This window comes from Phenylobacterium composti DSM 19425 (assembly GCF_059568645.1).
In genome coordinates this window covers 55602-164803 of record NZ_JCANTT010000011.1, presented here as the reverse complement: position 1 = coordinate 164803, position 109202 = coordinate 55602, and the positions used below count along the sequence as shown (strand labels likewise).

At 70.9% G+C, this 109202-nt stretch carries 114 protein-coding genes, 1 tRNA gene, 1 pseudogene and 1 riboswitch (2 of these 117 cut by a window edge); of the genes and pseudogenes, 56 read left to right on the top strand and 60 right to left on the bottom strand.

What is annotated here, in order from left to right; translation table 11 throughout:
* From lnt to mutS, 16 genes are all read right to left on the bottom strand, one after another.
* Positions 1–199: the beginning of an apolipoprotein N-acyltransferase gene (lnt, locus tag BO64_RS03775; protein ID WP_496401941.1), read on the bottom strand. 1364 nt of this gene lie to the left of the window's left edge; the window shows 199 of its 1563 coding nt (coding positions 1–199); it begins with the start codon at positions 197–199; its stop codon lies beyond the left edge, outside the window.
* A gap of 8 nt (positions 200–207) precedes the next feature.
* Complete coding sequence (locus BO64_RS03770) at positions 208–1095, bottom strand: hemolysin family protein (protein ID WP_496401940.1); 888 nt, start codon at positions 1093–1095, stop codon at positions 208–210.
* Positions 1088–1552, bottom strand: a complete 465-nt coding sequence (gene ybeY, locus BO64_RS03765; RefSeq protein ID WP_496401939.1) for an rRNA maturation RNase YbeY — start codon at positions 1550–1552, stop codon at positions 1088–1090. The genes BO64_RS03770 and ybeY overlap by 8 nt, the downstream gene beginning before the upstream one ends.
* The gene (locus BO64_RS03760; protein ID WP_496401938.1) at positions 1549–2505 is read right to left on the bottom strand and encodes a PhoH family protein; all 957 of its coding nucleotides are present in this window, start codon (positions 2503–2505) and stop codon (positions 1549–1551) included. The genes ybeY and BO64_RS03760 overlap by 4 nt, the downstream gene beginning before the upstream one ends.
* Positions 2502–3848: a tRNA (N6-isopentenyl adenosine(37)-C2)-methylthiotransferase MiaB gene (miaB, locus tag BO64_RS03755; protein WP_496401937.1), complete on the bottom strand. Its 1347-nt coding sequence runs from the start codon at positions 3846–3848 to the stop codon at positions 2502–2504. The genes BO64_RS03760 and miaB overlap by 4 nt, the downstream gene beginning before the upstream one ends.
* A gap of 62 nt (positions 3849–3910) precedes the next feature.
* Positions 3911–4282, bottom strand: coding sequence for a Fur family transcriptional regulator (locus BO64_RS03750; RefSeq protein ID WP_496401936.1), 372 nt, complete (start codon positions 4280–4282; stop codon positions 3911–3913).
* A gap of 72 nt (positions 4283–4354) precedes the next feature.
* The gene (gene rimI, locus BO64_RS03745; RefSeq protein WP_496401935.1) at positions 4355–4810 is read right to left on the bottom strand and encodes a ribosomal protein S18-alanine N-acetyltransferase; all 456 of its coding nucleotides are present in this window, start codon (positions 4808–4810) and stop codon (positions 4355–4357) included.
* On the bottom strand, positions 4807–5448 hold the full coding sequence (gene tsaB, locus BO64_RS03740; protein ID WP_496402448.1) for a tRNA (adenosine(37)-N6)-threonylcarbamoyltransferase complex dimerization subunit type 1 TsaB: 642 nt from the start codon (positions 5446–5448) through the stop codon (positions 4807–4809). Before tsaB ends, rimI begins: the two co-directional genes overlap by 4 nt.
* 40 nt (positions 5449–5488) lie before the next feature.
* The gene (locus tag BO64_RS03735; protein WP_496401934.1) at positions 5489–6064 is read right to left on the bottom strand and encodes a NifU family protein; all 576 of its coding nucleotides are present in this window, start codon (positions 6062–6064) and stop codon (positions 5489–5491) included.
* A gap of 46 nt (positions 6065–6110) precedes the next feature.
* Positions 6111–6590, bottom strand: a complete 480-nt coding sequence (locus tag BO64_RS03730; RefSeq protein WP_496401933.1) for a universal stress protein — start codon at positions 6588–6590, stop codon at positions 6111–6113.
* 55 nt (positions 6591–6645) lie between these two features.
* Positions 6646–7680 (bottom strand): tryptophan--tRNA ligase, encoded by a 1035-nt coding sequence (gene trpS / locus BO64_RS03725; RefSeq protein WP_496401932.1) that lies wholly within the window; start codon positions 7678–7680, stop codon positions 6646–6648.
* A gap of 146 nt (positions 7681–7826) precedes the next feature.
* Complete coding sequence (gene murJ, locus BO64_RS03720) at positions 7827–9437, bottom strand: murein biosynthesis integral membrane protein MurJ (protein WP_496401931.1); 1611 nt, start codon at positions 9435–9437, stop codon at positions 7827–7829.
* A gap of 31 nt (positions 9438–9468) precedes the next feature.
* Positions 9469–11205, bottom strand: a complete 1737-nt coding sequence (locus BO64_RS03715) for a DEAD/DEAH box helicase (protein WP_496401930.1) — start codon at positions 11203–11205, stop codon at positions 9469–9471.
* Between the two features lie 10 nt (positions 11206–11215).
* Positions 11216–14032 (bottom strand): [protein-PII] uridylyltransferase, encoded by a 2817-nt coding sequence (locus BO64_RS03710; protein WP_496401929.1) that lies wholly within the window; start codon positions 14030–14032, stop codon positions 11216–11218.
* 20 nt (positions 14033–14052) lie between these two features.
* Positions 14053–15000 (bottom strand): glycosyltransferase, encoded by a 948-nt coding sequence (locus BO64_RS03705; RefSeq protein ID WP_496401928.1) that lies wholly within the window; start codon positions 14998–15000, stop codon positions 14053–14055.
* Positions 15001–15058: 58 nt separating this feature from the next.
* Positions 15059–17743, bottom strand: a complete 2685-nt coding sequence (gene mutS, locus BO64_RS03700; protein ID WP_496401927.1) for a DNA mismatch repair protein MutS — start codon at positions 17741–17743, stop codon at positions 15059–15061.
* 80 nt (positions 17744–17823) lie between these two features.
* Here mutS and BO64_RS03695 point away from each other — a divergent pair, with 80 nt between their 5' ends.
* Complete coding sequence (locus BO64_RS03695; protein ID WP_496401926.1) at positions 17824–18381, top strand: GNAT family N-acetyltransferase; 558 nt, start codon at positions 17824–17826, stop codon at positions 18379–18381.
* Positions 18382–18402: 21 nt separating this feature from the next.
* Here the strand turns inward: BO64_RS03695 and BO64_RS03690 are convergent, their stop codons facing one another.
* Entirely contained in the window at positions 18403–19356 is a 954-nt protein-coding gene (locus BO64_RS03690) for an ABC transporter ATP-binding protein (RefSeq protein ID WP_496401925.1), read from the bottom strand.
* 93 nt (positions 19357–19449) lie between these two features.
* Between BO64_RS03690 and BO64_RS03685 the strand changes: the two genes are divergently transcribed.
* A complete protein-coding gene (locus BO64_RS03685; RefSeq protein WP_496401924.1) occupies positions 19450–19758 on the top strand; it encodes a zinc-finger domain-containing protein in 309 nt (102 codons plus the stop codon).
* Between the two features lie 124 nt (positions 19759–19882).
* Here the strand turns inward: BO64_RS03685 and dnaN are convergent, their stop codons facing one another.
* The 3 genes from dnaN to hrcA all read right to left on the bottom strand — a co-directional run bounded on the left by dnaN (position 19883) and on the right by hrcA (position 22846).
* The gene (gene dnaN, locus BO64_RS03680) at positions 19883–21001 is read right to left on the bottom strand and encodes a DNA polymerase III subunit beta (RefSeq protein ID WP_496401923.1); all 1119 of its coding nucleotides are present in this window, start codon (positions 20999–21001) and stop codon (positions 19883–19885) included.
* Between the two features lie 119 nt (positions 21002–21120).
* A complete protein-coding gene (gene grpE, locus BO64_RS03675; RefSeq protein WP_496401922.1) occupies positions 21121–21735 on the bottom strand; it encodes a nucleotide exchange factor GrpE in 615 nt (204 codons plus the stop codon).
* 13 nt (positions 21736–21748) lie between these two features.
* On the bottom strand, positions 21749–22846 hold the full coding sequence (gene hrcA / locus BO64_RS03670) for a heat-inducible transcriptional repressor HrcA (protein WP_496401921.1): 1098 nt from the start codon (positions 22844–22846) through the stop codon (positions 21749–21751).
* Between the two features lie 74 nt (positions 22847–22920).
* On the opposite strand from hrcA, the gene rph reads away from it, so the two are divergent.
* The gene (gene rph / locus BO64_RS03665; protein WP_496401920.1) at positions 22921–23637 is read left to right on the top strand and encodes a ribonuclease PH; all 717 of its coding nucleotides are present in this window, start codon (positions 22921–22923) and stop codon (positions 23635–23637) included.
* Positions 23638–23649: 12 nt separating this feature from the next.
* Here the strand turns inward: rph and BO64_RS03660 are convergent, their stop codons facing one another.
* Positions 23650–23886, bottom strand: a complete 237-nt coding sequence (locus tag BO64_RS03660) for a helix-turn-helix domain-containing protein (protein ID WP_496401919.1) — start codon at positions 23884–23886, stop codon at positions 23650–23652.
* A 1-nt stretch (position 23887) separates the two neighbouring features.
* Positions 23888–24418, bottom strand: coding sequence for a DUF2975 domain-containing protein (locus BO64_RS03655; protein WP_496401918.1), 531 nt, complete (start codon positions 24416–24418; stop codon positions 23888–23890).
* Positions 24419–24803: 385 nt separating this feature from the next.
* Between BO64_RS03655 and rdgB the strand changes: the two genes are divergently transcribed.
* From rdgB to BO64_RS03610, 9 genes are all read left to right on the top strand, one after another.
* A complete protein-coding gene (gene rdgB, locus BO64_RS03650) occupies positions 24804–25403 on the top strand; it encodes an RdgB/HAM1 family non-canonical purine NTP pyrophosphatase (protein ID WP_496401917.1) in 600 nt (199 codons plus the stop codon).
* Positions 25400–26551, top strand: coding sequence for a radical SAM family heme chaperone HemW (gene hemW / locus BO64_RS03645; RefSeq protein WP_496401916.1), 1152 nt, complete (start codon positions 25400–25402; stop codon positions 26549–26551). Before rdgB ends, hemW begins: the two co-directional genes overlap by 4 nt.
* Before the next feature lie 38 nt (positions 26552–26589).
* Positions 26590–27456, top strand: coding sequence for a 16S rRNA (cytidine(1402)-2'-O)-methyltransferase (gene rsmI / locus BO64_RS03640; protein ID WP_496401915.1), 867 nt, complete (start codon positions 26590–26592; stop codon positions 27454–27456).
* Positions 27453–27857, top strand: coding sequence for a YraN family protein (locus tag BO64_RS03635; RefSeq protein ID WP_496401914.1), 405 nt, complete (start codon positions 27453–27455; stop codon positions 27855–27857). Before rsmI ends, BO64_RS03635 begins: the two co-directional genes overlap by 4 nt.
* 24 nt (positions 27858–27881) lie before the next feature.
* Complete coding sequence (locus BO64_RS03630; RefSeq protein WP_496401913.1) at positions 27882–28697, top strand: transglutaminase family protein; 816 nt, start codon at positions 27882–27884, stop codon at positions 28695–28697.
* Between the two features lie 101 nt (positions 28698–28798).
* Positions 28799–30238, top strand: coding sequence for an MBOAT family O-acyltransferase (locus tag BO64_RS03625; protein WP_496401912.1), 1440 nt, complete (start codon positions 28799–28801; stop codon positions 30236–30238).
* A 1-nt stretch (position 30239) separates the two neighbouring features.
* Positions 30240–31889 (top strand): alginate O-acetyltransferase AlgX-related protein, encoded by a 1650-nt coding sequence (locus BO64_RS03620; protein WP_496401911.1) that lies wholly within the window; start codon positions 30240–30242, stop codon positions 31887–31889.
* A 59-nt stretch (positions 31890–31948) separates the two neighbouring features.
* Positions 31949–32893 (top strand): glutathione synthase, encoded by a 945-nt coding sequence (gshB, locus tag BO64_RS03615; RefSeq protein ID WP_496401910.1) that lies wholly within the window; start codon positions 31949–31951, stop codon positions 32891–32893.
* 150 nt (positions 32894–33043) lie between these two features.
* Positions 33044–34570, top strand: coding sequence for a YifB family Mg chelatase-like AAA ATPase (locus BO64_RS03610; protein WP_496401909.1), 1527 nt, complete (start codon positions 33044–33046; stop codon positions 34568–34570).
* On the opposite strand, the gene BO64_RS03605 is transcribed toward BO64_RS03610, so the two are convergent.
* From BO64_RS03605 to BO64_RS03590, 4 genes and pseudogenes are all read right to left on the bottom strand, one after another.
* On the bottom strand, positions 34528–34986 hold the full coding sequence (locus tag BO64_RS03605; protein WP_496401908.1) for a hypothetical protein: 459 nt from the start codon (positions 34984–34986) through the stop codon (positions 34528–34530). The genes BO64_RS03610 and BO64_RS03605 overlap by 43 nt on opposite strands.
* A 63-nt stretch (positions 34987–35049) precedes the next feature.
* A complete protein-coding gene (locus BO64_RS03600; RefSeq protein WP_496401907.1) occupies positions 35050–35412 on the bottom strand; it encodes a hypothetical protein in 363 nt (120 codons plus the stop codon).
* A gap of 192 nt (positions 35413–35604) precedes the next feature.
* Entirely contained in the window at positions 35605–35970 is a 366-nt protein-coding gene (locus tag BO64_RS03595; RefSeq protein ID WP_496401906.1) for a hypothetical protein, read from the bottom strand.
* A gap of 97 nt (positions 35971–36067) precedes the next feature.
* Positions 36068–36259, bottom strand: a pseudogene (locus BO64_RS03590) (response regulator transcription factor); the annotation flags it as partial.
* Between the two features lie 130 nt (positions 36260–36389).
* Here BO64_RS03590 and BO64_RS03585 point away from each other — a divergent pair.
* Positions 36390–37973 (top strand): response regulator, encoded by a 1584-nt coding sequence (locus tag BO64_RS03585; RefSeq protein WP_496401905.1) that lies wholly within the window; start codon positions 36390–36392, stop codon positions 37971–37973.
* A 33-nt stretch (positions 37974–38006) separates the two neighbouring features.
* A complete protein-coding gene (locus BO64_RS03580) occupies positions 38007–39707 on the top strand; it encodes an AmpG family muropeptide MFS transporter (protein ID WP_496401904.1) in 1701 nt (566 codons plus the stop codon).
* Between the two features lie 4 nt (positions 39708–39711).
* Here BO64_RS03580 and BO64_RS03575 read toward each other — a convergent pair whose 3' ends face one another.
* The 3 genes from BO64_RS03575 to rlmN form a co-directional block, all read right to left on the bottom strand.
* Positions 39712–40530, bottom strand: coding sequence for a S1 family peptidase (locus BO64_RS03575; protein ID WP_496401903.1), 819 nt, complete (start codon positions 40528–40530; stop codon positions 39712–39714).
* A gap of 4 nt (positions 40531–40534) precedes the next feature.
* A complete protein-coding gene (locus tag BO64_RS03570; protein ID WP_496401902.1) occupies positions 40535–40957 on the bottom strand; it encodes a DUF350 domain-containing protein in 423 nt (140 codons plus the stop codon).
* Between the two features lie 83 nt (positions 40958–41040).
* Positions 41041–42210 carry a dual-specificity RNA methyltransferase RlmN gene (gene rlmN / locus BO64_RS03565; protein ID WP_496401901.1) on the bottom strand — a complete coding sequence of 390 codons (1170 nt, stop codon included), beginning with the start codon at positions 42208–42210 and terminating at the stop codon, positions 41041–41043.
* 135 nt (positions 42211–42345) lie between these two features.
* Here rlmN and BO64_RS03560 point away from each other — a divergent pair, with 135 nt between their 5' ends.
* From BO64_RS03560 to BO64_RS03550, 3 genes are all read left to right on the top strand, one after another.
* Positions 42346–43344 (top strand): NADPH:quinone oxidoreductase family protein, encoded by a 999-nt coding sequence (locus tag BO64_RS03560; RefSeq protein WP_496401900.1) that lies wholly within the window; start codon positions 42346–42348, stop codon positions 43342–43344.
* Between the two features lie 145 nt (positions 43345–43489).
* A complete protein-coding gene (locus BO64_RS03555; protein WP_496401899.1) occupies positions 43490–44338 on the top strand; it encodes an SDR family NAD(P)-dependent oxidoreductase in 849 nt (282 codons plus the stop codon).
* A complete protein-coding gene (locus tag BO64_RS03550; RefSeq protein ID WP_496401898.1) occupies positions 44335–45261 on the top strand; it encodes a DMT family transporter in 927 nt (308 codons plus the stop codon). The genes BO64_RS03555 and BO64_RS03550 overlap by 4 nt, the downstream gene beginning before the upstream one ends.
* A gap of 20 nt (positions 45262–45281) precedes the next feature.
* On the opposite strand, the gene BO64_RS03545 is transcribed toward BO64_RS03550, so the two are convergent.
* Positions 45282–45704 (bottom strand): YkvA family protein, encoded by a 423-nt coding sequence (locus BO64_RS03545; RefSeq protein WP_496401897.1) that lies wholly within the window; start codon positions 45702–45704, stop codon positions 45282–45284.
* 51 nt (positions 45705–45755) lie between these two features.
* On the opposite strand from BO64_RS03545, the gene BO64_RS03540 reads away from it, so the two are divergent.
* Complete coding sequence (locus BO64_RS03540; protein ID WP_496401896.1) at positions 45756–46538, top strand: SDR family NAD(P)-dependent oxidoreductase; 783 nt, start codon at positions 45756–45758, stop codon at positions 46536–46538.
* A 56-nt stretch (positions 46539–46594) separates the two neighbouring features.
* Here BO64_RS03540 and BO64_RS03535 read toward each other — a convergent pair whose 3' ends face one another.
* Together BO64_RS03535 and BO64_RS03530 are read right to left on the bottom strand one after the other, a co-directional pair.
* Positions 46595–46939, bottom strand: a complete 345-nt coding sequence (locus BO64_RS03535; RefSeq protein WP_496401895.1) for a hypothetical protein — start codon at positions 46937–46939, stop codon at positions 46595–46597.
* Positions 46940–47015: 76 nt separating this feature from the next.
* Entirely contained in the window at positions 47016–48473 is a 1458-nt protein-coding gene (locus BO64_RS03530) for a helicase HerA-like domain-containing protein (protein ID WP_496401894.1), read from the bottom strand.
* A 200-nt stretch (positions 48474–48673) separates the two neighbouring features.
* Here BO64_RS03530 and BO64_RS03525 point away from each other — a divergent pair, with 200 nt between their 5' ends.
* The gene (locus tag BO64_RS03525; RefSeq protein WP_496401893.1) at positions 48674–49792 is read left to right on the top strand and encodes an AI-2E family transporter; all 1119 of its coding nucleotides are present in this window, start codon (positions 48674–48676) and stop codon (positions 49790–49792) included.
* 189 nt (positions 49793–49981) lie between these two features.
* Positions 49982–54883, top strand: a complete 4902-nt coding sequence (locus BO64_RS03520; protein WP_496401892.1) for an NAD-glutamate dehydrogenase — start codon at positions 49982–49984, stop codon at positions 54881–54883.
* Between the two features lie 97 nt (positions 54884–54980).
* Here the strand turns inward: BO64_RS03520 and purH are convergent, their stop codons facing one another.
* The 5 genes from purH to BO64_RS03495 all read right to left on the bottom strand — a co-directional run bounded on the left by purH (position 54981) and on the right by BO64_RS03495 (position 60877).
* Positions 54981–56570: a bifunctional phosphoribosylaminoimidazolecarboxamide formyltransferase/IMP cyclohydrolase gene (gene purH / locus BO64_RS03515; RefSeq protein WP_496401891.1), complete on the bottom strand. Its 1590-nt coding sequence runs from the start codon at positions 56568–56570 to the stop codon at positions 54981–54983.
* Between the two features lie 24 nt (positions 56571–56594).
* Positions 56595–56680: riboswitch (ZMP/ZTP riboswitch) on the bottom strand.
* 8 nt (positions 56681–56688) lie between these two features.
* A complete protein-coding gene (locus tag BO64_RS03510) occupies positions 56689–58416 on the bottom strand; it encodes a heparinase II/III family protein (RefSeq protein ID WP_496401890.1) in 1728 nt (575 codons plus the stop codon).
* A gap of 6 nt (positions 58417–58422) precedes the next feature.
* A complete protein-coding gene (gene rpe / locus BO64_RS03505) occupies positions 58423–59082 on the bottom strand; it encodes a ribulose-phosphate 3-epimerase (RefSeq protein WP_496401889.1) in 660 nt (219 codons plus the stop codon).
* A gap of 79 nt (positions 59083–59161) precedes the next feature.
* Positions 59162–60445, bottom strand: coding sequence for an RsmB/NOP family class I SAM-dependent RNA methyltransferase (locus BO64_RS03500; RefSeq protein WP_496401888.1), 1284 nt, complete (start codon positions 60443–60445; stop codon positions 59162–59164).
* Positions 60446–60487: 42 nt separating this feature from the next.
* Positions 60488–60877 (bottom strand): hypothetical protein, encoded by a 390-nt coding sequence (locus BO64_RS03495; RefSeq protein ID WP_496401887.1) that lies wholly within the window; start codon positions 60875–60877, stop codon positions 60488–60490.
* A 93-nt stretch (positions 60878–60970) separates the two neighbouring features.
* On the opposite strand from BO64_RS03495, the gene BO64_RS03490 reads away from it, so the two are divergent.
* Positions 60971–61168, top strand: coding sequence for a DUF1674 domain-containing protein (locus BO64_RS03490; RefSeq protein WP_496401886.1), 198 nt, complete (start codon positions 60971–60973; stop codon positions 61166–61168).
* A 17-nt stretch (positions 61169–61185) separates the two neighbouring features.
* Here the strand turns inward: BO64_RS03490 and pyrF are convergent, their stop codons facing one another.
* Positions 61186–61884, bottom strand: coding sequence for an orotidine-5'-phosphate decarboxylase (gene pyrF / locus BO64_RS03485; RefSeq protein ID WP_496401885.1), 699 nt, complete (start codon positions 61882–61884; stop codon positions 61186–61188).
* A 61-nt stretch (positions 61885–61945) separates the two neighbouring features.
* Here pyrF and BO64_RS03480 point away from each other — a divergent pair, with 61 nt between their 5' ends.
* Positions 61946–62632, top strand: coding sequence for a MarC family protein (locus BO64_RS03480; protein ID WP_496401884.1), 687 nt, complete (start codon positions 61946–61948; stop codon positions 62630–62632).
* Here BO64_RS03480 and BO64_RS03475 read toward each other — a convergent pair.
* On the bottom strand, positions 62629–63429 hold the full coding sequence (locus tag BO64_RS03475) for an SDR family NAD(P)-dependent oxidoreductase (RefSeq protein ID WP_496401883.1): 801 nt from the start codon (positions 63427–63429) through the stop codon (positions 62629–62631). The genes BO64_RS03480 and BO64_RS03475 overlap by 4 nt on opposite strands.
* A gap of 163 nt (positions 63430–63592) precedes the next feature.
* Between BO64_RS03475 and BO64_RS03470 the strand changes: the two genes are divergently transcribed.
* The 3 genes from BO64_RS03470 to BO64_RS03460 all read left to right on the top strand — a co-directional run bounded on the left by BO64_RS03470 (position 63593) and on the right by BO64_RS03460 (position 67226).
* Complete coding sequence (locus BO64_RS03470) at positions 63593–65512, top strand: potassium transporter Kup (RefSeq protein WP_496401882.1); 1920 nt, start codon at positions 63593–63595, stop codon at positions 65510–65512.
* The gene (locus BO64_RS03465) at positions 65513–65884 is read left to right on the top strand and encodes a hypothetical protein (RefSeq protein ID WP_496401881.1); all 372 of its coding nucleotides are present in this window, start codon (positions 65513–65515) and stop codon (positions 65882–65884) included. It abuts the gene before it with no gap.
* A gap of 67 nt (positions 65885–65951) precedes the next feature.
* Positions 65952–67226, top strand: coding sequence for an argininosuccinate synthase (locus BO64_RS03460; RefSeq protein WP_496401880.1), 1275 nt, complete (start codon positions 65952–65954; stop codon positions 67224–67226).
* 8 nt (positions 67227–67234) lie between these two features.
* Here the strand turns inward: BO64_RS03460 and BO64_RS03455 are convergent, their stop codons facing one another.
* Complete coding sequence (locus tag BO64_RS03455) at positions 67235–67441, bottom strand: KTSC domain-containing protein (RefSeq protein ID WP_496401879.1); 207 nt, start codon at positions 67439–67441, stop codon at positions 67235–67237.
* 148 nt (positions 67442–67589) lie between these two features.
* On the opposite strand from BO64_RS03455, the gene BO64_RS03450 reads away from it, so the two are divergent.
* The 3 genes from BO64_RS03450 (at position 67590) to BO64_RS03440 (ending at position 69357) form a co-directional block, all read left to right on the top strand.
* Entirely contained in the window at positions 67590–67994 is a 405-nt protein-coding gene (locus BO64_RS03450; RefSeq protein ID WP_496401878.1) for an MAPEG family protein, read from the top strand.
* A gap of 94 nt (positions 67995–68088) precedes the next feature.
* The gene (locus BO64_RS03445; protein WP_496401877.1) at positions 68089–68673 is read left to right on the top strand and encodes a CC0125/CC1285 family lipoprotein; all 585 of its coding nucleotides are present in this window, start codon (positions 68089–68091) and stop codon (positions 68671–68673) included.
* A gap of 81 nt (positions 68674–68754) precedes the next feature.
* Positions 68755–69357 carry a glutathione S-transferase gene (locus BO64_RS03440; RefSeq protein ID WP_496401876.1) on the top strand — a complete coding sequence of 201 codons (603 nt, stop codon included), beginning with the start codon at positions 68755–68757 and terminating at the stop codon, positions 69355–69357.
* Positions 69358–69430: 73 nt separating this feature from the next.
* Here the strand turns inward: BO64_RS03440 and BO64_RS03435 are convergent.
* Positions 69431–69505 (bottom strand) — tRNA-Gly (locus BO64_RS03435).
* A 90-nt stretch (positions 69506–69595) separates the two neighbouring features.
* Positions 69596–70339 (bottom strand): DUF6065 family protein, encoded by a 744-nt coding sequence (locus BO64_RS03430; protein WP_496401875.1) that lies wholly within the window; start codon positions 70337–70339, stop codon positions 69596–69598.
* Positions 70340–70396: 57 nt separating this feature from the next.
* Between BO64_RS03430 and BO64_RS03425 the strand changes: the two genes are divergently transcribed.
* The 4 genes from BO64_RS03425 (at position 70397) to BO64_RS03410 (ending at position 72777) form a co-directional block, all read left to right on the top strand.
* Positions 70397–70918, top strand: coding sequence for a prolyl-tRNA synthetase associated domain-containing protein (locus BO64_RS03425; RefSeq protein ID WP_496401874.1), 522 nt, complete (start codon positions 70397–70399; stop codon positions 70916–70918).
* Positions 70919–70988: 70 nt separating this feature from the next.
* A complete protein-coding gene (locus BO64_RS03420) occupies positions 70989–71888 on the top strand; it encodes a tetratricopeptide repeat protein (protein WP_496401873.1) in 900 nt (299 codons plus the stop codon).
* 16 nt (positions 71889–71904) lie between these two features.
* Positions 71905–72561, top strand: a complete 657-nt coding sequence (locus BO64_RS03415; RefSeq protein ID WP_496401872.1) for an LON peptidase substrate-binding domain-containing protein — start codon at positions 71905–71907, stop codon at positions 72559–72561.
* Between the two features lie 9 nt (positions 72562–72570).
* Entirely contained in the window at positions 72571–72777 is a 207-nt protein-coding gene (locus BO64_RS03410; protein WP_496401871.1) for a Trm112 family protein, read from the top strand.
* Positions 72778–72783: 6 nt separating this feature from the next.
* On the opposite strand, the gene BO64_RS03405 is transcribed toward BO64_RS03410, so the two are convergent.
* Positions 72784–74046, bottom strand: a complete 1263-nt coding sequence (locus BO64_RS03405; RefSeq protein WP_496401870.1) for a UbiH/UbiF/VisC/COQ6 family ubiquinone biosynthesis hydroxylase — start codon at positions 74044–74046, stop codon at positions 72784–72786.
* A gap of 156 nt (positions 74047–74202) precedes the next feature.
* Between BO64_RS03405 and BO64_RS03400 the strand changes: the two genes are divergently transcribed.
* Genes BO64_RS03400 through BO64_RS03390 form a run of 3 tightly spaced genes read left to right on the top strand, consistent with a single transcriptional unit; the run spans position 74203 to position 77549 of the window.
* Positions 74203–75309, top strand: coding sequence for an HlyD family secretion protein (locus tag BO64_RS03400; protein ID WP_496401869.1), 1107 nt, complete (start codon positions 74203–74205; stop codon positions 75307–75309).
* A gap of 12 nt (positions 75310–75321) precedes the next feature.
* Positions 75322–76938 (top strand): DHA2 family efflux MFS transporter permease subunit, encoded by a 1617-nt coding sequence (locus BO64_RS03395; RefSeq protein ID WP_496401868.1) that lies wholly within the window; start codon positions 75322–75324, stop codon positions 76936–76938.
* Complete coding sequence (locus tag BO64_RS03390; RefSeq protein ID WP_496401867.1) at positions 76938–77549, top strand: TetR/AcrR family transcriptional regulator; 612 nt, start codon at positions 76938–76940, stop codon at positions 77547–77549. The genes BO64_RS03395 and BO64_RS03390 overlap by 1 nt, the downstream gene beginning before the upstream one ends.
* Before the next feature lie 67 nt (positions 77550–77616).
* On the opposite strand, the gene BO64_RS03385 is transcribed toward BO64_RS03390, so the two are convergent.
* The 5 genes from BO64_RS03385 to BO64_RS03365 are packed head-to-tail and all read right to left on the bottom strand — an operon-like array spanning position 77617 to position 81017.
* Positions 77617–78438, bottom strand: coding sequence for an enoyl-ACP reductase FabI (locus BO64_RS03385; RefSeq protein ID WP_496401866.1), 822 nt, complete (start codon positions 78436–78438; stop codon positions 77617–77619).
* A 59-nt stretch (positions 78439–78497) separates the two neighbouring features.
* Positions 78498–78650, bottom strand: coding sequence for an oxidoreductase-like domain-containing protein (locus tag BO64_RS03380; protein ID WP_496401865.1), 153 nt, complete (start codon positions 78648–78650; stop codon positions 78498–78500).
* Between the two features lie 23 nt (positions 78651–78673).
* Positions 78674–79885 (bottom strand): beta-ketoacyl-ACP synthase I, encoded by a 1212-nt coding sequence (fabB, locus tag BO64_RS03375; protein ID WP_496401864.1) that lies wholly within the window; start codon positions 79883–79885, stop codon positions 78674–78676.
* A 30-nt stretch (positions 79886–79915) separates the two neighbouring features.
* Positions 79916–80431, bottom strand: a complete 516-nt coding sequence (fabA, locus tag BO64_RS03370) for a 3-hydroxyacyl-[acyl-carrier-protein] dehydratase FabA (RefSeq protein ID WP_496401863.1) — start codon at positions 80429–80431, stop codon at positions 79916–79918.
* A 55-nt stretch (positions 80432–80486) separates the two neighbouring features.
* Positions 80487–81017, bottom strand: a complete 531-nt coding sequence (locus BO64_RS03365; RefSeq protein ID WP_496401862.1) for an SH3 domain-containing protein — start codon at positions 81015–81017, stop codon at positions 80487–80489.
* 121 nt (positions 81018–81138) lie between these two features.
* Here BO64_RS03365 and BO64_RS03360 point away from each other — a divergent pair, with 121 nt between their 5' ends.
* The gene (locus BO64_RS03360; protein ID WP_496401861.1) at positions 81139–82125 is read left to right on the top strand and encodes a 2-hydroxyacid dehydrogenase; all 987 of its coding nucleotides are present in this window, start codon (positions 81139–81141) and stop codon (positions 82123–82125) included.
* 6 nt (positions 82126–82131) lie between these two features.
* Here the strand turns inward: BO64_RS03360 and BO64_RS03355 are convergent, their stop codons facing one another.
* Positions 82132–82884 carry a HesA/MoeB/ThiF family protein gene (locus BO64_RS03355; RefSeq protein ID WP_496401860.1) on the bottom strand — a complete coding sequence of 251 codons (753 nt, stop codon included), beginning with the start codon at positions 82882–82884 and terminating at the stop codon, positions 82132–82134.
* A gap of 55 nt (positions 82885–82939) precedes the next feature.
* Between BO64_RS03355 and hslV the strand changes: the two genes are divergently transcribed.
* From hslV to hslU, 3 genes are read left to right on the top strand one after another with little or no spacing between them, the layout of a single operon-like run.
* Positions 82940–83491: an ATP-dependent protease subunit HslV gene (gene hslV / locus BO64_RS03350; protein ID WP_496401859.1), complete on the top strand. Its 552-nt coding sequence runs from the start codon at positions 82940–82942 to the stop codon at positions 83489–83491.
* The gene (locus BO64_RS03345) at positions 83478–84341 is read left to right on the top strand and encodes a nuclear transport factor 2 family protein (RefSeq protein ID WP_496401858.1); all 864 of its coding nucleotides are present in this window, start codon (positions 83478–83480) and stop codon (positions 84339–84341) included. Before hslV ends, BO64_RS03345 begins: the two co-directional genes overlap by 14 nt.
* 16 nt (positions 84342–84357) lie before the next feature.
* Positions 84358–85662 carry an ATP-dependent protease ATPase subunit HslU gene (hslU, locus tag BO64_RS03340; protein WP_496401857.1) on the top strand — a complete coding sequence of 435 codons (1305 nt, stop codon included), beginning with the start codon at positions 84358–84360 and terminating at the stop codon, positions 85660–85662.
* Between the two features lie 8 nt (positions 85663–85670).
* Here hslU and BO64_RS03335 read toward each other — a convergent pair whose 3' ends face one another.
* Positions 85671–86147: a DUF2244 domain-containing protein gene (locus tag BO64_RS03335; protein WP_496401856.1), complete on the bottom strand. Its 477-nt coding sequence runs from the start codon at positions 86145–86147 to the stop codon at positions 85671–85673.
* An 89-nt stretch (positions 86148–86236) separates the two neighbouring features.
* On the opposite strand from BO64_RS03335, the gene nth reads away from it, so the two are divergent.
* From nth to BO64_RS03300, 7 genes are read left to right on the top strand one after another with little or no spacing between them, the layout of a single operon-like run.
* Positions 86237–86911: an endonuclease III gene (gene nth, locus BO64_RS03330; protein WP_496401855.1), complete on the top strand. Its 675-nt coding sequence runs from the start codon at positions 86237–86239 to the stop codon at positions 86909–86911.
* Between the two features lie 58 nt (positions 86912–86969).
* Positions 86970–87959, top strand: a complete 990-nt coding sequence (locus tag BO64_RS03325; protein WP_496401854.1) for an adenosine kinase — start codon at positions 86970–86972, stop codon at positions 87957–87959.
* A gap of 5 nt (positions 87960–87964) precedes the next feature.
* A complete protein-coding gene (hisB, locus tag BO64_RS03320) occupies positions 87965–88555 on the top strand; it encodes an imidazoleglycerol-phosphate dehydratase HisB (RefSeq protein ID WP_496401853.1) in 591 nt (196 codons plus the stop codon).
* A gap of 10 nt (positions 88556–88565) precedes the next feature.
* On the top strand, positions 88566–89198 hold the full coding sequence (hisH, locus tag BO64_RS03315; RefSeq protein ID WP_496401852.1) for an imidazole glycerol phosphate synthase subunit HisH: 633 nt from the start codon (positions 88566–88568) through the stop codon (positions 89196–89198).
* Positions 89195–89917, top strand: a complete 723-nt coding sequence (hisA, locus tag BO64_RS03310; protein WP_496401851.1) for a 1-(5-phosphoribosyl)-5-[(5-phosphoribosylamino)methylideneamino]imidazole-4-carboxamide isomerase — start codon at positions 89195–89197, stop codon at positions 89915–89917. The genes hisH and hisA overlap by 4 nt, the downstream gene beginning before the upstream one ends.
* The gene (gene hisF, locus BO64_RS03305) at positions 89917–90684 is read left to right on the top strand and encodes an imidazole glycerol phosphate synthase subunit HisF (protein WP_496401850.1); all 768 of its coding nucleotides are present in this window, start codon (positions 89917–89919) and stop codon (positions 90682–90684) included. The genes hisA and hisF overlap by 1 nt, the downstream gene beginning before the upstream one ends.
* The gene (locus BO64_RS03300; protein WP_496401849.1) at positions 90684–91013 is read left to right on the top strand and encodes a phosphoribosyl-ATP diphosphatase; all 330 of its coding nucleotides are present in this window, start codon (positions 90684–90686) and stop codon (positions 91011–91013) included. The genes hisF and BO64_RS03300 overlap by 1 nt, the downstream gene beginning before the upstream one ends.
* 13 nt (positions 91014–91026) lie before the next feature.
* Here BO64_RS03300 and BO64_RS03295 read toward each other — a convergent pair whose 3' ends face one another.
* Genes BO64_RS03295 through timA form a run of 3 tightly spaced genes read right to left on the bottom strand, consistent with a single transcriptional unit; the run spans position 91027 to position 93261 of the window.
* The gene (locus tag BO64_RS03295) at positions 91027–91533 is read right to left on the bottom strand and encodes a Smr/MutS family protein (protein WP_496401848.1); all 507 of its coding nucleotides are present in this window, start codon (positions 91531–91533) and stop codon (positions 91027–91029) included.
* A gap of 10 nt (positions 91534–91543) precedes the next feature.
* Positions 91544–92635, bottom strand: a complete 1092-nt coding sequence (locus BO64_RS03290; protein WP_496401847.1) for an MltA domain-containing protein — start codon at positions 92633–92635, stop codon at positions 91544–91546.
* 5 nt (positions 92636–92640) lie between these two features.
* Positions 92641–93261 carry a TIM44-related membrane protein TimA gene (timA, locus tag BO64_RS03285; protein WP_496401846.1) on the bottom strand — a complete coding sequence of 207 codons (621 nt, stop codon included), beginning with the start codon at positions 93259–93261 and terminating at the stop codon, positions 92641–92643.
* A gap of 162 nt (positions 93262–93423) precedes the next feature.
* On the opposite strand from timA, the gene secB reads away from it, so the two are divergent.
* A complete protein-coding gene (gene secB, locus BO64_RS03280) occupies positions 93424–93912 on the top strand; it encodes a protein-export chaperone SecB (protein ID WP_496401845.1) in 489 nt (162 codons plus the stop codon).
* Positions 93913–94035: 123 nt separating this feature from the next.
* Here secB and dnaQ read toward each other — a convergent pair whose 3' ends face one another.
* Genes dnaQ through BO64_RS03255 form a run of 5 tightly spaced genes read right to left on the bottom strand, consistent with a single transcriptional unit; the run spans position 94036 to position 97664 of the window.
* A complete protein-coding gene (gene dnaQ, locus BO64_RS03275) occupies positions 94036–94740 on the bottom strand; it encodes a DNA polymerase III subunit epsilon (protein ID WP_496401844.1) in 705 nt (234 codons plus the stop codon).
* Between the two features lie 32 nt (positions 94741–94772).
* Entirely contained in the window at positions 94773–95369 is a 597-nt protein-coding gene (gene coaE / locus BO64_RS03270) for a dephospho-CoA kinase (protein ID WP_496401843.1), read from the bottom strand.
* Positions 95366–96220: a shikimate dehydrogenase gene (gene aroE / locus BO64_RS03265; RefSeq protein ID WP_496401842.1), complete on the bottom strand. Its 855-nt coding sequence runs from the start codon at positions 96218–96220 to the stop codon at positions 95366–95368. Before aroE ends, coaE begins: the two co-directional genes overlap by 4 nt.
* Positions 96217–96813 carry a Maf family protein gene (locus BO64_RS03260; protein ID WP_496401841.1) on the bottom strand — a complete coding sequence of 199 codons (597 nt, stop codon included), beginning with the start codon at positions 96811–96813 and terminating at the stop codon, positions 96217–96219. Before BO64_RS03260 ends, aroE begins: the two co-directional genes overlap by 4 nt.
* Positions 96810–97664 carry a pyruvate, water dikinase regulatory protein gene (locus tag BO64_RS03255; protein WP_496401840.1) on the bottom strand — a complete coding sequence of 285 codons (855 nt, stop codon included), beginning with the start codon at positions 97662–97664 and terminating at the stop codon, positions 96810–96812. Before BO64_RS03255 ends, BO64_RS03260 begins: the two co-directional genes overlap by 4 nt.
* Positions 97665–98159: 495 nt before the next feature.
* Between BO64_RS03255 and hemE the strand changes: the two genes are divergently transcribed.
* The 4 genes from hemE (at position 98160) to rho (ending at position 102414) form a co-directional block, all read left to right on the top strand.
* Entirely contained in the window at positions 98160–99188 is a 1029-nt protein-coding gene (gene hemE / locus BO64_RS03250; RefSeq protein ID WP_496401839.1) for a uroporphyrinogen decarboxylase, read from the top strand.
* A 28-nt stretch (positions 99189–99216) separates the two neighbouring features.
* Positions 99217–100254, top strand: coding sequence for a ferrochelatase (hemH, locus tag BO64_RS03245; RefSeq protein ID WP_496401838.1), 1038 nt, complete (start codon positions 99217–99219; stop codon positions 100252–100254).
* Positions 100254–100715 (top strand): CopD family protein, encoded by a 462-nt coding sequence (locus tag BO64_RS03240; protein WP_496401837.1) that lies wholly within the window; start codon positions 100254–100256, stop codon positions 100713–100715. Before hemH ends, BO64_RS03240 begins: the two co-directional genes overlap by 1 nt.
* A gap of 253 nt (positions 100716–100968) precedes the next feature.
* Positions 100969–102414, top strand: a complete 1446-nt coding sequence (rho, locus tag BO64_RS03235) for a transcription termination factor Rho (protein ID WP_496401836.1) — start codon at positions 100969–100971, stop codon at positions 102412–102414.
* Positions 102415–102644: 230 nt separating this feature from the next.
* Here rho and BO64_RS03230 read toward each other — a convergent pair whose 3' ends face one another.
* Together BO64_RS03230 and BO64_RS03225 are read right to left on the bottom strand one after the other, a co-directional pair.
* Complete coding sequence (locus tag BO64_RS03230; protein ID WP_496401835.1) at positions 102645–103613, bottom strand: quinone oxidoreductase family protein; 969 nt, start codon at positions 103611–103613, stop codon at positions 102645–102647.
* A complete protein-coding gene (locus BO64_RS03225; RefSeq protein ID WP_496401834.1) occupies positions 103613–104308 on the bottom strand; it encodes a dienelactone hydrolase family protein in 696 nt (231 codons plus the stop codon). Before BO64_RS03225 ends, BO64_RS03230 begins: the two co-directional genes overlap by 1 nt.
* A gap of 97 nt (positions 104309–104405) precedes the next feature.
* Here BO64_RS03225 and BO64_RS03220 point away from each other — a divergent pair, with 97 nt between their 5' ends.
* The 5 genes from BO64_RS03220 to BO64_RS03200 all read left to right on the top strand — a co-directional run.
* A complete protein-coding gene (locus BO64_RS03220) occupies positions 104406–104648 on the top strand; it encodes a DUF6489 family protein (RefSeq protein ID WP_496401833.1) in 243 nt (80 codons plus the stop codon).
* Positions 104645–105982, top strand: coding sequence for a tRNA uridine-5-carboxymethylaminomethyl(34) synthesis GTPase MnmE (gene mnmE / locus BO64_RS03215; protein ID WP_496401832.1), 1338 nt, complete (start codon positions 104645–104647; stop codon positions 105980–105982). The genes BO64_RS03220 and mnmE overlap by 4 nt, the downstream gene beginning before the upstream one ends.
* An 85-nt stretch (positions 105983–106067) precedes the next feature.
* Positions 106068–107918, top strand: coding sequence for a tRNA uridine-5-carboxymethylaminomethyl(34) synthesis enzyme MnmG (mnmG, locus tag BO64_RS03210; RefSeq protein ID WP_496401831.1), 1851 nt, complete (start codon positions 106068–106070; stop codon positions 107916–107918).
* 5 nt (positions 107919–107923) lie between these two features.
* Complete coding sequence (rsmG, locus tag BO64_RS03205; protein ID WP_496401830.1) at positions 107924–108565, top strand: 16S rRNA (guanine(527)-N(7))-methyltransferase RsmG; 642 nt, start codon at positions 107924–107926, stop codon at positions 108563–108565.
* On the top strand, positions 108549–109202 hold the 5' portion of the coding sequence (locus tag BO64_RS03200; protein ID WP_496401829.1) for a ParA family protein. Its footprint extends 171 nt past the window's final position; the window shows 654 of its 825 coding nt (coding positions 1–654); the start codon lies at positions 108549–108551; its stop codon lies beyond the right edge, outside the window. The genes rsmG and BO64_RS03200 overlap by 17 nt, the downstream gene beginning before the upstream one ends.

Genomic DNA, 109202 nt, shown 5'->3' with positions numbered 1-109202 from the left:
AGAGGCCGAAATAGCCGAGGCCGGCGAGCCAGCCGCGGAAGAAGCCCGCCCTCAGCGGCCGCGGCGCCTCGCCCTCCAGGGCCAGCAGGATCAGGGCATAGCCCAGAAGTCCCGGCAGGAGGCCGAAGGGCGGATGCGCCAGGGCGGCGGCGAGACCGCCCACCAGGGCCCACAGCGGGTGACGCCAGGCGCGATGCAAGGCGTCGCTCAGGCCTCGGCCGGGGCCGGCGCCCGCCGCACCCGGACCCGCTTCACCCGCCGAGGATCAGCCGCCAGCACCTCGATGGAATAGCCGTCCGGGTGGTCGATGCGCTCGCGCTTCTGCGGCACTCGGCCGGCCAGGGCGTTCACCAGGCCGGCCACCGTCTCGATCTCCTCGTCGAGATCGGCGGGCGCCAGGTCGACCCCCTCGCCGATAGCGTGCTCCAGCTCTTCCAGCGGCGCCCGGCCGTCGGCGATCCAGCCGTCGTCGTCCTCGACGATCGGGCTGAAGCCCTGGTCATTGGCCTCGTCGTGCTCGTCGGCGATCTCGCCCACCAGCTTCTCGAGCAGGTCCTCGAGGGTCACCAGGCCGTCGGTGCCCCCGAACTCGTCGATCACCAGGGCCATGTGGGTGCGCCGCGTGCGCATCAGGGCCAGCAGCTCGGCCGCGGGCATGGACGGCGGCACGTACAGCACCTTGCGGACGATCTGGTAGCGGCCCTGCAGGATCTGGTCCTCGGGCTTGGGCTTGCGGGTCTTGCGGGCCAGCAGGCGGAAGACGTCCTTCACGTGGACGACGCCCACCGGCTCGTCCAGCGTGTCCTTGTAGACCGGCATCCGGCTGTGCTCGGCCTCCACGAAGCGGGCGACCAGCTCGGCGAAGGTGCTGCTGCGGTCGACGGCGACGATGTCCGCCCGCGGCTTCATCACGTCCTCGACGCGAAGGTTCTGGAAGGCGCGGGCCTGGCTCACCAGTTCGCCGGCGCTTTCGGTCTCCGGCTCGGGCCCCTCGGCGGCCGCCCCTTCGGCGGACCGGCGGAAGAAATCGACGAAGGCCATCAGCCCTCGGCGGCGGCCCGGGCCGGGCCTACTCGATGGATCGGGGTCAGTCATGCTCTCCCTCGCTGACCGCGTAGGGGTCACGAACCCCCAGTCCGGCCAGGACGACGCGCTCGAGGCCCTCCATGGCCTCAGCCTCATCTTCGCTCATGTGGTCGTATCCGAGAAGGTGCAACACGCCATGCACCACCAGGTGCTGCAGGTGATGCCCAAGCGGCTTGCCCTGTTCGTCCGCCTCGCGGGCGCACACGCCGAAGGCCAGGGCCACATCGCCCAGGTGCTTCTCAGGATTGGTCGGGGCAGGGAAGGACAGCACGTTGGTCGGCGCATCCTTGCTCCGGAACCGGGCGTTGAGGTCGCGCACGGCCTCATCGTCGGTCAGCAGCAGGGTCACGCCCTCGCCGTCCGCCCCCTCGCTGGCCAGGGCCGCCAGGGCGGCGGCGCGGGTCAGGGCCTCGGCCTCGGGCAGGGCCGCGGTCCAGGCGTCGTCCTCGATCTCGATGTCGATCAAACCGTACGTCCGCGACGGGCCGCGTCGGCGTCGTAGGCGCGCACGATCCGCTCCACCAGCGGGTGACGGACCACGTCCTCGGACGAGAAGCGGGTGACGCCGATGCCCTCCAGGCCTTCCAGCAGGCCCACCGCATGGGCGAGGCCGGAATCGGCGGGGTTCGGCAGGTCGATCTGGGTGGGGTCGCCGGTCACCGCCATGCGCGAGCCCTCGCCCAGGCGGGTTAGCACCATCTTCATTTGGGCCCGGCTGGCGTTCTGAGCCTCGTCCACGATGACGAAGGCGTGGCTCAGGGTCCGGCCGCGCAGGAAAGCGATGGGGGCGACCTCGATCTCCCCCTTCTCCCGCCGCCGGCGCAGCTGTTCGGCGCCCAGGATGTCGGTGAGCGCCTCCCAAACCGGCGCCATGTAGGGGTCGACCTTCTCGTTCATGTCGCCGGGCAGGAAGCCCAGGCGCTCGCCGGCCTCCACCGCCGGCCGCGAGACGATCAGGCGGTCCACCGCCCCCTGCAGCAGCATGCCGGCCCCGTGGGCCACGGCCAGGAAGGTCTTGCCGGTGCCGGCGGGACCCAGGCCGAACACCAGCTCGCACTGGGCCAGGGCCTGAAGGTACCGGGCCTGGGTCGCGGTCTTGGGCGCCACCTGGCCGCGACGGCCCACGGGCAGGGGCGCGGTTCCCGGCGCGGCCTTGCCGGCCCGGGCCTGGCCGATGGCCACCCGCACGTCCGCCTCGCCGACCTCCAGGCCCTGGTCGGCCCGCTGGGCGATGGCCTGGACGGCGCGCTTGGCCTGGCCGCGGCTCTTGGCGTCGCCGCTCAGCGACACGCCGCCGCCGGGGGTCTCCACGAGCACCCCGAAGGCGTCCTCGATCAGGGCCGCATGACGGCTGTTCAGGCCGGCCACCGCCCGCACGGCGGCGTCGGACAGGGCGATGAATTCAGGTGCGCGGCTCAAGCCGTCTCCAGTTCCCCAAGGAGGGCGCCGGACAGGCTGTTCCGGGCGCCGCTTTCGACCTTCACAGGAACGATCTGGCCGAGCAGTCGATCCGACGCCGTCACATGGACCGACTGCAGATAGGGACTGCGGCCCACGAGCTGGCCCGGATGGCGGCCCGGCTTCTCGAACAGCACGGGCAGGGTGCGGCCGACCTGGGCGGCGTTGAAGGCCGCCTGCTGCTCCTCGAGCAGGGCCTGGAGCCGGTGCAGCCGCTCCTCCTTCACCTCCTCGGGCACCTGGCCGGGCATGGCGGCGGCCGGGGTGCCGGGACGGCGGGAATATTTGAACGAGAAGCACGAGGCGTATCGCACCTCGCGGACGAGCTGCAGAGTGGCCTCGAAGTCGCTGTCGCGCTCGCCGGGGAAGCCGACGATGAAGTCGCCCGAGATGGCGATGTCGGGACGCGCAGCCCGCACCTTCTCGATCACCCGCAGATAGCTCTCGGCGGTGTGGGCCCGGTTCATGGCCCGCAGGATCCGGTCCGAGCCGGCCTGCACCGGCAGGTGCAGGTAGGGCATCAGTTGCGGCACCTCGGCATGGGCGGCGATCAGCGCCTCGTCCATGTCCCGCGGGTGGCTGGTGGTGTAGCGGATCCGGTCGAGGCCCGGGATCTTGGCCAGCCGCCGGATGAGGCCCGCCAGGCCGCCCTCGCCGTCATAGGCGTTGACGTTCTGGCCCAGCAGGGTGACCTCGCGCACGCCCTTCTCCGCCAGGGCGCGGGCCTCGGCCTCGATGGCGTCGGCCGGACGGCTCCATTCGCCCCCGCGGGTATAGGGCACCACGCAGAAGGTGCAGAACTTGTCGCAGCCCTCCTGCACCGTCAGGAAGGCCGTCACGCCGCTCGGGCGGCGGTCGGTGGAGAGGACGTCGAACTTCTCGTCCGGCGCAAAGTCGGCGGCCAGGCGCTCGCCCCGGGCCCGGTGGGCGCGGGCGATCAGCTCGGGCAGCTGGTGATAGGCCTGCGGCCCGACCACCAGGTCCACCGCCGGCTGACGGCGCATGATCTCCTCGCCTTCGGCCTGGGCCACGCAGCCGGCCACGGCGATGGTCATGCCCAGGCCCTCGGCCTGCCGGGCTTCCTTGAGCCGCTTGATCTGGCCAAGTTCGGAATAGACCTTCTCGGTGGCCTTCTCGCGGATGTGGCAGGTGTTGAGCACCACGAGGTCCGCGCCCGCCGGATCGTCCGTCACGCCGTAGCCGAACGGCGCAAGGACATCGGCCATGCGCTCGCTGTCATAGACGTTCATCTGACAGCCGTAGGTCTTGATGTAGAGGCGCTTGGCGGGCGCTTGCTCGGACATGGCCGGCGTTATGGGGTTCCGAGAGGGCGGGCGCAAGTTCCCCGCCGCCGCAGAGCCGCGCCCTAGTCCTCGATTGGCATGCCGTAGAGCTCGAGCCGGTGGTCCACCAGCCGGTAGCCGAGCTTGCGGGCGATGGCCTCCTGCAGGGCCTCGATCTCGTCGTCGACGAACTCCACCACCTTGCCGGTCTTCATGTCGATCAGGTGGTCGTGGTGGTCGTCGGTGTGTTCCTCGTACCGCGAGCGGCCGTCGCGGAAGTCGAGACGGTCGATGATCCCCGCCTCCTCGAAGAGGCGCACCGTCCGGTAAACCGTGGCGATGGAAATGTGCGGGTCCACCGCATGGGCGCGGCGGTGCAGCTCTTCCACATCCGGGTGGTCGGTGGAGGCGGACAGCACCCGGGCGATCACCCGGCGCTGCTCGGTCATGCGCATGCCCTTTTGAACGCAGAGCCTTTCAATGCGGTCCGACACGGAGCCTCCGTTTCCTTTCACGTAAGGATAGGTCTAGTGGCCCTGCGTTCCAAGGTCGAGACGCATGACCAGGGCGTCGGCGCGGCCGGCGCCGCCGCGGTCGTAATAGCCTCGCCGCAGACCCGCCCGTTCGAATCCCAGGCGCTCGTAAAGCGCGACTGCGGGTGTGTTGTCCACGTCCACTTCCAGGAACGCCGTTTCGGCGCCGGACGCCCTCGCCGCGTCCAGGGCGGCGGCCATCAGCGCCCGGCCCAGCCCCCTGCGCCGCGCCCAGGGCGCCACGCCGATGGTGAGGATCTCGGCCTCGCCGGCGAGGGCCCGGCACAGGACGAGGCCGGCAGGATCGCCATCTTCGGCCATCACGGCGAACACGCCGACCCCGCCGAGCAGGTCCTCGAACGCGGCCGTGTCCCACGGCCGGTCGAAGGCCTGGGCGTGAACCTGCGCCATCCGCGGCGCATCGGCGATGTCGGCGGGACGCAGGTTCATTCCGGGGTGCGGCCGCCGGGCAGCTTGGCGTCGGGCGCGCGAAGGTAGAGCGGCGTCAGCGCCGCCGCCGGACGGGTCGCGGCCAGGGCGGCCACCTTGCGGGCGTCGCAGCCCTCCGCGGCGAGGATCGTCGCCCCGGGGACCACGCCGGCCAGCAGAGCCGCCCCCGATCCCACCAGGGTGGGCGTCCGGCCCCGGGCCTGTGCCGCCAGCCGCTCGGCGGCGACCGTCACGGGCTGCACCTCTGGAGGCGTGAGCGCCCGGCCGCCATCGAAGACCTGCACGTAGACCTGGTCCCGCCGGGCGTCGAGCACGGCCGCCACCAGGCCCTCCGCCTCGGCCGCCAGGGCCTCGAGCGATCCCACCGGCGCGGTCTCGGCGCCAAGGGCGGTGGCGAGGCCTTTGGCGAAGGCGACGCCCACCCGCAGGCCGGTGAAGGAGCCCGGCCCCACCGTGGCGGCGATGCGCTGCAGGCGCGAGAATGGAAGACCGGCCTCGGCCATCACCGCCTGGACCATGGGGGCGAGCCGTTCCTGGTGCCCGCGGGCCATGACCTCGCGCGCATGGGCCAGCACCCGGTCGCCGTCGAGGACGGCCGCCGAGCAGGCGTTCAGGCAGGTGTCGAGGCCCAGGACGATCATGCGGCGGGGTTAGCGGATCGCCGCCGCGGCGGGAAGGCTAGCCGAGCGTTTGCTCCACCCGGGTCACTTCCGGAACGTAGTGCTTCAGCATGTTCTCCACTCCGGCCTTGAGAGTGGCGGTCGAGGACGGGCAGCCCGAGCAGGCGCCGCGCATGTTGAGCCAGACGACGCCGGTGTCGGGCTCGAACTTGTGGAACAGGATGTCGCCGCCATCCTGGGCCACGGCCGGTCGGATGCGGCTGTCCAGCAGGTCCTTGATCTCGGCGACGATCTGGGCGGTCTCGCCCTCATAGACGCCCTCGTCATGACCGCTCGCGACCGCCCCGCCCTCGTCAAACAACGGCCGGCCCGAGGTATAGTGATCCATGATCGCCGCCAGCACCGGCGCCTTCAGGTGCGGCCAGTCGAACGACGGGTGCTTGCCCACGGTGATGAAGTCGGGTCCGAAGAACACCCGCGTCACGCCCTCAATGTCGAAGATGTCCGACGCCAGGGGCGAGACCTGCGCCTCCTCGGCCGAGCGGAAGTCCCGGACGCCTTCGCCCAGCACCGTGCGGCCGGGCAGGAACTTCAGGACCTCGGGATTGGGCGTGACTTCGGTCTGGATGAACATGGGCCAGATGTGGCCTCGCGCGCCGTCCGGCGCAAGCGTCACGGCCTCAGGCGAGGTCCGCGACCTCCTCGTCGGTGAGGTCGCCCGGGACGATGGTCACGGGCAGCTTCCGCTCGCCCCACTTCACGCCTTCCTTGACGATGGACGAGACCAGGGGCCCGGGGCCGCGGCCGCCCACGGCGGCGGCCACCACCAGGATCTTGATGTCCGGGTCGTCCGCCAGGGCCTGACGCAGGGCGGCGCGCACGCTGTCGGCATTCTTGATGAGGAACTCCGGCGGCAGGCCGGTCTCGGCCAGGACGAACTCGGCCGTCTCCTGGAGCGAGGCCTCGGCCTCCTGACGTTGCTGGCGCTCGATCTCGTCGCGCACTCCGGACCAGTGCTCGAACACCGCCGGCTCGATCACCTTGAGCAGGGCCACATGCCCGCCGGTGGAGCGCGCCCGGCGGCAGGCGAAGCGCAGCGCCGCCTGGAACTCAGGCGTGTCGTCGGCGACGATCAGGAACTTGCGCTTCCCGGTGCTCATGGACGGACGGTGCGGCGCCCGACGAACGGACGCAAGGGCGCCGCCGGATAGAGCCTCAGCCCGCCCAGAAGCCCACGAGGCGCTTGACGTCCGCAACCACCGGCGCGGCGATCTCCCGGGCCCGGGCGGCGCCGTCGCTCAGCACACGGTCGATCTCGGCCGGATCGGCCAACAGGCGGCGCATTTCCGTCCCGATGGGCGCCATCACCGAGACCGCCAGTTCGGCCAGCTTCGGCTTGAACGCGCCGAAACCCTGGCCGGCGAACTCAGCCAGCACCTCGGCGTCGGTCTTGCCCGACAGCGCCGCATAGATGCCCACCAGGTTCCGCGCCTCGGGCCGACCTTCCAGCCCCTCTACCGTCTCGGGCAGCGGGTCGGGATCGGTGCGCGCCTTGCGGACCTTGTTGGCGATGGCGTCGGCGTCGTCGGTCAGGTTGATCCGCGATTGGTCCGACGGATCCGACTTGGACATCTTCGCCGAACCGTCCCGCAGGCTCATCACCCGGGCGCCCGGCCCCTGGGTCAGGGGCTCCGGCAGGGGGAAGAAGCCCGGCGCCGAGAAGTCGTTGTTGAACTTCTGGGCGATGTCCCGGGTCAACTCCAGGTGCTGCTTCTGGTCGTCGCCCACCGGCACATGGGTGGCCTTGTAGACGAGGATGTCGGCCGCCTGGAGCACCGGATAGGTGTAGAGCCCGACGCTCGAGCGCTCCTTGTGCTTGCCGCTCTTCTCCTTGAACTGGGTCATCCGGTCGAGCCAGCCGAGACGGGCGACGCAGTTGAAGACCCAGGCGAGCTCGGCGTGCTCCGGCACCGCCGACTGGGCGAAGATGGCCGCCACCTTCGGGTCGAGCCCGGTGGCGAGATAGGCCGCGGCGATCTCGCGGACCTGCTGCTTCAGCTTCGTGGGCTCCTGCCAGACCGTGATCGCGTGCAGGTCGGCGACGAAGATGAAGGTGGGCAGCTCGTGCTGCAGCTTCGCGAATTTGGAGAGCGCGCCGAGGTAGTTGCCCAGGTGCAGGTCGCCGGACGGCTGGACGCCGGAGAGCACGCGCTGGGGGCCCGCATAGGGGGCGGGGGCTTGGTCGGTCATGATGGCAGGACTTCTGACGGAAAGGGACGTGCGGGCGCGAGGCCCGGGCTAACGCGGGGTCAACGGCTCAGGGCCGCCATCGCCAGCTGTTGCGGGTCCGCGTCGTCATGGCCGCGGACATAGCGCGCAGGCGAAGGGGCGGCAAGCTAGAGATCAGGCGTGGCGACCGGCGCGTCGCCCTTGCGGCGACGGAGCGCGGCCCGGGCCTCGGCGGGGGTGACGCCGCCCACGGCGAACAGCAGGACCCCATAGAGCGCCGCGCCGGCCAGGCAGACGAGCAGGATGGTCAGCTCCTTCGACCCCAGGGGCCGCTCCAGCACCTCGCGGAAGACGGAGGCCGCAAGGCAGGCCGCGCCCAGCGCGGCGGACGCCAGGGCCACCCGGGTGATCTTGCCGATCGCCCGGGCCGAGGGCCGCCAGATCCCCGTGGTCCACAGCTTCACGGTCATCTGGGCCACGGTGAGCCAGGAGGCCGCGGCCGTGGCCAGGGCGATGCCCTCGAATCCCAGGGTGTAGAAGAGGCTGACGCCCAGGGCGATGTTCACCCCGATGGAGATCAGCGAATAGGTCATCGGGGTCCGGGTGTCGCCGCGAGCGAAGAACGCCGGCTGCAGGATCTTGATCAGCACGAAGGCCGGCACGCCCCAGCCGTAATGGAAGAGGAGCTTGGCCGAGGCCGCCGCGTCCGCCGAGGTGAAGGCGCCCCGCGAGAAGAAGGCGTCGAGCAGATAGAACGGCATGGCCATCAGGGCCGCCGCCGCCGGCAGGCTGAGGGCCAGGCCGAAGACCACCGCCTGGTCCATGGCCCCCTGGGCGTCCGCGCGGTCAGCCCGGCGGATGGCGGTGGACAGCCGCGGCAGCAGGGCCACGCCGATGGCCACCCCCACGAGGCTGAGAGGCAGCTGATAGAAGCGCTCGGCGAAGTTCAGCCACGCCCGCATGCCGGCCACCTGGCTGGCGAGGATGGCCGAGATGAAGAGGTTCAGCTGGGTGGCGCTGGAGGCGATGATGCCGGGGATCATCCGGCGGATCAGGTCGCGGATTTCCGGCGTCAGCTTCAGCCGCGAGGGCCGGATGCGGGCCCCGAGCCGCCGGGCGCCCCACCAGCACAGGGCGGCCTGGCTGATCCCGGCCACGATGACCCCCGCCGAAGCGGCGTAGGCGGCCCGCACCGGATCGTTCTGCGGCAGCACCGCCGCCAGCATCACGATGTTCAGGATGGTCGGGTAGAAGCCGTAGATGATGAACCGGCCGCGGGCCTGCAGCACGCCCGCGAACAGCGAGGCGATCACCATGCACGGCATGTAGGGCATGGTGATCTGGGTAAGCGCCACCGCCAGCTTGAACTTCGCCGGATCCTCCAGGAAGCCGTAGCTGTAGACCATCATCAGCCAGGGCATGGCGAGCTGGCAGATGACCGTGAGCAGCACCGTGAAGGCGGCGACGGTGGCCAGCGCGTCCGAGGCGTAGCGGTCGGCGACCTCCTTGCCCTCGCCGTCCAGCTTCTTGGCGTAGTCGGGCACGAAGGCGGCCGCGAAGGCGCCTTCGGCGAACATCCGCCGGAACAGGTTCGGGAAGGTGAGCGCCGTATAGTAGGCGTCGGCGGCGATGGTCTGGCTGGCGCCCAGGCGCGCGGCGATGACCAGGTCCCGGGCCAGCCCCATGAGGCGGCTGACCAGGGTGAGCCCCGAAAAGATCAGCGAGGAGCGGATCAGACCGCCCTTCCGGGGGGGAATGTCGCGCAGGCTGTCGGTCACCGGCTTGTGGTCGGCTGCGTCGCGGAGAGCGTCAAGCGCGTGGGCGCCTGGGCGGTTTTGCGCCGTGGGGCTTGCCGTTCGGGCGGCCGGGCTGACGCGGTCCCTTGCGGTGCGGCGCCGCCTTGCCGGCCGGACGCGGACGGGGCGGCGGGCGTTCGCCGGGCGGGGCCGAGGGCTCGACCCGCATTTCCGCCTTGTCGTTGGCCGCCACAGCCTCGCGGAACCTGGCCTCGGCCTCGGGGCTGATCTCGAACCGCGTCTCGCGGTCGAAGATGCGGATTTGGCCGATGTCCTTCTTGGTGACGTGGCCCAGGCGGCAGATCAGCGGCACGAGCCACTTGGGGTCGGCGTTCTTGCTGCGCCCGACCGGCAGCCGGAACCAGACGCCGTCCCCGACCATGACATTGGCCTCGCGCGGGCCGCGCTCCCGGGGACCGCGCTCGCGGGCGGGGGCGCGGTCGGGAACCTCGAACAGCTCCTCGGGCTCGGGCAGGCGGGCGCGGTAGAGGCGCACCAGGGCGGCGGCCACCACTTCGGGGGCGCGGCCCTCCAGAACCTTGCGGGCCAGGGCGAGGTCCTCGTCGGAGGGCGCCTCGGTGAGGATCGGGTCCTCCAGCATCCGGACCTGGTCGCGCTCGCGGATCTCCTCGGCGGTGGGCGCGCCCGACCAGTGGGCCTCGACCCCGGCCGAGGCCAGCAGCATCTCGGCCTTGCGGCGGCGGGTGTAGGGGACCAGCAGCACCGACACGCCCTTGCGCCCGGCCCGGCCGGTGCGGCCCGACCGGTGCAGCAGGGTGGCGCGGTTCACCGGCAGCTCGGCGTGGACCACGAGGCCCAGGTCCGGCAGGTCGAGGCCGCGGGCGGCCACGTCGGTGGCGACGCAGGCCCGGGCATGGCCGTCCCGCAGCGACTGCAGGGCGTCGGAGCGCTCCTTCTGGCTCATCTCCCCGGACAGGGCGACCACCGGGAAGCCCCGTTCGCGCAGCGAGCCGTACAGCCGCCGCACCGCCTCGCGGGTGGCGCAGAAGATCAGGGCGCTGGGAGAGTCGAAGTAGCGCAGGATGTTGACCACGGCGCTCTCGAGCTCGTTCGGCGCCACGCGAACCGCGCGATACTCGATGTCCCCGTGCGGCTCGTCCCGGCGGACCGTGTCGATCCGCACCGCCTCGGTCTGATAGCGGCGGGCCAGGGCCACGATGTCCTTGGCGAGGGTGGCCGAGAACAGGAAGGTCCGGCGCCCCTCGGGCGTGGCGTCGAGGATCTCCTCCAGGTCCTCGCGGAAGCCGAGGTCCAGCATCTCGTCGGCCTCGTCGAGGACCACCACCTTGAGGGCCGACAGGTCGAGGTTGCCGCGCTCCAGGTGATCACGCAGGCGGCCGGGGGTGCCGACCACCCAGTGGCAGCCGCCCGCCAGGGCGCGCTGCTCGCGGCGGGCGTCCATGCCGCCGACGCAGGTGACCACCCGCGCGCCGGCCTCGGCGTAGAGCCACTCCAGCTCTCGGGCCACCTGCAGGGCGAGTTCGCGGGTGGGGGCGATGGCCAGGCCCAGGGGCAGGCCCGCCGCCGGCAGGCGTTCGGCGTCCTCCAGCAGAACGGGGGCGGCGGCGAGACCGAAGGCCACGGTCTTGCCGGAACCGGTCTGGGCCGAGACGAGGAGATCGCGGCCGGGCTCGGCCTCGAGGACAGCGGCCTGCACCGGCGTAGGTTCGGCATAGCCGCGCGCGGCGAGGGCCCGGCTCAGCGCCGGGTGGGTATCGGGGAAAGGCATTGAAGGTCCTTTAGCGCGCGACGCTGGCGCGGGCGCGCTGCAAATTGGCGCGGCGGGCCTGGCCGGTCTCGGCTTCGGCTTCCGTGAGCGCGTTGAGAAGAGCGGTTTTCAGGGCGTTGCCCTTCCGCGTGTCGGTGAGTTTCTGGCCGCCGGCGTCCACCACATAGAAGGCGTCCACCGCCCGCTCGCCGTAGCCGTCGATGTGGGCCGAGAGGATCGAGAGGCCGGCGTCGGAGATCTTCTGGGCGAGGGCGGCCAGGAGGCCGGGCCGGTCCCGGCCGGAGGCTTCCACCACCGTCGAGGTCTCCGAAGCCTCGTTGTCCAGCATGACCGTGGGCGTGATGGCGAAGGCGGCGGCGCGGCCCAGGTCCTGCGGCCGTCGGCCTTCCCTGACCTGCGGCTCGCCCCGGGCGGCGGCGGCCAGGCATTCGGCCAGCCGAGGCAGGGCGCGGGCGTCCTGGGCCCCGAAGGGCGCGCCGGTGGCGTCCTGCACATAGAAGACATCGAGCGCCTGGCCGGTGCGCGAGGTGAAGACCCGGGCCCCGACCACATTGGCCCCGGCGGCCGTGATCTCGGCGGCGAGATCGACGAACAGGCGCGGCCGGTCGGCGGCGGCCACCACCACCTCGGCGGCGTTGAGGTCGGCCCGCACCCGGCCCTCGGCGGCGGCGGCGTCCCCGGCGGCCTGGGCGATGCGGGCGTGGGCCAGGATCTCCTGCGCGCTGAAGGCGGTGAAATAGGCGTCCTCCATGGCGTCGGCCCAGGGTTCGGCGCCCGGGTCGGCCTTGGCCAGGGCCACGCGCGCGTCATAGGCGGCGTTCTCCTGGTAACGCTTGAGGGCGGCGGCGGCGTCCGAGCCCCGGCCACCGCGGAAGATCGCCTCGGTGGCATTGTAGAGCTCGCGCATGAGCTGGCCCTTCCAGCCGTTCCAGACCCCCGGCCCGACGGCGCGGATGTCGGCCACGGTGAGCACCAGCAGCAGGCGCAGGCGCTCGGGGCTCTGCACGATGCGGGCGAAGTCGGCCACGGTGCGCGGGTCGGAGACGTCCCGCTTCTGGGCGTAGTCGCTCATGACCAGGTGGTGCTCCACCAGCCACGCCACCAGCTCGATCTTGGACCGCTCCAGGCCCAGGCGCTCGCAGGCCTGCCGCGCCGCCCGGGCGCCGGCCACCTCCTGGCCGCCGGCCCCGCCCTTGCCGGTGTCGTGCAGCAGCATGGCCAGGAATAGCGCCTCGCGGTCGGCGATCAGCGGCATGATCTGGACGGCCAGCGGATGGTCGTCGGCCAGACGCCCGGCGGCGATGTCGGCGATCACGCCCACCGCCCGCAGGGTGTGCTCGTCCACCGTGTACGAGTGGTACATGTTGAACTGCATCTGGGCGACGATGCGGCCCCATTCGGGGATGAACCGGCCGAGCACGCCGGTTTCGTTCATCAGCGCCAGGGTCGTGCGCGGGTCCCGGCCCCGGGCCAGGATGTCCAGGAACACCTTGGCCGCCTGCGGATCGCGCCGGACCGCCGAGGTGATCAGGCCCGTGGCCCGCGAGGCGGCGGTGAAGGCGTCCGGGTGCAGGTCGAGGTTGCGCTGGTCGGCGATGCGGAACAGCCGCAGCAGGTTCACCGGATCCTTGCGGAAGATCTCGGGGTCCACGTCCAGGCGCCCGCCCACCTCGTGGAAGCCGGGCTCGTCTAGCGGCTTGCGCTTCACCGACCGGCCCGGGATGAACCGGCTGATGCCCTTGGGGGCGGTCTTGACCCGGTCGGCCTCCAGCTTGGCGGCGAACACCCGGGTGAGCGAGCCCACGTCCTTGGCGAACAGGAAGTAGCGCCGCATGAAGCGCTCGACGGCGGGGGCGTCGCCCCGGTCGCCATAGCCCATGCGCCGGGCGATCTCGGGCTGCAGGTCGAAGGTGAGCCGCTCCTCCGGCCGGCCTGTGGCGAAGTGCAGGTGGCAGCGGACCGCCCACAGGAAGTCCAGGGCCCGGATGAAGGTGGAGACCTCGCGTCGATCGAAGATCTCCAGCTGCATCACCTTCTCCAGGCTCTCGCCGGGATGCAGGTACTGGGCGATCCAGAACAGGGTGTTCAGGTCGCGCAGGCCGCCCTTGCCCTCCTTCACATTGGGCTCGACCATGTAGCGGCTGGCCCCGGCCCGGGCGTGGCGGTCGTCGCGCTCCTTCAGCTTGGCGGCCACGAACTCGGCCCCCGTGCCCTTCACCACCTCGTTGCGGAACCGCTTGATCAGGTCCTCGGCCAGGGCCTCGTCGCCGGTCAGCCGGCGGGCCTCCAGGATCGAGGTGCGGATGGTGAAATCCTCGCGGGAGAGCTTCAGGCACTCCTCGATGGTCCGCGAGGCGTGGCCGACTTTGAAGCCCAGGTCCCACAGGGCATAGAGCATGTATTCGATCACGCTCTCGGCGTGGGCCGTCTGCTTGTAGGGCCGCACAAAGAGCAGATCGATGTCCGAGAACGGCGCCAGGGCGCCGCGGCCGTAGCCGCCCACCGCCATCAGCGCCAGACGCTCGCCCTCGGTGGGGTTGCGCGCCCGGAAGACGTGGACGGTGGTGAAGTCGTAGAGCGCCGAGACCACCACATCGGTAACGCCCGAGAGCAGGCGCGCGGTCTCGATGCCGCCGGCCCCGTTCTCCAGCCGCTCCTTGGCGATCATCCGGCCCCGGAACAGGGCGCCCTTGAGGATCTCCAGAGCGGCCGCCCGCTGGGCCGCCTCGTCGCCCAGATGCTGCAGGGCCGCCGCCGACAGCTGGCTTCGCAGCTTCACGCCGTCGACGACATATTCGAGGTGGGTGGGTTTGAGGCGGGGCGGCATGTTCGGCTGATATAGGCGATCTAGAGCGTTCGCGCCTGCGGCGCGAGACGCGTCCAGACATCCTCGAGCATCGGGCGGAACGCGGCGTAGGACCAGCGCCGGGCGGTTTCGAACCCGACTTCGCGCATCCGCTCCAGCTCCGGCCCGCCGGCGACCACCAGGTCGGCGGCCCTGGCCAGGGCGTCGGCGGCGGCCTCGCAATCGTCGTCCTCGGCCCAGAAGCCGTTGCTTTCGTTGGAATGTTCCCGGCCGCCGACGCCCCGGAAGCCAGCGCAGACCGCCCCGGAGGCCATGGCTTCCAGCGGCGTCATGGGCGCGGCCTCCAGGCGGCTGAGGCACAGGAAGAGGGCGCAGGCGCCGAAGGTCTCGGCCACCTCCGTCTCGGTGGCCTCATTGAGCTCAACCCAGGGAATCTGCGCATGCCGCGGGTGCATCCGGACGAACATGCTGCGGATGATCCGGGCCTCCGCCGGACGCTTGCGGGGCGTGACCGCGATGGCCAGCCGCCGCGGCTCGCGGGGATAGAAAATGCGCTCGTCGGCGAAGGACTGCACCACCTCGACGCGCGCCTGGGGATAGAGCCGCCCCGCCGTGGCTCCCGACACCCGGCCGGGAGTGATGAACACCGGGAACCGCTCGGGCGGGAAGCGGTCGACGCCGGCGACGCCCACGTTCGCAAGGGCGAACTGGTTCTGGCAGAACACCACCGCCCGGTTCGGCAGCCCGGCCACATGGGCCATGGCGTTGGGCGCATCCTCAGGCAGCACCAGGATGTCGTCTGGCCGGAAGGGCGTTCCCACCTCCACCGGACAGCGGTGCTGCAGCCAGCCGAAGCCCTCGGCGCCCTTGTTGAGCCACAGCACGGCGTCGAACCCCAGCTCGCGCAGGGTCTCCACGTGCCTGAGGATCATCTTGTGTCCCCCGGCCACGCGGCCGGCCGGGAAGGCGAGATAGACGATCCGGCTCATGATCCGCCCCGACTAGGAGAGGCGGCCGCGCCCGACAAGCCTTGCCGTCGCCCGGGGGTCAGGACAGCAGGCCCTTGAGCCGATAGAGGGCGTCCATCGCCTCCCGGGGGCTCATGCCGTCGATGTCCAGGGCCTGCAGGGCCTCCTCGACCTTGGACGGACCATACTTGGCCTCGGGCTCGGCGACGGCGGCGAAGAGCGGCAGGTCCTCCAGATGCGCCGGCGCCCCGGCCTCGCGCTCCAGCCGCTCCAGCACCTGCTTGGCCCGGGCCACCACCGCAGGCGGCACCCCGGCGAGCTTGGCCACCTGCACCCCGTAGGACCGGTCGGCGGGGCCAGGACCGGCCTCGTGCAGGAAGATCAGGTCGCCGTTCCACTCCTTGGCCTTCAGGGAGAGGTTAGAGACATAGGCCAGCCGGTCCTCAAGCACCGCCAGCTCGTGGTAATGGGTGGCGAACAAGGCGCGGCAGCGGTTGGTCTCGTGCAGCTGCTCGACACAGGCCCAGGCGATGGCCAGGCCGTCGTAGGTGGCGGTGCCCCGGCCGATCTCGTCGAGGATCACCAGGGACCGCGGCGTCGCCTGGGTGAGGATGGCGGCTGTCTCCACCATCTCCAGCATGAAGGTCGAGCGGCCCCGGGCCAGGTCGTCGCCCGCGCCCACCCGGCTGAACAGCCGGTCGACGACGCCGATCCTGAGGCGCTTGGCGGGGACGAAGCAGCCCGCCTGGGCGAGCACCGCCAGGAGAGCGTTCTGGCGCAGGAAGGTCGACTTACCAGCCATGTTCGGGCCGGTGACGATGGAGAGCCGCGCCCCGACCACGCCCGCCCCGTCCAGGCGGCAGTCGTTGGGCGTGAAGGCCTCGCCGGCGCGGCGCACGGCGGCTTCCACCACAGGATGGCGGGCGGCCTCGGCCTCGAAGGCCGTGGAAAGATCCACCACCGGGCGGACGGCGCCCACGTCCTCGGCCCATTCCGCCAGGCCCGCGGCCACGTCGAGCCGGGCGGCGGCCTCGGCGGCGGCCTGGATGTCGGCGGCGACGGCGATGGCGGCGGCCCGCCAGGCCTCGAAGGTGTCGAGCTCGATGGCCAGGGCCCGCTCGGCGGCCTGGGCGATCCGAGCGTCCAGCTCGGCCAGCTCCACCGTCGTGAAGCGCACCTGATTGGCCAGGGTCTGGCGGTGGATGAAGGTGGCGTTCAGCGGCGGCTGCATCAGCGGCTCGGCCGCCTTGGCGGTGCACTCCACGAAATAGCCGAGCACCGCATTGTGCCGGACCTTCAGCGCCACGCCGCTCTCGGCCGCCAGCCGGGCTTCAAGGGCGGCGATCACGCGGCGGCTGTCGTCGCGCAGGGCTCGGGCCTGGTCGAGTTCGGGGCGCACCCCGTCGGCCACGAAGCCGCCGTCCCGGGCCAGGGCCGGCAGGTCGGGGCCGAGGCCCTGGACCAGCAGATCCCGGAAGGCGGCCAGATCGGGCCGCCGGGACAGGTCGAGGGCTTCCACCGCCGTGGCGATCTCGGCGGGCAGCTCCACCAGCGGATTGGCCCCGGCGAAGAGGCCGGCCACAGCGTCGGCGGTGGCGAGGCCGTCGCGCAGGGCGCCGAGGTCGCGCGGGCCGCCGCGTCCCAGGGCTAGTCGCGAGAGGCCCCGGGCCATGTCGGGCAGACGCTGCAGCGCCTCGCGGAGCTTCTGGCGCGTGGACCGCGCCTCGCAGAACCAAGCCACGGCGTCGAGCCGGGCGTCGATGGCGCCGGGGTCCAGCAGCGGACGGGCCAGGCGCGTGGCCAGGAGGCGGGCGCCGGGGGCGGTCACCGTCCGGTCGATGGCGGCCAGCAGCGAGCCCTCGCGCGAGCCCGAGGTGGCGCGCTCGATCTCCAGGCTGTTGCGGGTGGCCGGGTCGATGACCATGACGTCGGCCTCGCCCGCCCGCCGCGGCGGCGAAAGGGCCGGGACCTTGCCGGCCTGGGTGGTCTCGAGGTGCGCGGCGATCAGGCCCAGGGCCGAGACCTCGGCGCCCGAGAGCTGACCGAAGCCGTCGAGGGTCTCCACGCCATAGAGCCGCTTCAGGCGGGTCTCCGAGGCCGAAGGCTCGGCAAGCGCCGAAGGCAGGGGCTGGACGAAGCCGCCGGCGGCCTTGAGCGCGGCGTTGACGCCCTCGTCCGCGAACAGGCGATCGGGCACCAGGATCTCGGAGGGGCCGAGGGCCGCCAGGGTCGAGGCCAGGCCCGACAGGCTCACGGCCATGCATTCCACCTCGCCGGTGGAGAGTTCGACGCTGGCCACGGCGGCCGCCCCGGCGCGCATGGCGATGGCGGCCAGACGGTTGGCGCCCCGGGCGTCCAGGAGGCCGTCCTCGGTGAGGGTGCCGGGGGTGACCACCCGCACCACGTCCCGGCGGACCACCGCCTTGGAGCCGCGCTTCTTGGCCTCGGCGGGGTCCTCCAGCTGCTCGCACAGGGCGACCTTGAAGCCGGCCCGCACCAGCTTGGCGAGATAGGCCTCCATGGCGTGGGCCGGCACCCCGGCCATGGGGATCGGCTGGCCGGCGTGCTGGCCCCGGGAGGTGAGCGTGATGCCGAGCGCAGCGGCCGCCTTGTGGGCGTCCTCGAAGAACAGCTCGTAGAAGTCGCCCATACGGAAGAACACCAGCGCATCGGGCTGGCGGGCCTTGGCCTCGAAGAACTGCGCCATCACCGGCGAGGCGCCGGCGGCGGGATCGGGGACTGCGGAGGGCGCCTGGGCGTTCATGGGTGGCGCGGACGTTAACCAATAGGCTTGAGTCCCGCGACCCCTTGAAGCCGCCCGGGCGAGCGCCAAGCTGTGGATGGATGTCGCTGCCCGCGCTCGCGCCCGCCCATGTGATCTTCCCGGCCGGCCCCGCCGACGCCGAGGCCCTGGCCTACGTCCATGTGCGGAGCTGGCGCGAAACCTATCAGGGCCTGCTGCCCGACGCCTTCCTGGCGCGGATGAGCGAGGAAGGCTTCACCCGGCGGTTCCGTCGCCAGCTCGCCGCCGGGACCGGCGCCGGAATCACCCTCGCCCTCGCCGACCGCTCGGGGCTTGTGGGCTACGCCCAGGCCGGGCCGTCCCGGCGCGGGCGGCCGGGCGAAGGCGAGATCAGCGTGCTCTATCTGCTGCGTTCGGCCCAGGGCCGGGGCCTTGGCCGGGCCCTGCTCGCCGCCGCCGCCCGAGTGCTGGAGGCGCAAGGCGCCCGATCCCTGATGATCTCGGTGCTGCGCGAGAACACCAGCGCACGGGGGTTCTACGAGCACCTGGGCGGGATCGCCGAACCGCCCCGCCGCGAGCCCGGCCCCGGCGGCGCGGCCGTCTGGGAGGCGGCCTATGTCTGGCCCGACATCCGCCTGGTCACCGCCCCTTCGACCTGAAGGCGCACAGGAAAGGGCCGGTCAGGCCGCGCCGGCGTCCTCGGCGGCGTAGGTGAGGCTGACGAAAACGTCCTCGAGGTCGGGATCCTCGGTGGAGATGTCCTTGATGTGCAGGCCGGCGGCGCGGATGGCGGCCAGCACCTGCTCCACACTGGACTGACCGGTGCGGTAGCTCACCGAGAAGCCGCCCGCCTTGGTCAGTCGGGTCTCGAATCCCGGCAGGGCGGGCGCGGCGGAGAGCGGGGCGTCGGGCGTCACCAGCACGTTGCGCGTGTCCATTCGCCGCAGCAGGGTCGTGGTCGGCTCGCACGCCACCACCTGGCCGCGGTTGACGATGGCGATCTGGTCGCAGAGCTCCTGGGCCTCTTCCAGGTAGTGGGTGGTGAGCACGATGGTCACCCCCTTGCGGTTCAGCTCCAGCACATAGTTCCAGAGCTGGCGGCGCAGCTCGACGTCGACCCCGGCGGTGGGCTCGTCGAGGATCAGCACCGGCGGATTGTGGACCATGGCCTTGGCCACCATCAGCCGCCGCTTCATCCCGCCGGAGAGCTGGCGGACATAGGCGCCCGCCTTGTCGGCGAGGCCCAGGGCGGCCAGCAGCTCGTCGGTGCGGCGCTCGGCCTTGGGCACGGCGTACATGCCGGCCGCCACCTCCAGCGCCTCGCGCGGGGTGAAGAACGGATCGGCGGCGATCTCCTGGGGCACCACGCCGATGGCCGCCCGAGCGTCCCGGGGCCGCTGGTCGATGTCGCGGCCCCAGATCAGCACCTGGCCCGAAGTCTTTCGGGTCAGGCCGGCCAGGATGTTGATGAAGGTGGACTTGCCGGCCCCGTTCGGCCCGAGCAGCCCGAAGATCGAGCCCCGCGGAATGGCCAGGTCAATCCCCTTGAGCGCCCGCATCTCGGGCGTGGTCTTGGTGGCGGCGTAGGTCTTGACCAGCGCCCTGGCCTCGATCGCGTATTCCGGAAGGTCCATGATCACCCGTCGTTGACGGCGAAAGCCGCGGTCGCATACCTAGGCGCGCGCCGCGCCTGAGCCAAGGCCGCGGCAATAGAGGTTCAGTTGCCGATGGCCCGCAAACTCGTCAGCGCCAAGTCCGCCAACGCGCAGAAGCAGCCGGAGCCGGCGCCCGCCAAGCCGGCGCTCACGTCCGACGCCCTGCCGCCGCCGGAAGTGATCACCGTGCGCTCCAAGCGCATCGCCTGCGATGGCGTGGGCGGCGCCCTGGGCCATCCGCGGGTCTGGCTCGAGATGGGCGAGGCCGACTTCGTCGAGTGCACCTACTGCGACCGCCGCTTCGTGCTGGCCCAGGACAGCGAGGGCGCCGAGGACGAACGCCTGGCGCCCGGCGTGTACGAAGGCGCCCACGGCCACTGAGCCGCCCCCCTCGCGCCCGGCTTCAGCCCAGGCGTCGGCGCATGTGAAAAGGGCGAGACCCGCAGGTCCCGCCCTTTCCTGGACTTTCCGAAAACCGATCCTCCCGCCTTGGCGGGGCGGGGCCTTACACCCGCAGCGGCATCAGGATGTACTGGACGTCGGCGTCGGCCGGGTCGAGGACCAGGGCCGGGTCGTTGGGGCCGCCGAAGCGCAGCTCGGCGCTCTCGCCCGAGATCTGGTCCGTGATGTCCAGCAGGTAGCGGGCGTTGAACGACAGCTCGAAGGGCTCGCCGTCGTAGTCGATCTCCAGCTCTTCCACCGCTTGGCCGGCTTCCATGTTGCGGACGGTGAGCACCACCCGGCCCGGCTCGATGGCCATGCGCACGCTGCGGCTCTTCTCGGCCGAGATGGTCGCCACCCGGTCCACCGCCTGGGCGAACAGCTTGGCGTCCACGATCATGGTGCGGTTGTTGTCCTTGGGGATCACCCGGGCGTAGTCGGGGAAGTTGCCGTCGATGACCTTCGAGGTCAGGGCGGCGCCGCCCAGCTCGAAGCGGATTTTCTGCGGGCTCACCTGCAGCTCGACGGTCTCGCCGGCGTCCTCGAGCAGGCGGCGGGCTTCGTTGACCGTCTTGCGGGGCACGATGACGCCCGGCGCGCCGGCCGAACCCTCGGGCGCGGGCATGTCGGCCAGGGCCAGGCGCGAACCGTCCGTGGCTACCGCCCGCAGGCGCGGGCTGCCGTCCACCATCACCGTGTGGAGATAGAGCCCGTTCAGATAGTAGCGGGTCTCCTCCGCCGAGATGGCGAAGCGGGTCTTGTCGATCAGCCGGATGAGGTCATTGACGTCCACGGCCACGGCGCCGCCGAAGCCCTCGGCCGACATCACCGGGAAGTCGCCGGCCGGCAGCACCGGCAGGTTGAAGCGCGAACGACCGGCCTGGACCGTCAGGCGCGGGTCCTCGCCCGTGAAGCTCAGGGAGACGTCGGCGCCCTCGGGCAGCTTGCGGACGATCTCGTACAGGGTGTGCGCCGGGGCGGTGATCTGGCCGGGCTGATCCACCTGGGCCAGGGCCTCGTCGACGATCTCCATGTCGAGGTCGGTGGCCGAGAAGGTCAGGCGGTCGCGGTCGGCCGAGAGCAGTACGTTCGACAGGATCGGGATGGTGTTGCGGCGCTCCACCGCGCTCTGCACGTGGCCCAGGGCCTTGAGCAGCGCGGCGCGTTCGATCGTCAGCTTCATTCCTAGGTCCCGGCTCGCCTTGGCGGCCGGCGCGAATCAGGGCGCCGGCCCACACCCCGAAAGAAAGGGACTTGGGACATTAGCCAAAATCCCCCTCGGGGGAAGGGGCCGGCGGCGGTTTAGGCGCGGGTGTCCACAGAGCCGCCCGCGCCGGCGGCAGTCTCGCCTTCTTCATTGGCGGCGTAGGGATTGTCGCCCCCGCCCGCAGGGGCCGCCCCCGGGGCCCGGGCGGCGACCACCACCATGGCCGGCCGCACCAGCCGGTCGAACAGCTCATAGCCCGGCTGCAGCACCTGGATGACGCCGCCCGGGGCCACGTCCGCGCCCGGCTGCTCCATCATCGCCTGGTGCTTGTGCGGGTCGAACTTCTCGCCCTTGGCCGGGTCGATCTTCTTCAGCCCGTTGCGCTCGAAAGCGCCCAGCAGCTCCTTGGCGGTCATCTCGACGCCCACGACGAAGTTCTTCACCGGGGCGTCGGGGTGGTCGGCCGGGGCGGCCGACATGGCGCGGTCGAGGTTGTCCGCCACACCCAGCAGGTCGCGGGCGAATTTCTGAATCGCATAGGCCCGGGCGTCGTTCGCCTCACGCTCGGCGCGGCGCTTCGTGTTCTCGGCCTCGGCGGCGTAGCGGAGCACCTGCTCCTTCAGCGCCTGGTTCTCGGCCTTCAGCGCCTCCAGCTCGCCGCCTTCGAAATCGAAGCCGTCGCCTTCGGGCTGCGTGTTGTCTTCGGACATGTCCTACCTGGTCTTATGCGTTCATCACCTGGCCAAGCACGCGGGCGGTGTAATCCACCAACGGAATGACCCGGGCATAGTTCAAGCGGGCTGGTCCGATCACGCCGATTGCGCCGACCACCCGCTGCGAGCCCGTCATATAGGGCGCCGCGATGACGGCGGAACCCGAAAGCGAGAACAGACGGGTTTCAGCGCCGATGAAGATGCGCACGCCCTGGCCTTCCCGGACCCCGTCCAGCAGCTGGATCAGCTGTTCCTTCTGCTCCAGATCCTCGAACAGCGAGCGCACCCGCTCCAGGTCCTCGATGGCCTCGCGGTCCTCCAGCAGGTTGGCCCGGCCCCGGACGATCAGGGCCCGGGCGTCATCGTCCCCGCCGCCCCAGGCCGCGAGGCCGTCCTCCACCAGCCGGGCGGCGGTCTCGTTGAGCTCCCGGCGGGCCCGCTCCAGGTCGGCCCGCAGGTCCACCTTGGCCTCGGCCAGGGTTCGGCCGCGCAGGCGCGCGTTGAGGAAGTTCGAGGCTTCCTGCAGGGCCGACGGGGTCACGCCCATGGGCCGCCGGATCAGCCGGTTCTCCACCGTGCCGTCGTCGAAGACCATGATCGCCAGGGTCCGCTCGCCCGACAGCGGCACGAACTCCACATGGGTCACGCCGGCGTCGCGGATCGGGGTGACCACCACCCCGGCCCCGCCCGCCAGGCCCGACAGGATCGCCGAGGCCTCGTTGAGGGCGTCCTCGTAGTTGCGGCCGTGGGCCCGCAGGCGCGCGTCGATGTTGCGCCGCTCCTCCTCGGCGATGTCGCCCACCTCCAGGAGGCCGTCCACGAACAGGCGCAGCCCCGCATGGGTCGGCAGGCGCCCGGCGCTCACATGCGGCGCGCCCAGGAGGCCGAGCTGGGTGAGGTCCTGCATGGTGTTGCGGATGGAGGCCGGCGACAGCGGCAGGCCGCCCTTGGAGAGGGTGCGCGAGCCCACGGGCTCGCCGGTCTCCAGATAACTCTCGACGATGCGGCGGAAAATCTCACGGGCCCGCTCGTCCAGTTCGCTCAACGTCGGGCCGCGGGCGAGGAAAGGTTGGGTCACGTCAGCGTGCGAACAGGTTGCGGCGCCCATGGACGGCGCCTCTCGGGTTAGGATAAGCGCCGCCTGCCCCGGCGCAAGACGCCGAAACCATTCCGAAAGTTCCCATGCGCCCGTCCGAACGCCAGCCCGACCTTCTCCGCCCCGTCACCCTTGAGACCGGCGTCACCCGCTACGCCGAGGGCTCGTGCCTGGTGAGCTTCGGCCACACCAAGGTGCTGGTGACCGCCAGCCTGGAGGAAGGCGTGCCCGGGTTCCTGCGCGGCAAGGGCCAGGGCTGGGTCACCGCCGAATACGGCATGCTGCCCCGGGCCACCCATACCCGCGGCCGCCGTGAGGCCGCCGCCGGCAAGCAGTCGGGCCGCACCCAGGAGATCCAGCGCCTGATCGGCCGTTCCCTGCGCGCCGTCACCGACCTGAAGGCCCTCGGCGAGCGCCAGATCACCGTCGACTGCGACGTGCTGCAGGCCGACGGCGGCACCCGCACGGCCTCGATCACCGGCGCCTGGGTCGCCCTGCGCCTGGCCACCCGCTACCTGCTGGAGGAAGGCGTGATCACCGCTGACCCGATCCTCGATCAGGTGGCCGCGGTCTCCTGCGGGGTGTTCGCCGGCGCGCCCGTGCTCGACCTCGACTACGAGGAGGATTCCAACGCCGAGGCCGACGCCAACTTCGTCCTCACCGGCTCGGGCGACATCGTCGAGGTGCAGGCCACGGGCGAGAAGCGCGGCTTCTCCCAGGCCGAGTTCGACGCCCTGTTCAGCCTGGCCCGCAAGGGCATCGGCGAGCTCTGCGAACTGCAGCGGGCGGCGGTGGCGCGCTAGCGCGCCGCCGGGTCAGGCGCCGTCCAGGTCGGGCGGCTCGTCAGGCCCGGCTTCATAGACGAGCAGGTCGCCCGGCTGGCAGTCCAGCTCGCGGCAGAGCGCGGCCAGGGTCGAGAAGCGCACGGCCCTGGCCTTGCCGGTCTTCAGGATCGACAGATTGGCGATGGTGACGCCCACGCGGTCGGCGAGCTCGGTGAGCGACATGCGGCGGTCTAGCAGCACGCGGTCGAGGTTGACGCGGATCGGCATGTCAGATGGTCAGCTCGGCTTCTCGGCGCAGGCGCGCGCCTTCGCGGAACACCTCGGCCAGGACGAACACGACCAGGACCGAGAACCAGGCGGTGAGGCTGAAGGTGGGCTCCACGTCGGCGACCCCGGGCAGCACCCAGGCCCCCACGGCCCAGAAAGCGTAACGCCCGCACTCCAGCCCGGCCAGGATCAGGCCGATGAGGCGGAGGCGCGCGACATTGTCGGGATGGAAGGGATCGCCCGCCGTCAGGGTGGCGAAGATGCGGCGCAGGCAGCCCACGATGACGAGGACCCCGGCGAGATAGAGGGCGGCGGCGGCGAGGCCGGCGGCGAGCACGGGCCCCTTGCGCATGACCTCGCCCGCTTCCGCATCGATGGTGACGTCGGCGAACAGGTCGGGGTTGAAGCTCAGCAGCACGGCGGCGAGGGTGATCAAGGCCACCACCACGAGCCCGACCCACAGGGCGCCGAAGACGACGTCCAGGATGATCTTCAGGAAGCTCGATACCGAGCCCGGACCCAAGGCGCGCATGGCGATGACGACCCCGCTTGACTGGCGTCTAACCCGCCCGGCCGGTTTCTAGTCCACGGCCGGAGCGGATCTGACGAACCCTAGGGCGCGAACCTAGATTTGCGCGGCGGCGATGGCCAGCATCGGCACGGCGGCGAGGATGACGACGAAGCTCATGGCGGCGCGATCCACCAAGGACATGACGTTGGCGAACATTGGGAACTCTCCTGTCTGGTGATGCTGCGCTGCAGCATCGGTTTGGATGGGACACGCTTCACTGTTGTGATTATCGATATGGCCGCATCGTTTCTCGATCAAATGAATATCGAGTAACGATATGAAACTTTGGTAATGTGGCCTGCTGCGGCTGCGGTATGATCCCGGCGCACAAGGAACGGAGAGACGAATGGCCCTGCGACTTGAGCCCGGCGCCCACCTGGTGGTGGCCACCCACAACCCCGGCAAGGCGCGGGAGCTGGCCGAGATTCTGGAGGGTCGTTTCGAGCTGGTGGCGGCGGGCGAGCTGGGCTTGCCCGAGCCCGAGGAGACCGAGAGCACCTTCGTCGGCAATGCGCTGCTCAAGGCCCGGGCGGCGGCCGAGGCCTCAGGCCTCGTGGCCCTGGCCGACGACAGCGGCCTCTCGGTGGCGGCCCTCGGCGGGGCGCCGGGGATCTACTCGGCGCGCTGGGCGGGTCCGGAGAAGGACTTCGCCATGGCCATGCGGAAGGTCGAGGAGCGGCTGGAGGAGGCGGGCGCCGAGGACTTCTCGGCCTGGTTCACCTCGGCCCTGGCGGTGGCCTGGCCCGGCGGCGCGGCGGTGGTGGTCGAGGGCCGGATCGACGGCGTGCTCACCTTCCCGCCCCGGGGCGACAGGGGCTTCGGCTACGATCCGATCTTCGTGCCCGAGGGCCTGGACCAGACCTTCGGCGAGCTGGAGCCTTCGGTGAAGGACGCCATGAGCCACCGCGCCCGGGCCTTCCAGAAGCTGAAGGCGGCGCTGTTGTGACCACCGCCGCAGCGGGCGGCGGCGCCTCCGGGGACATTCCCCTGGGCGTCTATGTCCACTGGCCCTACTGCGCGCGGATCTGCCCCTACTGTGACTTCAACGTCTTCCGGGCCCGGGGGCGAGAGGCGGAGGCGGCCGACCTCGTTCGGGCCATCGTCCGCGACCTGGAAGCCCAGCGCGAGCTTACCGGCCCGCGGCGGCTGGTCTCGGTCTTCTTCGGCGGGGGGACGCCCTCGCTGATGGACCCCGACCGGGCGGGCGAGATCGTGACGGCGGCCCGGCGCCTGTGGAGCCCGGCCCACGACCTGGAAGTCAGCCTCGAGGCCAATCCGACCGACGCCGAGGCAGGGCGGTTCCAGGGCTTCCGCGACGCCGGCGTGACCCGGCTGTCCCTGGGCCTGCAATCTCTCGACGACGACGCCCTTCGGATGCTCGGCCGCAACCACGGCGCCGGCGAGGGCCGACGCGCCGCCGAGACCGCCGCCCGGGTCTTTCCGCGGCTGTCGGTGGACCTGATCTACGCCCGTCCCGGCCAGACCCCCGCCGCCTGGGCCGCGGAACTGCGGGCGGCGGCGGACCTCGGGGCCGAGCATGTCTCGCCCTACCAGCTCACCATCGAGGCGGGCACGGCCTTCGAGCGGGCGGTGCGCCGGGGCGTGCTGGTCCCGCCCGCGGAGGAGCCGGCCGCCGAGCTCTACGAGACCACCCAGGACGTGCTCGCGGCCCTGGGGTTCGACGCCTACGAGGTCTCCAACCACGCCCGCGGGGAAGCGGCGCGCTCCCGGCACAACCTCGTCTATTGGCGGGGCTGGGACTATGTGGGCGTTGGGCCCGGCGCCCACGGCCGGATCACCACCGAGGCCGGCCGCCTCGCCACCCGCGCCGCCGACCGCCCCGCCGATTACATCGCCGGCGGCTTTGACCGCGAACTCCTGACGCCCGAAGAGGCGGCCGAGGAGCGCCTGCTCGGCGGCCTGCGCATCGCCGAGGGCGTGGCCCGCTCCGAGGTGGCGGCCCTGGCCATCCCGCCCGAGCGCATCGCCGGGCTCGTGGCGCTCGGTCTGCTGGCGGACGATCCCGAGCGGCTGCGCGCCACGCCCCGGGGCCGCCGAGTGCTGGACGCGGTGACGCGGGAACTGCTCGTCTGAGCCTTGCCATCCCGCGCGGGAGCGGCGAAGCCTGCGCCATGGCCCGCGCCCTGCCGCCCCCGATCCTCGACGACGCCCCGCTGGCGCCCGGCCTCTATGTGGTGGCCACGCCCATCGGCAACCTGCGCGACATCACCCTGCGCGCCCTGGACGTCCTGGCCCAGGCCGACCTGGTGCTGGCCGAGGACACCCGGGTGTCGGCCAAGCTACTGCAGGCCTTCGGCCTCTCGGCCCGGCTCGAACGCTGCGACGAGCACGGCGAGGCTCGCGCCACGCCCCGAGCCCTGGAAGTGCTGGCCAGCGGCGGGCGGGTGGCCCTGGTCTCGGATGCAGGCACGCCCCTGGTCTCCGATCCCGGTTATCGGGTAGTGCGTGAGGCGGCCGGCGCGGGGTTCCCGGTCATTCCGGTCCCGGGCGCCTCGGCCCTGCTGGCGGGGCTCTCCGCCTCGGGCCTGCCCACCGACCGCTTCCTGTTCGCGGGGTTCCCGCCGCCCAAGTCCGCCGCCCGCCGCACCTTCCTGGCCGAGATCGCCGGCTTGCGGGCGACCCTGGTGTTCTTCGAGGGCGGCTCACGCCTCGCCGCCAGCCTGGCCGACATGGCCGAGGTGCTGGGCCCCGAGCGCGAGGCGGTGGTCTGCCGCGAGCTGACCAAGCTCTATGAGACCATCGTGCGCGGATCGCTCGCCGAGCTGGCCGCCGACCCGCGCTTCGAGGCGCCGAAGGGCGAGATCGTCATCCTTGTGGGGCCGGGCCGCGAAGCCTTGGCCACCGCCGCGGACGCCGACGCCGCCCTCGCCGAGGCCCTCACCCGGCTCAAGCCGGCGGACGCCGCCGCCGAGGTCGCCAAGGCCCTCGGCCTGCCCCGGCGCGACCTCTACCGGCGGGCCCTGGAGCTCAAGCGGTGAGCCTCCGCCCGCCCGTCCCAGGCGCCCGGCGCGCCGAGCGGGCGACGCGCGGATCGAGCGCGCGGCGGGCTGGCCGCCGGGGCGAGGTGGCCGCCGCCCTGTGGCTGATGGCCAAGGGCTACCGCATCCTCGGCTTTCGCCTGAGGACGCCCCAGGCCGAGATCGACCTCCTGGCCCTGCGCGGCCGGGTGCTGGCGGTGGTGGAGGTGAAGCGCCGCGCCGACCTGGCCGCCGCCCTCGACGCCGTCTCCCACGACCAGCGCGAACGCCTGCGGCGGGCCGGCGCCGGCCTTGCGGCCAAACGTCCCGCCCTTAAGGGTGCGTCGGTTCGCCTCGACCTCGTGGCCCTCGCGCCGGGGCGGCTTCCTATGCATATTCCGGACGCCTGGAAGGGCGCATGAAAACGGGCGAGCTGTACGAGACGGATGGACCGCGCGGAGGCTGAGACGATCCTGCTGGAGGCAGGCGCCGCCCCTGAGGGCGAGTTCCCCCTGCTGGAGGCTGCGATCGCCTGCGCCATGCACGAGGACCCGACGCGGGATCCGTCCCTCGCCCGGGAGCTGGCCGCGGCGGGGGTCGAGCGCCTCAAGGACCGGCTGAAGCGCGAGAGTCCGGAGGAGGCCCTGGCCGAGAGCATGTCGGGCGACCTGCGGCTCACCGGCGACCTCTTCGCCACCGAAGGGCTGGGCAACGCCGACATCCTCACCGTCGCCGAAACCCGCCGGGGCCTCGCCGTCACGCTCGGGATATTCTACCTGCACGCCGCCCGCCGCTGTGGCCTGACGGTCCAGGGCGTCGACTTCCCCGGCCATTTCCTGCTGCGGATCGAAACCGAGGAGGGGCCGCTGGCCCTGGACCCGTTCTCGGAAGGCCGGGTGGTGCTGCCCTCCGAACTCACTCGCCGGGCGCTGCATGCGGGCCTGACGCCCAATGTCGCCGACCGCCTCGACCGGCTGATGGCGCCGGTGAGCGACCGGGCCGTGCTGATGCGGCTGCAGAACATCATCTTCGCCCGGGCCAGCAATGTGCGTGACTACGCCCGCGCCGAGCGGGCGGCCCTGCGCCGGGCGCTGCTCGACCCGGCCGACCACCGCCCGTGGCTGGACGTGGCCTCGGCCCGGGAAGGCCAGGGCGCGCTCACCGGCGCCCTGGAAGCGCTGCAGCGGGCCAGCGCCATCGACGGCGGCGCAGCCATCGCCGCCCGGGCCCAGCGGGAGCGCGTGCGCCTGCGGCTGAACTGACGGCCCCGGCGGTCGCGAGCGTCGGTCGCCGGCTTGCGGCCCGCCCGGCGACCCCGCATCCTCTCTGGCGATTCGACGGCGGGCGGGGCGTTCAGCGACGGATGGTCTTCAGCTCCGTCATCTTCATCTTCTATTTCCTGCCCCTTTTCCTGCTCGGCTACTATCTGAGCGGATGGCGGACGGGCGCCCTGCTCGCAGGCAGCGCCGTCTTCTACACCTGGGGCGAGGGCCCCTACGTCTTCCTGCTGCTGGCCCTGATCGGCCTCAACTACGCCGGCGCCCGCTGGCTGGACGGGCTGGCCGAGCCGGGACGGCGGCGCCTGGCCCTCGGCCTGCTGATCGGCGCCGACCTCGCCGTCCTCGGCTGGTTCAAGTACGCAGGCTTCTTCGCGGCCAATCTCAACGCCATCCTGCCGGGCGCGCCCCTGCCCGACATCGACCCGCGCCTGCCGCTCGGCATCAGCTTCTTCACCTTCCAGCTGGTCAGCTACCTGTTCGACGTGCACCGCCGGCAGGTGGAGGTGGAGCGCGACCCGGTCCGATTCGCCGCCTACATCCTGATGTTCCCGCACCTCATCGCGGGGCCCATCGTCCGCTTCGCCCACATCCGGGACGAGCTGCACGCCGACCGCCGCCGAACCGGCCGCATCGGCCTGGGCATCCAGTATTTCATCGTCGGCCTCTGCCAGAAGGTGCTGATCGCCAACTCCGTGGCGCCCCTGGCCGACCACGCCTTCGGCCTGCCGCCCGGGACCCTCGACGCCGGCACCGCCTGGCTGGGGATGCTGGCCTACACCCTGCAGATCTATTTCGACTTCTGCGGCTATTCGAACATGGCCATCGGCCTGGCCTTCATGCTGGGCTTCACCTTCCCGAAGAACTTCGACTACCCGTACATGGCCCGGTCGGTGACCGAGTTCTGGCGGCGCTGGCACATTTCCCTGTCGTCCTGGTTCCGCGACTACGTCTACATCCCGCTCGGCGGCAATCGCGGCGGCCGCGCCAGGACCGTGCGCAACCTGCTGATCGTCTTCCTGCTCACCGGCTTCTGGCACGGGGCGGCCTGGAACTTCATCGTCTGGGGCCTCTTCCACGGCGGCTTCCTGCTCATCGAGCGGTTCGGCGTCGGCCGCCTGCTGGAACGCCTGCCCAGGGTCGTCGCCGTCGTCTACACCCTGCTGACGGTGATGGCCGGCTGGGTGCTGTTCCGGGACGAAAGCCTCAGCGAGGCCCTGCGCTACTGGGCCGCCCTGGCGGACCCCGCCGGCTTCCGCCCCCTGCCGGTCGCCACCCAAGCGGTGCTGGACAATCAGGTCCTGGCCGCCCTCGCCCTCGGCTGCGTCTTCGCCTATCCGGTGCTCCCCTGGGCCATGGCCCGGCTCGGCGCGCCCAGGCTTCCGCCCTCGCCCACCATCGAGCCCCGCCTCGACACCCAGGGCGTCCATGTGCTGGCCACCCCGCTGCTGATCGCAGGCCTCGTGCTTTCGATCGCCTATCTGGCGGGCTCCAGCCTCAACCCGTTCCTCTATTTCCGGTTCTGACGTGGATCCGCTGAAGCGACACTGGGCCGGACTGATCGGGGCGAGCCTCGCCGTGCTGGCCGCCGGCTTCCTGGCGCCCCGGCTCGCCCCTGCGCCGGACCTGGCCGAAAACCGCCTGCCCGCCCCGGCGCCGCGGCTTCAGCTCTCCTGGTCGGCCCTGCGCGACTTCCCTAAGGAAGCCGACGCCTGGGTGGCCGACCATTTCCCGGCCCGGCCGCATCTGATCGGCGGGCTGAACCTGCTGCGCTATCGGCTGGGGATCAGCGGCGCGTCCAATGTGATCGTCGGGCGCCAGGGATGGCTGTTCTTCGACAACGGCTCGCACCTCGGCTCGGCGCGCAACGAGCCGGTCTACACCGACGCCCAGGCCCGGGAGTGGCTGGCGGCCCTGGCGGGCCGGACCGAAGCCCTGGAGGCGCGGGGGGCGACCTATCTGGTCATCGCCGCCCCCGACAAGGAGACCCTGTACGCCGAGTTCGGGCCGCGCTGGTACCCGGGGCCGAGCCGCAACCGCCCCGCCGAGCTGCTGAGCCGGCTGGCCGCCGCGTCCCAGGCGGGCGAGGTGCTCTATCTGCATCAGGCGCTGGAGACGCCGACCCGCTGGGGCCTGAGGACCTACACGCCCCACGACACCCACTGGACCGGGCTGGGCGCCTACTACGGCTACGCAGCGGTGATGCGGCGGCTGAAGGCTTTGGGCGTCGCCGAGGGGCCGCGGCCGCTCGAAGACTTCGTGGAGGTCCGCGAGCACGACCCCAACAAGCCGCGCAACCTGGCGCTGATGCTCGGCGTGGCGAGCTTCGTGGGGGTGGACTACCCCGAGTTCGACGATCCCCGCGTCGAAAACACCCTGACGGTGGAGTGGCTGACGCCGGTCAAGGACTGGACGGCGCCGCGGGTGGTCGAGACCGGCCAGGCGGGCAAGCCCGTACTGCTGATGACCATGGACTCGTTCTCCAACGCCGTCCTGCCGTTCTTCTACGGCCACTTCAGCCGCATCGTTCTCGCCCACAATCAGGACGGCCCCTGGCGCGAGGACCTGATCGAACGCTTCCGGCCAGACGTAGTCATCACCGAGGTGGTGGAGAACGGCCTGCCCCTGGTGCTGAACCCAGCGCCGCCCGCCAGCCCCGAGGCGCATGAGCGGATCGAAGCGGCCCTGGCGCGCCCGCATCGGGTGGCGGCCAAGGACCAGGTGGCCCGGCCGCAAGCCAAGGGGCCGATGCCCACCTTGAGCGGCGGCCCGGGGCCCGACGTCCTGGTGGGCGGCCGGCGCGGCGAATTCATCCCGGGCCGGGCCGGAGACGATGTGATCGAGGGCGGGGACGGCGCCGACATCATCCGCGCGGGGGCCGGCGACGACACCGTCGACGGCGGGGCCGGCGCCGACTGGATCAGCGGCGACCGCGGCGACGACATCCTGCGGGGCGGCCCTGGTCCGGACACCTTCGTCACCCGCGACGGGGTGGGAACCGACCGGGTGCTGGACTTCTCGGTCGCCGAGGGCGACCGGGTCCTGGTGGAGCCCGGTGTCGCCTGGGAGTTGCGCCAGGAGGGAGACGACGCCGTCATCGTCACCCAGGGCGGCAAGCTGGTGCTGGTCGGGGTGCGCGCCGACACCCTGCCCCGCGAGGCCATCGTCCGACGCTAGCGCCCGGCGAGCTTCGGGCCTATGTCCTCAGGCCTGAGCCGTTCAGCCCGAGGAAGCGCATGTCCCTGAAAGTCGCGGTCCAGATGGACCCCATCGAAGGCGTGAACATCGAGGGCGACACGACCTTCCTGATGATGGAGACGGCCCAGGCCAGGGGGCACTCGCTCTTCGTCTACACCACCGACAAGCTGGCCATGGAGGACGGCCGGGTGTTCGCCCGCGGTCGCGACGTGCAGGTGCAGCGGGTGGCGGGCGGCCACGCCACGCTCGGGCCGTGGCGGCGAGCCGAGCTTACGGAGTTCGACGTGGTGCTGCTCCGCCAGGACCCGCCGTTCGACATGCACTACATCGACACGACCTTCTTCCTGGAGGCGATCCACCCGCAGGTGCTGGTGGTCAACGACCCCCGCGAGGTGCGCAACGCTCCGGAGAAGCTCTTCGTCACCCGGTTCCCGGACCTGCAGCCCCCGACTCTGATCACCCAGGACCGCGAGGCGATCTACGACTTCCGCGCCCGCCACGGCGACATCGTCATGAAGCCGCTGAACGGCCGCGGCGGCTCGGGCGTCACCCGCCACCTGCAGGACGATCCCAACATCGACGCCATGCTGGAGCTGCACGCCCAGATCGGCCGAGAGCCGGTGATCGTGCAGAAGTTCCTGCCGTCGGTGACCCAGGGCGACAAGCGCATCCTGCTGGTGGACGGCGAGCCGGTCGGGGCCATCAACCGCTTGCCGCCGAAGGGCCAGATCCGCTCCAACATGGCCGTGGGCGGCGCGCCACAGCCGGTGGACCTCACCGCCCGGGACCGCGAAATCTGCGCCGCCATCGGGCCCGAGCTGAAGGCCCGCGGCCTGCTGTTCGTGGGCATCGATGTGATCGGCGACTACCTCACCGAGATCAACGTCACCTCGCCCACCGGCGCCGTGGCCCTGAAGCGCTTCACCGGGATCGACGCCACCGAGGTGATGTGGACCCGCATCGAGGCGATCCGCGCCGCCTGACGGCCTCGGGCGATAGCTGAGAAGATTTTCCCAAGTTACGGAGTCGTCTCACTTTCTCTAAAAGTTCTTTATATGTTCTTGATCCGGCCCGAGCTTCGTGCTCGATTTGTGGATAAGTTGATCTGAATTCCGCAAATTTCGGGGGGTCGGATGGCGGCGCGGGTGGTGACCCTGGCGTTCTCGGGCGTGGAGGCCGTGCGCGTCGACGTCCAGGTGCAGTTCACCGCCGGCTCGTTCGCCTTCGTCGTCGTGGGCCTGGGCGATAAGGCCGTGGCCGAGAGCCGCGAGCGGGTGATCGCCGCCTTCACCGGCATGGGCCTCGCCATGCCGGGCCGCCGGATCGTCGCCAACCTCGCCCCCGCCGACCTTCCGAAGATGGGCAGCCACTACGACCTGCCGATCGCCCTGGCGGTGATGGCCGGCATGGGGATCCTTCCCCCCGACGCCCTGGAAGGCTGGGCGGCCATGGGCGAACTGTCGCTCGACGGACGGATCACGCCGGTGGCGGGCGCCCTGCCGGCGGCAGTGGCCGCGGGCGGCATGGGCCTCGGGCTGATCTGCCCCGAAGCCTGTGGGCCCGAGGCGGCCTGGGCGGGCGAGACCCGCGTCCTCGCCGCCCCGTCGCTGGTCGCCCTGGTGAACCACTTCCGCGGAACCCAGATGCTGTCGCCGCCGAAGCCCGGGCCCATGGCGGACGACGAGCGCATCCCGGACCTGCGCGACGTGAAGGGACAGGAGAACGCCAAGCGGGCGCTCGAGATCGCCGCCGCCGGCGGCCACAACCTTTTGTTCTCGGGTCCTCCAGGCTCGGGCAAGTCGATGATGGCCGCCCGCCTGCCCGGCCTCTTGCCGTCCCTGACCAGCGAGGAACTGCTCGAGACCTCGATGATCCATTCGGTGGCGGGCCTGATCGCCAAGGGCCGGCTCACCCGCGCCCGGCCGTTCCGCAGCCCGCATCACTCGGCCAGCATGGCCGCGCTCACCGGCGGCGGCCTCAAGGCCAAGCCCGGGGAAGTCAGTCTCGCCCACAACGGGGTGCTGTTCCTGGACGAGCTGCCCGAGTTTGGCGCCCAGGCCCTCGACAGCCTGCGCCAGCCGCTGGAGACCGGCGAGGTGGTGGTGGCTCGGGCGAACGCGCACATCCGCTATCCCGCCCGCTTCCAGCTGGTGGCCGCCATGAACCCGTGCCGCTGCGGCGTCGGCGGCCCGGGCCGCGGCGCCTGCGGCCGCGCGCCCCGCTGCCAGACGGACTACCAGGGCCGCATCTCAGGCCCGCTGATGGACCGCATCGACCTTCAGGTGGAGGTTCCGCCGGTGACTCCGGCCGACCTGGCCTTGCCGCCGCCGTCGGAGGGCACCACTGAGGCCGCCGCCCGGGTGGCGGTCGCCCGGGGGCTGCAGACCGAACGGGCCGGGCGCCTGGGCGGGCCGGCGCTCAACGCCCAGGCGGACGGCGACTTCCTGCAGGCCGCGGCGGGCCTGGACGAGGCGGCCCACGCCCTGCTGAGCCGGGCGGCCGAAGCCGGCGGCCTGTCCGCCCGGGGCTGGACGCGGACCCTGCGGCTCGCCCGCACCATCGCCGATCTGGAAGGCGCCGACGCCGTGCGCCGGGTGCATGTGGCCGAGGCGCTGATCTATCGCCGCGTGGCGCCCGCCGGGGTCGGGGCGCTGGCCTGATCGGCGAAGCGCGGCGCCGTCCAGGCGCCGTAGGCGATGGAGAACAGCAGGAGATAGCCCCAGATGATCCCGGCCGTGAGGTAGGCCCAGCCGCCCACGGTGGGATCCACCAGCCGCGCCAGATGGGTCACCACCGCCAGCAGATGGAAGCCGGCGGCGAACAGCGGCCAGTAGCGCGCCGACCGCAGCCCCACCCAGATGAAGACCGCAAGCGCCCCGAGGTCGACCACCAGCACGCCCAGCTCAGGCTCAAGCCCCTGGTAGCGGGCGGCCAGCTTGGTCAGCAGCCAGCCGATCAGCACAGCGTGGGCGCAGATGCGCTCGTCCGGCCCGCCCCGCCGCATGGCCAGGGCGTACACCCCGAGCGTGGCGAGGGTCCACGGCAGGTGCGCTGGCGAAAAGAACTGCGAAAACAAGGAGGGCCCTCGGATCCGACCGAGGGCCCAGGATACAGGAACTGCCGACCTGCGGAACGGTCGTCAGGCGGCGCGAACCTCGCGCAGGCGACGGCCGCCCTGCTCGGTGAGCGACATGCCCGGCGCCGGCTTGTCCTGACCATCGCCCAGGGCCACGGCGCCCAGGCCGACCTGGGTCTGCGCCACGCTGAGCTCCTTGTGGGTCTCGACGATGGCGCGGCGGGCCTCGGCGAGGGCCATGATCGCCTGGCTGGCGCGTTCAACCGCGTCCTGGCCGACCAGCGCCGAGGCGCCGGCCATCTTGCGCAGGGACGGCATCACGCCGGTGAGTTGGGCGGTCTTGGCCAGGGCCGCGTCGATGGCGGCTTCGGCTTCAAACAGGGCCCCAGCGATCTGCTCGGCGGCCATACGACGTTGCTTGAGCATGAGCTCTCTCCCTCACGCCACGTTCGGTGGCGCGTTCTATGGTTTTCGGATTGACGGTTTCTGCGCCGTTCAGGCGTTAGGTTAAGGTCGCGGCAAGACCTTGCAGCGCGTGGAGACCGGCCAGCATGCCCCCGAAAGCGAGGGCCGTGATGATCGCCACAGCCACGATGACGCCCAGCCGCGCAAGCGGGCCTAGCTCATTGACGCCAGGTCCTGATCGGTGTCGGGCCGGAAGTTCTCGTCCAGGAGAACCCAGGTCAGACACAGGATTTCCCGGAGCACCATCTCCGGCGGCTTGAACGGGGCCAGCTTCCGGGTGGCTGAAACCAGGTGCCGCGCCATGTCCGCCTGGGCGGGCGTCGCCGACAGGTCGACGAGTTGCCGTTCCAGCTGGGTCCAGGAAAAGGCCGGTAGGGTCTCTTCCCGGTTGGCCAAGGCGGGCCACCTCGCCTCGAAGTCGTCGATCTCCCGACGCAGGCGGAGCGCTCGTCCGATCACTGCGCGGTTGTCGAATTTCTGCCAGTCGCCCATGGGCTCCCCCGTTGGTTGCGGGGTCATCCAGCCAGGGCTCGTCGGGGTTGTCTGTCCTGATCGCGTCCTGTCCTGACACGATCAGGACAGCCTGCGGATCGAGGCGGCGGAGCAGGCGCGCGGCCTCGTAGCGGTCGGTGACGCCCAGCTTGCGGCGCGCCCGGTCGCAATAGGTGTCCACCGAGGTCTTCGACATCCCGAGCTCGCGGGCGATCTGTTTCGAGCTCAGGTGCTGGTCGACAAGGCGCAAGCATTCGCGCTCGCGCTGGGTGAGCAGCTCGGCGGGGTTCGTCGGTGCTTCGGTCCGGGTCGCCATGACGTCCTTAATAAACGACGCCTTTGATGCGGCGTCTACTTTGGCGACGAACATCGTTAGGTCGTGCGATATTTCTGCTCGCCGCACGCCGGTTTGCGGACCGTTAAGCGGTCCGGCCTAGGCTTGCGCGATGCGCAGACCGCTGAGACCCCTTTCCGAGCGCCGCCCGACGCGCGCCCAGATCAGCGCTGAGCAGCTGGCGTCGCTCAGCCATGAGTTCCGCACGCCGCTGAACGGCGTCCTGGGCATGGCGCGGCTGCTGGAGGGCACGCGCCTGACCGCCGAACAGGCGACCTATGTGGCGGCGCTGCGGGAGAGCGGCCAGCACCTGCTGACCCTGGTCAACGACGTCCTCGACCTCGCCAAGCTGGGCGCCGGCCGCGTGGAGCTGCACCCCGAGCCGATGGACGTGGAGAGCCTGCTGCGCGGCGTCTGCGAGCTCCTGTCGCCCCGCGCCCGGGAAAAGGGCCTGGAGATCGCCTGGGCCGCGCCGGCCGAGCTCGGTCAGGTCCATGCCGATGAGAGCCGCCTGCGGCAGATCCTCCTCAACTTCGCGGGCAACGCCGTGAAGTTCACCGAGGCCGGCGGCGTGCTGCTCACCGCATCCGTCCCCGAACCCGGCCGCCTGCGCTTCACGGTCGAGGACACCGGGCCCGGCGTGGCAGCCCATGCCCGGGACCGCATCTTCGAGGCCTTCGCCCAGGCCGAGGCGAGCCACGCCGACCTTGGCGGCGCGGGGCTGGGCCTGGCCATCGCCCGCCGTCTGGCCCGGGCCATGGGCGGCGAGGTCGGGGTGGAGACGGTTGCGGGGGCGCTCGGCGGCACGGGCGCCAGCTTCTGGTTCGAAGCCGCCATGCCGGCGGCCGGGTCCCGCGACGGGGCGAATCCGCCGCTCGAGGGCCGCACGGTGGGGGTCGTCTCGCCCAACCCCGTGGTCCGGGAGGCCGCCCGGCGGCAGGTGCGGGCCAGCGGCGGCCAGGCCGTGACCGGCCCGGAGCTGATGGAGGTGCTTGAGAAGACCGCCCACGAGGACGTTGTGCTGCTGGATGGCGCAGGCGTCGCGCTCGAGCGCCTCGCGCCCCCCGCCGGCCGCACGGCGATCGTCCTCCTGGCGCCCGACGAGCGCGACCACATCCCGCGCCTGCGCCAGACGGGCTTCGCCGGCTATCTGATCAAGCCGCTGCGCCGCGCCTCCCTGGCCGAACGGGTGCTGATCGCCGCCGGGGCGGTGACCGAATCCGAGGCCGGGCGCGACGACGACCGCATCGCCGAGGCGGCCGCGCCGGGCGCCCGGGTGCTGCTGGTGGAGGACAATCCCATCAACGCCCTGCTGGCCCAGGCCCTGCTCACCCGCGAGGGCTGCGTCATCGAGCATGCGGCGGGCGGCGAGGAAGCCCTGGCGGCCGTGGGGGTCGGGGTCTTCGACCTGGTGCTGATGGACATGCGCCTGCCCGGCCTGTCGGGCGAGGAGACGGCCCGCCGGATGCGGGAGGCCGGGGTGAACGCCCCGATCGTCGCCCTCACCGCCAATGCCTTCGACGACGACCGCCGGACCTGCCTGGCCGCCGGTATGGACGATTTCCTGGTCAAGCCGCTCTCACCCGACGCCCTGCGCGCCGTCCTGGTCCGCTGGACCGGCCCCGGCCGGCGCGAGGCCGGCCGCGACCAAGGGCCCGGCTGGACGAACGGGGCGGCGCGCGCCAAGGTCGGGTGACGGCGCGGGGGCGCCCGAAAGGCCGGAGACTTCATGACCGCCGACGCTGCGGAACCCAAGCGGGGCGCGCTCCAGGCCCTCGCGATCTTCTTCGAACGTCGCGCCCTCGTGATGCTGGCCCTGGGCTTCGCCTCGGGCCTGCCGAACCTGCTGATCTTCGACACCCTCTCGCTCTGGCTTCGCGACTCCGGCCTGTCGCTGAAGGTCATCTCGATCTTCGCCCTAGCCACTCTCTCCTATTCGCTGAAGTTCCTCTGGGCCCCCCTGATCGACCGCACGACCATCCCCGGCCTCACCCGGATTCTCGGGCACCGGCGGAGCTGGATGCTGGTCCTGCAGGTGCTGGTGATGGCCGGCCTGTGGCTGATCTCCGGCGTCGACCCGGCCCGCAACCTGGCCCTCATGGCCAGCTTCGCCGCCTTCGTGGCCTTCGTCTCAGCCTCGCAGGACATCGTCATCGACGCCTGGCGGATCGAGGCCGCCGAGACCGAACGGCAGGGCGCCATGGCGGCGGCCTATCAGTGGGGCTACCGCGTCGCCATGGTGGTGTCGGGCGCGGTCCCGCTGCTGCTGGCCGAGGCCTACAACTGGAACATCTCCTATGCGGTGATGGCCGGGCTGATGCTGGCCGGCGTCGCCGGGGTGCTGGGCGCGCCCCGGGAGAAGGCGCACACGATACGCTCCATACACGCGGAGGGCGTGCCCAGGCGCCCCCTGCTGGAACTGCCCGAGTGGCTGGCGCGCCTCGCCATCTTCCTGTTCGGGGCCCTGCTGCTGGGCTCGGGCCTGGCCGCGGACGCCTCCATGCTCGCCGCCCTGTTCAGCGCCCAGGGCGCCACGGGCGCGGCCGAGATGATCCGCAGCGCCTGGGAGATGAAGCCGGAAGGGGTCTATGTGCAGCTGGCCTCGGTGGCCCTCGGGCTCGGGGTCATCGTTCTCGCCATCTGTCCGATCCCCGGCGTGCGCACGCGCCCGGGCGTCTACCTCTTCGCCGCCCTGGGCGAGCCGTTGGTGGAGTTCCTGCGCCGCTACCGGGGCGTCGCCGGCCTGATCCTGGCGCTGATCTGCGTCTATCGGCTGTCGGACTTCGTCCTCAACATCATGAACCCGTTCTACGCCGACCTCGGCTTCTCCAAGACCGAGATCGCCGAGGCCCGCAAAGTGTTCGGCGTGGTCATGACGGTCATCGGGGTGGGGCTCGGCGGCTATCTGGTGGCCCGGCTCGGCATGATGCGCGCCCTGGTGGTGGGCGCCTTCGCAGGCCCCCTCAGCAATCTCGCCTTCGCCTGGCTGGCCTTCCAGGGGCCGGAGCTCTGGGCCCTGTTCGTGGCCATCGGCATCGACAACATCGCCGGCGGCGTCTCGGGCACCTGCCTGATCGCCTACATGTCCAGCCTGACCTCGGCGGGGTTCACGGCCACACAGTACGCCCTCTTCTCGTCGCTCTACGCCCTGCCGGGCAAGCTGATCGCCTCGCAGTCCGGACGCATCGTGGAAAGCTCGGCCGCCGCGGCCGATGCGGGCGGCGTGCTCGCGGGCCTGAAGGCGCTGTTCCTGCGGCTGCCGCCCGAGGCCTACGCCACCGCCATGGAGAAGTCCCAGGTGACGCCGCCGGCCCTGGGCGCGGGCTATGTGATGTTCTTCGTCTACTCCGCCGTCATCGGCGTTGCGGCGGTGATCCTGGCCTTTGTCGTGGCCGCAAAACAGGCGGCCCTGGGCCCCGCGAAAGACTGACCGCTCACTCCGCCAGGCACACCACCTGGGCCACCCGCAGGCTGCGGCGCAGGTCGTCGGCGGCGTAGAAATAGTTCTGCGGAGTCAGCGTCGGCCCCTCGGCGTTGGCGGCGAAGCGGCGGCCGCTGGCGGCCAGGGCCGCCTCCACCACCTCGGGCGAGGTCGTATAGATCCGACCTCGGCGGGGGCTCTCGGCGATGGTCACCCCGATGACGCGACCCTGGGCGTCCAGGGCGGGCGCGCCGGACAGGCCGCCCAGCGATCCCTCCAGGCCCTTGGTGCGGCCGGTCTCGGCCCAGACCAGCACCGGCTCCGACCGGGCGCCCCGGCCGCGCACCACCAGGGTCTCGCGCCCCAGCAGCCGCGACGTGGCCTCACCCGGCTCGCCCTGCGGGAAGCCGGGGTGGTAGGCGCGCTGGCCACGCCGCAGCGGCTCGTCGAGCGCCAGGGGCAGGGGCTCGGCGCCGCCCTCGGTGATCAGCAGGGCCGCCTCCCCGCGCGGGTCGATCTGGACATTGGCGGCCACGCCGACCCCGTCGCCGACCACGAGCGCCGCCTTCGGACACCCCTCCACCACGTGCCGGGCCGTCAGCCAGACCCCCGAGCGGGCGATGGAGAAGGCGGTGCCGGTGGCCGGGCCGCCCTGGTCTGGGACGTCCACGACCACCGAGGGGTCGAAGGGCGAGGCTGGTCCCAGGGGCTCGCCCACCTTCGGCGGCGGCGCGGGCGCGTCGGCGCGCTCGCCGCGTCCGAGCGCCGCGAACAGCAGCGCCACCACGACGGCGGCATAGACCACCCAGTCCGGCAGCCGGGGAAAGTGCATCGGATCAGCCGGTCACCGCCGCAGCCACGATCACGGCGGTGGAGAGCTTGGCCCCCACCAGCAGGGCGGCGGCGGCCATCTCGCCATCCTGGATGCGCCTGGGCAGGCCGTGCAGCATCACGTCCACCAGCCGGAACACCAGCAGCTGGACCACCACCGTGGCCGCCCCCCAGAGGCCGATCTCGATGAGGTTGGTGGAGGCCTGGAGCGAGACGGCCAGCGGGATCGCCAGCCCGAGCATCACCCCGCCGAGCGACACGGCGGCCGCCGCATTGCCCTCGCGGATCAGGGTGATCTCTTTGTGCGGCGTGAGCAGGACGTAGAGCGCCGACGCCCCCAGCAGGATGAGGATGGTGACGACGATGTGCAGCAGGGTGATCGGAAAGCCGGTGGCGAAGGCCTGGATCTCAGGCGACGGCGTAGGCATCTGGTCTCTCCCCCGAACGGACTTGCTCCGCGTCTAGCACGGCGGGGTGAGGCGGAATACGGGCCGGCCGGCTGGCGCCGGCCTCAGGCCTCCGCCTCCAGCTTCCGGCGGGCGCTGGCGCGCAGCTTCTCGCTCTCGCTCTTCAGCTGGCCGCAGGCGGCCAGGATGTCGCGGCCCCGGGGCGTCCGGATCGGCGAGGCGTAACCGGCCCGATTCAGCACCGCCGCAAACCGCTCGATCGTGCCCCAGTCCGAACATTGGTAGGCGCTGCCCGGCCAGGGGTTGAACGGGATCAGGTTGATCTTTGCGGGGATGCCCTTCAGCAGCTGCACCAGGGCCTTGGCCTCGGCCGGGCTGTCGTTGACGCCCTTCAGCATCACATATTCGAAGGTCACCCGCTTGGAGTTGGAGAGGCCCGGATAGGCCCGGATGGCCTCCATCAGCTCGGCGATGGGATACTTCTTGTTGAGCGGCACCAGCTTCTCGCGCAGCTCGTCGTTGGTGGCGTGCAGCGAGATGGCCAGCATGGCCTGGGTCCGCTCGCCCAGGGCGGCGAGCTGCGGCACAACGCCCGAGGTCGAGACCGTGATCCGCCGACGCGAAATGGCGATGCCCTCGTTGTCGGCGATGATGTCGATGGCGGCGGCCACGTTGTCGAGGTTGTAGAGCGGCTCGCCCATGCCCATGAACACGATGTTCGACAGGCGGCGGTCCTCCTTGGGCGAGGGCCATTCGCCGAGATCGTCCCGGGCCACCTGCACCTGGGCGACGATCTCGGCCGCCGTCAGGTTGCGCACCAGGGCCTGGGTGCCCGTGTGGCAGAAGGTGCAGTTGAGCGTGCAGCCCACCTGGGACGAGACGCACAGCGCCCCCGCCCGGCCTACGTCCGGAATGTAGACCGTCTCCACCTCGATGCCCGGCGCCATGCGGATCAGCCACTTGCGGGTGCCGTCCCGGGAGACCTGCCGCTCGACCACCTCGGGGCGCGAGATCGTGGAGCGCTCGGCCAGCAGCGCCCGGGTCTCCTTGGCCACGTCGGTCATGGCCGCGAAGTCGGTGACTCCGTAGTGGTGCATCCAGCGCCAAAGCTGAGAGGCGCGCATGCGAGCCTTCTCGGGCCGGGCGATCTCCAGCTCCACCAAGCAGGCGGCGAGTTCCGCCCGGGTCATGCCCGAAAGGTTCGGCGGCTTGGCCACGGTCTGGGTCGCAAGCGGCTGGGCCGGCGCGCGGCTGAGGTCGAGGGTCACGCCCACTGGAAGGTCCTTGTGCGAGGTCGCGGAATATAGGGGAGGCTGGCCCCGGGACCAACTGCGGCGCAAAATCCAGCTTTCAAACGCCCGTTCGAATGGCTAGCGTCGCCGCCAGCAAACGGATTGGAGAAGACGCTCATGAAGGCCCTGCTGAGCAAGCAAGTCGGTGGTCCGGACACCCTGGTGCTCGAGGACGTGGCGGCTCCCGAAGCAAAGGCGGGCCAAGCCGTCGTCGAGGTAAAGGCGATCGGCGTCAACTTCCCCGACGTGCTGATCATCGAGGACAGGTACCAGTTCAAGCCCGAACGGCCGTTCTCGCCGGGCGGCGAGATCGCCGGGGTGGTCAAGAGCGTCGGCGAGGGCGTCACCAATGTGAAGCCCGGCGACCGGGTGCTGGGCAACACCGGCTGGGGCGGCATGGCCGAGGAGCTGGCGCTCGACGCGGCCCGGCTGGTGAAGATCCCGGACTCCATGCCCTTCGACGAGGCCGCCGCGTTCATCATGACTTACGGCACCAGCTGGCATGCCCTGAAGGACCGGGCCCAGCTCAAGGCCGGCCAGACCATGCTGGTCCTGGGCGCCGCCGGCGGCGTGGGCCTGGCCGCGGTCGAGCTCGGCAAGGCCGTGGGCGCCCGGGTGATCGCCGCCGCCTCCAGCCAGGAGAAGGTCGACCTGTGCCTCTCCAAGGGCGCGGACGCCGGCGTGGTCTATCCCCGCGGCCCCTTCGACAAGGACGGCCAGAAGCAGCTGGCCCAGCTCTTCAAGGAGGCCACCGGGCCCAACGGCGCCGACGTGATCTATGACGCCATCGGCGACGCCTATGCCGAGCCCGCCCTGCGCTCCATCGCTTGGGAGGGGAAGTACCTGGTGGTGGGCTTCGCCGCCGGCGAAATCCCGAAGATCCCGCTGAACCTCGCCCTGCTGAAGGGCTGCGAGATCGTCGGCGTCTTCTGGGGCGCCTGGGTGGGCAAGAACCCGCAGAAGCACCGCGAGAGCGTGGCCGAGCTGCTCGCCATGTACGAGCAGGGCAAGATCAAGCCTTACGTGTCCGAACGCTTCCCGCTCGAACGGGCGGCCGAGGCCATCAAGCACCTGGCCAGCCGCAAGGCCATGGGCAAGGTGGTGGTCACCGTCTAGGACCAAGCCGTCGTCCCGGACGGCCCGCAAGGCCGATCCGGGACCTGCCCCGCGCGCGCCTTCCCAGCGCATGCCTCGGCCGGGATGACGGGCGCGAATTTCGCCGCTAGTGATCGCTGATAACCAGAACACGAGGGAGGGTCCCATGGCGGGTCGTCTGGACGGCAAGGTGGCGGTGATCACGGGCGGGGTCTCGGGGATCGGCCTCGGCGCGGTGGAGCTTTTCGTCGCCGAGGGCGCCAAGGTGGTGGCCGCCGACATCCAGGACGAGAAGGGCCGGATGCTCGAGCAGCGGTTCGGCGGCGCCGTCCGCTACGCCCACTGCGACGTCACCTCCGAGGCCGACATCGCCGCCGCCCTCAACCTGACCAAGTCCGAGTTCGGCGGCCTGGACGTGCTGTTCAACAACGCCGGCATCTCCGACATGATGCGGACGGTGGCCGAGATCGAGCCCGAGCGCTGGAACTGGGTGTTCGACATCCTTGTGCGCGGCCCCGCCCTGGGCATCAAGCACGCCACGCCCCTCATGCTCGAGCGCGGCGGCGGCTCGATCATCAACACCGCGTCCATCGCCGGCCTGCAGGCGGGCTGGGGGCCGCTGGCCTATTCCTCGGCCAAGGCGGCGGTGATCCACATGAGCCGCTGCGCCGCGGCCCAGCTCTCGCCGCAGAAAATCCGGGTCAACGCCATCTGCCCCGGCCTCATCGCCACCTCGATCTTCGGCGCTTCCCTGGGCCTGCCGCGGGAGATCGCCGACCAGATGGCCGCCCGGGTGGCCGAGAACGCCCCCAAGGCGCAGCCCATTCCCAAGGCCGGCCTGCCCGAGGACATCGCCCGGGCCGCCCTCTATCTCGCCTCCGATGACAGCGTCTTCGTCACCGGCCAGCATATCGTCGTGGACGGCGGGATCACCGTGGGCTCCCGCCACGCCTGGGACCAGAGCGCGGCCTCGCCGCTGATGGAACTGTTCGCCGAGGTCGCGCCGCAGGGATGACCGACGAACCGGCCGGGATCGAACAGCAGGCCCGGCCGGGCCTGAGTCCCAATGTCCGGGGCGCGCTGTGGATGCTCGCCTCGGCCCTGGGCTTCACGGTCATGACGACCCTGATCAAGTTCCTCGGTGAGGACTACCCGGCCGCGCTCCAGACCTTCTACCGCCAGGCCGCTGGCTTCGCCGTGCTGCTGCCGGTGATCGTGCGCCAGCGCAGCGCGGCCTATGCGACCACGCGGCCGGGCATCCTGTTCTTCCGCTCGGCGGCGGGCACCATCGCGCTGATCCTGTCGTTCTACGCCTTTCAGAAGCTGCCGCTGGCGGACGCCAACGCCCTGTCGTTCACCCGCACCCTGTGGCTGGTGCCCCTGGCGGCCCTGGTGGTGCGCGAGCCCATCGGCCCGCTCCGCATCGCGGCGGCGGTGGTGGGCTTCCTGGGCGTGCTGCTGATGATCCGCCCCGGCGCCGACGGCTTCGCCATGGGCCTGCCGGCCCTCGCCATGCTGGCCTCGTCGTTCCTGTTCGCGCTCACCATCACCGGCATGAAGGTGATGACCCGCGACCATTCGCCGACGGTGCTGCTGGTCTGGGCCATGACCCTCGGCCTGATCTTCTCGATCCCCGGCGCCATCCTCACCTGGCGCTGGCCAGCCCCCGTGGACCTCGCCCTGCTCTGCGCCATGGGCGTCATGGGGACCGCGACCCAGGCCTGCTACATCAAGGGCATGCAGGTGGGCGACGCCGCCGCCATGGCCCCCATCGATTACACCCGGCTGGTGTTCGCCGCGGCCGCCGGCCTGCTGCTGTTCGGCGAGGTTCCCACGGTCTGGACCCTGGCGGGCGCCGGCGTGGTCGTGGCCTCGACGCTGCTCATCACCTGGCGCGAGCACCAGCTCGCCCGCCGCCGGCGCGACAGCCAGGCCTGACACCCGCCGAGACCGTCCGGTCAGCCGTCGCTGCGCATGTCCTCGATGGCGCGCCGGGCGGCCTCCTTGTGCCGAGGCTTCAGGTTCTTGCCGATGACGCTCATCAGGGCCGCGAAAACCGCCGCGTCGTCCGTGTAGCCGAGGCCAGCGATGAAGTCGGGGATCGCGTCGGTGGGCAGGACGAAATAGGCCAGGGCCGCCAGCATCATCCCCTTGGCGGCCATGGGGGTCTCGTCGTCCCGGGCGCAGAACCAGACCGCCAGGGCCTCGCGGGCGAACGGCACACGGGCGGCCACCTTCCGGATCTTCGGCCAGAAGCCGCGAGTCACCCGCTCCTCGTTCAGCTGCATGACGGCCGGAACCAGGGCGTGATCGCGGGCGATCGGGGCCTGCGGATCGAAGCCGGAATTGACGTTGGGTGACGCTTTTTCGCGGGCGCTCATCGAGCTAAAGCCTTCGCCGAGTTGACTTTATCATAGGGGAGCGGAGCGCTCATGGAACTCAATTCATCCGTTGCCGCGGTGGTCACCGGCGGCGCCTCGGGCCTCGGCGAAGCCACCGTGCGGGCGCTGGCGGCCAAGGGCGTCAAGGTCGCCATCTTCGACATGAACGAGCAGAAGGGCGAACAGGTCGCCAAGGAAGTCGGCGGCGTCTTCTGCAAGGTCAACGTCACCTCCGAGGAAGAGGTAGACGCCGCCTTCGCCAAGGCCCGCGCCGCTCACGGCCAGGAGCGCATCCTGGTGAACTGCGCCGGCACCGGCAACGCCATCAAGACCGCCAGCCGGGACAAGCAGACGGGCGAGGCCAAGCACTTCCCGCTCGACGCCTTCAACATGATCATCCAGATCAACCTGGTCGGCACCTTCCGCTGCATCGCCAAGTCGGCGAAGGGCATGCTGGACCTCGAGCCGCTCGCCGACGGCGAGCGCGGCGCCATCGTCAACACCGCCTCGGTGGCGGCCGTGGACGGCCAGATGGGCCAGGCGGCCTACTCGGCCTCCAAGGGCGGCGTCGTCGGCATGACCCTGCCGATCGCCCGCGACCTGGCCGGCGAAGGCATCCGCGTGAACACCATCCTGCCGGGCATCTTCAACACCCCGCTGATGCAGGGCGCCCCGCCGCAGGTGAAGGAGGCCCTGGCCGCCTCCGTGCCGTTCCCCAAGCGCCTCGGCAACGCCGAGGAGTACGCCTCCCTGGCGCTGGAGATGATCACCAACGGCTACTTCAACGGCGAGCACGTCCGTCTGGACGGCGCCATCCGCATGGCCCCGCGCTAGGCGGAATTCTCAGCGGAAACGCGAAGGCCTCCGGCGTCGCCGGAGGCCTTTTGGCTTCAGGAGTCGGCCGGCTTCTGTGAGCGGCAGATCCAGCCCTCGCTGGTGTTGATCCGGCCCGATCCCAGGGGACAGACCGTGGGCCGCCGGTACTGGCCGGTGGGCTTCTTGCCGACCACCTGGTGGCACTCGGCCCGGGACTTGTCGACATACTCCAGGGTCCCGCCGCCCTTGTCGGCGGGCACGGCGTATCCCGCCGGCTGATGCCGTTCCGGGGCGAGGCCGTTGGCGTTGCAGAAGGCCGGCTCGTCCACGTTCACCATGGCGAGCGGACCCGAGCTCTGGGCGTAGGCGGCGGGTGCGACGAGAAGGGCCGCAAACGCGGCCAGGGCCATATGGCGCATGAGATGTCCTCCAGCATCGACGCCGTCTTGATGCGGCGCTTACGGCGACGCTAGCACCACGCCCGCCGCAGGCAAGCTAGCGCCGGCGCACCCCGCCGAGGACGCCGCGGATGATCTCGCGGCCGATCTGGTTGCCGATGGTCCGCAGCATGGAGGTGGCGAAGGCCTTGCCCATGGTCTGCAGCTCCGAGGGCTTCTCCCGCGCCGGCGCCCTGGCCTTCTCGACCTTCGCGGCCTTGGGAGCGGGCTCGCCCGCCATCTGGGCGGCCTTACGCTGAAGCATCTCATAGGCGCTGTCGCGGTCGCGCACCTCGTCATAGAGGCCGCGCACCGGGCTTGCCGCCACCACCTGCGCCCGCTCCGCCGGGGTCAGCGGGCCCAGCCGCGAGGCCGGGGGCCGCACCAGGGTCTTCTGCACCACCGTCGGGGCGCCCTTCTCGTCCAGCACCGAGACCAGGGCCTCGCCCACGCCCAGGCCCTGGATGGTCTGGGCGGTGTCGAAGGCGGGGTTCGGCCGGAAGCTGCCGGCGGCGGCCTTCAGCCCCCGCTGCTCCACGGGCGTATAGGCGCGCAGGGCGTGCTGGATGCGGTTGCCGAGCTGGCCCAGCACCGTGTCGGGGATGTCCGCCGGATTCTGGGTGACGAAATAGACGCCCACGCCCTTGGAGCGGATCAGCCGGACCACCTGCTCCACCTTCTCCAGCAGGGCGGGCGGGGCGTCGCGGAACAGCAGGTGGGCCTCGTCGAAGAAGAAGGCCAGCCGCGGCTTTTCAGGATCGCCCACCTCGGGCAGTTCCTCGAACAGCTCGGACATCAACCACAGGAGGAAGGTGGCGTAGAGGCGCGGGTTGGTGATCAGCCGCTCGCCCGCGAGGATGTTCACATAGCCGCGGCCGGCCCCGTCGGTGCGCATCAGGTCCGACAGCTGCAGCGCCGGCTCGCCGAACAGGTTGGCCCCGCCCTGGTCCTCCAGCATCAGCAGCTTGCGCTGAATCGTGGCCACGGTGGCGGTGGAGAGGTTGCCGTAGCGGGCCGACAGCGCCTTGGCGTTCTCGGCGGCGTAGGTCAGGGCCGCCTGCAGGTCCTTCAGGTCCAGCAGCAGCAGGCCTTCCTCGTCGGCGGCGCGGAAGACGACGGTGAGCACGCCCTCCTGGACATCGTTGAGCTCCAGCATCCGCGAGAGCAGCAGCGGGCCCATCTCCGAGACCGTCGTGCGCACGGGATGCCCCGACTGGCCGAACAGGTCCCAGAAGACCACCGGCGCGGCGGCCGGCTGCAGCTCCAGGCCCATGCTCTGGGCGCGGGCCAGCAGCTTCTCGTTGGGCTGGCCAGGCGCGGCGATGCCCGAGAGGTCGCCCTTCACGTCGGCGCAGAAGACCGGCACGCCCGCATCCGAGAGCCCCTGGGCCAGCACCTGCAGGGTGACGGTCTTGCCGGTGCCCGTGGCGCCCGCCACCAGGCCATGGCGATTGGCCCGGTCGAGCCGCAGCTCTTCCGGCTGGTCCGAGTACCCGATCAGGACGCCGCCGGACATGGAACGCTCCTCGAAATGCGGAAATCTGCCGTCCAGCGAAGCTAGCCGCCGGCCCGCCCCGCCGCCAGCCCTCGTGTTTCTGGAACGATGATTGCCGTTATTTGAGATCCTGGGGGCAAAATCACTCCCCCTTTTTGGCAAAGACCGGTAGACCACACCCGATTTGACGGCGGCGCCCCAGCCGCAGACAGTCCGACGTGATGCCCGCACCTGCCGCCGATACGGTCTCGCGAAACGCCCTGGTGATCCTGGCGGTGATCGCGGGTGGGGCGACCCTCCGCTGGCTCTCCGACATCCTCACGCCCCTGGCCCTGGCCATTTTCCTGGCGGTGATGATCGACGGGTTCGCCCGGGTGCTGCAGACCCGCCTGCCGGGCGTGTCGCGCCGCGCCGCCACGCCGCTGGCGGTGGTGCTGTCGGTGGTGATCTTCGGCGGGGCGGCCGTGTTCGTTGTGGACAACGCCACCAGCTTCGCCACCCAGCTGGTGGCCTATGCCCCGCGCCTCGACGGCCTGCTGGCGCGCCTGGCCTCGCTGATCGGCCTGGAAGTCCCGCCCACCATCGAGCAGCTCACGCGGCAGCTCAACCCGGCCAGCTATCTGGGCCAGATCGCCCGGAGCCTGCAGGGCTTCGCCTCCACCGCCGCCTTCGTGCTCATCTATCTGGGCTTCATCCTCGCCTCCCGGCACGGCTGGGAGCGCAAGGCCGTGGGCCTGTTCCCCCATCGCGAGGAACGCCAGGACGCCATCGCCGCCTTCCTGCGCATTCGCAACGGGGTGGAACAGTACCTGTGGGTGCAGACGGTCACCGGCCTGATGATCGCCGTCGCGTCCTGGGCGGCCATGGCCGGCGTCGGCCTCGACAACGCCCTGTTCTGGGCGATCCTGATCTTCATCGCCTCCTACATCCCGATCGTCGGCGGCGTGGTGGGCGTCGCCCTGCCGCCGATCTTCGCCCTCGTGCAGTTCGACACGCTCTGGCAGGCCATCGTGCTGTTCGCCGTCCTGCAGACGGTGACCCTGTTCGTGGGCAACGTCGTCCAGCCGCGGATGCAGAGCCGCAGCCTCAACGTCGATCCCATCGTTCTCTTGCTGGCCCTGGCCTTCTGGACCGTGGTCTGGGGCCTCACCGGCGCGTTCCTGTCCACGCCCCTGACCGTCATGGCCATGGTGATCCTGGCGCAGTTTCCGGGAACCCGCTGGATCGCCGTCTTACTTTCCGATGACGGCGATCCCGACGACCTCAGCAAGAAGTCTCCGCAAGATCCCCCCGACGCCGGCCCTTCGGGACCGGCGGACAGTCACCCCCACCGTTCTTGAGCCAAGGCCTTAAATCGTGACTTCGCGCTTCCTATCTAAGGCTTGCCGGACCAATTCCCCCTCCGGCAGGTGCGTCCGCTCCCCCACCCCGCGGGCGCAGCGAGCACCCCGCGTTCCGTCGGCCCCCCACGACGGAACCACACGCCGCCGGATTCTCTCCTCCGGCGGCGTTCTCGCGGGGGCCGTCCGATGAGCCGAGCCGCCTCCCAGACCGCCAAGACCTCGGCCAGGCCGAAGACCGCCTCGCGCGGCAAGTCCGCCGGCGCCCTGGTGCGCGCCGTCCTCGCCGAGCTTGAGGGCGACGCCGCCGCCGAACCGGCCAAGGCCTTCGCCGAAGGCGCCGCCGCCGATGTCGCCGGCGACGAACTGCCCGAACTCTCCACCGCCGAACTCGCCCGCAACCTCGCCGACTTCTGGCGCTTCGCCGAGCGTCGCCGGGGCCGCGGCCCGCAGGCGCGCATCGCCCCCGTGGAAGGCGCCAACGCCGGCGGCCTCGACCGCCTGGAGATCGTCCAGGACGACGCCCCGTTCCTCGTGGACAGCGTCATGGGCGAGATCGCCGACCAGGGCCTGTCGGTCCGGGCGATGTTCCACCCGATCGTCACCGTCCAGCGCGACCGCTCCGGCGTGCGCGGCCAGACGGGCGCGCCCCGCCGGGAGTCCATGATCCAGGTGATCCTGGAGCCCATCGGCGCCGACCGCGAACAGCTGCTGCTCGAAGGCGTGACCGCCACCCTGAAGGACGTGCGCGCGGCGGTGGACGACTTCCCCGCCATGCTGGAGCTGATGGGCCGGACCCTGGCCGAGCTCGAAGCCTCGGGCCGCGCCAGTCCCGAGGAGCTGGCCTTCCTGGCCTGGCTGCACGCCGAGCACTTCGTCTTCCTGGGCGCCCGGGTCTATGAGTATCCGCGCCTGGAGAGCGGCGACTACGCCGCCGAGGAGCCGCTGTATCAGCCCACCGACGGCCTGGGCGTCCTGCGCGACCCGGCCCGCACCGTGCTGCGGCGGGCCAACGAACCGGCCATCCTCATGGGCCAGGTGAAGGACAGCCTGGCGGTCGACCCGCCCGTGACCGTGGCCAAGTCCAACGTGAAGAGCCGCGTCCACCGCCGGGGCTACATGGACTACGTGGGGGTCAAGCGCTACGGCGCGGACGGACGGCCCGTGGGCGAGGTCCGCTTCGTGGGCCTGTTCACCGCCGAGGCCTATGACCAGCCGGCCAGCGCCGTGCCGCTGATCCGCGAGAAGGCCGCCCGGGTGCTGGAACGCGCCGGCGCCCTGCCCGGCAGCCACAACGAGAAGCGGCTGAAGAACATCGTCGAGAACCATCCGCGCGACGAGCTCTTCCAGTCGAGCGAGGACCAGCTCCTGGAGCTGGCCCAGGGCATCCTTCACCTCTACGACCGCCCGCGCATCCGGGTGTTCGAGCGCCGCGACCCGTTCGACCGCTTCGCCTCGGTGCTGCTGTACGTGCCGCGCGAGCGCTACGATTCCGACATCCGCAAACGGGCGGGCGAGATCCTCGCCGAGGCCTATGGCGGCCGCATCTCGGCCTTCTATCCGAGCTTCTCGGAGACGGGGCTCGCACGGGTTCACTACATCGTCGGCTTCACCCCCGGGGGTCATCCCTGGCCGGACCTTCGGCAGGTGGAGGCCCGCATCGCCGAGAGCGCCCGCACGTGGGAGGACCGCTTCGAGGCGGCCGTGCGGTCCAGCGGCCGGACGCCTGAGGAGGTGGCCGAGACCGTCGCCGCCTACCGTGACGCCTTCCCGGCCGGCTACCGCGACCGTTTCGACGCGGCCGAGGCCCTGCGGGACGTGGCCGCCATCGAGGGCTTCGAACCCGGCCAGCCGATCCGCGTGCGGGCCTACCGCACGCCCAACGACAACAACCTCCAGTTCCGCTTCAAGCTCTATCGCTGCGGCGAGCCGGCCCATCTGGCCGACGTCCTGCCGATCCTGGAGAGCATGGGGCTGAAGGCCATCGCCGAGGCCGGCTTCCCGATCCGGCGCGACGGCAAGGCCCCGGTCTGGGTGCACGACTTCGAGCTGGAGGACCCCCGGGGCGCCAACCTCGTGTTCGACGAGGTCAAGGAAGCCTTCGAGGCCGCCGTGGTCGCCGTCTGGACCGGCCAGACCGAGAACGACGGGTTCAACCGCCTGGTGCTGGAACTGTCCCTGCCCTGGCGCGACGCGGCGCTGATGCGGGCCCTGGCGCGGTTCCGCCAGCAGTCGGGCCTCGACCCCAGCCAGCGCGTGCAGGAACAGGCCCTGTCGGCCCATCCGGGCGTGACCCGGCTGATCCTCGACCTCTTCCGCATCCGCTTCGACCCGGCGGTCCGCGCCACGCTTGAGGAGCGCAAGGCCCAGGCCGACGCGGTCATGGCCGAGATCATCGAGGCGCTGCAGGCGGTGGAGAGCCTGGACGACGACCGCGTCCTGCGCCGCATCGCCCTGCTGGTGCAGGCCATCCAGCGCACCAACTTCTACCAGCGCGGCCCGGACGGGGCGCCCAAGCCCTACATCTCGTTCAAGGTGGCCAGCGGCGAGCTGGCCGACCTGCCGGCCCCCAAGCCGTTCCGCGAGGTCTTCGTCTGGTCCACGGCCGTGGAGGGCGTTCACCTGCGCTTCGGCCCGGTGGCCCGGGGCGGCCTGCGCTGGTCGGACCGCCGCGACGACTACCGCACCGAAGTGCTCGGCCTGGTGAAGGCCCAGCAGGTGAAGAATGCGGTCATCGTGCCGGTGGGCTCCAAGGGCGGCTTCTATCCCAAGCGCCTGCCCGTGGGCGGGGCGCCCGACGCCATCCGCGCCGAGGCGATCAACGCCTACAAGACCTTCCTGTCCGGCCTGCTCGACCTCACCGACAACCTGACCCCCGAGGGCCAGGTGCAGCATCCGGAAGGCGTGGTCCCCCACGACGGCGATGATCCGTACCTGGTGGTGGCCGCCGACAAGGGCACCGCGACCTTCTCCGACATCGCCAACGGCGTGGCCGAGTCCTACGGCTTCTGGCTGGGCGACGCCTTCGCCTCGGGCGGCTCGGCCGGCTACGACCACAAGGAGATGGGCATCACCGCCCGTGGCGCCTGGGAGGCGGTGAAGCGCCACTTCCGCGAACTGGGCAAGGACATCCAGTCCGAGCCCTTCACCGTGGTCGGCTGCGGCGACATGAGCGGCGACGTGTTCGGCAACGGCATGCTGCTCAGCCGGCAGATCCGGCTGCAGGCCGCCTTCGACCACCGCCACATCTTCCTCGATCCGGACCCTGATCCGGCGGTCAGCTACGCCGAGCGGGAGCGCCTGTTCGCCTTGCCGCGCTCGTCGTGGGATGACTACGACCGCAAGAAGATCAGCAAGGGCGGCGGGGTCTTCCCGCGCAGCCTGAAGTCGATCCCGCTGACCCCCGAGGTCCGCGCCATGCTGGGGGTCGAGGCCGAGGCCCTGTCGCCGGCCGAGCTGATCAACGCCATCCTCAAGGCCCCGGCCGAGCTGCTCTACCTGGGCGGCATCGGCACCTATGTGAAGGCCCGCCACGAGGCCAACGCCGAGGTGGGCGACAAGGCCAATGACGCCGTCCGCGTCAACGGCGAGGAGCTGCGGGTGAAGGTGGTCGGCGAAGGCGCCAACCTCGGCCTCACCCAGGCCGGCCGCATCGAGTTCGCCCAGAAGGGCGGCAAGGTGAACACCGACGCCATCGACAACTCGGCGGGCGTGGACTCCTCGGACCACGAGGTGAACATCAAGATCGCCACCGGCATGCTCGAGCGCACGGGGGAACTCACCCGCAAGCGCCGCGACACGCTGCTGAAGTCGATGATCGACGACGTGGCGGCCCACGTCCTGGCGCACAACTACGACCAGACCCTGGCGCTCTCCCTGCTGGAGATGGACACTGTCGGCGAACTGGAGCCGCACGCCCGGTTCATGGCCGAGCTGGAGAGCCGCGGGCGGCTGGACCGCGCCGTCGAGGGCCTGCCCGACGCGGCGGCCATCGCCGAGCGGAAGCTGGCCGGGCGCGGCCTGACCCGGCCCGAGCTGGCCGTGCTGCTGGCCTACGGCAAGCTCGAGCTGAAGCGCGAGATCGTCGCCAGCGCCGCGCCGGACGATCCCTGGTTCGAGACGCACCTCGAGGCCTATTTCCCCAAGCCCTTGCGGAAGTGGAAGGACCCGATCCGCCGCCACCGGCTGCGGCGCGACATCATCGCCACCGTCGTGGCCAACGACATGATCAACCGCTGCGGGCCGAGCTTCCCGTTCCGGATGATGGCCGCGGCCGGTTGCGGCGTGACCGCCCTGCTCTCCGGCTATGAGGCGGCCAAGGTGGTGCTGGACTTCGAGGCCCGCTGGGCCGCCGTCCGGGCCCTGGACCTGAAGATCCCGGCCCAGGGGCAACTCGCCCTGTTCCGGCGGCTGGTGGCCTCCCTGCGCGGCGCGACCTTCTGGCTGGCCCGCCGGGCCGCCCGCGAAGGCCTGGACGTGGCCGCCCTCGTGCAGCGTTACGGCCCGGGCTTCAAGAGCCTGGACCGGCTGACGCCCGAGGCCCTGCCGGCGGTGGAACGCGCCGCCGTCGAGGCCCGCACCGCCCAGCTGGTGGAGGCCGGCGCCCCCGAGGACATCGCCCGCACCGTGGCGGCCCTCGGCCCGCTGACCACCGCCGCCGACCTGGTGGACCTGGCCGAGGGCTCCAGCTGGGCCCTGCCGAACGTGGCGCGTCTCTACTACGCCGCGGGCGAGGCCATGGCCTTCGACCGCCTGCGGGCGGCCGCGGGCGAATTCCGCGCCGGCGACCTCTTCGAGCGGACGGCCCTGCGCCGGCTGATCGAGGACCTGCTGGGCGAGCAGGCTCAGCTCACCCGCGCCATCATGGACTTCGTGGGCAACGCCAAGGCCGGCGTCGATGCGGAGCATGCCCGCGACGCGGTGGCGTCCTGGGCCTCGCTGCGCAGCGAGCAGGTGGTGGCCGCCACCCGCACGATCGACGAGATCGAGGCGGCCGGCGGCGGCTGGACCTTCGCCAAGCTCACCATCGCCAATGCGGCCCTGCGCGAGCTGGCCCAGGAGGCTGCGAGCGGACGCAAGCGGCGGGGCTGAGCGCCGCCGTCATCCGGTTCGACTTGATGGAAGAAGGCAGCGCGCCGCGCTGCATCTTGAGGGGGCCGGCGCCATGTCGGCCCCCTTTGACTTTGGGCTAGTGCCGGAAGACCCGGACGCCCGTGAACACCATGGCGATGCCCCGCTCGTCAGCGGCGGCGATCACCTTCTCGTCGCCGATGGAGCCGCCCGGCTGGATCACCGCGGTGCAGCCGGCGTCGGCGGCCTGGATCAGGCCGTCCGGGAACGGGAAGAAGGCTTCCGAAGCGCAGGCCGAACCGGTCAGGTCGAGACCGAAGTCGGCGGCGCGCAGGGCGGCGATCCGGGCCGAGTCCTTGCGGTTCATCTGGCCGGCGCCGACGCCCAGGGTCTGGCCTTCCTTGGCGTAGACGATGGCGTTCGACTTCACGTGCTTGGCCACGGTGAAGGCGAACAGCATGTCGCGGATTTCCGCCTCGGTGGGCGCGCGCTTGGTCACCACCTTCAGGTCGGCGGGGGTCAGGCGGGCGTTGTCGCGGCCCTGCACCAGGAAGCCGCCGGAGACCGACTTGAAGGTCTCGCCCACGGCCAGCGGGTCGGGCAGGCCGTCGGTGACCAGCAGGCGGACGTTCTTCTTCTTGCGGAACAGCTCCACGGCGTCCTCGTCCGCGCCGGGGGCGATCACCACCTCGGTGAAGACTTCCAGCACCTTGGCCGCTGTGGCCGCATCGAGCCGGGTGTTGAGGGCGACGATGCCGCCGAAGGCGCTGACCGGATCGCAGGCCAGGGCCCGCTCATAGGCCTCCGCCAGGCTCTTGCCCGTGGCCACGCCGCACGGATTGGCGTGCTTGATGATGGCGCAGGCGGGACCCGCGTCGGCGAACTCGGCGATCAGCTCGAAGGCCGCGTCGGTGTCGTTGATGTTGTTGTAGCTGAGCTCCTTGCCCTGCAGCTGGCGGGCGGTGGCCACGCCGATCCGCGGATTCGGGAAGCGGTAGAAGGCCGCGGCCTGGTGCGGGTTCTCGCCATAGCGCATGGTCTGGACCAGTTCGCCGGCGATGGACTTGCGGGCCGGCGCGGCCTCCCCCAGCTCGTTGGCGAACCAGGCCGAGATCGCCGCGTCATAGGCGGCGGTGCGGGCGTAGGCGCGGGCGGCCAGCCGCTTGCGCAGGGCCAGCGAGGTGGCGCCGTCGGCCGACACCTCGGCGATCACCTCTTCCATGTCGGAAGGCTGGGTGCAGACGGCGACATAGCCATGGTTCTTGGCCGCCGACCGGATCATCGCCGGGCCGCCGATGTCGATGTTCTCCACCGCCGTCTCATAGTCGGCGCCGGACGCGACCGTGGCCTCGAACGGGTAGAGGTTCACATAGACGAGGTCGATGGCGCCGATGCCGTGCTCGTCCATGGCCGCCTTGTGGGCCGGGGCGTCACGCACGCCCAGCAGGCCGCCGTGAACGATGGGGTGCAGGGTCTTCACCCGACCGTCCATCATCTCGGGGAAGCCGGTGAGCTCGGAGATGTCCTTCACGGCCAGACCCGCATCGGCGATGGCCTTGCGGGTGCCGCCGGTGGAGACCAGCTCGACGCCCTTGGCCGCCAGGGCCTTGGCGAAATCGACGAGGCCGGTCTTGTCCGAGACCGAGATCAGCGCGCGGCGGACGGCGACGCGGTCGGGGGCGGGCGGAAAGTCAGGGGCGGCGGGCACGGCGGACTCCGGGTTGCTTCGTGAATGAAGAGCCCAGGCGAGCGGCGAGTCTATGGTCCACGCGCTCCCCGGTGGTGCGCCACCTTCAATCGCCAGTCACGCGCGGATGAGCGGGGGATTAGGCCTGCTGTTTCGGCGGGTCAACCGGCGCGGCCGCCGACGAGAGCTTCCAGCGCACCCGCGCGCCGGCTCCGGCCCGGGCCTGACCGCGCAGGACGATCTGCTGACTGCGACGAAGTTCGCCGTCCAGGCAGTACACCGACGGCTCCAGCGCCACCTCCAGGGCGTCGTTGCGCAGCCACCAGCCGGCGTCATCGCCCTCGGGCTTGAGCAGCACGCTCTTGCGGTCCCGGGCGATCAGGGCGCTGACCTCGGGGTGCAGGTGAAAGCGCACCGTGAAGGGGATGAAGCGCCGGTCGGGCTCGCCCTTCGGCTCCTGGATCGGCGAGAAGCGGTCCTCGCCGCGCAGCTCGTCGGTCGCTGTCTCCAGATAGAGCCGCCGCTCATGGCGCAGGCCAAGGCCATGGGCGCCGCCGTCACAGGCCGTCTCCAGCCAGATCGCCCCCGGAGCTTCCCGTCGCTCCACCGCCACCGCCGGGCGTCGGCCGGGGAGCCGCGGCCCCAGCACCGTCGCCGGAAAGCCGCGCAGGGGCGCATCGCCGGTCTGGTCGCCGAGCGCGGCGGTGGAGGCGGCGTCGGCCACTCGCAGCGCCTGCGGCCCCGGCCCGTCCGGCGACCAGCCCGAGCCGACGATCAGCGGCTTGCCATGGCCCAGCGCTGTCAGGGCCAGCGGCTGGGCGCAGGCGGCCACGCTCCAGGGCCCCTCGGCGGGCGGCGCCGCATCGATGAGGATCTGCAGGCCGCGACCCTCCAGGCGATGATAGCCGTTGCAGGTGGGCGGAAGCGGTCGCTCGCCGGCGGTCTCCCCGGCCCGGGCGGCGGCCACATAGGTGCCCGCCACCGCCTCGCCGCCCTGGAACGCCGCGAGCCGGCCGTCGGCGAGGGTGAGGAAACGCACGGCCTCGGCCAGCCGGTCGATGGCCCGGGAGACGCCCTCCGGCGGCGGACGGCCCATCTGGGTCAGGGCCTCGTCGAGGGTCAGCAGGTCGAAGAGCAGCTCCAGGGCCGCCTGGGGGCTGCGCGTGGCGTGGCCGCCGTGCGGCGACAGCGTCCGCTCCAGCCCCCGCTCCAGCTTCGCCAGGGCCTGTCCCAGAAGACGCGCGGGTCCCGGACCGGACAGGGCGCAGGCCGCCACCGCCGCGGCGCAGGCCCGCTCGGCCGCCCGCGCCGGCCCGCCCCCCAGGTCCAGCAGGGTGCGCGCCTGGCGGGCGAGGCTTCCGGCGATGCGGGCGGTCTCGGCGTCGGAAGCCCCGGCGCAGATCGTCCGCGCCGCGCAGGCGAGGTTGAACACCCGCCGCTCCAGCACTTCCGGGTCCCAGGCGAAGCTGTTCCAGATCCCGAAGATCCGCAGCCAGTCCAGGGTCAGCCGAAGGCCTTCGGTGATGCCCTCGCCGCCCGCGGCCAGCAGGTCGGGCATCCAGCCGAAGCGGTGCAGGGCGACGGCGAACCGGCGGTCGGGGCTGGGCCGGTCCCAGGGATCGCCCCGCGGCCCGACGGCCAGGGTCGAGCCGGCCAGGACGAAGGCGCCGGCCAGGATGCGCTTGCCGTTCTGGGGATCGACGGGGCGAAGGTCCCGCGGCTGGACGCCCAGGCCCTCCACCTTCGGCGCCCCCACGGTCCAGCGGTAGAGCGGCGAGGCGTGCCACTCCTCCTTGAGCCGCCGGCTCGTCCACGCGCCCGCCGCCAGGGCCAGGGCGGCGCCGGGCGGTCGGAAGCGCAGACCCATGCGGGCTTAGCCTCGCAGGGCGGCGATGTTGGCGGCGTAACGCTCGGGCCCGCCGCGGAACACGGCCGAGCCGGCCACGAGCGCCGTGGCCCCGGCGGCGATGCACTGGGGCGCGGTCTCGGGCGTCACCCCGCCGTCCACCTCGAGGATGATGTCGGCGCCGGCGGCGTCGATCATCCGGCGCAGGGCCTCAACCTTGCGCAGTTGCGAGGAGATGAAGCTCTGGCCGCCGAAGCCCGGGTTCACCGACATGACCAGCACAAGGTCGATGTCCTCCAGGATCCACTGGATCACCGACGGGTCGGTGGACGGGTTGAACACCACGCCGGCCTTGGCGCCCAGTTCGCGGATGCGCCGCAGGGTGCGGTGCAGGTGCGGCCCGGCCTCGGGATGGACGCTGATGATGTCGGCGCCCGCGGCGCGGAACGCCTCAAGGTACGGGTCCACCGGCGAGATCATCAGGTGGACGTCGAACGGCAGCTTGGAGTGCGGCCGCAGGGCCTTCACCACATCGGGGCCGATGGTGATGTTCGGCACGAAGTGGCCGTCCATCACGTCCACATGCACCCAGTCGCACCCCGCCGCCTCGATGGCGCGCACCTCCTCGCCGAGTTTCGAGAAGTCCGACGCCAGGATCGAGGGCGCGATGATCGTCCGTTCCGCCATGGGCCGGGTGTTAATCTGATACGGCCCAAGAGGCCAGACCCAGCGCCCTGTCGGCCGGCCACAGGGCGCAAGGTCCGGCTCAGGCGCTGCGCCTCAGGCGGGCGATGAAGAAGCCGTCGCCGCCGGCCCGATGATGCGGCAGGATGCGGAGCGCGCCGGTCTCCAGCCGGCTGGCCTCGGGGGCGCCGCCTTCGCCGGGGGCGACCGGCTCCAGGGCGAACTCGGGGGCGCGCTTGAGGAAGGCCGCCACCTGCGCCTCGCCTTCCTCCGGCTCCAGGGAGCAGACGCAGTAGACCAGCCGCCCCCCCGGCTTCACCCGCCGGCCGGCGGCGTCCAGCAGGCGAGACTGCAGGGCCGCAAGCTTGGGGATGTCGGCCGGGCTCGCCACCCACAGCACGTCGGGATGGCGGCGATAGGTGCCCGTGGCCGAGCAGGGCGCATCCAGCAGCACGGCGTCGAATCGCCGGCGGTCGGACCATTCGGCGGCGTCGGCGTTGATCACCTCGGCGGAAAGACCCGTGCGGGCGAGATTCTCGGTCACCCGCTTGAGACGGCCCGCCGACTTGTCCACCGCCGTGACCCGGGCGCCGGCGGCGGCCAGCTGCAGGGTCTTGCCGCCCGGGGCGGCGCAGAGGTCGAGGGCTGTCTCGCCCGGCTTGACGGCCAGGAGGCGCGCGGGCACGGCGGCCGAGGCGTCCTGCACCCACCAGCGGCCCTCGGCGAAGCCGGGCCAGGCCGAGACCTCGCCCTTCAGGCCCGCGCGCAGGCTGCCGCGCGGCAGGACCTCCGCCTCCAGCGCCGCCGCGAGATCCGCGTCCTCCGCCTTCGGCGTCACGTCGGTGGCGGGCTCCTGGGCGATCATCCGCGCCATCTCCCGGGCCGCCTCGGCCCCGAAGGCCGAGCGCCAGCGGGCGGCGAGCCACTGGGGCGCCAGGAGGTCGGGATCGTCCATCGGCGGCGGCTCGCGGGTCAGGCCCCGCAGCACGGCGTTGACCAGGCCCTTGAAGACCTGGCCGCCCTTCTGCCGGCCAGCGAGATCGACCGTGGCCGAAACCGCGGCGTGGGCGGGTGTCTTCAGCACCAGGAGCTGGGCCGCGCCCAGACGCAGGACCTGGACGATCCGTTCGGGCGGCGGCTTCTTCAGCCTGGCCTGCAAGGCCGCGTCGATAGGGCCGAGGTGGCGCAGCGTGGCCATGGCCAGGGCGCGGGCGAAGGCCCGGTCGCGCGGCGCCAGCCGGCCCAGGGCCGGATGGGTCAGGCCCTCCTCCAGACCCGCGCGGCGGGAGAGGGCGGCGTCGAGAAGATCAAGGGCGGCCGCCCGCGCGGGCTGGCCGGCGGCGGCTTCGGAGGTGGTGTCGGTCACCGCGCCGGCCTGCCCCGATCGGGCGGCCGGCGCAAGGACTCTTTAGGCGCCGGCGGCGCGCCGGCGGCCCGCCAGCACGACGCAGGCCCCGAACATCAGGATCGAGACCGCCGCCAGCATCTCGCCGCCCATGAGCAGCGGGGCGATGGGCGGCCGGCCCTGGGAGATCAGATAGACCATCGGCAGCATCATCAGATTGGCGACATTGGCGACGACCAGCACCGCCCAGCCCAGCTTCTGCGGCGCCCGAGCGCCGGCGATGCCGAAGAAGGCGCCCATCAGGGCCAGGGTCGCCCAGCCCAGCAGGTTGATATGGGCGTGGACCGAACGCATCGAGAAGTCCTGGGTGGCGCCCATGAACATGCCCATGAGCATGCCGCCCATGGCGTACAGGACGGCGACGGCGAAGAACGCCGTGGATAGACGGGACATTTGAGAAGCTTCCCCCGAAGCAGTGGACAGGCAGGCCGGCGACCGGCGTTATGCGGGGCTCAAAGCATGGATTTGGGCCGTCTGCCGACTTAAATGATTGTCATGGACGACACGCCCGAGACCCCTGCGCCCGCTAAGACGCTGTCCCCTGCCGCCCAGCGCGCCCTCGCCGAGGCCGAGGCCCGGCGCAAGGCCATGGAGGCCCTGCCGCCGGAAGAGGGCGGCCCCGCCGGTCCCGAGCCCACCCGCTTCGGGGACTGGGAGCGGAAGGGCATCGCGGTCGACTTCTAGCCCTCGGGCCCCAGGCCTCAGGCCCCCGCCATCTCGGCCGCCACCCGCAGGGCCGCCTCACGGGGATCGGCGGCGGCGGTGATCGGCCGCCCGCAGACGATGTGCGAGGCCCCGGCCTCAAGGGCGGCGCGCGGCGTCGCCGCCCGGGCCTGGTCGTTCTTGGCCGCCCAGTCGGGCCGCACCCCCGGCGTCACCACCAGGAACCCATCCCCGCCCAGCTGACGGGCCAGCTCCGCCTCGTGGGGACTGGCGATCACCCCGTCGCAGCCGGCGGCGATGGCCTGGCGGATGCGCCGTTCCACGAGGCTGCGGGCGGTCTCGGTGAAGCCCATCTCCACCAGATCCTCGTCCTTGAGGCTGGTGAGCACCGTCACCGCCAGCACCTTCAGGTCCGAGACGCCCCGGCCGCGCACCGCGGCGGTCATCACCTGCGGCTCGCCATGGACAGTGAGGAAGTCGCAGCCCGAGCCGGCCAGCACCGCCGTCGCCCGCTCCACCGTCGTGCCGATGTCATGCAGCTTCCAGTCGAGGAAGACCTGCTTGCCCTCGGCCTTCAGGTCTCGGGCCAGGGTCATGCCCTCGCCGCTCGCGAACAGCTCCAGCCCCACCTTGTAGAAAGAGACGCCGTCGCCCAGGGTCGCCACCATGCGACGGGCCTCGTCCACGGTGGGCAGGTCCAGGGGAACGATCAGGCGCGGATCAGCGGCGGCGACCATGGCGGGCTCCGTGTGGGGCGCGGGGTGGCCCGCGGTCCAGGTTTCAGGCTAAGAGCCTCACATGAGCCAGGCCGAGTTCGCGGTCAACTTCTTCGTCGCCCTGTTCGCCCTGCTGGACCCGCTGGGCAACGTGCCCCTGTTCGCCGCCGCCACCGCCGGGGCGAAGCCGAAGGAACGCGCCCTGATCGCGTTCTACATCGGCCTGTTCGTGGTCGGCTTCCTGACCTTCTTCTACTTCACCGGCCTGTCGCTGCTGGAATTCTTCGGCATCTCCCTGCCGGCCTTCCGCATCGCCGGCGGCATCATCCTGCTGCTGCTGGGCCTGGAGATGGCCCGCGACGACTTCACGGCCAGCTTCGCCGACGCCGCCGAGGCGGCCTCCACCGACCCCAGGGCCGTGGCCCGCCGACGGTTCGAACGGATGATCGTGCCCTTCGCCATGCCGCTGCTGATCGGCCCGGGCGCCATCTCCACCGTGGTCATCTACGCCAGCCAGGCCCGCAAGTTCGGCCTGGCCGGGGCGGCGGTGGGCGTGGCCGTGATCGCCGCGGCGGCCCTGGCCACCTTCCTGGCCTTCCTCGCCACCCCGATCATCTCGAAGATCCTGGGCCGCATCGGCCTGACCATCGTGGTGCGGGTGCTGGGCCTGATCCTCTGCGCCCTGGCCGTGCAGTTCCTGTTCGCGGGGCTGTCCGAGGCCACCGCCGGCTTCATCCGCCCGGACGCGGCCTACCCCTACGGGCACTAGACCTTCCGGAAGCGCTGCCCCTGGCTGGCGAAGAGCGCCAGGGCCCACTCGTCCGGGATCGCCTTGGCGAGGGCGGCGATGGCCTTGTTCGGCGCGCCGGGCACGCACACCGCACGCCCCGCCTCCACCGCCTCGTAGCCGGCCGCCGCCACCTCGTCCGCGCCCAGCCACAGCCACGGCGGCGTCGAGGCGCTGACCAGGGCCCGGGTGCCGTTGACGTCGTGGAACTCCGAAAAGGTGAAGCCGGGGCACAGGGCGGTGACGTGGACGCCGTCGCCCGCCACCTCCAGCGACAGGCTCTGCGAGAACTTGATCAGCAGGCTCTTGGCGCCGGCGTAGAGGGTGTGACCGGCCGCCCCGGGGATCAGGCCCGCCAGGGAGGCGACATTGACGATCCGCCCGAACCGCCGCTGCACCATGCCCGGCAGCACCCGGTGGGCGAGTTCGCAGGGAGCCGTGACCATCACCTGCAGGAACGCCGCCTCGTCGGACCAGCGGGTCTCGGCATAGGCGCCCGGCAGGCCGTAGCCGGCGTTGTTGATCAGGACGTCCACGGTGCGGCCGTGGGCGGTGAGATGGTCGAGGATCTGGCCCGGCCCCTCGGGCTGGGCGAGGTCGGCCGGGACCGCCAGGGTCTCCACGCCGTAGCGCAGGCGGATCTCATCGGCGAGGGCCTCCAGCCGGTCGGCCCGGCGGGCGGTGAGGGCCACGTCATAACCATGGCTGGCCAGGATGCGCGCGAAGGCCGCGCCGATGCCGGCGGACGCGCCCGTCACCAGGGCCAACCTGCGATCCATGTGCGAAAAACCCCGAAAAACGCCCGTCGCCTAGGAATACGTGCGCCGGGGCGGGGCGCAACCCGCGCATTGAACGCCATGGGGTTTGGGTGTATCGCGCCGGCCGCGTGACGGCATGGGGCCGCCAAGGGAACATCTTACGGACCGTTCCCGGAGACAGTGGATGGCTGATCCGGCCGCCGCTCCCGCCGACGGAGCGAATGGGACGCAACACGCGCCCAAGGAAGGATTCCTCGCCCTGGCGATCGCCTCGGTGGGCGTCGTGTTCGGCGACATCGGCACGAGCCCGCTCTACGCCATGCGCGTGACCCTGGCGAACACGGCCTCCGGCGGCGCCGACGAGCGCACCGTGCTGGGCGTGGTGTCGCTGATCACCTGGGCCCTCGTGCTCATCGTCACCATCAAGTACGTCGTCTTCCTGATGCGGGCGGACAACAAGGGCGAGGGCGGCACCCTGGCCCTGATGGCCCTGGCCCAGCGCCTGGTGCCCGGCCACCGCTCGGTCGGCGTCTTCTTCTTGGGCGTGATCGGGGCGGCCCTGTTCTATGGCGACGGGGTGCTGACCCCCGCGGTCTCGGTGGTCAGCGCCATCGAGGGCCTGAAGATCGCCCCCGGCGTCGGCGATGCGCTCGCCCCCTACGTCGTGCCGATCTCGGCCGGGATCCTGATCGCCCTCTTCCTCGTTCAGTCCAAGGGCACCGCGCGGGTCGGAAAGTTCTTTGGCCCGATCACCGTGGCCTGGTTCCTCACGCTCGCGGCCCTGGGCGCCTATCACATCGCCGACGACCCCTCGATCATCCGCGGCCTGCTGCCGCACTACGGGGTGATCATGCTGTTCGAGAACGGCCTCCTGGGCCTCCTCATCCTCGGCGGCGTGTTCCTGGCGGTGACCGGGGCCGAGGCGCTCTATGCGGACATGGGCCATTTCGGCAGGGGCCCCCTGCGCGCCGCCTGGCTCTACCTCGTCCTGCCCTGTCTGCTGCTCAACTACTTCGGCCAGGGCGCCCTGGTTCTGGCCCACCCCGAGGCGGCGGCCAACCCGTTCTTCAGGATGGTCCCCGAGGCGGTGTACTGGCCGGTGCTGCTGCTCGCCACCGCCGGGACGATCATCGCCAGCCAGGCGGTCATCACCGGGGCGTTTTCGGTGACCCAGCAGGCCGTGTCCCTGGGCCTCCTGCCGCGCATGGACATCCGTCGGACCAGCGAGACCCAGGCCGGCCAGATCTTCGTGCCGGCGGTCAACATCATGCTGCTGGTGGGCGTGCTGGCCCTGGTCCTGATCTTCCAGAGCTCGAACCGGCTGACGGCCGCTTACGGCATCGCGGTCACCGGGGCCATGCTGGTCGACACGCTGCTGTTCTTCGTGATCATCCGCAACCTGTGGAAGCGGCCCCTCTGGCAGGCGCTCCTGGGCGCGGGCCTGTTCGGCGTCATCGACCTGGTGTTCCTGGGCGCCAACCTGCTGAAGATCCCGCAGGGCGCCTGGGCGCCGCTGCTGCTGGCGGGGGCCCTGGTGGTGATCATGTGGACCTGGACCCGCGGCGCCCGGCTCCTGGCCGAGAAGACCCGCCGCGACAGCGTGCCCATGGCCGAGCTCGCCGACATCCTGAAGGCCCGGGCCCCGCACCGGGCCCCCGGCACGGCCATCTTCCTCACCTCGGATCCCGACACCGCGCCCGTCGCGCTGATGCACAACCTCAAGCACAACAAGGTGCTGCACGAGAAGAACATCATCCTGACGGTGGAGACCGCCGAGACGCCGCGGGTGCGCGAGGCCGACCGCATCCGGATCGAGCCCATCAACGACGACTTCAAGAAGGTGGTCATCACCTACGGCTTCATGGAGAGCCCCAATGTGCCCAAGGCGCTGGGGCTGTGCCGCAAGGCCGGCCTGAAGTTCGACATCATGGCGACCAGCTTCTTCCTGGGCCGCCGCTCAGTGGTGCCCTCGGCCCAGTCCGGCATGCCGCTCTGGCAGGACCGGCTGTTCATCTTCCTGATGAAGAATGCGACCAACCCCACCGACTTCTACAAGATCCCGCCCGGCCGCGTGGTCGAACTTGGAACACAGGTGACCGTCTAGGTGTCCATCAGCCTCCTCTCCATCGTCGGCGACGCCATGTGGATCCTCGCCATGGCTACGATCGCCTCCGGCTCCCAGCGCTTCTGGAAGCAGTTGCCCGCCGACGTCCGCGTGCCCATGCAGTGGAGCCTCAAGCGCGCCCCCGCCTGGCGGGCGGGCCGGCCGCTGGCCTTCGGCCTTGCCGTCGGCGCGCCCCTGGTGCTGGGCCTGGCCCTCTCGGCCGCGGTCCGCGATCCCTCGAACACCCCCTCCGAAGTGCTCCTCCTGTTCCTCATGCGGGCCTTCACCGCGCCGCTTTGCGTGCTGATTCACCACGGCTGGATCCGCGCCGCGACGGCGACGCTGGAGGCCGAGGGCGCACTCAAGCCTTGAACCCCGGCCCGCGGCGCCCTTAAAGGCCCGCGACTTCCCCACTCTCTCTTTGCAAGGTCCCGTCTCGATGGCCGACAAGAAGCCCGTCAAGAAGGTCGTTCTCGCCTATTCCGGCGGCCTCGACACCTCGATCATCCTGAAGTGGCTGCAGACCGAATACGGTGCGGAGGTCGTGACCTTCACCGCCGACCTCGGCCAGGGCGAGGAGCTGGGCCCGGCCCGCGAAAAGGCCCTGATGCTCGGCATCAAGCCCGAGAACATCTTCATCGACGACCTGCGCGAGGAGTTCGTCCGGGACTTCGTGTTCCCGATGTTCCGCGCCAACACGGTCTATGAGGGCCAGTACCTGCTCGGCACCTCCATCGCCCGACCGCTGATCGCCAAGCGCCAGATCGAGATCGCCCGCCAGGTCGGCGCCGACGCCGTCTGCCACGGCGCCACCGGCAAGGGGAACGACCAGGTCCGCTTCGAGCTCGGCTACTACGCCCTCGAACCCGACATCCGGGTGATCGCCCCCTGGCGCGAGTGGAACTTCCGCAGCCGCGAGGCCCTGCTGGACTTCGCCGAGAAGCACCAGATCCCGATCAGCAAGGACAAGCGCGGCGAGGCGCCGTTCAGCGTCGACGCCAACCTGCTGCACTCGTCCTCGGAGGGTAAGGTCCTCGAGGATCCGTCGGTCGAGGCCCCCGAGTTCGTGCACATGCGCACGATCGCCCCGGAGGACGCCCCCGACAAGGCGACCGTCATCACCATCGATTTCGAGAAGGGCGACCCCGTGGCCATCGACGGCGAGAAGCTGTCGCCCGCCGCCCTGCTCGCCCGCCTGAACCAGCTCGGCCACGACAACGGCATCGGCCGTCTGGACCTCGTGGAAAACCGCTTCGTCGGCATGAAGTCGCGCGGGGTCTACGAAACCCCTGGCGGCGCCATCCTGCTGGCCGCGCACCGCGGCATCGAAAGCATCACTCTCGACCGGGGCGCCATGCACCTCAAGGACGAGCTGATGCCGAAGTACGCCAGCCTGATCTACAATGGCTTCTGGTTCTCGCCTGAGCGCGAGATGCTGCAGGCGGCCATCGACAAGTCGCAGGAGCTGGTCTCCGGCCAGGTGCGGGTGAAGCTTTACAAGGGCAACGTCACCGTCATCGGGCGCACTTCGCCCTTCTCGCTGTACGACCAGGAACTGGTCACCTTCGAGGAAGGCGCGGTCGCCTACGATCACCGCGACGCCGAGGGCTTCATCAAGCTCAATGCGCTGCGCCTGCGCGTCACCGCCAACCGCGACCGCCGCTACGGCCGGCCGCTGCCGCCTGTGAAGGACGGCGAACACTACAAGGGCTAGGCGCCGGCCTAGCCCTCGATCCTGTTGTAGGGATAGTTGTCCCGGATCTCGGCCTGGAAGAACCGGCCCTTGCTGTCGGCTTCTAGGAACGAGCGGTGCACCTCGCCCGGCACGCCCACATAGACGTAGCGCTCGCCGCTCTGGAAGCGGACGAGCAGCTTCGCCCGCGCCGCGTCATAGTCGATGTCCTGGATGGCCGTGGATTCGACGTGCATGGGTCGCGCTCCCGGAGGCTCTGACCCCGGATAAACGCCGGCGCCGCCCGTCAGGGTTCCGCGGCGGCGTCCACATTCATGAGTGGTTCCCCCGCGCGTCCGCAGGCGCCAAGCTCGGCCTTAAAACCGGTTCGGGGAGGAACCATCCATGCAGACCCACGCCTATGTCGCCATCGTCACCATCCTGGCCCTGCTGACCTATCTCTGGATGGGCCTTCAGGTGGCCGGCGCGCGCCGCAGATCGGGTATCGCCGCGCCGGCCATGACCGGCGATCCGGTTCTGGAGCGCACCATCCGGGCGCATGTGAACACCCTGGAGTGGCTGCCGCTCTTCCTGCCCTCGCTGTGGCTGTTCGCCCTTTACTGGAGCGATCTCGTGGCCGCCGTCCTGGGCCTCGTCTGGATTGTCGGGCGGATCGCCTATCAGCGCGGCTATGTGCGCGATCCGGCCAAGCGCGAGCTGGGCTTCCTGATCCAGGCCCTGGCGACGGCGGTGCTGCTGTTCGGGGCCCTGGGTCGGGCGATTTACGTCCTGGTGATCGCCCAGGGATAGGGTCGGTAAAGCGGGGCGAGGCAACCACAATTGCCGCAAGGGGTTTCGACCTCTACATCTCCCCATCGAGGGACACCCGAGTTCGAGACCTGACATGTCGAAGAGATCAGCCGCTTTCGCCGTCGGACTGGCCTTGGCGGCCGGCCTCGCCGCCTGCGCGACGCCCACGCCCTACCAGCCGAATATTCCGGGACAACAGACCTCGGGCGGCTATTCCGAGCTGCAGCTCGAACAGAACCGCTTCCGCGTCAATTTCCAGGGCAACACCCTCACCTCGCGCGAGACGGTGGAGGGCTACCTGCTGTTCCGCGCCGCCGAGCTGACGGTGCAGCAGGGCTACGACTGGTTCTCCATCGTGGACCGGGCCACCGACCGCAAGACGCGCACCTATGTGGAGCCGGACCCGTTCTACCGGCCCTGGTACGGCCCGACCTACGGCTACTGGCGCCCGTCGTGGCGCTATTACGGCCGTGGCTACGGCTGGCGCACCTGGGACCCGTTCTGGGGCGACCCCTTCTGGGCGAGCCGCGTGGACGTGCGCACCGTCGACCGCTTCGAAGCCACCGCCGAGGTGGTCATGGGCCGCGGGCAGAAGCCGGCCGACGACCCCCGCGCCTTCGACGCCCGGGCGGTGATCGAGAACCTGCGCCCGCGCATCCAGTATCCCGCGCCCCGCTGACCGCGCGCCACGCGCTCATCCTCCGGCGGCCGGCCCGCCGGGGGGTTTGCGCCGCGGGCTCCATGGGCCTTAAGTCGGCCCATGAAGCTGTTTTCCTCCGGGGCCTCCCCCTACGCCCGCAAGGTCGCCGTCGCCGCCCATGAGACGGGCCTCATCGATCGCATCGAGATCGTCGCCGCCACGGTGTCGCCCGTCGGCGCCAGCAACGCCGAGGTGGCCGCCGCCAATCCGCTCGGCAAGGTGCCCGCGCTCGTGCTGGACGACGCCCAGACGCTCTTCGACAGCCGGGTGATCGTCGACTATCTCGACCATCTGTCCGGCGGCCGTCTGATCCCCGCCGGGGAGGGCCGCTGGCGGGCTTTGCGCGATCAGGCGGCCGCCGACGGCCTCCTGGATGCGGCGCTGCTCGCCCGCTACGAGCGCGTCCTGCGCCCCGAGCCGCTGCGCTGGGCCGACTGGGACGCCGGCCAGATCGCCAAGATCACCCGCGCCCTCGACGCCCTGGAGGCGGACTTCGTCCCGCAGGAGGCGCCGCACATCGGCGACATCGCCGTGGCCTGCGCTCTCGGCTACCTGGACTACCGTTTCGAGGACCTCGCCTGGCGCGCCGGCCGCCCGAAGCTCGCCGCCTTCGCCGAAGCCTTCGCCGCCCGCCCGTCCATGCAGGCCACCCGGCCCGCCTGAGGTGGCGGCGGACCAGAAACGAAGAAGGCCGCCGTTTCCGGCGGCCCTATTCGCCTGTTTTCCCGAGGGAAAATGGAGCGGGCGAGGCGATTCGAACGCCCGACCCCAACCTTGGCAAGGTTGTGCTCTACCCCTGAGCTACGCCCGCGCTCCGCGGAGGTGGGTGACCCGCCTCCATTTGCGAGGCCGGCCTTATGGCAGACCGTTTTTGGCTTTGCAACACCCCCAATCGGGAATTTTAGCCGCCAAATTTCGGGGCCTTCAGCCGGCGCTTGTTGACGTGGCCTTCCGGCGCCGGCGCCACCTCCTCGGGGAACTCGCCGCGGAAGTAGTAGCGCTGCCAGGCCTCCTTGGTGGCCTCGGGATCGCCGCGGAAGATTCGCTGGTTGAAGGCGCTGCGGTGCTTCTCCCAGACGTCGTACTGGTGGCGCAGCTCCGGGTTGGCGTCCATGCGCCGAATCACCGGCTGGATCTCGTGCAGCGTGTGGTCCTGCAGCAGGGTGATGAAGCAGAAGGGCTCGCCCTTCTCGAACCGCACCTTCCCCGGCCGGGTGAAGATCCAGTTCATGGTGAAGGGGAAGGGAAGCCAGTCGGTCTCGACCACCCCGGCCAGAGGCTGGATGCCGTCCTTGATGTGGTTGGGCGGGCCCATGACCCACATCGACCAGCCCGGCGGCGTGCGGAACAGGTAGCCCGAGTGGAAGGTCAGCACCCCATGGCTGAAGTGACTGGAGGCCAGGGTGTGGAAGTCGGGGTGCGGATGGTCCGGGGTGAGCCGGATGTCCTGCTGGTGGATGCCCCCGGTCCACTCCGCCGTGAAGCCCACCGGCGAGAGCAGCTCCCACCCCGAGGTGTTGGCCATCGACAGTGGCAGGCAGCGGTAGGGGTGCCGGTCGGCGAAGCGGTCCATCCAGCCGCGGTTCGGGCGGCCCGGAACCAGCTCCGGCGGGTTGCGGGATGTGGGATAGCACTCGAGTTCCATGGGTCCGTCCCTTAAAGCCCCCCTCGCCTTCCCGTCCAGTTCGGGTATGCAGCCCGCATGAAAGGCCGGAACGAGCTGCTCGATTTCCTCGCCGAGATCGGCGTCGAGCACACCACCCACGACCATCCCGCCGTCTTCCGCGTGGAGGAAGGCGAGGAGATCAAGGCGCGCATCCCGGGCGCCCACACCAAGAACCTCTTCCTGAAGGACGCCAAGGGCCAGCTCTGGCTGATCTCGGCCGAGGGCCATGCGGTGATCGACCTGAAGCGCCTCCACCATGTGATCGGCTCGGCGCGGCTGTCGTTCGGCAGTCCAGCGCTGATGGAGGAGACCCTGGGGGTGACCCCCGGCTCGGTGACCGCCTTCGGCCTGATCAACGATGTGAACCGGCGGATCCGCTTCGTCCTGGACCGCACCCTGGCCGAGGCCGAGCTCGTCAACTTCCACCCGCTGACCAACACCGCCACCACCACTGTGGGCCGCGAGGGCTTCCGGCGGTTCCTCTCGGCGATAGGGGTCGAGCCGATGGTTGTGGACTTCGAGGCCATGACCGTGGTGGAGATGGCGGACGCGCGTTGAAGCCGGGCCGCCGTGCGACCATCTTTGCGGCGGAACGTTCTCCAGCAGTCAGACAAGGGATTTACGGGCGATGACCCTGATCGGGGACACCACGGGCGCGCCGCCGGTGGGCGACATCATCAAGGACGGTACCGACGCGAGCTTCATCGCCGACGTCATCGAGGCGTCCAGGACCACGCCCGTCATCGTCGACTTCTGGGCCACCTGGTGCGGCCCGTGCCGCCAGCTGGGCCCGGCGCTGGAGAAGGCCGTCGCCGCCGCCAAGGGCGCGGTGAAGCTGGTGAAGATCGACATCGACAAGAACCCGGCCTTCGCCGGGCAGCTGCGGGTGCAGTCGATCCCCGCCGTCTTCGCCTTCGTGGACGGCCGCCCCGTGGACGGCTTCATGGGTGCCCTGCCCGAGAGCCAGGTGAAGCAGTTCGTCGATCGCCTGGCCAAGCAGGGCGGCGGCTCGCCCGTGGACCAGATGCTGGAGATCGCCAGGGAGTCCCTGGAACTCGGCGACCTGGGGGGCGCGGCCCAGGCCTACGCCCAGGTGCTGCAGGCCGAGCCGCAGAACGTGAAAGCCCTCGGCGGCCTCGCCCGCCTCTATCAGCAGGCCGGCGACCTGGAGCGGGCCCGGGAGGTGCTGGCCATGGCGCCGGAGGACGCCAAGGACCCTGACCTCGACGGCGTGCGCGCGGCCCTGGCCCTGGCCGAATCTGCGCCCTCCGAGACCGCCGCCTTCGAGCAGCGGCTGGCGGCCGACGCCGACGACCACGAGGCCCGCTTCGAGCTGGCCAAGGCTCTGGCCGGCCGCGGCCGGCTGGAGGAGGCCGTGGACGAGCTGATCGAGATCGTGCGCCGGGACCGGGCCTGGAACGACGAGGCCGCCCGCAAGCAGCTCCTCACCATCTTCGAGGCGGCAGGGCCGATGTCCGACATCGCCAAGCAGGGCCGGCGCAAGCTCTCGGCGCTGCTGTTCAGCTAGGATGGCGAGGCCGCAGATGGCCCCTTACCGGAAACTGGCGGACCTGCCGCAGGTGATCCCGGTCTTCCCGCTGGACGGGGCCCTGCTGCTGCCGGGCGGCGACCTGCCGCTGCAGATCTTCGAGCCGCGCTATCTCAACATGGTGGACGACGCCATGGCCGGCGACCGGATGATCGGCATGATCCAGACCCGTCCGGGCGGCGATCGTGTGCGCCCGGCCCTGGCCAGCGTCGGCTGCGCCGGGCGCATCACCAGCTACGCCGAGACCTCGGACGGCCGCTACCTCATCACCCTCTCGGGCGTCTGCCGGTTCGACGCCGGCGAGGAGCTCGCCCTCCGGACGCCCTACCGGCAACTCCGCGCCCGCTACGACCGCTTCGAGGGCGATCTCGCCCGGGACCACGAGCGCCAGGCCCCCGCCGCCGCGCGCAACCGCTTCGCCGCCGCCCTGAAGCGCTACCTGAACCGCCGGGAGCTGGACATCGACTGGGAGACCGCCAACACCGCGCCGCTGGAGGCCCTGGTCAACAGCCTGTGCATGGGCCTGCCCTTCGAGCCGGCCGAGAAGCAGGCGCTGCTAGAAGCGGCCGACCTCATGGCCCGCTTCGAGGCCCTCACCGCCCTGCTGGAGATCGACGCCAGCGAGGATGACGACGCCCAGCCCCTGCAGTAGAGGGGAGGCATGGAAGAGTCCCTGCCCGCCCTGGACGTCGACGTCGATCCCCGCCTGCTCGAGATCCTGGTCTGCCCGGTCACCCGCGGGCCGCTGGAATACGACCGCGAGAAGGCCGAGCTAATCAGCCGGCAGGCGCGGCTGGCCTATCCGATCCGTGACGGGGTGCCGATCATGCTGCCCGAGGAAGCCCGCGAACTGGGCGACGGGGAATAGGGCCCGCTACAGCGCCTCTCCGCGCAGGAGGCGCGGCAGCTGGCCGACGGCGCCGCCGGCCTCGTGCATGAAGAACCGCCGGGCCGGGGCGATGCGGTTCACCGCCGCCATGCCGACGCCCCGGGCCATGCGCACCAGCGGGTTGTCGTTGGAGAACAGGCGCACGAAGGCGTCCATCCCCGCCGATAGCGTGACCGTGTCGAAGCGGCGCCAGGCGGCGTAGCGCTCCAGAACCACCTCCGAGCCGATGTCCTCGCCCAGACGGGCGGCGTCCACCAGCACCTCGGCCAGGGCGGCTACATCCTTCAGGCCCAGGTTCAGGCCCTGGCCGGCGATGGGGTGCACCCCATGGGCCGCGTCGCCCAGCAGAGCCACGCGGGGGCCGAAGAAGCGTTCCGCCAGCTGCAGCGACAGGGGGTAGGTGAAGACCGGCCCCAGGACCTCCAGTTCGCCCAGGAAGTCGCCGAAGCGCCGCTCCAGATGCGCCTGGAAGACCTCAGGCCTGGCCGACTTCAGGGCCTCGGCCCGGGCGGTGCTCTCGGTCCAGACCAGGCTCGCCCGGTTTTCAGTGAGCGGCAGGATGGCGAAGGGCCCGTTCGGCAGGAAATATTCGTGGGCGACGCCGCCGTGGGGCCGGGCCATGCGCACGGTGGCCACCACGCCGGTCTGGCCATAGGTCCAGCCGATGACGCCGATGCCCGCGGCCTCGCGGATCACCGAGCCCCGGCCTTCCGCCCCCACCACCAGCGGCGCGGTCAGGGTGCGCCCGTCGGCCAGGGCGACCCTGGCGGCCCGCGGCGTCGCCGAATAGCCCGTCACCCGCATGGGGGCGACGACCTCGATCCCCTCGGCCGTCACGGCGGCGGCGAGGCCGGCCCGGATGCGGCGGTTCTCCAGCAGGTAGCCCAGGGGCTCGCCTTCGGACCGGTCGGCGATCTCGTCGCTGTCAAAGCGCAGGAAGAAAGGCGTCTGCGGCCCCGCCGCCGCGCCCGGCGTGCGGCCGTCGGTGACCAGGATCTGCTCGATCCGCTGGGCGTGCGGGTCCAGGACCTCGCCCAGGCCCAGGGCCTTCCACTGGCGATAGGCGGCGTAGGCGATGGCCGAGGCGCGGCCGTCGAAGGTCGGCGCCAGCTGGGCGTCGAAGGGCGCCGGGTCCACCATCACCGGCTTCAGCCCCGCCCGATGCAGCGCCAGGGCCAGGGTCGCCCCGGCCATGCCGGCGCCGGCGATGATCACGTCCGCGGAGAAGTCGTCTGCAGGCCCGCTCATGTCCGACCCCTACGCCAGGCGGCGCGCCTTCGCCAGCGGCCGATAAAAAATGGACGCAGCCGTCCAAGTTTCCCTTGTGGCGCTCCCATAACGCCCCTATCTGCTCGACCGGTTTGGACTGCTCGGTCCATTTTTGAATTCCAGGGTTCTGCAAACATGGCGGGGCTGCCAAGAAAGCGTCTGGTTCCCATCATCGCCGGCGGGGTCGCGACCCTCGCGGTCGCCGTAGGCGGCGGGCTGTGGTGGATCGACCGGCAGAGCTTCGAGACCACCGACAACGCCTTCGTCCAGGCCGACACCGTGACGATCTCGCCCCTGGTCGAGGGCTATGTGGCCGAGGTGCTGGTCAACGACAACGAGACCGTCCAGCCCGGCCAGGTCCTGGTCCGCATCGACCCCGTGAGCATCAAGGCGCGCCTTGCCCAAGCCGAGGCCAACGCGCAGGCGCTGGAAGCCGGCGTCCGGCAGGTGGACGACAAGGTGCGGCTGGAACAGGCGATGATCGCCCAGCGGCAGGCGGCGGTCGAAGCCGCCCGGGCCGAGGCGAACCTCGCCCGCGCCGAACTCGACCGCTACGGCCGCCTGGCCAACGAGGGCTGGGTCTCCGCCCAGCGCGCCGAGACCGCCCGCGCCGCCGAACAGCAGGCCCGCGCTGCGGTCAGCCAGGCCGCCGCCGCCCTCGAGGCCGAGCGCCGGTCGGCCGCCTCGCTCGATTCCGCCCGGGCCCAGAGCCTCGCCCAGGCCGAGGCCGCTCGCGCGGCCGTGGAACAGGCCCGCATCGACCTCACCCGCACCGAGGTGCGCGCCCCCACCGCCGGCGTCGTCGGCGCCCGCAGCGTGCGCCCCGGGCAGTATGTCCGCGCCGGCGCGGCGCTGATGAGCATCGTGCCCCTCAGCCAGTCCTATGTGGTCGCCAACTTCAAGGAGACCCAGGTGGCCCGGCTGCGTATCGGCCAGCCGGTGGAAATCCGCGCCGACGCCTTCGGCGACCAGGCCATCAAGGGCAAGGTGGAGAGCTTCGCGCCCGCCACCGGCGCCGAGTTCGCCCTCATCCCGGTGGAGAACGCCGTGGGCAACTTCACCAAGATCGCCCAGCGCCTGCCGGTGCGGATCGCCGTCGACCGCAGCCAGCCCCTGGCCAGCGCCCTGCGCCCCGGTCTGTCGCTGAAGGTGAAGGTGGACGTGCGCGAGGACACCGGCCCCAGCTTCGCCGAGACCGGCGCCATTCCGACTCGCTACGCCCGGCACGGGGCCACGCCCTAAGGGCGCCCGGCGATGAGCGACGCGGTCCTGCATCCGGACGACGAGGCGGTCAAGGCCGTCCGGACGGCCCCGGCCGAGCCTGCGGCCCAGCCCGTGGACTGGACCAAGGTCTTCCTCGGCTTCGGGGGCATGGTCATCGGCCAGTTCATGGCCATGCTCGACATCCAGATCGTGGCCAGCTCGCTGACCCAGATCCAGGCGGGCATCGGCGCCACCGCCGACGAGATCAGCTGGGTGCAGACCATCTACCTCCTGGCCGAGGTGGTGATCATGCCGCTCACCGCGTACCTGACGAAGATGTGGGGGACGCGGTCGTTCTATGTGGTCGCCTGCATCGGCTTCCTCATCACCTCGGTGGCCGTGGGCCTGTCGTCGTCCGTGGGGATGATGATCTTCTTCCGGGCGCTCCAGGGCATCTTCGCCGGCGCGATGATCCCGCCGATCTTCGCCACGGCCATGACGGTCTTCCCGCCCGAGCGGCGGATCACCGCCAATGTCATCGTCGGCCTGATCGTCACCCTGGCGCCCACGGTGGGCCCGACCCTGGGCGGCCACCTCACCGACATGCTCAGCTGGCGCTGGCTGTTCTTCATCAACGTGCCCGTGGGCGTGCTGGTGATCTTCCTGGTAGGCCGCTACGCCGACTTCGACCGGGGCGACCCGAGCCTCGCCAAGGGCATCGACTGGTGGGGCCTGGGCTTCATGACGGTCTTCCTGCTCTCGATGCAGTACGTGTTCGAGGAGGGAAACAGCGAGGGCTGGTTCCAGGACGACCTGATCCTGTGGCTGTCGGTCACCGCCGTGCTCACGGGCGTGATCTTTATCTGGCGCCAGCTTACCTACTGGCAGCCGATCGTCTCGCTGAAGCCGTTCCGCGACCGGAACTTCTCCCTCGGCATGGTGATGACCTTCATCTCCGGGGCAAGCCTGTTCGGCGGCACCTTCCTGCTGCCGCTCTTCCTCGGCCAGATCCGCGGCTTCTCCTCGTCCGACGTCGGCAACACCATGCTGGTCTCGGGCCTGACCATGTTCCTCAGCGCCCCCCTGGCCGGCCGCATTGTGCGGATGGTGGACGCCCGGGTCTCGATGGTGGTCGGCTTCGCCATGTGCGCCTGGGGCATCCAGCAGGGCGTGCGGGTGACGGCCGAGTGGGGCTTTCACGAATTCCTGGTGCTGCAGATCGTGCGGGGGATCGGCTCGATGATCGCCATGATCGCCGCCCAGCAGATGAGCGTGGCGAGCCTTCCCGTTTCGATGATGAAGGACGCCTCTGGCCTGATTAACCTGATCCGCAACGTGGCCGGCGCCATCGGCCTGGCCATGCTGTCCACCATCCTCAGCCACCAGGGCGCCGTGCACTACGCCGACATCGCCTCGGCCGCCTCGGTGGCCCATGCGGCCACCGCCAACCTCTACGGCGGCCTCACCGAGATGGTGACCGCCAACGGCGTGGCCGATCCCGAGGGCCTGGCGCGCAAGGCCGTGGCGATGATGATGCAGCGCGAGGCCCAGACCCTGGCCTTCGGCGACGCCTTCGCCGTCCTGGCCCTGGGCTGCTGGGTGGCGGCGGTGCTGGCGCTGTTCACCTCCGGCGGCAAGCCGGGCGCCGTTCAGGGCGGGGGCCACTGATGGCGCGGCTGCCGGGCCAGATCGACGTCGCCAAGAGCGAGGCCATCCTGGACGCCGCCCTGGACGTCTTCATGGAGCGCGGCGTCTCGGCGCCCATGGAGGAGATCGCCCGCCGGGCCGGGGTCTCCAAACAGACGATCTACAACCACTACGGCTCCAAGGCCGAGCTGGTGCAGGCGCTCACGTCCCGGCGCATCCACGAGCTGGTGGCCCCCCTGGAGACGGAGGAAGCCGTCGCCGATCCCGAGACGGCCCTGGCGGGCTTCGCCCGGGTGCTGCTGGAAAAGGTGCTGAGCGAGCGCTCCCAGGCCTTTCTGCGGGTGGCCATGATGGGAGCCATCGAGGCCCCCGACCTCGGCCGCGCGATCTGGGAGGCCGGCCCGCGCAAGAGCCGGCTGCGCCTTGCCGAGTTCCTGGAGATGGAGACCCGGGCCGGGCGTCTCGACTGCCCCGACCCGAAGGAGGCGGCCGAGTTCTTCGCCGGCATGGTGATCGGCTCGTACCAGACCGCCGCCCTGCTCGGCGCGCCGCAGATGCTGGATCCCGCCCGGATCGAACGCATCGCCACCGAGGCCGCCCGGCGCTTCATGCGCGCCTACGCCCCCGCCTGAGGTTTTCCGGCCTGAGGGTGCGGCCCGAGGTGTCCGGCCCGGACAGCCCCGGGCCGGAACGCCGTCGTCAGCCGGCCTGGGTCTCGTCGTCCGCGAAGCCCATGATGTGGAAGCCGGCGTCCACATGGACGCACTCGCCGGTGGTGGACTTGCCGAGGTCGGAGAGCAGCCACAGGGCGCAGCCGGCGACGCCCTCCATGGAGGTGTCCTCCTTCATGGCGCTGAGCGAGCGGCCCTTGGCCAGCATGCCGCGGCCCCCGGAGATGCCCGCCAGCGACAGGGTCTTCATGGCGCCCGGCGAGATGGCGTTCACGCGGATGCCCCGCGGGCCGAGGTCGCGGGCGGCGTAGCGCACGGCGGCTTCCAGGGCGGCCTTGGCCACGCCCATGGTGTTGTAGTTCGGGATCGCCCGCTCCGAGCCCATGTAGGTGAGGGTGACGATCGAGCCTCCCGCCTCGGGCATCATGGCCGCGGCCCGGCGGGCGCAGTCCACGAAGCTGAAGGCCGAGATGTTCATCGCCCGCAGGAAGCCCTCGCGGGTGGTGTTGTCCACGAAGCTGCCCTTCAGCTCGTCCTTGTTGGCGAAGGCGATGGCGTGGACGAAGAAGTCGATCTCGCCGAAGGCGTCCTTCACCGTCTGGAAGGCCGCATCCATGGAGGCGTCGTCGGTGACGTCCATGGGCGCCACCACCTTCACGCCGATTTCCTCGGCCAGGGGCTGCACCCGGCGCTCCATGCCCGGCAGGTGCAGGAAGGCGATCTCGGCCCCCTGGGCGGCAAGCTGCCGCGCAATGCCCCAGGCGATGGACTGGTGGTTCGCCACGCCCGTGACGATCCCCTTCTTGCCCTTCATCAGCTCGCCAGCCGGCATCTGATAGTCGTCGGCCACGTCATTCTCCCTTCGTGGTCGTGTTTCGGCGCGGGTTTAGGCCGGTTGGCCGGGGCATGTCACCCCTGCCTCAGCTTGTCCGGATCGTGGCCAAGGGCCCGGACGCGCTGCGCCCAGCGGTCCAGCGCGCGCTCATAATAGTCGAAGATGCAGGGCTCGCAGCCGCGGCCGCAACACTCCTCCCGCGAGGGCTCGCGGGGCGGAGCGGGCACGCCGGGCGGCAGCTCGGCCAGGGTCAGACCCTGGCCATCACCAGGCAGCCGTTGGTGCCGCCGAAGCCGAAGCTGTTGCTCATCACCGTCTCGAGCTCCCGGTCCTGACGCTCGCGGACGATGGGCATGTCGGCGAAGGCCGGGTCCAGATTCTCGATATTGGCGCTCTCGGCCACGAAGCCGTTGTTCAGCATCAGCAGGCTGTAGATCGCCTCCTGCACGCCGGCGGCGCCCAGGCTGTGGCCGGTCAGGCTCTTGGTGGAGGAAATCAGCGGGGCCTGGTCGCCGAATACGGTGCGGACGGCCTCCATCTCCTTCACGTCGCCCACCGGCGTACCCGTGCCGTGCGGGTTCAGATAGTCGATCTTGCGGCCGCCCAGCCCCTCCATGGCGAGCTTCATGCAGCGCGCCGCGCCTTCGCCCGAGGGCGCCACCATGTCGTAGCCGTCGGAATTGGCCGCGTAGCCCACGATCTCGCCGTAGATCTTCGCGCCCCGCGCCTTGGCCCGCTCGTACTCCTCGAGCACCAGGATGCCCGCCCCGCCGGCGATGACGAAGCCGTCGCGGTCCACGTCATAGGCGCGGCTGGCCGCCGTCGGCCGGTCGTTGAACTTCGAGCTCATGGCGCCCATGGCGTCGAACAGAACGCTGAGGGTCCAGTCCAGCTCCTCGGTCCCGCCGGCGAACACCACGTCCTGCTTGCCCATCAGGATCTGCTCATAGGCGGTCCCGATGCAGTGGGTGGAGGTGGCGCAGGCCGAGCTGATCGAGAAGTTGAGGCCGCGGATCTTGAACCAGGTGGCCAGCGTCGCCGACGGGCCCGAGCTCATGGCCTTGGGCACGGCGAACGGGCCGATCCGCTTGGGGCCGCGCTCCCTGGCCGTGGCGGCGGCCTCGACGATGGCGCGGGTGGACGGGCCGCCCGAACCGACGATCAGGCCGGTGCGCTCATGGCTGACTTCCGACTCTTCCAGGCCGGAGTCGGCGATCGCCTGCTCCATGGCGATGTGGCCGAAGGCCGTGCCCTGGGCGAGGAAACGCGCCGCCCGGCGGTCCACCATCGCTTCCCAGTCGATCTGGGGGGCGGCGTGCACCTGGCAGCGGAAGCCGAGCTCGGCATATTCCGGCGCAGCGCTGATCCCCGACTTCGCTTCGCGCAGCGAGGCCAGCACTTCATTGGCGTTGTTGCCGATGGACGAGACCACGCCCATACCGGTGACGACGACGCGACGCATGGTTTCCTTCCGTGACGCGGCTTCTTTGCCTTACGGCCGCTGATACAGCCCGACGCGCAGGTCGGACGCCGTGTAGATAGGCTTTCCGTCGGCTTCGAGCACGCCGTCGCCGATGCCCATCACCAGGCGGCGGTTGATGACCCGCTTCATCTGGATCTTGTAGGTGACGAGCTTGATGTCCGGCGTGACCTCGCCGGCGAACTTCACCTCGCCGCAGCCCAGGGCGCGGCCGCGGCCCTTGCCGCCGATCCAGCCGAGGTAGAAGCCCACCAGCTGCCACAGGGCGTCCAGGCCCAGGCTGCCGGGCATGACGGGGTCGCCGAGGAAGTGGCAGTCGAAGAACCAGAGGTCCGGCCGGATGTCGAACTCCGCCTCAATATAGCCGAGGCCGAACTCGCCGCCGTGGTCGTCGATGTGCGTCAGGCGATCGAACAGCAGCATCGGCGGGGCCGGAAGCTGGGCGTTGCCCGGGCCGAACATCTCGCCCCGCGCACAGGCCAGGAGCTCTTCGTAGCTGTAATGATCCTTGGCCTTAACCGGGCTCATCTCATCAATTCCGTATCCATAGAGGCTTGCCGCCTACCAGAGCCCGGCCCCGGCCTCAACGGCATTGCGGGGCTTCGGCCGTCCCCCAGAGGGCGCCTTCCCGCACCCAACCGGTCGCATTGTCGGCTTTCACCCGGCACCAGCCCTTCTGACAACGCACGAGCGAGGCCAGGGATCGCGGCGCGAGATAGGCCACGGTTTCCGCCCCGATCTTCGGCTTGCGGTACAGCGGCGCAGGCCGGGGGCCGGCGTTCATCGCCGAGCGGCGACCGTCGGTGACGCGTTTGTGAACCCAGGCGAGCCCGCCGTCAGGGTCGCACACCCGCCGCCATTCGGCGGTCTCGGCCACCACCTGCACCGGCAGGCCCTTGGTGCGGTAGACCCACAGCAGCCGGTGGTCGTCGCCGGGGCCGCCCCGGGCGTTCACCTTGCCGAACTTCAGCGACACATAGCGGGGCACCGGCAGGCCCGAGGGCGTCGGCCGGTCGGCCGCGAGCACGATCCCGCCCAGGCCCACGGCCAGCGCCGTCCCGATCAGGGCTCCCCTGGCCGCAATCTTCGGCGCCCCCGCGCCCGGAACCTTCACGACTTCGCCTCGCCTTGGCCGTCCACGGGCCCTTTGCTAAGGGTCTCCCGAGTTGCGCGCCGCGAAGCAGCGGCGCCCCCCGAAACGTCCCTTTTCAGTTCGCATCCAGCTTTTTGCAAGAATGGCCGCCCGAAAGCCGAAAGTCATCGTCACGCGCAAGCTTCCGGACTCGGTCGAGACCCGGATGCGGGAGCTGTTCGACACCGAGCTGAACCTCACCGACCAGCCGATGAGCCGGGCGGCGCTCATCGACGCGGTGAAGCGCGCCGATGTCCTGGCGCCCACCATCACCGACGAGATCGACGCCGAGCTTCTGAGCCATGCGGGCGAGCGGCTGAAGCTGATCGCCAACTTCGGGGCCGGAGTGGATCACATCGACGTGGCCGCCGCCCACGCCCGGGGCCTGACCGTCACCAACACCCCCGGCGTCCTCACCGAGGACACCGCCGACCTCACCATGGCCCTGATGATGACCGTCTCCCGGCGGATCGTGGAGGGCGCCAATGTGGTCCAGGCCGGCGAGTTCCGCGGCTGGGCGCCCACCTGGATGCTGGGTCGCCGGGTCACCGGCAAGCGGCTGGGGATCATCGGCCTCGGCCGCATCGGCTCGGCCGTGGCCCGCCGGGCCAAGGCCTTCGGCCTGCAGATCCACTACCACAACCGCAAGCGCGTCAGCCCCCGCATCGAGGAGGAGCTGGAGGCCACCTACTGGGACAGCCTCGACCAGATGCTGGCCCGGATGGACATCATCAGCGTGCATTCGCCGCACACCCCGGCGACCTATCACCTGCTCTCGGCCCGGCGGCTGAAGCTGCTGCAGCCCCACGCCATCGTCATCAACACGGCCCGGGGCGAGATCATCGACGAGGACGCCCTGGCCGATCTCCTGGCCGAGGGGAAAATCGCCGGCGCGGGCCTCGACGTGTTCGAGTTCGAGCCGCACATCAATCCCAAGCTGCTGAAACAGCCCAACGCCGTCCTCCTGCCGCACCTGGGCTCGGCCACCGTCGAGGCGCGCGTGGACATGGGCGAGAAGGTGATCATCAACATCCGCACCTGGATGGACGGCCACCGCCCGCCGGACCGCGTCCTGCCGCAGATGCTCTAGGGCGCGTCAGGGCCGCGAAGCTGCGGTTCCGCACACCGGGCATTCCGGATCGCCCGCCACCTTCACCGTCCGGGTCTCGGCGGCCAGGGCGTCGTAGATGAGCAGCCGCCCGCTCAGGGGCTCGCCCGCGCCGGTGATCAGCTTGATCGCCTCCATGGCCATCATCGAGCCGATGACCCCGGGCAGGGCGCCCACCACGCCCACCGCCACGCAGGTCTCGGCGTCCGGCGGGATCTCCGGCACCAGGCAGCGGTAGCAGGGCTGGCGGCCGAACACCCCCACCTGCCCCGTCCACCGGCCGATGGCGCCCGACACCAGGGGCTTGCCGTGCCGGACGCAGGCCGCGTTGACGGCGAAGCGGACGGAAAAGCTGTCGGTGCCGTCCAGCACCAAGTCGACGCCCTCCACCAGCTCGTCGGCGTTGGACGGCTCGAGGGCGCCGTTGAAGCCGGCGACGAAGACGTGGGGATTGAGCGCGTGCAGCCGGTCGGCGGCGGCGTCCACCTTGGCCCGGCCGAGGTCGTCCTCGGCGTAGATCACCTGCCGCTGCAGGTTCGAGCGATCCACCTCGTCGGGGTCGGCCAGGATGATGGTGCCGACGCCGGCGGCGGCGAGATAAAGCGACGCCGGGGCCCCGAGCCCGCCGGCCCCCACGATCAGCACGCTGGACCCCTTCAGCTTCTGCTGGCCGGGGCCGCCCACCTCGCGGAGCACCAGGTGCCGGGCGTAGCGCTCGATCTCTTCGTCGGTGAAACTCATTCGCCGAGATCCCGTCCCGCTTGACCTTGCCGGCCGCCCTGCTCACATCGCGCCCATGTCGAATAGCGCAGCCTTCCCCGATTGGCACGGGACCACCATCCTGGCCGTGCGCAAGGGTGGAAAGACGGTCATCGCCGGCGATGGGCAGGTGTCCATGGGCCAGACCGTCGTCAAGGGCGCCGCCCGCAAGGTCCGCCGCCTGGCGGGCGGCCGGGTGATCGCCGGGTTCGCCGGCTCCACCGCCGACGCCTTCACCCTCATCGAGCGCCTGGAGGCCAAGCTCGAGCAGTATCCCGAGCAGCTGGCCCGGGCCTGCGTGGATCTCGCCAAGGACTGGCGCACCGATCGCTACCTGCGCCGGCTGGAGGCCATGCTTCTGGTCGCTGACCGCGACAGCATCTTCACGGTCACCGGGGTCGGCGACGTGCTGGAGCCCGAACATGGGGTGGCCGCCATCGGCTCGGGCGGCAACTACGCCCTCGCCGCGGCGCGCGCCCTGATGGACGTGGACGGCCTCGACGCCGAGGCGGTGGCCCGCAAGGCCATGGCCATCGCCGCCGAGATCTGCGTCTACACCAATGGGGAGCTCACCGTTGAAGCCCTGTGACGCCCGCGGGGCGGCCCTGGCCCTGGCCCTCCTCGCCAGCCCCGCCCTGGCGGCGCAGGTCGATCCGGCGCCCGTCGTGGCCGCCGAGCGGGCCTTTGCGGCCGATGGGCTGGAACTGGGCGTCCAGGCGAGCTTCCTGAAACATTCGGCCCCCGAGGGCATCGTCTTCGCCCCCGAGCCGCGCCTCGCCCACGCCGTCTATGGCAAGCCCCAGCCCAAGGGCCCCGCCCTGGTCTGGTGGCCGCTCTGGGCGGGCATCTCCCGCTCGGGCGACCTCGGCTTCACCACCGGGCCCTACACCTATGACGGCCAGCCTCGGGCCTGGTACTTCACGGTGTGGGCCAAGCAGCCGGACGGAAGCTGGAAGTGGCTGTTCGACGGCGGCCCGCCCAGCAGCACCGAGGGCGCCGGCCCCAAGGATTCGCCCGTCGCCTACGCCCGGCTCGCCGCCCGGGAGGCGGGCTCGCCCGCCCAGGCCATGACCGAGGTGACGGCCGCCGAGAAGGCGCTCCACGCCGCAGCCCGGACCGACGTGGCCGACGCTTTCCTGGCCGTGCTCGCCGACGACGGGCGCATCACCGGCTCCAAGGCCCGGCCGCCCGCCAGCCGCGACGAGAACGCCGCCGAGCTGGCGACCCGCGCCAAGGCCATCGACTTTGCGCCCCTGGGCGGCCGCGCGTCCGCCGCCGGCGACCTTGCCTGGACCTATGGCGCCGCCCGCTGGACCGCCGACGGCGCGGAGAAGCGCGGCCACTACGTGCGCATCTGGCGCAACGACGCCGAGGGCTGGCGGCTGCTGTTCGACGAACTGCTCGAGGCCCCCACGCCTCAAAAGCCCGCCGCCGAGTGACTATCTGGCTTTCCCCATGACCGAATTCTCCCCGCGCGAGATCGTCTCCGAACTCGACCGCTTCATCGTCGGCCACCCCGAGGCCAAGCGCGCCGTGGCCGTGGCCCTGCGCAACCGCTGGCGCCGCCGTCGCGTGCCCGACGACCTGCGCGACGAAGTGACGCCGAAGAACATCCTGATGATCGGCCCCACCGGCGTCGGGAAGACCGAGATCGCCCGGCGGCTGGCGCGGCTGGCCCAGGCCCCGTTCCTGAAGGTCGAGGCCACCAAGTTCACCGAGGTGGGCTATGTGGGCCGCGACGTCGACCAGATCGTCCGGGACCTGGTGGAAAGCGCCATCGGCATGGTGCGCGAGAAGCGCCGGGCGGCCGTGAAGGCCCGGGCCGAGGCCGCCGCCGAAGAACGCATCCTGGACGCCCTCACCGGTCCCGGCTCCACCGCCGCCCGGGACGCCTTCCGCCGCAAGCTGCGGGCGGGCGAACTGGACGACAGGGAGGTGGAGCTGCAGCTCGCCGACACCTCCTCGCCCTTCGGCGCCATGGAGATCCCCGGCCAGCCCGGCGCCTCGCTGGGCGTGCTGAACCTGGGCGACATGTTCGGCAAGGCCTTCGGCGGCCGCACCAAGACCCACAAGACCACCGTGGCCGGCGCCTGGGTCCCGCTTATCGCCGAGGAGAGCGACAAGCTCCTCGACCAGGAGGCCCTGACCCAGGAGGCCCTGGAGCTCGCCGAGAACCACGGCATCGTCTTCCTCGACGAGATCGACAAGGTAGCGTCCCGCGCCGACCGCGCCGGGGCCGACGTCTCCCGCGAAGGCGTGCAGCGGGACCTGTTGCCGCTGATCGAGGGGACCACCGTCTCCACCAAGTACGGGCCGGTGAAGACCGACCACATCCTGTTCATCGCCTCGGGCGCCTTCCATGTGGCCAAGCCCTCGGACCTGCTGCCCGAGCTGCAGGGCCGCCTGCCCATCCGGGTGGAGCTCAAGGCCCTGACCCGCGAGGACTTCCGCCGCATCCTTACCGAGCCCGAAGCCAACCTGATCCGCCAGCACCAGGCCCTGCTGGCCACCGAGGGCGTGACCCTGGTCTTCACCGAGGAGGCCATCGACGCCCTCGCCGACGCCGCCGTGGCGGTGAACGGCTCGGTGGAGAATATCGGGGCCCGGCGCCTGCAGACCGTGCTCGAGAAGGTGCTGGAAGAGATCAGCTTCACCGCCGCCGACCGCGCCGGCGAGACCATCACGGTGGACGCGGCCTATGTGCAGTCGCGCATCGGCGAGCTGGCCAGCAGCGCGGACCTGTCGAAGTTCATCCTCTAGGGCGCGGGTCAGCCCCCGCGCCTGGCGCGCCAGATGGCGGTCTCCAGCGCCTCCGCGAAGTCGGCCCGCTCCCGGGGGCTGAGCGCGGTCGCCACCGGCGTTTCCCGGCCCGACAGGGCGAGCTTCAGCTCGATCACCCGGCCGTCGGACTCGTCCCGGTCGACGGCCACGCGGGTGAAGACCGTGGGGCTCTCCCACACCACCCGGGTCCATTTCGGCGTCTCATAGGTGACCACCACCCGGTGCGGCGTCACCTGCACCCGCTCCACATTGCGGGCCCGCTGGAAGCTGATCAGGAAGGCGACCACCACCGCGGCGAGGTCCACCCCCAGGAACACCGGCACCCAGTGCGCGCCCATGGCCACGAACACCGCAGCCGAGGCGACATTGGCCAGGGTGATGATGCTGATGAGGATGACGAACCCCCGCTCCGACAGCGACCGGTTCGGAGTGATCACCGCATCCATGTAGAGCGCCGGGACCATCGACGCCGGAGGATAATTCGCCCGTCGGCGGCGCTCCACTCCCTTTGGGCGGACTTGTGGCGGCCGGGCGGCGCAGGCCATCTAGCGCCATGGCCAAGGCCCTGAAACGCAAACCCCTGCCGCCCGCCGAGACGGCCCGGATCGCCGAACTGTTCGCCCGCTTCGAAGCCGACGAAAGCGACCCGCGCACCGAGCTCGACTACCACAGCCCCTACACTCTGGTGGTCGCCGTCGCCCTGTCGGCCCAGGCCACCGACGTCTCGGTGAACAGGGCCACGGCCAGACTGTTCGAGGTCGCTGACACCCCGCAGAAGATGCTGGCCCTGGGCGAAGAGGGGCTGAAGGGCTTCATCTCGTCCATCGGCCTCTTCAACACCAAGGCCAGGAACGTCATCCGCATGGCGCAGATCCTGGTGGACGAGTACGGCGGCGAGGTGCCCCTGGAGCGCGAGAAGCTGCAGGCCCTCCCCGGCGTCGGCCGCAAGACCGCCTCGGTGGTGCTGAACGAGCTGCGGGTGGAGCCGGCCATCGCCGTGGACACCCACGTCTTCCGCGTCTCCCATCGCCTGGGCCTGTCCCAGGGCAAGACGCCGGAGGCGGTGGAGGCCGAGCTGATGGCCATCGTCCCCGAGCCCTACCTGACCCGGGCCCACCACTGGCTGATCCTGCACGGCCGCTACATCTGCGTCGCCCGTCGCCCGAAGTGTGAGCAATGTCCGGTGGCCGACCTGTGCCCCAGCCGGCATCTGTTCAGCGGCGTCTAGCGGCAGGGGCCGTTTCCCTGTAATCGGCGCCCACTCGCCTCGGGGAAGAAGTCCAGCAATGCCAGAGCTCTATGACGTCGCCGCCATCGGCAACGCCATCGTCGACGTGATCGCGCCGACTACCGACGAGTGGATCCTGGAGCAGGGCCTGGCGAAGGGCTCGATGCAGCTGGTCGACCAGGCGCAGAGCCAAGCGCTCTATTCCCGGATGCAGGCCGGGGTGGAGACCTCCGGCGGCTCGGCCGCCAACACCATCGCCGGCCTGGCGAGCTTCGGGGGCAAGGGCGCCTTCATGGGCAAGGTGGCGGACGACAAGCTGGGCGAGGTCTTCGCCCACGACATGCGCGCCATCGGCGCCCGCTTCGAGAACGCCCCGCTGGTGGGCGGCCCGGCCACCGCGGTGTCGATGATCAACGTCACGCCGGACGCCCAGCGCACCATGTGCACCTACCTCGGCGCTTCGGTGGAGTTCAGCGACGCCGACGTGGAGGCCGACGTCATCGAGGCCTCCAGGATCGTCTATCTTGAGGGCTATCTGTTCGACGCCGAGGCCGCCCGCCGCGCCTTCGCCAAGGCCGCCGCCCTGGCCCACGGCTCGGGCCGGATGATCGCCCTCACCTTGTCCGACAGCTTCGTGGTGGAGCGCCACCGCACCGCCCTGCTCGGCTTCATCGAGAGCCAGGTGGACCTGCTGTTCGCCAACGAGTCGGAGCTCCTGGCGCTGTTCCAGACCGACAGCTTCGACGCCGCCGCCGAGGCCCTGCGCCAGAGGGTCAAGCTCGCCGCCGTCACCCGCAGCGAAAAAGGCTCCATCATCCTCTCGCAGGGCGAGCGTCTGACCGTCGCCGCCGAGCCGGTGGAAAAAGTCGTGGACACGACGGGCGCCGGCGACCAATACGCGGCCGGGTTCATGTTCGGCCTCTCCCGCGGGCGTCCGCTGCAGCAGTGCGGCAAGCTGGCCTCGCTGGCGGCGGCCGAGGTGATCTCGCACTACGGCCCGCGGCCGCAGGTCTCGCTCAAGGACCTGGCGGCCTCGAAGGGATATTGAACACCATGAGCCGCACGGCCGAAGTCCGCCGCGACACCAAGGAAACCCAGATCCGGGTCTGGGTGGACCTGGACGGGACCGGCGCGTCCGAAATCTCCACCGGCGTGGGCTTCTTCGACCACATGCTGGACAGCTTCGCCCGCCACGGCGGCATCGACCTGAAGGTCGACACCAAGGGCGACCTGCATATCGACATGCACCACACCGTCGAGGACACTGGCATCGTCCTCGGCCAGGCGATCAAGCAGGCGCTGGACGGCTTCAAGGGCATCCGCCGGTTCGGCCACGCCTACATCCCGATGGACGAGACCCTGGCGCGCTGCGCCATCGACCTGTCGAACCGGCCCTACCTCATCTGGAAGACCGAGTTCCGCACCCCCAAGGTCGGCGAGATGGACACCGAGCTCTTCAAGGAGTTCCACCACGCCTTCGCCATGAACCTCGGCGCCTGCGTGCATCTGGAAACCCTCTACGGGACCAACTCGCACCACATCGCCGAGAGTGGGTTCAAGGCCCTGGCCCGGGCGCTGCGGCAGGCCATAGAGCTTGACCCCAAGACCCACGGCCACGCCCCCTCCACCAAGGGCGTCCTCTAGGATCATTACGATGCAGAGGGTGGCCCTGATCGACTATGGGTCGGGCAACCTGCGCTCGGCCGAAAAGGCCCTGGTCCGCGCCGCGGACGGGAAAGCCGAGATCGTGGTGACGCACGATCCCGAGGTGATCGCCCGCGCCGACCGCGTGGTGCTGCCAGGCGTCGGCGCCTTCGCCGCCTGCATGACGGCGCTCCAGGCCCGCGAGGGGGTGATCGAGGCCATGACCGAGGCCGTCCGCGGTCGCGGCGCGCCGTTCCTCGGCATCTGCGTGGGCATGCAGCTCCTGGCCACGCGCGGCCTCGAGTTCGGCGAGACCGCCGGCCTCGGCTGGATCCCGGGGGACGTGAAGCGTATCGAGCCGACCGACCCGGCCGCCAAGGTGCCCCACATGGGCTGGAACGCCCTGCTGGACGTGGCCGATCACCCGCTGTTCCGCAGCCTCGAGGGGCGGCCGGTCTATTTCACCCACTCCTTCGCCTTCTTCGCGGAGGACGCAGGCGACGTCGCGGCCTATGTGGACCACGGCGGCCGTTTCCCCGCCGCTGTCACGCATGGCGTCATGGCCGGCGTTCAGTTTCACCCGGAGAAGTCGCAAGGCGCCGGCCTCTCCCTTCTTGCCGATTTCCTGGAGTGGCGCCCTTGATCCTTTATCCCGCCATCGACCTGAAGGACGGCCAGTGCGTGCGCGTCCTGCATGGCGACCTGTCCACGGCCACGGTCTTCAACACCGACCCCGGCGCCCAGGCCCGTCAGTGGGCCGACGCCGGCTTCCACTGGATCCATGTGGTCGACCTGAACGGCGCCGTGCAGGGTGAGGCGGTGAACGCCGCGGCCGTGGAGGCCATCCTGTCGGCGGTGTCGATCCCGGTGCAGCTCGGCGGCGGCATCCGCACCCTGGCCGACGTGGAGCGCTGGATCGAGGCCGGCGTCAGCCGCGTCATCCTCGGCACCGTGGCCGTGAAGCAGCCCGAGGTCGTCATCGAGGCGGCCAGGCGCTTCCCCGAGCAGATCGCCGTCAGCGTCGACGTGCGCGGGGGCAAGGTGGCCGTCCAGGGCTGGACCGCCGACAGCGACCTCGACGCCATCACCGTGGCCAAGCGGTTCGAGGACGCCGGCGTCGGCGCCCTGATCATCACCGACATCGACCGCGACGGCACGGTCATGGGCTTCAACGTCGAGGCCTTCGGGGCGATCGCCGATGCGGTGAAGATTCCCGTGATCGCCGCCGGCGGCCTCGCCTCGGTGGACGACCTGGTGAAGGTCAAGGCGCGGGCCGGCACGCCCATCGCCGGCGCGGTGCTGGGCCGGGCGCTCTACAACGGCGCCATCGACCCGGCCGAGGCCCTGAAGGTCGCCGCCTGATGCTCAATGTGCGCGTCATCCCCTGCCTGGACGTGAAGGACGGGCGCGTGGTGAAGGGCGTGCAGTTCGTCAGCCTGCGCGACGCCGGCGATCCGGTGGAGCAGGCGCGGGCCTATGACGCCGCCGGCGCCGACGAGCTGATGTTCCTCGACATCACCGCCAGCCACGAGAACCGCGGCACCATCTTCGACGTGGTGGCCCGCACGGCCGAGGTCTGTTTCATGCCCCTGTCGGTGGGCGGCGGCATCCGCACCGTCGAGGACGCCCGCCGTCTTCTGCTGGCGGGGGCCGACAAGATCAGCATCAACACCGCCGCCGTGAAGGATCGCACCCTGATCTCGGGCTGCGCCGACGCCTTCGGCAGCCAGGCCACCGTCGTCGCCATCGACGCCAAGCGGGTCGGCGAACGCTGGCGGGTGTTCATCTACGGCGGCCGTGAGGACACCGGCCTCGACGTGGTGGACTACGCCATTGACGTGGTGAAGCACGGGGCGGGCGAGATCCTGCTCACCTCCATGGACCGCGACGGAGCCAAGACCGGCTACGACCTCGACCTGCTGCGCGAGGTGTCCCAGGCCGTGGGCGTGCCGGTGATCGCCTCGGGCGGGGCGGGCGAAGCCGCGCACATGGTCGACGCCGTGCGAGCCGGGGCCGACGCCGTGCTGGCCGCCTCGATCTTCCACTTCGGCGAGGTGTCCATCGGCGAGGTGAAAGCCGCCATGGCCGCCGAAGGGCTGCCCGTGCGCATCACCGAGGAGGCCGCCTGATGGCCCACCAGCGCTTCGCCGAGGTTCTCGGCCGGCTCACCGCCACCATCGAGAGCCGCAAGGGCGCGGACGGCTCCACGTCCTATACCGCCCAGCTCCTCTCCAACCTGGACCGCGCCGCCAAGAAGCTGGGCGAGGAGGCGGTCGAGGCCGTGATCGCCGCGGCCCAGGGCGATCGCGACGCCCTGACCGCGGAAAGCGCCGACCTCGTCTATCACTGGCTGGTGGTGCTGGCCGCCGCCGGGGTCAGCCTCGACGAGGTGGCCGAACGTCTGGAGGCCCGGGAAGGCACCTCCGGCCTCGTCGAGAAGGCCGGCCGCAAGCCCTGACGACCGAGCCGCCTCAGCTCCGCGGCTTGCGCTTCAGCGCCACATAGAGCGCGCCGGCCCCGCCATGCCGGCGGTGAGCCTCCGACACGCCCGCCACGATATGGGCGAGGTGTCTGGCCGCCAGCCATTCGGGGGCCGAACGCCGCAGCACCCCGTCCCCCTGGACGCCCTTGCCGGTGATCACCAGCACCGCCCGGCATCCCTCGTCGAAAGCCCGGCCGAGGAAGGCCTCCAGCGCCGCCCGCGCCTGGTCCTGGGTCATGCCGTGCAGGTCGATCCGCGCGCCGATGGGATCGCGTTCCCGGGCGATGCGGGTCTTGCGGTTGGGTTCGATGTCATCGACGCCCTCCCGCCGCGCAACGGGGGTCCGCACGGTGACGGTCTTCGGGTCGATCCGGGCCGGGGCGTCCAGCGTCTGGGGCGTGGGCTGCCTTGGCGTCGCCCGGCCGGGCAGCGGATGGACCGTGGCCGCCACCAGCGACCAGATCCTCTGCTCCTCCCGCTTCAGCGGACGTTTCACGGCGCAGGCCTCACGACCGCGGCACGAGGCGATAGAGGCGCAGGGTGTGGCGCACCCGCCCGGCCTCCACGCCGGCGGCCGGCCCTTCGCCCAGGTAGAGGTCGGCCCGGACCGGCCCCTTGATGGCCCCGCCCGTGTCGAGGGCCGTGGCCAGACGACGGTAGGTGGGGAAGGCGCCGGCCAGCAGGGGCGCCTCGCCGTCGAGCCAGAACAGTTCGCCATAGGTGTGGAAGGCGGGATCCACCGCGATGGCCCGGCCGGCCGGCAGGGGAACGCCCGCCGCGCCCACGGGGGGCTTTCCGTCGTCGGGCGCCAGGCGGAAGAAGGCGTAGCGGGGGTTCAGGCGCATGAGCTCGTCCGCCGCCGGCCCGCGGTTCTCGGCCAGCCAGGCGCGGATCGCCTCGCCCGAGGTGTTGTCCCGGGCCAGCAGGCCGCGGTCACGCATGATGTTGGCGATCCCCGCGAAGGGCAGGCCGTTGTTGGCGGCGTAGAGCGCCTTCATCCGCCGGCCGTCCTCGAAGACCAGCACGCCCGACCCCTGGATTTGCAGGAAGAACAGCTCCTCGGGGCGCATCCAGGCGATGGCGTCCCGGGCAGGGCGCGCCTCGATCTCGGCGCGGGAGGCATAGGGCTGGCCGTTCACCAGGTCGGCGGGCTTGGGCCGCACCGGCATGCTGAACTCGGCTTCCGGGCGGGACCGGGCGGCGTAGACCGGGGCGTAGTAGGCGGTGAGCACGCCCTCGCCGGGCAGGACCTCGGCCTGGAAGACGTCCTCGAAGAACGCCCTGGCGTCGGAGGGGCCGAGCGGCCCTTGCGCGCGGGCCCTGGCGCAGGCCTCCGCCAGGTCGCGCCGCCGGGCCACGTGGCAGGTCTCGCGGAAGGCGCGGAGCGCCTCCGCATGATCCTCGCGCATCCAGCCGGGCAGGGCGGCCAGCTCCACCCGCGACCCCGGCGGCGGCGCGGGGCGGAGCGGCGGGCCCGCCTCCGTCGGCGGCGGGCGATAGGGCGCCACGGGGCCCTGGGGGGCGATGGCTTGGGGCGTCGCGCAGGCGGCGAGGCTCAGGGCGGCCAGGGCCGCCCCCAGGACCGGGCGGAGGTTCAAGGGGTCTACGCCTCCGCGGCGTCGACGTGGACCAGGGTCCAGTTGGGGTCGCGGCTCTTGAGGTGGCGTTCGAAGGTCCAGAGCTCGGCGGTGCGGCGGTCGTCCACGGCCTCGCCCTCGGGGCCCTTGGAGCGGCTGCGGAACTCGGCCAGGAACCGGACCACCACCCGGGCAAGATCGCCGGGGCCGACATCCACACGCTCGAGGTCGGCCCGGGGGGCGTGCAGGAACTCGACGCTCTCGGTGCGGCCTTCGGTCTCGCGCTGCTGGATGGCGGCCTCGAAGCTCGCCAGCACGTCAGGGGCGAGGAGATTCTGCAGGGTCGCGCGGTCGCCCTCGGCGAAGGCGCGGACGATCATCTCATAGGCCTGCTTCGCGCCGCCCAGGAACCGGCTGACGTCGAAGCTGGGATCCTGGGCCTTCACGGCGGCGAGACCGGTGAGGGCCACCCCCTCTTCGACCGGCTCGATCGGCGGATCGAGGGGCCGCAGGGGCCCACGCCCCGCCTCGGCTGGCGGCGCCTGGTCCTCCGGTTGGCGTCCCACCCGTCGGCCCAGCACCGAATAGAGCTGGTAGAGCACGATGGCGGCGAGGCCGGCGAAGATGATCAGCTCGAGGACTTGCAACGCTTTCCCTTGGGCTTCGGACGCACACGGTCCAACGCCTCTATATAGGCTGCTCGAACGCCGCCGTCAGGGGCGGCGTTGCATCCCTCAAGGGCCCATGTTAGCCGGGCCGCCCAAGAGGGCGTAAACCTTTGACGCCCACAGCAGGATTTTAGCTCGACCATGTCCGAATCCGACGCCGGCGCGCCGCTTCCGCCCGAGGGCGCTGCCGAAGGCCCTGGCATCCGCATCCTCGCCCAGTTCATCCGCGACCTGTCGTTCGAGAACCCGCGCGCCCCCGAGGCCCTGCGGGCGAGCCCGTCGCAGCCGCAGATCGACCTCGGCGTCGAGATGAACGCCCGCGGCCGTGAGGACGGCCTGTTCGAGGTGGACCTGAAGCTCTCGGCCAAGGCCACCCGCGACGACGGCGCCCTGTTCATGGTCGAGCTGCTGTACGGCGGCGTCTTCCAGATCAGCGGCATTCCAGCCGAGGAGATGGAGCCGGTGCTGCTTATCGAGTGCCCGCGCTATCTTTTCCCCTTCGCCCGCCGCGTCATCGCCGACGTCACGGCCGAAGGCGGCTTCCCGCCGTTCCTGCTGGACCCGATCGACTTCGCCGGGGTCTATGCCGCCCGCAAGGCGCAGGAACAGGAGCAGGTCGGCCACGCCTGAGGCCGGCCGATCCGATCCTTTTCGGGACGGGCGGGCGCAAGGCTCGGGCGTCAGGCCTGGACAGCTCGCCCCCGCCCGGACTCCCTAAGATCCGATCTCTCCTCGATGGGAGGTCGGCCCTGACTAGAGCCCGAACCGGCTCCAGAGCTCTTCGCTCTTCACCACCTCGCGGATGAAGGCGGCGTGGACCGCACGCTCGCTTTCCGTGGAAAGCGGCGCCAGGGGCCGCGGCCGCGCCCCGTAGGCGTTGCGGGTGGCGGCGTGCACGGCGTTGACGGCCACCGTCGAGGTGAGCTCCAGGCGCCGCTCACGGCCGCCGCGCAGTTCCAGATAGACCGCCGCCAGCAGCTTGGTGTCGATCAGAGCCCCGTGCTTCTCACGCTCGGCCAGCGAGATCTTGAAGCGCTTGCAGAGGGCGTCCAGGGAGTTGTGCATCCCCGGGAAACGCTGCTTGGCCAGGGCCAGGGTGTCGATCCAGCGCTCTTCGGGCAGCTCGGGCCGGTTGCAGTTGGCCAGCTCCCAGTTGATGAAGCCGCGGTCGAAGGCGGCGTTGTGCGCCACCAGCGGCGCATCGCCGATGAAGTCCAGGAAGGCGTCCACCACCTCGGGATGCTCGAAGCGCGGCTTCCCGCGCAGGAAGGCCGTGGACAGGCCATGGATCTTCTCGGCCTCGGCCGGCATGTCGCGGCAGGGGTCGATGTAGACGTGCAGGTGACGGCCCGTCGGGACGAAATCCTCAATCTCGAGACAGGCCAGTTCCACCAGGCGATCGCCCGTCTTGGGGTCGAAGCCGGTGGTTTCCGTATCGAGAACGATCTCGCGCGCCATGACCCTTCAATGGCCTGCGTCGCCGGCCTTTTTCAACCGGCGGAAGCGCGCACCGCCGCGATGATATGGAAGACCTGTTCCCGGGCGTGGGCGAGCCCCTGGCCGGTGTCGACCACGAAATGGGCCCGGGCCCGCTTCTCGGCGTCGGGGGTCTGCTGGGCGAGGATCGCATCCAGCCGCTCGGGCGTCATGCCGGGCCGGGCCAGCACCCGCTCGCGCTGCAGCTCTGGCGGGGCCGAGACCACCACCACATAATCGACGTTGGCGTGGCCGCCGGTCTCGAACAGCAGCGGCACGTCCAGCACCACGAGGTCGGCGCCCAGTTCCTCGGCCGCCTTGAAGAAGCCCACCCGGTCCTGGCCCACCAGCGGATGGACGATGGCGTTCAGCCGTTTGAGCGCTTCGGGATCGCCCAGCACCCGCTGACGCAGGGCTTCCCGGTCGACCCGGCCGTCCTTGACCACGCCCGGAAAGGCCTCGCCCACGGGGCCCACCGCCGCCCCGCCCTGGTCATAGAGGGCGTGGACCGCCGCGTCGGCGTCGTAGACCGGCACGCCCGCCTCGCGGAACATGGCCGCGGTGGTCGACTTGCCCATGCCGATGGAGCCGGTGAGGCCGATAATCTTCATAGGCCGAGCGCCTTCAGGGCCAGGGTCCGCACATCCACCGCTTCGGGCGGCGGCGCGCCGTAGAACGCTTCGAACGAGGGGACCGCTTGGCGGATCAGCATCTCGAGGCCGTCCACCGTTCGCCGGCCCAGCTTCTGCGCCTCCGCCAGGAACGGCGTCACCAGGGGCTTGTAGACCATGTCCATCACCACCGCCGTCTCCGGGGTTGCGGCCAGGGGCGTGTCCAGGCTGGGCTCGCCGCCCAGGCCGGCCGAGGTGGCGTTGATCACCACGCCCGCCCCGGCGAAGGCCTCCACCGCCCGGTCCAGGGGCAGGGCGATCACGCCGCGGCCGACGGCGTCCGCGATGGCCTGGGCCTTGGCCACGGTGCGGTTCACGATCCACACCTCCGGCGCCCCGGCGCCGAGCAGGGCGGCGACCGCTCCCTTGGCCGCGCCGCCTGCGCCCAGCACCACCGCCGGCCCGGCGGCGGGATCGAAACCCGGCGCCTGGGCGGCGAGGGCGCCCAGGAGCCCCAGGCCATCGGTGTTGTCGGCCAAGATCCGACCGTCGCTCTCGAAGACGATCAGGTTCGCCGCACCCGCCGTCTCGGCCCTCGGGCTGACCACGTCAGCCGCCGCCAGGGCGGCCTCCTTGAAGGGGATGGTGACGTTCAGCCCGCGGATCGCCCCGCCGCGGCAGGCGTCCACGAAGGCCAGAAAGCGGTCCTCCGCGGGGGCGAAGGCCACATAGACCCCGTCAATCCCGGCGCCGGCCAGCCAGGCGTTGTGGATCAGGGGCGAGAGCGAGTGGGCCACGGGTCGGCCGGCGACGCCTGCGACCACGGTGCGTCCGGTGATGGGCGACGTCATGCAGCGAGGGCTCCGTGGCGGCGCAGCAGGTCGAAGAGGCCGAAGATCGGCAGGCCGAGGATGGCGAAATAGTCCCCGTCGATGCGACTGAAGAGCTGGGCGCCGGGACCCTCCAGGCGATAGCAGCCCACCGAGCCCAGGGCCTGCGGGCCTTCGCTCGCCAGATAGGCCTCGAGAAACGCGTCCGAGAAGTCGCGCATCGTCAGGGTGCAGGTGACCACCTCGCGCCAGATCGGCGCCCCGTCCTTGGCCACCACCACCGCCGAATGCAGCTTGTGGGGCTTGCCGCGCAGAAGCCGCAGCCGCTCCCGGGCGGCCTCCAGGGTCTCGGCCTTGTCGTAGAGCCGGCCTTCGAAATCCAGGGTCTGGTCTGAGCCGATGACGAAGCCCGGCCGCTTGGCCGAGACCCGGATGGCCTTCAGCTCGGCGAGGGCGTCGGCGATGTCCCTCGGGCCCGCGCCCTCCGCCAGCAACGAGCCCTTCACGGCGTCCTCGTCGACGCCGGCCACCACGCTCTGGAACGGCACCCCCGCGCCTTCCAGCACGGCGCGCCGGGCGGCGCTCTTCGACGCCAGGATGATGGGATCGCTCAACCCAGGACCTCGATCTGGCCATGGCCGCCGTGCAGCAGGTTCAGCACCGCCGCGGCCGTCTCCTCCACCGACCGGCGGGTCACGTCGATGACCGGCCAGCTGTAGCGCTCATAGAGCCGCCGGGCATAGACGATCTCCTCCCGCACCGAGTCCACGTCGATATAGGACGACTCGCGGTTCTCCTTGAGGCTGAGCAGTCGGTTGCGGCGGATCTGGATCAGACGGTCCGGCGAGATCGTCAGGCCGACGATCAGGGTGTTCTTCATGGTGAAGAGCTTCTCGGGAACCGGCCGCCCCGGCACCAGGGGCACATTGGCCGCCCGCACGCCCCGGTGGGCCAGGTAGATGCAGGTCGGCGTCTTGGACGTCCGCGACACCCCCACCAGCACCACGTCCGCCTGGTCGAGGTCCTGGCCGCCCTGGCCGTCGTCATGGCCGATGGCGTAATTCAGCGCGTCCATGCGGTTGAAATAGTCGTTGTCGAGCCGCAGGTGCGCCCCGACCCGGCTGGTGGTCGCGGCCCCCAGGTACCGCTGCATGGCGCTGACCAGCGGGTCCAGGGCGGGAATGCACGGCATGTCCATCCGCCGGCAGCCGTCCTCCAGGGCCTGACGCAGGCCGTCATCGACGATGGTGTGCAGGACGATCCCCGGCGCCTCGGCGATGTCGGAGAGGGCCCGGTCCAGCTGCCGCTGCGATCGGACGAGGGCGTAGATGTGCTCAATCGGCAGCACGTTCTCGAACCGGGCGCACACGGCCCGGGCCATGGCGTTCAGCGTCTCGCCGGTGGAGTCCGACACCAGGTGGACATGGAAGTAGGTGGCGAGCCGTGGTGGCGTGGAGGTCGGCAAGGGGGCGCCCGAAGCTGGGGATGAAACCTGTGGACTTCCTCTTAGCGAACGGGAGCGCCGATGGGGAGAACCGCGCGTCCCGGCGGGCGCCGTTCGGGGCCGCGGTGGACGGGCGGGATGAAACGGCCGGTTTACACTTCATTAACCAACAGGTCCGGCAGGCTGGGCGCCGACGGATGCAGGAATGTCGACAGGCGCGGGTCGGACGCGGTCAAACCAACGGTCATTCCATCGTCTGTTAATGAAATCTTAATCGCCTCAGAGAGGGTTGGCCGACGATCCCCGTGATCCACAGGATGGGAGAACTTCGGCCGCCGATCCGGGATGACCTGGGAAAAACCAGGGCGCCGATGGTGGGCTGACCCAATTATCCACGTCCTCGACAGGCCCAATCCCTTCTTCCTCATCCCTTTCAAGACTCTTTTGGATTGAAGAGAGGGACGGCTGTCCGGGCCGGGCTTGAGCCGGACGGGCGGGCGCGCTTTAAGGCTCGGGATGAGCGATCCTACCCCGAAGCTCCTGAGGGCCCTCGCTGGCGAGGCCCAGGAACGGCCCCCCATCTGGTTCATGCGGCAGGCGGGGCGTTCGCTTCCCGAGTACCGCGAGCTTCGCGCCAAGGCGCCGGACTTCATCTCGTTCTGCCTGCATCCCGAGATGGCGGCCGAGGCGACGCTGCAGCCCATGCGGCGCTTCCCGATGGATGCGGCCATCGTCTTCGCCGACATCCTGCTGATCCCCCTGGCCCTCGGCCAAAAGGTCGGGTTCGAGGCGGGTGAGGGGCCGCGGCTTGATCCCCTGCCGCCCATCGAGGCCCTGCGCGACCAGATCGAGGCCTCCACCGGACGCCTCGCCGCCGTGGGCGAGACGCTGGCGCGGGTACGGGCCGAGCTTGAGCCGGACCGGGCCCTCATCGGCTTCGCCGGGGCGCCCTGGACGGTGGCCACCTACATGCTGGAAGGTCGCGGTTCGGAGCGTGAGGCGGCTCGGGCCTATGCCTACGCCCATCCCGACGAGCTGGACGCCCTGCTGGACGTGCTGGTCGAGGCCACCGCCCGCTATCTGGTCATGCAGGCCAGGGCCGGCGCCCAGGCCCTGAAGCTGTTCGAGAGCTGGGCCGAGGGTCTGTCGGAGGACGTCTTCGAGCGCATCGTGGTTCGGCCGCACGCGGCCATCGTGGAGAAGGTGCGCGCCGCCGGGGTCACCGCCCCCATTATCGGCTTCCCCCGCGGGGCCGGCGCCCAGGTCGAGATCTATGCGGAAGGCTGTCCGGTGGAGGGGATCGCCCTCGACACCCAGGCCACCGCGGCCCTTGGCCGGCGCCTGCAGGCCCAGGGCCGGTGCATCCAGGGCGCCCTGGACAATCTGCTGCTCCGCCAGGGCGGTCCCGCCCTGGACGCCCGGGTTGAACAGCTCCTGGCCCAGTGGGGCGATGGGCCCTGGATCTTCAACCTCGGCCACGGGGTCATCCCCGACACGCCGATCGAGAACATCGCCAGGGTGGTCGCCCGCGTGACCGGCAGGTGAGGACGATGCGGGCAGGCAGGATCAGGCCATGAAGCGCGCCGCCGTCCTCTTCAATCTGGGCGGGCCGGATGGCCAGGCGGCGGTCAAGCCGTTCCTGTTCAACCTGTTCCGGGATCCCGCGATCATGCAGGTCCCGGCCATCGTGCGCTATCCGCTGGCGGCCCTGATCGCCTCGCGGCGGGAGAAGTTCGCCCAGGCCAACTACGCCATCATGGGCGGCGGCTCGCCCCTGCTGCCCGAGACCGAGAAACAGGCCCGGGCTCTGGAAGCCGAACTCGCGCGCCGGACGCCGGCGGTCGAGACACGGGTCTTCATCTCCATGCGCTACTGGAAGCCGCGGGCCGACGAGGCGGCGCGGCAGGTGGCGGCCTTCGCGCCCGACGAGATTGTCCTGCTGCCGCTCTATCCGCAGTTCTCCACCACCACCACCGCCTCGTCGCTCAGGGATTGGGCCAGGGTTTACAGGGGGCCTGGCCGCACGCGCATCGTCTGCTGCTATCCCGAGGCGCCGGGCCTGGCTGACGCCTATGCCGGCATGATCCGCCAGACCTGGGAGGCGGCGGGCCGCCCGGGGAACATCCGCCTGCTGTTCTCGGCCCACGGCCTGCCGCAGAAGGTCGTGGACGCTGGCGATCCCTACGAGGCGCAGGTCGAGGCCACCGCGCGCCGGGTGGCGGCCAGGCTGCCGGAACTGGCTGACTGGAAGGTCTGCTACCAGAGCCGGGTCGGACCGCTGAAATGGCTCCAGCCGTCCACGGACGACGAGGTCCGCCGGGCGGCGGCCGACGGCAAGGGCCTGCTCATCTGTCCTATCGCCTTCGTCTCCGAGCACGTGGAGACCCTGGTCGAGCTCGACCATGAATATGCGCAGCTGGCGCGGGAACTGGGGATCGGGACCTATCTTCGGGCGCCGACGCCGACGGTGGCCGAGGGTCTCATCGCCACCCTGGCCGAGGCGGTGGAGACCGCGGGGGTTGAGACGGCTCCCTATGGCCCCTGGCGGTGCCCGGCGGAACATGGCAAGTGCGCCTGCCGGGATAGGAAGCTTCAGGGGAACGCGGCCTGATGGACTGGTACAACCTGCTGCGCGCGCTGCACATCATCGCGGTGATCGCCTGGATGTCCGGCATGATGTACCTGCCGCGGCTCTACGCCTATCACACCGAGACGGCCCCGCCGGGCAGCCCCTTCGACGCCCACTTCCAGGTCTGGGAAGCGCGGCTGCTGCGGATCATCATCAACCCGGCCATGGCCGTCACCTGGCTCCTCGGGCTGGCGTTGATCTTCTTCCACGTCCATGCGGCCGGCCGCGGCTGGGGCTTCCTGGCCCAGCCCTGGGTGCTGGTGAAGCTGGCGGCGGTGATCGCCCTGTCCGGCTATCACGGCTTCCTCTCCAAGGCGCGCAGGCGTCTGGCCGCCGGCGACCGCTCGAAAAGCTCGAAGTTCTGGCGGGCCACCAATGAGATCCCGTTCCTGCTGGCGGTCATCGCCGTCCTGGCCGTGGTCCTGGAATTCGGCGCCCGCTGACCCCATCTGGAAGGCGCCGGCCAGAGCGTGGGGCCGGCGCCGCTTGACCCGTCACCCCTGATGTGGTCCTGCTCGCTCCACGCGTCGCGGCGAGCGGCGCGCCCCGCCTTTTCACCGGCCCTGGACGCAGGCTTCGACAGCGCGCCCCGGACCGGACCCCGAACCGACATCCAGGCTCCGCCAAGGACCTGACCATCTTCCACAGACCGCCCGGACCCTGTCCGGCGCGGCCGAAATCCCGAGCGGATTCAACATGCAAGACGAAACCCAAGACACCCCCGAGACCGAGGTCCCGGAAACCGAGGCCGTGGACGTCGGCGCTGCGGAGCTTCTCGCCGGTGCGCCCGAGGCTTCGGCGGAAGACGCCGCCGCCCACGAGGCCGAGGCCGACGACGAACCCAGCGAGGCCGCCAAGGCCATCGCCGCCATGGGGCTGTCGCAGATGAGCCTTCAGGAACTGAAGGACAAGTCGCCCGCCGACCTCCTGGCGTTTGCCGAGAAGCTTGAGGTCGAGAACGCGAACTCCATGCGCAAGCAGGACATGATGTTCGCGATCCTGAAGACCCTCGCCGAGGAAGGCGTGGAGATCTCGGGCTCGGGCACGCTCGAGGTGGTGCAGGACGGCTTCGGTTTCCTACGCTCGCCCGAAGCCAACTACCTGCCGGGCCCGGACGACATCTATGTGAGCCCCTCGCAGATCCGGAAGTTCGGCCTGCGCACCGGCGACTCGGTGGTGGGCGCGGTCCGCGCGCCGCGCGAGGGCGAACGCTACTTCGCCCTGGTCAGCGTCAACCAGATCAACTTCGAGCCGCCGGAAAACGTGCGGCACAAGGTGCTGTTCGACAACCTGACGCCGCTCTACCCCGACGAGCGGCTGAAGATGGAGATCGACGATCCCACCCTGAAGGATCGTTCGGGCCGGGTCATCGACATCGTCGCCCCGCTCGGCAAGGGCCAGCGGTGCCTGATCACCGCCCCGCCGCGGGTCGGCAAGACGGTGATGCTGCAGAACATCGCCAAGTCCATCGAGACCAACCATCCCGAGTGCTATCTGATCGTCCTGCTGATCGACGAGCGCCCGGAAGAAGTCACCGACATGCAACGCACGGTGAAGGGCGAGGTGATCTCCTCGACCTTCGACGAGCCGGCGACGCGCCACGTGCAGGTGGCCGAGATGGTCATCGAGAAGGCCAAGCGCCTGGTCGAGCACAAGCGCGACGTCGTCATCCTGCTGGACTCGGTCACCCGCCTGGGCCGCGCCTACAACACCGTGGTGCCGTCCTCGGGCAAGGTGCTCACCGGCGGTGTCGACGCCAACGCCCTGCAGCGGCCGAAGCGCTTCTTCGGCGCGGCGCGGAACATCGAGGAGGGCGGCTCGCTGACGATCATCGCCACCGCCCTGATCGACACCGGCAGCCGCATGGACGAAGTCATCTTCGAAGAGTTCAAGGGCACCGGTAACTCGGAAATCGTTCTCGACCGGAAGGTGGCCGACAAGCGGATCTATCCGGCCATCGACGTGCTGAAGTCCGGCACCCGGAAGGAGGAGCTGATCACGCCGAAGGAGCACCTCCAGAAGACCTACATCCTGCGGCGCATCCTCAATCCCATGGGCGCTCAGGACGCCATCGAGTTCCTGCTCGACAAGCTGCGGCAGTCGAAGAACAACGAGGAGTTCTTCCAGTCCATGAACACCTGATCACGGCGATCAGAAAAGTTCAGCGATTTCAGGGGCTTCGGGAAACCGGAGCCCCTTCGCTTTGGAAAATTGGCTCTGTGGCGAATTTGGCGGCCGCGATCGAGGGGTCGTGCGTCGCCCTGCGCCACAGCGCGGCCTCTGTTTCACGTGAAACGCGGCGTGCAAGCCAGGCCGGAGACCGGCCGGCGGTCGGAAATGAGGTTTCCTAACCGCCGGCCGTCCCAGTGGGCTCAGGGGATCAGCAGGCTCGCGCCGACCGTAGCCCGCGACTCCAGGGCCTCATGGGCCTTGGCGGCGTCGGCCAGCGGGAAGGTCTGGCCGATCTCCACCTTCACCTTGCCGGACGCGATCATGTCGAACAGCGCCGCGGCGCTGGCGTCCAGTTCCTCGGTGGTGGCGACGAAGTCGAAGAGGGTGGGGCGGGTGAACACCAGGCTGCCGCCCCGCAGGAGACGAAGGGGCTCCACCGCCGGCGCCGGGCCCGAGGCGTTGCCGAACGAGACGAACCAGCCCCGGCGCGAAAGGCTGCCGAGCGTCGCCTCGTAGGTGTCCTTGCCCACCGAGTCATAGGCCACCGGCACGCCCTTGCCGCCGGTGATCCGCCGGACCTCGGCGGCCACGTCCTGCTCCCGGTAGAGGATGACGTGGTCGGCGCCCAGGTCGCGGGCTCGGGCGGCCTTGGCCTCGGAGCCGACGGTGGCGATCACCTCCGCGCCGATGGCCTTCAGCCACTGGACCATGATCTGGCCAACCCCGCCGGCGGCGGCGTGGACCAGCACCGTCTGGCCGGCCTGCACGGGATAGCAGCGGCGGATGAAGGCCTCGACCGTCATGCCTTTGAGCAGGGCGGCCGCGGCGGTGCGCGCATCCACGCCGTCGGGAACCCGAACAACCCGGTCGGCGGCCATGACGTTGGCCTCCGCATAGCCGCCGAAGCCGCCGGCATAGGCCACCCGGTCGCCGGCCTTGAAGCGGGTGACGCCTTCGCTCACCGCCTCGACCACGCCCGCAGCTTCGCCCCCGAGGGTGGTCGGCAGCTTCACGGGGTAGAGGCCGCTGCGGTGGTAGGTGTCGATGAAGTTGATGCCGATGGCTTCGTGGCGGATCAGCACCTGGCCCGGGGCCGGGGAGGGGGTGTCGACCTCCACCAGCTCGAGCACGTCGGGGCCGCCGGTGCGGCTGAACTGGATGGCCCGCATTAGCCGAGGACCTTCTTGAAGAAGGCCGCGGTGCGCTCGTTGGCGAGCTTGGCGTCGGCCTCGTGATAGTGCTCGCCGCCCTTGCGGGCGAAGGCGTGGTCGCGGTCGGCGTAGGTGTGCAGCTCGACCTGCGGATGGTGGGCCAGGGCCTGGAGAATGATGGCCTGAGCCTCCTTGGGGACGAACTGATCCTTCTCGGCCACATGCATCAGCAGCGGCCGGGTCAGCTTCTCGGCCTCGCCCACGCGGTTCTCGATGCCCACGCCGTAGTAGGCGACCGAGCCGTCCGCGTCGGTGCGGGTGGCGGTGAGGAAGGCCAGGAGGCCGCCCAGGCAATAGCCCACGGCGCCGGCCTTGCCGTTGCACTGCGCATCGGCGCGGATGGCCTTGAGGGTGGCGGCGATGTCCTTCACGCCCTGGTCCACGTCAAAGGCGTTGAACAGCTCGAAGGCCTTCTTCCACTCGGCCTCGGACTGGTCGGTGATGTCGACGCCCGGCTCGATCCGCCAGAAGAGGTCGGGGCAGATGGCCAGGTAGCCCTGGGCGGCGAGGTCGTCGGCGATGTCGCGCATCACCTTGTTCACCCCGAAGATCTCCTGGATCACCACGACGGCGGGAGCCTTCTGCGCCGCGGGGCGGGCCACATAGGCGCTGAACTCGCCGTCGGCCGTGGTGATGGTGGTGCGTTCGCCCATGTCTTCTCTCCCGTATGCAAAGCCTATCGGCGAAGGGTACTAGCGCGACGCGGCCCCTCGCGGCCATATGGAACCTCCAGTACGAGGGCACGACGCCATGAAGATGACCATCGAGGTGGACTGCACGCCGGAGGAGGCGCGCCGGTTCCTCGGCCTGCCCGACGTGAGCGGCCTGAACGAGCATCTTGTGCAGGAGATGGGCAAGCGGATCGACGCCAATATCGCCCTCCTGTCGCCCGAGGACTTCCTGAAGAACTGGATGAACTTCGGCGTGGGCGCCCAGGAGCAATTCCGCAAGATGATGGAAGCGGGCCTCGGCGGGGCCGCGCCCAAGGAATGAGCGACACCATCTTCGCCCCCGCCACGGCGGCGGGGCGCGCGGCGGTGGCGGTGGTGCGGGTGTCCGGGCCGGACGCCCGGCGCGCGGTGGCGGCCCTGGCCGGCGCCGTCCCGCCTCCGAGGCTCGCCGCCGTGCGCCGCCTTCGGGACGGGGCAGGCCGCTACCTCGACGAAGCCCTGGTGCTCTTCTTCGAGGGCCCGGCCAGCTACACCGGCGAGGACGCCGCCGAGTTTCATGTCCATGGCGGGACGGCGGTGGTGGGCGCCCTGGTGCAGGCCCTGTCGGACCTCGGCTTGCGGCTCGCCGAGCCTGGGGAGTTCACCCGCCGCGCCTTCGAAAACGGCAAGCTGGATCTCGCTCAGGCCGAGGGGGTCGCCGACCTGATCGACGCCGAGACCGAGGCGCAACGGCGCCAGGCGCTGGAACAGCTGGGCGGCCGACTGTCCAGGGTGCAGGCCCGCTGGTCCGACGCCCTGACCGAAGCCCTGGCGATGTTCGAGGCGGCGGTGGATTTCCCGGACGAGGAGGTCCCCGCCGATGTGGCCGCCCGCGCCCGGCCGGTGCTGCAGGGTCTGATCGGGGAGATCGAGGCCGCCGTTGGGGACGTGTCCCGCGGCGAGCGGGTGCGCGAGGGATACCGGATCGCCCTGGTCGGAGCGCCCAATGCCGGCAAGAGCACCCTGCTCAACGCCCTGGTGGAGCGTGAGGCCGCCATCGTCACCCCCCACGCCGGCACCACCCGCGACGTCATCGAGGTTCCGCTGGTGCTGGGGGGGTACAAGGCTCTGCTGGCCGACACGGCCGGCCTGCGCGAGACCGCGGAGGAAATCGAGGCCGAGGGCGTGCGCCGGGCCCGGGCCTGGGCCGAGGCCGCGGACCTTCGCCTGTGGCTGGTGGATGGCTCCGCCGATGGCCTGCCGGGCCTGCCGGACGAAGTGGGGGATGGCGACATCTGCCTGATCACCAAGCGCGACCAGCCTGTGGGCGCCGCCGGCGCCTGGGCGGCGGAGGTCTGCCGGCGGATGGGCATCCCCTCCGCCGAGGTGACCGCCAGGGGGCCAAGCGATGTGGCCTGGATCCGCCAGCTGCTGACCGAGCGGGTGGTGGAAGCCCTGGGCGGGGCGGAGCCGCCGGCCGCTACGCGCCTTCGACACAAGGAGCTTCTGGAGGCGGCGGCGGAACGGCTGCGCCACGCGCTCTCGCACGATGAAGCCCTCGAGCTCGCCGCCGAGGACGTGCGCCTTGCGGCCCGGGCTCTCGACCGGATCACGGGCCGCATCGATCCCGAGGCGGTGCTGGGCCGGATCTTCTCAACCTTCTGCATCGGCAAGTGAGGCGCTGTTTCACGTGAAACAGCGGCCCCGTCGCGACGACGTTTCACGTGAAACCGCGGCCGCCATGGACTATATGAGCCGCCTCATGACGACCTGGGACGTGATTGTCATCGGCGGCGGCCACGCGGGCTGCGAAGCGGCCGCCGCTTCCGCCCGCTTCGGTGCGCGCACCCTGCTGCTCACCCACAAGATCGAGACGATCGGCGAGATGAGCTGCAACCCGGCCATCGGCGGCCTGGGGAAGGGGCATCTCGTCCGCGAGATCGACGCCCTGGACGGCCTCATGGGCCGCATGGCCGACGTCTCGGGCATCCAGTTCCGGATGCTGAACAGGTCCAAGGGCGCCGCCGTGCGCGGGCCGCGCTCTCAGATCGATCGCAAGCTCTATCGCGAGGCCATGCAGGCCGAACTCGCGGCCACCCCGAACCTGACTATCAAGGCCGAGGCGGTGGAGGATCTGCTTGTGGAGGACGGTCAGGTCGCTGGCGTCGCCGGCGCCGGGGGCGAAATCTACCGCGCCGGCCGGGTGGTGCTGACCACAGGCACCTTCCTCAAGGGCGTGATCCACCAGGGCGAAACCCGCATTCCCGCCGGCCGCATCGGCGATGCGCCGGCCATCGGCCTGTCCGATCGCCTCTATGCCCTCGGCCTCGCCATGGGGCGGCTGAAGACCGGCACTCCCGCGCGCCTGGACGGATCGACCATCGCCTGGGATCGGCTGGAGATGCAGTCGGCCGACGACGAGCCGATCCCGTTCTCGTTCCTCACCGACCGGATCACCGTGCCGCAGATCCAGTGCGGCATCACCTACACCACGGAAGAAACCCACCGGATCATCGCCGAGCGCCTGGAAGAGAGCGCCGTCTATGGCGGCCGGGTGTCGGGGCGCGGCCCGCGCTACTGCCCTTCCATCGAGGACAAGGTGGTGCGCTTCCGGGACAAGACCAGCCACCAGATTTTCCTTGAGCCCGAGGGCCTGGACGACACCACGGTCTATCCCAACGGCATCTCCACCTCGGTCTCCACCGAGACCCAGGACCTCTTCCTGCGCACCATCCCCGGTCTCGAGAACGTGGTGGTCAAGCGCCACGGCTATGCCATCGAATACGACTACGTCGATCCGCGGGAGCTCTACCCGACGCTGGAAGTGAAGCGGCTCCCCGGCCTGTATCTCGCCGGCCAGATCAACGGCACCACCGGCTATGAGGAGGCGGGGGCGCAGGGCCTGGTGGCCGGCCTTAACGCGGCCCGCGCGGCCTCGGGCGCCGAGCCCGCCCGGTTCGCCCGCGACGAGGCCTATATCGGCGTCCTGATTGACGACCTCGTGACCCGCGGCGTCACCGAACCCTATCGCATGTTCACCAGCCGCGCCGAATTCCGGCTGACCTTGCGCGCCGACAACGCCGACCAGCGGCTGACGGGCAAGGGGGTCGAGCTGGGCGTCGTCGGCTCGCGCCGGGCCGGCGTGTTTCACGTGAAACAGAAGGCCTTGTCCGACGCCCGGGTCTTGGCGCGGCAGCTCAGCCTGACGCCCGCCGAGGCCCAGAAGGCCGGCCTGCCGGTGAAGGCCGATGGCCAGCGCCGCGACCTGCTACAGCTGCTTGCCTATCCCACCATCGGCTTCGACGACCTCGCCCGCATCTGGCCGCAGATCGGCGAGTGGCCCGCGGCGGTCCGCGAGCAGGTGGAGATCGACGCGGCCTATGCCGGCTATCTGGACCGCCAGGCCGCCGACGCCGAGGCGTTCCGCCGCGACGAGGATCTGCGCCTTCCGGCCGACCTGGACTACGCCGCCATCGGGGGCCTCTCTAACGAGGTGCGCGAAAAGCTGGCCGCCGTCCGGCCGCTCACCCTCGGCCAGGCCGCCCGGATCGAGGGCGTGACCCCCGGAGCGCTCACCGCGCTCCTGGCCCACGTCCGCCGTCGCGCGGCCTGACCTCCATGATCGTCACGGACGCCGCCTCGTTCGCCGCCGCCGCGAACGCCACCGAGGCCCGGGTCGCCGACCTGAGCCGGTTTCTGGATCGCCTGGCCGAGGGCAATGAGGTGATGAACCTCGTCGGGCCCAAGACCATCCCGGACTTCTGGAACCGCCACGCCTGGGACTCGGCCCAGCTGCTGAAGTTCGCCCCGGAGGCCCTCGTCTGGGCTGATCTCGGGGCTGGCGCTGGCTTCCCGGGCCTGGTGCTCGCCATCCTCGGCAAGGGGCGCGATGGCTTTCACGTCCATCTGGTGGAGAGCATGGCCAAGCGCTGCCGCTTCCTCTCCCAGATCGTGGCCGAGCTCGACCTGCCGGCCACGGTGCACAATGAGAGGGCGGAAAACCTCGACTTGGCTGTGGACATTGTCACCGCACGGGCTTGTGCACCGCTCGTCCGCCTGTTGGGGTATGCCCGGCCCTACCTGAAGTCAGGCGCGACGGGGCTGTTCCTGAAGGGACAAGATGTAGCGGCTGAAATGAGCGAAGCCGCTAGATCTTGGGAATTCGAGGCGGATGTCATACCGTCGAAGAGTGACGAGCGGGGCCGCATCGTGCGAGTGAAGAGCCTGGGAAGGGAGCGGGGCCGTGGCCGAAAAGTCTGACCGGGCGCTCCGCATCCTGGTGGTCGCCAACCAGAAGGGCGGCGTGGGTAAGACCACCACCGCCATCAATCTCGGCACCGCCCTGGCCGCGGTGGGCGAGAAGGTGCTGCTGATCGACAGCGACCCGCAGGGCAACGCCTCCACCGGCCTCGGGGTCGGCCGGGCCCAGCGCAAGCACACCCTCTATGACGTGCTGATGGGCGAGCGGCCGGTGTCCGATGCGGTGGTCAAGACCGCGGTCCCGGGTCTCGATCTGGTGCCCGCCGATCCCGACCTGTCGGGCGTCGAGCTGGAGCTGGGCCAGCAGGCCCGCCGCTCGTTCAAGCTGCGCGACGCCCTGAGCCCGCTCCGGGAGAGCGGCGCCTATACCTATGTGCTGATCGACTGCCCGCCGTCGCTGAATCTCTTGACGGTGAACGCCATGGCCGCAGCCGATGCGGTGCTGGTGCCGCTGCAGTGCGAGTTCTTCGCCCTGGAGGGCCTGACCCAGCTCATGCGCACCGTCGACCTGGTGCGCGGCAGCCTGAATCCGGCGCTGGAAATCCAGGGCGTCATCCTGACCATGTACGACCGCCGCAATTCGCTGTCGGAGCAGGTGGCGGGCGATGTCCGCGCCCACTTCGGCGACACGGTCTAC

What these genes read in the sequence shown, in the direction of transcription:
- BO64_RS03770 (WP_496401940.1), bottom strand. Translation starts at nt 1,095, where the DNA reads ATGACTGACCCCGATCCATCGAGTAGGCCCGGCCCGGGCCGCCGCCGA.
- miaB (WP_496401937.1), bottom strand. Translation starts at nt 3,848, where the DNA reads ATGTCCGAGCAAGCGCCCGCCAAGCGCCTCTACATCAAGACCTACGGC.
- BO64_RS03750 (WP_496401936.1), bottom strand. Translation starts at nt 4,282, where the DNA reads ATGCGCATGACCGAGCAGCGCCGGGTGATCGCCCGGGTGCTGTCCGCC.
- rimI (WP_496401935.1), bottom strand. Translation starts at nt 4,810, where the DNA reads ATGAACCTGCGTCCCGCCGACATCGCCGATGCGCCGCGGATGGCGCAG.
- BO64_RS03735 (WP_496401934.1), bottom strand. Translation starts at nt 6,064, where the DNA reads ATGTTCATCCAGACCGAAGTCACGCCCAATCCCGAGGTCCTGAAGTTC.
- BO64_RS03730 (WP_496401933.1), bottom strand. Translation starts at nt 6,590, where the DNA reads ATGAGCACCGGGAAGCGCAAGTTCCTGATCGTCGCCGACGACACGCCT.
- trpS (WP_496401932.1), bottom strand. Translation starts at nt 7,680, where the DNA reads ATGACCGACCAAGCCCCCGCCCCCTATGCGGGCCCCCAGCGCGTGCTC.
- BO64_RS03715 (WP_496401930.1), bottom strand. Translation starts at nt 11,205, where the DNA reads ATGCCTTTCCCCGATACCCACCCGGCGCTGAGCCGGGCCCTCGCCGCG.
- BO64_RS03710 (WP_496401929.1), bottom strand. Translation starts at nt 14,032, where the DNA reads ATGCCGCCCCGCCTCAAACCCACCCACCTCGAATATGTCGTCGACGGC.
- BO64_RS03705 (WP_496401928.1), bottom strand. Translation starts at nt 15,000, where the DNA reads ATGAGCCGGATCGTCTATCTCGCCTTCCCGGCCGGCCGCGTGGCCGGG.
- mutS (WP_496401927.1), bottom strand. Translation starts at nt 17,743, where the DNA reads ATGAACGCCCAGGCGCCCTCCGCAGTCCCCGATCCCGCCGCCGGCGCC.
- BO64_RS03695 (WP_496401926.1), top strand. Translation starts at nt 17,824, where the DNA reads ATGTCGCTGCCCGCGCTCGCGCCCGCCCATGTGATCTTCCCGGCCGGC.
- BO64_RS03690 (WP_496401925.1), bottom strand. Translation starts at nt 19,356, where the DNA reads ATGGACCTTCCGGAATACGCGATCGAGGCCAGGGCGCTGGTCAAGACC.
- BO64_RS03685 (WP_496401924.1), top strand. Translation starts at nt 19,450, where the DNA reads ATGGCCCGCAAACTCGTCAGCGCCAAGTCCGCCAACGCGCAGAAGCAG.
- dnaN (WP_496401923.1), bottom strand. Translation starts at nt 21,001, where the DNA reads ATGAAGCTGACGATCGAACGCGCCGCGCTGCTCAAGGCCCTGGGCCAC.
- grpE (WP_496401922.1), bottom strand. Translation starts at nt 21,735, where the DNA reads ATGTCCGAAGACAACACGCAGCCCGAAGGCGACGGCTTCGATTTCGAA.
- hrcA (WP_496401921.1), bottom strand. Translation starts at nt 22,846, where the DNA reads ATGGGCGCCGCAACCTGTTCGCACGCTGACGTGACCCAACCTTTCCTC.
- rph (WP_496401920.1), top strand. Translation starts at nt 22,921, where the DNA reads ATGCGCCCGTCCGAACGCCAGCCCGACCTTCTCCGCCCCGTCACCCTT.
- BO64_RS03660 (WP_496401919.1), bottom strand. Translation starts at nt 23,886, where the DNA reads ATGCCGATCCGCGTCAACCTCGACCGCGTGCTGCTAGACCGCCGCATG.
- BO64_RS03655 (WP_496401918.1), bottom strand. Translation starts at nt 24,418, where the DNA reads ATGCGCGCCTTGGGTCCGGGCTCGGTATCGAGCTTCCTGAAGATCATC.
- rdgB (WP_496401917.1), top strand. Translation starts at nt 24,804, where the DNA reads ATGGCCCTGCGACTTGAGCCCGGCGCCCACCTGGTGGTGGCCACCCAC.
- rsmI (WP_496401915.1), top strand. Translation starts at nt 26,590, where the DNA reads ATGGCCCGCGCCCTGCCGCCCCCGATCCTCGACGACGCCCCGCTGGCG.
- BO64_RS03630 (WP_496401913.1), top strand. Translation starts at nt 27,882, where the DNA reads ATGGACCGCGCGGAGGCTGAGACGATCCTGCTGGAGGCAGGCGCCGCC.
- BO64_RS03625 (WP_496401912.1), top strand. Translation starts at nt 28,799, where the DNA reads ATGGTCTTCAGCTCCGTCATCTTCATCTTCTATTTCCTGCCCCTTTTC.
- gshB (WP_496401910.1), top strand. Translation starts at nt 31,949, where the DNA reads ATGTCCCTGAAAGTCGCGGTCCAGATGGACCCCATCGAAGGCGTGAAC.
- BO64_RS03610 (WP_496401909.1), top strand. Translation starts at nt 33,044, where the DNA reads ATGGCGGCGCGGGTGGTGACCCTGGCGTTCTCGGGCGTGGAGGCCGTG.
- BO64_RS03600 (WP_496401907.1), bottom strand. Translation starts at nt 35,412, where the DNA reads ATGCTCAAGCAACGTCGTATGGCCGCCGAGCAGATCGCTGGGGCCCTG.
- BO64_RS03595 (WP_496401906.1), bottom strand. Translation starts at nt 35,970, where the DNA reads ATGACCCCGCAACCAACGGGGGAGCCCATGGGCGACTGGCAGAAATTC.
- BO64_RS03585 (WP_496401905.1), top strand. Translation starts at nt 36,390, where the DNA reads ATGCGCAGACCGCTGAGACCCCTTTCCGAGCGCCGCCCGACGCGCGCC.
- BO64_RS03580 (WP_496401904.1), top strand. Translation starts at nt 38,007, where the DNA reads ATGACCGCCGACGCTGCGGAACCCAAGCGGGGCGCGCTCCAGGCCCTC.
- BO64_RS03575 (WP_496401903.1), bottom strand. Translation starts at nt 40,530, where the DNA reads ATGCACTTTCCCCGGCTGCCGGACTGGGTGGTCTATGCCGCCGTCGTG.
- BO64_RS03570 (WP_496401902.1), bottom strand. Translation starts at nt 40,957, where the DNA reads ATGCCTACGCCGTCGCCTGAGATCCAGGCCTTCGCCACCGGCTTTCCG.
- BO64_RS03560 (WP_496401900.1), top strand. Translation starts at nt 42,346, where the DNA reads ATGAAGGCCCTGCTGAGCAAGCAAGTCGGTGGTCCGGACACCCTGGTG.
- BO64_RS03555 (WP_496401899.1), top strand. Translation starts at nt 43,490, where the DNA reads ATGGCGGGTCGTCTGGACGGCAAGGTGGCGGTGATCACGGGCGGGGTC.
- BO64_RS03550 (WP_496401898.1), top strand. Translation starts at nt 44,335, where the DNA reads ATGACCGACGAACCGGCCGGGATCGAACAGCAGGCCCGGCCGGGCCTG.
- BO64_RS03545 (WP_496401897.1), bottom strand. Translation starts at nt 45,704, where the DNA reads ATGAGCGCCCGCGAAAAAGCGTCACCCAACGTCAATTCCGGCTTCGAT.
- BO64_RS03540 (WP_496401896.1), top strand. Translation starts at nt 45,756, where the DNA reads ATGGAACTCAATTCATCCGTTGCCGCGGTGGTCACCGGCGGCGCCTCG.
- BO64_RS03535 (WP_496401895.1), bottom strand. Translation starts at nt 46,939, where the DNA reads ATGCGCCATATGGCCCTGGCCGCGTTTGCGGCCCTTCTCGTCGCACCC.
- BO64_RS03530 (WP_496401894.1), bottom strand. Translation starts at nt 48,473, where the DNA reads ATGTCCGGCGGCGTCCTGATCGGGTACTCGGACCAGCCGGAAGAGCTG.
- BO64_RS03525 (WP_496401893.1), top strand. Translation starts at nt 48,674, where the DNA reads ATGCCCGCACCTGCCGCCGATACGGTCTCGCGAAACGCCCTGGTGATC.
- BO64_RS03520 (WP_496401892.1), top strand. Translation starts at nt 49,982, where the DNA reads ATGAGCCGAGCCGCCTCCCAGACCGCCAAGACCTCGGCCAGGCCGAAG.
- BO64_RS03510 (WP_496401890.1), bottom strand. Translation starts at nt 58,416, where the DNA reads ATGGGTCTGCGCTTCCGACCGCCCGGCGCCGCCCTGGCCCTGGCGGCG.
- rpe (WP_496401889.1), bottom strand. Translation starts at nt 59,082, where the DNA reads ATGGCGGAACGGACGATCATCGCGCCCTCGATCCTGGCGTCGGACTTC.
- BO64_RS03495 (WP_496401887.1), bottom strand. Translation starts at nt 60,877, where the DNA reads ATGTCCCGTCTATCCACGGCGTTCTTCGCCGTCGCCGTCCTGTACGCC.
- BO64_RS03490 (WP_496401886.1), top strand. Translation starts at nt 60,971, where the DNA reads ATGATTGTCATGGACGACACGCCCGAGACCCCTGCGCCCGCTAAGACG.
- pyrF (WP_496401885.1), bottom strand. Translation starts at nt 61,884, where the DNA reads ATGGTCGCCGCCGCTGATCCGCGCCTGATCGTTCCCCTGGACCTGCCC.
- BO64_RS03480 (WP_496401884.1), top strand. Translation starts at nt 61,946, where the DNA reads ATGAGCCAGGCCGAGTTCGCGGTCAACTTCTTCGTCGCCCTGTTCGCC.
- BO64_RS03475 (WP_496401883.1), bottom strand. Translation starts at nt 63,429, where the DNA reads ATGGATCGCAGGTTGGCCCTGGTGACGGGCGCGTCCGCCGGCATCGGC.
- BO64_RS03470 (WP_496401882.1), top strand. Translation starts at nt 63,593, where the DNA reads ATGGCTGATCCGGCCGCCGCTCCCGCCGACGGAGCGAATGGGACGCAA.
- BO64_RS03460 (WP_496401880.1), top strand. Translation starts at nt 65,952, where the DNA reads ATGGCCGACAAGAAGCCCGTCAAGAAGGTCGTTCTCGCCTATTCCGGC.
- BO64_RS03455 (WP_496401879.1), bottom strand. Translation starts at nt 67,441, where the DNA reads ATGCACGTCGAATCCACGGCCATCCAGGACATCGACTATGACGCGGCG.
- BO64_RS03450 (WP_496401878.1), top strand. Translation starts at nt 67,590, where the DNA reads ATGCAGACCCACGCCTATGTCGCCATCGTCACCATCCTGGCCCTGCTG.
- BO64_RS03445 (WP_496401877.1), top strand. Translation starts at nt 68,089, where the DNA reads ATGTCGAAGAGATCAGCCGCTTTCGCCGTCGGACTGGCCTTGGCGGCC.
- BO64_RS03440 (WP_496401876.1), top strand. Translation starts at nt 68,755, where the DNA reads ATGAAGCTGTTTTCCTCCGGGGCCTCCCCCTACGCCCGCAAGGTCGCC.
- BO64_RS03430 (WP_496401875.1), bottom strand. Translation starts at nt 70,339, where the DNA reads ATGGAACTCGAGTGCTATCCCACATCCCGCAACCCGCCGGAGCTGGTT.
- BO64_RS03425 (WP_496401874.1), top strand. Translation starts at nt 70,397, where the DNA reads ATGAAAGGCCGGAACGAGCTGCTCGATTTCCTCGCCGAGATCGGCGTC.
- BO64_RS03420 (WP_496401873.1), top strand. Translation starts at nt 70,989, where the DNA reads ATGACCCTGATCGGGGACACCACGGGCGCGCCGCCGGTGGGCGACATC.
- BO64_RS03415 (WP_496401872.1), top strand. Translation starts at nt 71,905, where the DNA reads ATGGCCCCTTACCGGAAACTGGCGGACCTGCCGCAGGTGATCCCGGTC.
- BO64_RS03410 (WP_496401871.1), top strand. Translation starts at nt 72,571, where the DNA reads ATGGAAGAGTCCCTGCCCGCCCTGGACGTCGACGTCGATCCCCGCCTG.
- BO64_RS03405 (WP_496401870.1), bottom strand. Translation starts at nt 74,046, where the DNA reads ATGAGCGGGCCTGCAGACGACTTCTCCGCGGACGTGATCATCGCCGGC.
- BO64_RS03400 (WP_496401869.1), top strand. Translation starts at nt 74,203, where the DNA reads ATGGCGGGGCTGCCAAGAAAGCGTCTGGTTCCCATCATCGCCGGCGGG.
- BO64_RS03395 (WP_496401868.1), top strand. Translation starts at nt 75,322, where the DNA reads ATGAGCGACGCGGTCCTGCATCCGGACGACGAGGCGGTCAAGGCCGTC.
- BO64_RS03390 (WP_496401867.1), top strand. Translation starts at nt 76,938, where the DNA reads ATGGCGCGGCTGCCGGGCCAGATCGACGTCGCCAAGAGCGAGGCCATC.
- fabB (WP_496401864.1), bottom strand. Translation starts at nt 79,885, where the DNA reads ATGCGTCGCGTCGTCGTCACCGGTATGGGCGTGGTCTCGTCCATCGGC.
- fabA (WP_496401863.1), bottom strand. Translation starts at nt 80,431, where the DNA reads ATGAGCCCGGTTAAGGCCAAGGATCATTACAGCTACGAAGAGCTCCTG.
- BO64_RS03360 (WP_496401861.1), top strand. Translation starts at nt 81,139, where the DNA reads ATGGCCGCCCGAAAGCCGAAAGTCATCGTCACGCGCAAGCTTCCGGAC.
- BO64_RS03355 (WP_496401860.1), bottom strand. Translation starts at nt 82,884, where the DNA reads ATGAGTTTCACCGACGAAGAGATCGAGCGCTACGCCCGGCACCTGGTG.
- hslV (WP_496401859.1), top strand. Translation starts at nt 82,940, where the DNA reads ATGTCGAATAGCGCAGCCTTCCCCGATTGGCACGGGACCACCATCCTG.
- hslU (WP_496401857.1), top strand. Translation starts at nt 84,358, where the DNA reads ATGACCGAATTCTCCCCGCGCGAGATCGTCTCCGAACTCGACCGCTTC.
- BO64_RS03335 (WP_496401856.1), bottom strand. Translation starts at nt 86,147, where the DNA reads ATGGTCCCGGCGCTCTACATGGATGCGGTGATCACTCCGAACCGGTCG.
- nth (WP_496401855.1), top strand. Translation starts at nt 86,237, where the DNA reads ATGGCCAAGGCCCTGAAACGCAAACCCCTGCCGCCCGCCGAGACGGCC.
- BO64_RS03325 (WP_496401854.1), top strand. Translation starts at nt 86,970, where the DNA reads ATGCCAGAGCTCTATGACGTCGCCGCCATCGGCAACGCCATCGTCGAC.
- hisB (WP_496401853.1), top strand. Translation starts at nt 87,965, where the DNA reads ATGAGCCGCACGGCCGAAGTCCGCCGCGACACCAAGGAAACCCAGATC.
- hisH (WP_496401852.1), top strand. Translation starts at nt 88,566, where the DNA reads ATGCAGAGGGTGGCCCTGATCGACTATGGGTCGGGCAACCTGCGCTCG.
- hisF (WP_496401850.1), top strand. Translation starts at nt 89,917, where the DNA reads ATGCTCAATGTGCGCGTCATCCCCTGCCTGGACGTGAAGGACGGGCGC.
- BO64_RS03300 (WP_496401849.1), top strand. Translation starts at nt 90,684, where the DNA reads ATGGCCCACCAGCGCTTCGCCGAGGTTCTCGGCCGGCTCACCGCCACC.
- secB (WP_496401845.1), top strand. Translation starts at nt 93,424, where the DNA reads ATGTCCGAATCCGACGCCGGCGCGCCGCTTCCGCCCGAGGGCGCTGCC.
- dnaQ (WP_496401844.1), bottom strand. Translation starts at nt 94,740, where the DNA reads ATGGCGCGCGAGATCGTTCTCGATACGGAAACCACCGGCTTCGACCCC.
- coaE (WP_496401843.1), bottom strand. Translation starts at nt 95,369, where the DNA reads ATGAAGATTATCGGCCTCACCGGCTCCATCGGCATGGGCAAGTCGACC.
- aroE (WP_496401842.1), bottom strand. Translation starts at nt 96,220, where the DNA reads ATGACGTCGCCCATCACCGGACGCACCGTGGTCGCAGGCGTCGCCGGC.
- hemE (WP_496401839.1), top strand. Translation starts at nt 98,160, where the DNA reads ATGAGCGATCCTACCCCGAAGCTCCTGAGGGCCCTCGCTGGCGAGGCC.
- hemH (WP_496401838.1), top strand. Translation starts at nt 99,217, where the DNA reads ATGAAGCGCGCCGCCGTCCTCTTCAATCTGGGCGGGCCGGATGGCCAG.
- BO64_RS03240 (WP_496401837.1), top strand. Translation starts at nt 100,254, where the DNA reads ATGGACTGGTACAACCTGCTGCGCGCGCTGCACATCATCGCGGTGATC.
- rho (WP_496401836.1), top strand. Translation starts at nt 100,969, where the DNA reads ATGCAAGACGAAACCCAAGACACCCCCGAGACCGAGGTCCCGGAAACC.
- BO64_RS03230 (WP_496401835.1), bottom strand. Translation starts at nt 103,613, where the DNA reads ATGCGGGCCATCCAGTTCAGCCGCACCGGCGGCCCCGACGTGCTCGAG.
- BO64_RS03225 (WP_496401834.1), bottom strand. Translation starts at nt 104,308, where the DNA reads ATGGGCGAACGCACCACCATCACCACGGCCGACGGCGAGTTCAGCGCC.
- BO64_RS03220 (WP_496401833.1), top strand. Translation starts at nt 104,406, where the DNA reads ATGAAGATGACCATCGAGGTGGACTGCACGCCGGAGGAGGCGCGCCGG.
- mnmE (WP_496401832.1), top strand. Translation starts at nt 104,645, where the DNA reads ATGAGCGACACCATCTTCGCCCCCGCCACGGCGGCGGGGCGCGCGGCG.
- mnmG (WP_496401831.1), top strand. Translation starts at nt 106,068, where the DNA reads ATGACGACCTGGGACGTGATTGTCATCGGCGGCGGCCACGCGGGCTGC.
- rsmG (WP_496401830.1), top strand. Translation starts at nt 107,924, where the DNA reads ATGATCGTCACGGACGCCGCCTCGTTCGCCGCCGCCGCGAACGCCACC.